The following is a 115,343-nucleotide window of genomic DNA, read 5'->3' on the forward strand; positions in this document are numbered from 1 at the left end:
CGCAGCCGGACCAGATACTCTCGGCAAGCTGCCTCTGTCGAAAAGCGGGCCTCAAATTCAGCCTGATTTCGTGGATAATCCTCCATGGCAGGCCATACTACATCTTGGGGTCACCTGAGTGAAGTAGATACCCCATTTCTTCGAAACCCGCGAAGGGTGGGCCACCCACACCATCTATTCGGTTGAATAGGTGGGCCACCCGCCATTCATTTACCTGGGCCACCCGCTGGGTCGTTTGTTGCCGCCTCACCTTAGGCCTAAGCTCCCCGGCGGCAGGGAAGGATTGTATCTGTCCAGTTTCGGCGGCAGCAGCACTAATCCGATTGGAGCAAGCACAGCGCCGATGACAACCGCAGCAACAATGATGCACGCGATTAGTGCTATGCCGCGAACGTGAGCTACGTAACTCAATATAAATCCCAGCACTGCACCTATAATCTGGACCTTGATATGAAATGCTCGTGGAACACAGAGATTACACCTGCAATTGGGGCAAGCAAAATAGGGATAGCGCGTGTGGCGTACTTCGATTGTCCCACCACACTCTGGACAGCACATATGTCCCACATGCTGCCCGGCTTGGCTCGTCAACGGCATTTCCCCGCTTCTGACTGGGCTCAACACCCGTAATATACCTGGCATTGCCTGTACGCCCATGTAGCCGTACGCCACAAGGTACCCAACGGCCCGGGTGAGCCCATCCTTCCAGCTGCACGCAAGAGCCGCTGTGTTGGGTCAAGGCCCAAAGCTTCGGCCGAAGCCCAACCGTACACCGACAAGTTGTACGCCTGACCGTAGGCGGTCCAATAAGCTCCAGCAATTGTCGGCGCTGTACCTGCAACTACGAAGGGAGCAGCCAGTACCATAGTCGCCACTGCAGCAGTATTCACCGCCCCGGCCGTATTGCGCATAATGTTCCCGCAGGTCGGACACTGCGCAGAATTTCGGAAGATATCCCACCTGACGGGCACATCTCCGTTAGGGAGCGTGCCGTTGTTTGCGGCAACGATGCTTCCTCCTGCGTCCACCCAAGTTCCGCCACCGAAATAAAAGAACGCGCCGTTAATCACTTCTGTGCGCGAGTTGTCCATCCAAATCTGCCAGTCGCTCCCCTCTGCACGTGCCCGGGTCTGACCGTAAACGCCCTTCAAGTAGTCCCCGTAAGCTTGCCGCATCGGGTGGGTCCAGCCGCTTTGGTTTCGAAACTGCTGCGTCTGGTAGCGCAGCCAAGCTCCACCGAAATCTCCCGCCACGAGACTTCTTTGACTCGCATCTGTGATCGCTGAAAACGGGTTAGCGCAGCCGGTCGTGCAATCGTCGAAAAGACCGAGAGGATCGATCAGGTTCGTAGGATTGTTCATCACATACGCATACCGATTCAGGGACTGCGGATTGGACGGGTCCACCGCCGCCAGCCCCGCCGGGTCTGGGCTCATCCAGCGGCCCGGATTGGAGCTGTAGTCGCGGAACCAGAAATGATCCAACCCGCTCCAATAGTCGAACGGCTCCCCGGTGAACTGGTTGGCGCTGGTATAAGGCCCGGTGCAGGACTTGCCGTCGCCAAAGGCCAGGCTGGTGCAGACGTTGACCACATTCCCCTGCGGGTCGGTGCGCACCCGTTCCGTGCCCAGTCCGTCGGCATGCGTGAAATACGTGGTGGAATTGGCGTACGTGACCAGATGCCGGCCTCCGGCGAATACTTCCCCGCGCGACAGGCTGCCGCTGTCGCCCAGCACGGCGATCATCTTGCCGGAAATGTCGTATACGTAGTCATTCAGACCGCTGGGCTGATTGGCCCCTTGCAGGATGCGCGCGCGCCGCCCCTCGGCATCGTAATAATACGTGCTGCCGCCCGCCGCGTAGCCGCCATCGACGGCGATCACCCGCCCCTCCGCATCGTAGGTGTAGTAGTGGGAACCATCATAGAGCACGTTGCCTGCCGCGTCGTACTGGAATTCGGGGACCTGATGTTTGGCGTTGAAGTTGTACCAGTGGTTGTATCCCGACCCGCCGGTCAGATTTTGGTGCCAGCGGTTGGGGGCTGGCCCACCCTTTTCCCGGTAACTACTCTTGAGGTTGCCCCACCCTTGTCGCTCCCGGGGTTGGAGCGACAGGGTGGGGAGGGATAGCATCCAGAAGCGAGATTTCCCACTCTCCACAAGGCTCCAACCCCACAGTCCGGCCCGCCACGGTTACCGTGCCAGTGTCATGGTATACCGTGCGTATGTTGTTGGCTCCATTGAAATGGAGGGGGGAGGGGGGAGTATAGGTTTACCAGATAGTTACTAGATTCTCAAGCCGAGATTCTGCGCTTCTTCAGAACGGCATTTTCCTCACCGCGAACGGAATCTGCACTACTGCTTCCAGATCGACCGCCGATCCATTCTTCATCGCCGGATAAAATTTCCAGCGCGCCAGCGCCACGCGCGCGCTCTCATCCAATCTCTCTTCCACTCCGCGCAGCACTTTCACTTCGCCTACCGTTCCGTCTTTGTGGATCACCGCGTAGAGCATGACCGTTCCTTCCACGCGGTCGCGCATCAATTCCGCCGGATACGAAGGATCCACTTTCACCCGCGCTTGTGGCGCGATCACGTCGCCCTTTGACGACGATTCCTTCAACTCCGCGAAGCGAATGATCCAGCTTCCGCCCGCGCTCGTCAGGTTCGGCATGTTCAGCGTCATCGAGTAATAGCGCTTCCCGCCGAACACCTTCTCTTCGATCCTGCTTGGCGCATTCAGCGTTGGCGCACTGCGCGACGCGTGCGGAATGTCCGCCATGCGCGGCTTTGCCAGCGACGCCATCGTTGTCGGCGGTTTCGGAGCGCTTGCAGTCGACTTCAGAACATCCAACGGATCGCCTTGCGCGACCACGCCTCCTGCGCTAGGACTTGAAGGTCCAGGCCCAACCGAAATTCCCGGCGGACCCGATCCTCCGCCGTTTCCGCCTCCGCCATTCGATCCGTGTCCAGCTCCGCCGTTCGTTCCGCCGCCCTTGATGTCAGGCGTTCCCGGAGCATTGGGATTTCCTACCGGCGTGGCCGCGAACTTCCCGTAACGACTGCCGTTGGGAACGTCGATGGGACCATGCACGGCCGCGGGATCGAGCCCCAGCGCGATCAGTTGTCCCGCCGCGCGCTTGCCATTGCCGATTCCGCCGACATCAGGCGCTGGCTGTACAGCCGCGCCGCCCGTGCCGTTCGGCGCGACCTGGCCCGCGCCCTCAGAGCCAGCGGTTGCGGTGCGTTGCTCGGGAACTGAAAGCTTGGGTGCTGCAACTGTTGGATCGAGTCGCGCCACATTCATCGCGCCCAGCGGACGCGCCGCCGCACTGGAGGAAACTGGAGGCGCGATCACCGACGGCTCAGGGATGTTGGGCAGGCGCGTCTTGGACTTTGCCGTTTCCATCGAAGGTGGAGGCGCGACAACTTCGGGTTGCCAGGCAGCCGCAGCCTTGGAGCGCAGCGCGTCCGCGGACGGCGCAGGCGCGACGACCTCCGGCGTGAACGCCGGCAGTCTCGCCGCCGACTTTATCGCCGCCTCTGGAACCGGCGCCGGAACAGGCGTCCACGCCACCAGGTTCGGCATCGACACATCCTTCGGCAGCTTGATCTGGCTGGCCGTGACGATGGTCTGGCGGAAATTGTCGGGCGCAGGCGGAAGCGAGATGATGCGCTGCTTCGCCCACTTCGGTTCGCCCTTGCGCTCTTCTTGGGCAGGCGCGGGCGCGCTGCCGGTGTCGATGGCTGGCAAATACTCCGAAACGCTGTAGTAGGTGATCTTGCTGTTGTCGAACGGGCTGCGGCTCCTGACCGGCGCGCGCGGTGCCCACGTCACCGACATCCCGTAGACGACCACAATCGCGAACACGTGATGGAGCGCCGACGACGCCATGCTGCGCCAAGCGACCGGACGCTCGACGAATACGTCGGGCCAGAACGGCGCGTGCCGTGACGTCAGCGATGGTTCCGGTATTGCGGGGTAGAAGAAAAGATCGCGCAGGTTTTCGGCAAACACCTGATGTCCTGCCGGCCATTCCACCAGCAGAGTTAACCTAGTAACTGCCTCTTCTGTGCCCTCGGAGCGCGTTCCCGGATGTGTTCTAATCATGGGAGTCGATCAGGATTCTTATGATGCAGACACTCAGGGATAGCCCCAGGAAGTCGGGAGCCGCTCGTCCCGAGTCTCCAGACAACGCGTTCGTCCCAGGATGCGGAATGCAAGCGCTCGCGACTCGCCGCTTGCGACTCGCGACTGTGTTTCTCCTGCTGGCGAGCGCGGCCGCGTGGGCGCAATCGCAGCCGCCCAAGAGCGCCTCCGCACCCGCCGCCTCCAACGACGTCTCCGGCATGTACACTTTCCTGCGCGAAGGCGAGTTCGTGGAGGTTGACGTGGAACCGGACGGACGCGTGAACGGATTCGTCTCGCGCTACGGCGACCTCGACAGCGACCGCGGCGCCTTCCTCGACCACATGTTCACCAAGGGCTCGATGCAAGGCAATAAGCTGGCGTTCACCACGCGGTCGGTGCACGGCATCTCGTTCGAGTTCAAAGGCACGGTGCAACGCGGAGAAGGGAAGACGCCCGGCGCGGAAGCCTACTGGACAATCAAGGGCACGCTGACGCAGATAACCGAGGACAAAGACCACAAGCAGACGGCGCAACAGCGCGAAGTGGTATTTAAGTCGTTTCCGGCGGAGGCGATGGTGGCGCCGCAGAAGCGGGACTGAAGCCGCTGCAGGCTACAGGCGTCACCCGCAAGAAAGTCGAATCGCTTTCCAGGTTCCAGCTTGTAGTCCGCACTGCGAAGGTTCGCGCATAGAATGCCACTTGCCTCCTATTCCCGGCCAGTGTTCTTTGACGCCAACGTAAGCATGCGTCTGCTGCCATGCATGCTGTTGTTGCTGCTGTGCGCGGCGGCGGCGCTTGCCGCGGACGAGAAGCTGCCGCCGCAGTTCGGGCCGCTGCATATCCTCGAAGTTGGACTCAACGGCGAGTACGTCGGCGGTCAGCCGACGTCAGTGCGTCTGCGGATCGCCAATCCGCGGGCGCAGCCGCTGCGCCTGGACTTGCGGGTTAACGCTGCTTCCCGCACTCCGAATCAGCGAGCCATGTTGGGTGGCGGTGACAGCTTCACCGCGCAGATCGTTCTCGATGCCAACGAGACACGCGAACTTGAGCTGCCGGTTATTCTGCCCTATGCGAACGCCGACATGCGGATGGAGGCAAGCGCCACAGCAGCAGACGGCCGCGTCTTCGCCTATGACCGCATCAAGGGGGACAAGCTCTCCACGCGCTCCGTGGAAGGCAATGTCGGCCTGCTCTGTGGCGGCGACCAGACCTGCAAAGATGTGCAACAGCAGGCGCAGTTCAGCGGCACCATGGAAGAACGGGTCGATAAGAACAAGAAGCTGCACTTCATTACCGTGCTAGGCCCGCGCGCGCACTGGTGGCCGTATTCCACTCTGCAGTCAATGGTCGTAGCAGCGCCCATGAGCGGCTACACGCCCGGCCAGCGCGCCGCGATCGAAGACTTCCTGCGCCGTGGCGGACGGCTGATCTTGCTGGAGAAGGAGATCGCCGACCCGGACTTCCTGGCGCCGTATCGCCAGGGCGCAGCCAGCGGCCAAGCGGTGCGGGTCAGCCGCGGCAAGCTGTACCGGATCGCCAGCCTGAAGAGCCAAACCTTGGGCAGCGTGTTTACCGGCGGCATGCTGACCGACCTGCTGGCAGCTTCGCAGGGACAGTATCAGTGGATGCCGAACCGAGCTAGCGAGGAAATGAACTGGTTCCGCCGCCATGCTGCGACCCAGTTCACCTTCCCGCGGCTGCGTTGGCTGCTGATCTGGCTGGCCATCTACATCGTCGTGATTGGACTCGTGAACTTCGCCATCCTGCGCCGCCTGCGGCGGCTGGAATGGGGCTGGCTGACCATCGTTGCCGGCGCGCTGCTCTTTGCTGCCTCGTTCTATGTTTCAAGTTCGCTGCAACGGCCCAAGCACTTCACCCTGGACAACCTCGCCATCTACTGGATGGACCAGCGCAGCCCGAATGCCTATGCGACTTACGGCCTGCGCATCTCCGCGCCCGAGCGCCGCACCATGACGCTCAGCCTGGCGGAGCCGGAGGCGATCCTTTCCAACCCCGACCGGAAAGCGCTCGACAGCGTTGATATCGGCGCCCAAATCCGCGAGCAGCGCATCGCTCCGGGCATGGAGTTCCGCCTGGGACCTCCGCAAGAGATCGATGTTTCCTTACTGCGCTGGTCATTCTCCGACCACAGCTTCGAGGGCCCGCGGCGATTCCGCGGAAGCGTGCGGGAGGTTGCCCCCGGGCGTTTGCGTAACGAGACCGGAGTGGAACTGCGGGAGGCGATATTCGTGGACTTCAGCGCGAAAAAGGTGTGGACGCTCGGGACACTTGCGCCGGGCGCGGAAGTGTCGCTGGCCGATGTTCCGGCAAAGCCCTTGTATGAATACGATAAGCAACTGCGTCAAGCGCAGGAGAGTCCCGCGCAGCAGCGTTCGGGGCCGCCGTCGCTGTCCGAATTGGCCCGCATGTCGTATGTGCAGCGCCTAAGCGGCCGGGTTGTGCTCGGACTGAGCGGCACTCCCACCTTGGCCGCGCGGCTGGCGGGAGTTGCGTACGCCAGAAACGACCAGGCGCTGCTGGTGGTGGTGTTCGATTGATCGACATCGAGCACGTTCGCAAGAGTTACAACGGCACGCGCGCACTGGACGACTTCACGCTGCACGTCGGACGCGGCGAACTGTTCGGGCTGGTCGGTCCCAACGGCGCGGGCAAGACGACGCTGATCAAGACCCTGGCCACGTTGCTGCGGCCGCAGAGCGGAAGGGTCGCCATTGACGGAAAGGACCTAACCCGCAATCCGCAGGCGATCAAGCGCGTGGTCGGCTACCTGCCCGACCAGCCGGGACTCTACCAGGAGATGAGCGTGCGCGAGTTCCTGGAGTTCTTTGCCGACGCGTTCGCGCTTAGAGGTGACAAGCGGAGATCGGCAGTGGCGCGCGCGCTGCAACGCTCCGGGCTGGAGGCGCGCAGCAGCGCCTACGTGGAAGAGCTGTCGTTCGGCATGAAACAGCGGTTGTTGCTCGCCAAGACCTTGTTGCACCAGCCGCGAGTGCTCCTGCTCGATGAGCCGGCGACGGGACTGGACCCCATCGCGCGCATCGAGTTGCGCCAGCAGTTGCGCGCGCTCAATGAGGAAGGCGTGACCATCCTGATCTCGTCGCACATCCTCAGCGACCTGGAGGACATTTGCACCAACGTGGCGCTGATCGCGCAAGGCCGCAATGCCAGGGATGCCGAGGGGCGGGCAGTGATCCCGTTACGCGAGAAACAGGCGAAGGCGCTGGTCTACGAGATCGAGGTGCTGGGCGATCCGGCGGCTGCCATGGTCGCCCTCACTGCGGCGGCTGGAACGCGGCTGCTGCAGCAACAAGGCCCAACACTGCTGGTGGAAATCACCGGCGCAGCCAGTGAAGCGGCCGCGCTGTTGCGAACCCTGATCGCGGGCGGAGTATCCGTCGTGCGTTTCCTTGCTCGCGACGTGGGATTGGAAGAGGAGTACCGGCGCGCGTTCTCACCGCCGGGCGGCAAAGCATGAACCCGATGATCCGCAAGGAGGTACGCCAGCGCATGCGCGAGCGGCGCGGGTGGCTGCTGCCGTCTCTGTACCTGGTCGCACTGGGTGCGGTAGTGGTGTTTGCCTATTTCTTAGCCACGGTGGACCGCCCGTATGCCGAAGTGCAGGGCTCGCAGATCGGCGTGGCGTTATTTCTGACTGTCGCCTTCGCGCAACTGGCGCTCCTGCTGCTGCTGGCGCCGATCTTCAGCGCCGGCGCATTGACCATCGAGAAGGAACAACGCACGCTGGCAGGTCTGCTCACCTCGCTGCTGACGGTCAATCAGATCTGGTGGGGAAAATTCGCGGCGTCGCTGCTGTTCGTCGTGCTCCTGCTGGTGACCAGCCTGCCGGTGATGAGCCTGGCCTTCGCCTTTGGCGGGATCGGGCCGTGGGAAGTGTTCATTGTGACTGCCACGACGATCATCATCCTGGCCAGCATGAGCGCCGTGGGGCTGTACTGGTCTTCGGTCTTCCGGCGCAGCATGCACGCTACCGCGGTGGGCTACGGGACGGTGATTGTGCTCTGCGTGGTGACGGCAATCCTGTTTTTCGTGCGCCTCAGCATGATGCACCAGGGCGCGGCCATGTGGGCAGCTATACCTCTGGACGTTCGCGCCCCGATCTATGCCAATCCGTTTTTTTTCCTGCTGGTGTCGTTGTCAGCGCCGCGACATTTGTACCCTGATTGGGCAGTGTGCTGCGGTATCTTTGCCGTGCTCGGATTGATCGCGGTGGCGCTGACACTGCGCAACTTGCGACGCAGTGGGGAAGTGTCGTGAGCGGGAACCGGACCCGTCCCGCCCAAGTCCCGGGCGAGACAAGGGCGGAGCGACCGTATTGTCTTAAATCTCTTTGTGACCGAATCGCGGGACGAATCATCTCTTGTATCCGACTATGATGTCTTTCCCACTCTGCATGATCGTGCTTGTGCCTTGCTGTCGTCGCGGCCTCAGCGGCCCGGGGCGTTGGCGCGGTTTCTGATCTGAGTCGAGTTCCAGCCTCCCAGCCGCTCCCCGCGAGCGGCATTCTAATTTGCGCAAAAAGGAGAACAAACGATGAGTACGACCGACGATCTGCTGCAAGCTAACCAGCACTACGCACAGAATTTCGATTCTGGCAGCCTGGCGATGCCACCGTCCAGAAAGGTGGCGGTGGTGGCGTGCATGGATGCCCGCCTCACGGTGGAACAGATTCTGGGGCTGAAGACCGGCGATGCGCACGTCATCCGCAATGCCGGCGGGATCATCACGGAAGATGCTCTGCGCTCCTTGCTGATTTCGCACCACCTGCTGGGCACGCAGGAATTTCTCATCATCAACCACACCGACTGCGGCATGCTGACCTTCAAGGATGACGATTTGCGGCAGCATCTGGAGAAGGCAACGGGCACGGCGGTGGTCGCGCCGGTGCACTTCCATGCCTTTTCGGACTTGGAGGAAAATGTCCGGCGGCAGATTGATCGTGTGCATTCGCACCCGTGGATTCCCAAGCACATTCCGGTGCGCGGGTTCGTTTATGACGTGACGACGGGGAAGCTGCGCGAAGTGCAACGACCGGCCAGGCAAGTGGCGGCGTAGTGGACTCGAAACATCGATCCTCAGTTCGCGTCGCGACCAGCGCGCGCCGCGAACTCAGGATGACACCATTGTCATTCTTGCGGCTGAAGAAGACGTGTTCGGCAGTTCAGGACCGTCGCTCGCCTAACGACAAGTTCAGACCACGTCGCCACCGCTGACGGCGCGCCTGGCGTCGTTGAGCTTGCGGCGGAGAAACTCGGTGTGGTCAGCTTCGAAGTTGGCGAGTTCAGCGTACATATTGCGCTGATTGCGGTCAGAGGTTCTTTCCACCAGTTGCGAGTAATAACGCATGGCGGTCTGCTCGGCCTCGAGCGCGACTTGTAAGGCGGCGGTGCGCGGAGCAATCGAGGCATGGCCGCGGGAGAAGGCAAACAACTCGCCGCTTTCCAGCTTGGGAACTTCCAGCAACTCGCAAACGTCCTCTTCGGTGACGACGCAGGCTTGCGTACCGTAGCGCTCGAAATAGCGCTCCTGCAGCATGGTGCCGTGACCGCGCTCTTCGGTGGCCATGTCCCAGAAGACTTGCGCGATCTCCAGCGAGTCGGGATCCTTGAATTCGGCGAACAGTTCGGCGAACTGCTGGTAGAGCTCGGCGTTGCGCTCTTCGATGAAGATGGCGACGTGCAGCGCTTCTTGCGGGGTCAGCGAAGTGAATTCCCGTTTCATACATGCTCCCAGGAACAGACAACCCGGCTTGGAAAAACAGTTTATAACGGACGCTGACGGGCGCAGCCGGCGGCAAGCGATGAAAGCGAACAAATCCACTCAGACAATTCCTAAAATGGAACCTCAGGCCGCGATGGCCGGCCCCGAGGTGGCGCGCGGCCGTGGCGGCAGACGGCGCACCACGACCCGATCGTTGACCCGGCACACGGTCATGGTCTGCGAGCAGGCCTCGCACAGCCAGAAGCGTTCGACGTGGTGTTCGACGGCGTGGTCCCAGACGGCGTAGGCGCCACGCAATTCCGGGCCGGACAGCAGGGTGAAGATGCGGCCTACGTGGAGGTAGCGAAACGACGCGAAGCAGGCCGGGTTGGCGCACTTGGAAAGCATCGCGCCTCCTTCTGCTGATCAGGCACTGCGCGTCAGGCGCTCTTGCTCAATACGCGCGATGACGGCCCGCAACCAGGCGATCGCGGCCCCTTCCAGCTTGGCCTGATTGTAGCCCGATTCCAAGGTGGCGACGGTTTCTCCCGACGGAGTCAGCGGAATATGGTGGCAGGGAACATTCTCGTTTCGGGACGACTCCGGAACGAAATCGATGAGCATGCATTCCGCGCACGGGTGCGGGCGCCGGGGTTCGCCGAAGTTGAGGCAGGTGATGGAATCCTGGAAGATCGAGGTCGGCGTTTGCGAAGTGTGGACGGAGCGGCCGTAACCGCCCTGCTCGAGGAAGTTGAGTTCGAACTTCAGGACTTCAAGGACGTCGCGCTCGTCAGTCGCCATGGCAGCACCTCCGCGGACCTGAAGCGATTGTAACCCGCTAAGCACAGGGAGCTGTGACTTTCCTCACGTCTAGTTGTGACGGATGGCCACTTCCACCCGGACCGGTGCGAGATGAATCACCTGCGAACCTGACACGGCTCAGGCTCGCGCCGACCGCGCCGTCCTCTCCTTGGTTACCAGGCGGTGCTCGAGGGCGAACAGGGCCAGCTCCAGGCGGGTGGAGACGCCGAGCTTGGCGAAAATGCTGGTCAGGTGGTGCTTGACCGTGTCCTCCCGCACGTTGAACTTCTGCGCCATCTCGCGATTGCTCGAGCCCTCGACGATGGCGGCCACCATCTGCATTTCGCGCCGGGTCAGGCCGTAGCGGTTGCCGGGCTGCTCGGGAGCGAATTTGCCGAGCACCAGTTGCTGCAGGTCGGGCACGCTGTCGCGACCGACCCAATAGCTGCCGGCCATGACGGCGGTGATGCTCTTGAGCAAGAGCTGGGTCGCCGATTCCTTCAGCACCACGCCGCGGGCGCCGAGTTGCAGCGCCTCAACGATCTGCGGGCGCTCCACCGAGGCGGTGAGCAGAATGGTACGCACGGGGCTCTTGGCGAGGCTGAGCTCGCGCAAGGCCTCCAGGCCGGGCATGCCGGGCATGGCGAGATCGAGCAGCAGGATGTCAGGCTTCAGTTCCTGCGCCAGGGCGACAGCTTCGGCGCCGTCGGCGGCTTCTCCGACCACGCGCAAATCGGGCTCGGACTCCAGCAGCCGGCGCAGGCCGTCGCGGAAGATAGGGTGATCGTCGGCGATGAGAATGCGGATAGGAACGTTAGACATAGCCGGCTTGTGACTTCTGGGGCAGAGTAACCTGCAGACGAGCACCCTGGCCAGGCTGCGATTCTATCTCCAAATTGCCGCCTAGCATACGCACACGTTCCTTGATGACGCCCGGGCCTTTTCGGCAAGCGTCTAATTCGGCCAGAGACTTCTTGCCGACGAAGGCGAAGCCGCGGCCATCGTCTTCCACCGCCAGCGTCCATTGGCCTTCCTGCGCGCCGAAGCGGACGAGCACGCGCTGGGCTCCGCTGTGCTTGCGCACGTTGGTCAGCGCCTCCTGGGCAATGCGAACCAGCTCGCGGCAAGTGCGTGGCGAGAGCTCGACTTCTTCCAGCGCAGTGGCGAATTCCGCGGCAATGCCGGTATCGCGGCGGAAGCGCTCGACGGTGTCGGCGAGGTGGTCGAGGAGCTGGCCGGAGCTGACCTCAAGCGGACGCATCTGCTGCATCATAGTGCGCAGGGCGAACACCTGTTCCCGCAGCAATTCTTGAATGCGTTCCAGGCGGGGCGCGACCTGAGCGGGGTTGTCTACGCGCGAGACCTCGCGGCGTAGGACGTCCACCTCCATTTCCACCGCGATCAAGGCCTGGATGGCGCCGTCGTGCAGCTCGCGGGCCACCCGTGCGCGTTCGATCGCGCCAGCGCGGGAACGGAGCCGCCGCAACAGGTACACGTTGTAAATGGCCGGCGTGATCTGGCGGATCAGCTTCTGGGCAAAGAACACTTCCTTGAGCCTGTCTCGACCGGTATTGGCGTCGTACAGCAGCAGGTATCCGGTCCATTCCTCTCCCATGCTGAGCGGGGTGGAGAGCACGGATGCCGCATCGTTGACCTGCGGAAATTCGGCCGGCGACCACAAGGAATCAGTGTGCGCGCGCTGGCCCTCGGCATCAACCTCCCAAGTGCTCCACGTCGATCCGCGCCGCTGCGCATAAAAGCTGTGCGTCGGCAAGGATGCGGTGTAGCCTGCGCGCTCCTCGGCGCCGACCTCCGACCAGCCAATGCTGTTGTGGCCGTTGGGCTTCGCTTCGGAATGCCACAGGAAGACGCGTTCGGAAGCGTTCTGACGAAGGACGGCCAGGGCCCGCGGCGCCGTGAAAAGGCGCATGGTTGCGCCAAGAATTGCCTGCATCGAACTGCGCAGGCCGGCCTCCACCCGCGCCAATCCGGCGATGCGAGCAATGAACCTGCTCTCGGCGCGCAACTGCTTTCCTTCCTCGGCAAGGTAACCCAACAGGGCACCGAGAAGGATGAAGTAGGTGGAGCGGATAACGAAGCGATTCACCTCGTAGTCGCCTTCCAACCAGGTTCCAAGCGGATGGCCGAAGGTCAACAGCGCCGCCTCGGAGGTCATGACGGCCACGGTGGCCACGGCGGTGGCAAAGGTCTCGAGAAAGCCCCAGCGGAACGCCGCGGCCGTCAGCACGAACACGAAGTAGAGGAAAAACGCGCTATTGGGGCCTTCGGAGAACAGCGTCACCACAGCGGGGAACGTCAGGTCGAGGAGATGGATCCAGGGAAACGAGGGCACGGCGGCCTCGGCGCGGTTCAACATGCCCCACACGACGACGCTGTACACAACGTAGGAAATCAATACCCCGTAGGCGACATTGGCATAGCGGCTGGGCTCGGTGGGATCCAAGTAGATGGCCAGCAAGCCGGCGCAGGCCAGTAGTACGCGGGCCGAGGCGAGCACCCGCTCCACCCGGCGGCGCTCGTCGAGATCGACGGGCGCACCCAAGCGAATTAGGAAACGCGGGGTGTTGCCCAGCGCGAGCATGGATCCTGATTCTGTCACTTTAACCGCGTCACCACCGCGCAGCAAGCCGGCCGGCACCCTTTTCGACACGGGCAAGGCTGGTGTGACGCAACTCACAGCACCGCCAGGCAGTCAGGCGTAGGCTATTTCTAGGTAGCTCCGAGCGATGGTTGGTGGCCGCTGGCGCGGTCACGGGAAGGAGCGAACCATGTTGGTCCGGAAAGCAGTGGCGCTGGCGTGCTTGGCCGCCATGATGGTCCTGGCGCCGTTCGTCTTGGCGCAGAAGACCGCTGAGGCGGGCCCCAAGTACGACGTGGCGAAAGAGGTCACGATCAAGGGGACGGTAGAAGAGATCACGGAAGTCCCCAATCCCAAGGGACAGATCGGCATTTACCTGACTGTCAAAACTGCGGGCGCGGAGATGGAAGTCCGCCTCTGCCCGAACAGCTTTCTCAAGGAATTCGAGGTTGTCTTCCACAAGGGCGATCAGGTGATCATCACCGGTTCCAAGGTGCGGGTGAACGAGAAGGATGCGATCCTGGCGCGCGAAATCGAGCTTGGCAACAACAAGATCGTGCTGCGCGACAAGCAGGGCGTGCCCGTCTGGACGTGGCTGACCAAGGGCGGCAGCCACTAGCGAGCGCCAACCACCAAGCGCCTCAGCAACCTACTCTTCGGCTGCGTGGGAGGGTGAACACGCTCCCTCTTGCAAGTCTTTGCTGCGGCCATTTCAATCCCGGTGTACCTTCCGGATAACGGTCGCTGACAACTGGCAACTGGCTCTTTGTGCTCTAATTGGGGGATGTTGGAAAATCGAGGCCTCCATGAGCTCCCCTAAACTGGATACTCAGACCTCCGCGGTCAGCTACGACTTCTCTCTGCTGAGCGACTACGACCTTCACCTGTTTAACGAGGGGGCGCACAACCGTCTCTACGAACACCTGGGCGCGCACCTGGCGGAGTGGGAAGGGAAACGCGGCGTGTACTTTGCGGTGTGGGCGCCGGACGCGGAAGAGGTCAACGTCTTCGGCGAGTTCAACGCTTGGAATAAGTACACGCACAAACTGCGGTCGCGCGGGCCCTCCGGCATCTGGGAGGGATTCATACCCGGCCTCGGCGACGGTGCCCACTACAAGTACTACATCGTCTCGCGCTACCTGGGATATCGCGTGGACAAGGCTGATCCCTACGCATTCTTCAACCAGGTGCCGCCGCTCACTGCCTCCATCGTGCGCGACCTCGGCTACGAATGGGGCGACCAGCAATGGATGCGGACGCGCCACGCACGCCACTCCATGCAGGCGCCGATGTCAGTCTACGAAATGCACATCGGTTCGTGGATGCGGGTGAGGGAGGAGGACAACCGCTCGCTGAGCTACCGCGAGCTTGCGCCCAAGCTGGCCGAGTACGTCAAGCGCGCCGGCTTTAGCCACGTCGAATTCATGCCGGTGATGGAACATCCATTCTTTGGCTCGTGGGGATACCAGGTAACCGGGTTTTTCGCGCCCAGCAGCCGCTACGGAACGCCCCAGGATTTCATGTTCTTGGTCGATCACCTGCACCAGAACGGTATCGGAGTGATTCTGGACTGGGTGCCTTCGCACTTTCCTTCCGACGAGCACGGACTCGCCTACTTCGACGGCACGCACCTGTACGAGCACGCCGACATGCGGCAAGGCTTTCATCCCGACTGGAAGAGCTACATCTTCAACTACGGGCGCAACGAGGTGCGCAGCTTCCTGTTGTCCAGCGCGATCTTCTGGCTCGATCGGTATCACGCCGATGGGCTGCGGGTGGACGCGGTGGCTTCCATGCTGTACCTGGATTACTCGCGCCAGGAAGGCGAGTGGATTCCCAACCGCTACGGCGGCCGCGAGAACCTGGACGCCATCAGCTTCCTGCAGCGCCTGAACCAGGATGTCTACCAGGAATTTCCCTCGGTGCAGATGATCGCCGAGGAATCCACCGCCTGGCCAATGGTGTCGAAACCAACCTACCTGGGCGGACTCGGATTCGGCCTCAAGTGGGACATGGGCTGGATGCACGACACCCTGGTCTACATGAGCAAGGACCCCATCCACCGGCGCTTTCACCATCACGTGCTGACCTTCCGCGGCCTCTACGCCTTCACCGAAAATTTCCTGCTGCCCCTGTCGCATGACGAGGTGGTGCACGGCAAGGGCTCGCTGCTGGGCAAGATGCCCGGCGACCTGTGGCAGAAGTATGCCAACCTGCGCCTGCTGTTCGGTTACATGTGGGCGCAGAGCGGCAAAAAATTGCTGTTTATGGGCGGCGAATTCGGACAGTGGCCGGAGTGGAACCACGACGCCAGCGTGGAATGGGACGTACTCCAATATCCCGATCATGCCGGCGTGTTGAAGTGGGTCGAGGACCTGAACCGCACCTTGCGCGCCGAGCCGGCGCTGCACCTGCTCGACACCGATCCGCGCGGCTTCGAATGGGTGGATGCCAACGACGGCGACAACAGCGCGCTTACTTTCCTGCGCAAGACCGAAAATCCCGACGACACCATCCTGGTGGCGCTGAACTTTACTCCCGTGCCACGCGAGAACTATCGCGTCGGGGTGCCGCAGTGCGGATATTGGCGCGAGTTGCTCAACAGCGACGGCGAGATCTATGGCGGGTCCGATATGGGCAACGGCGGCGGCTGCAACTCCGAGCCTATCCCCTGGCACAACCAGTCCTGCTCGGTCGATCTCATCCTGCCGCCGCTGGCAGCGCTCTACCTGAAGCGGCAGCGTTGATGCATATCGGAACACCCCGCGCTGGAGCGCGCTCGCCCTCGAGCGCGGCAAAATGTGGTGGAAGCGCCGCTCGAAAAATGCCCTCCACGGCTGGTTTTTTCGGAGAGGGCACGGCTTCAGCCGTCCCGTTTGAGTCCAGAAATTCATCCGGCTTTAGCCGCTGAGGTGGAAGCGCCAGGCTTCAGCCCGGCGAATAGTGCCACCAAACAGTAGGGGCTTCAGTGTCTGCGTGAGCACTCACTTTCTAGAAGCGCAGTGGACCAAATACACCCATAATCCAGCCGCGGAGCCGCGGAATTCGTTAACCCTGCGGGCAGCGCTGGGGAAAGTGGAACGGAATTATCGAGCGCCAGCGGCGCGGCACACTTCTCACGCACACACTTTCGTTCTGCGTGAGAACTAGTTCTTGCCTGATTGCCGGTGTACGTAACCGCCACATCGCAGCCCCAGCGGGGCGATTGACGATAGCCCGCCACTTCAGTGGCGGGGCGTATTGGGAAAGCTATCCCAGTGCCGTAGGCCCGATTGAAGTTCTCCCCCACTTCAGGCCGTCCGTAAATGCCGCATCGCCAGGTTGCTGAAAAACGGCGTCCACGGCCTGTTTCGGAGGGGCGCGCCTTTCGCCGCGCCGTTGAGGCGCGGGATTTTATCCGAAATCGGAACGCAACCCGCCGCGTCGTGCCGCGCTCCTCGAATAATTCCGCTCCCACTACCACGCCCCCTCCATCTCCAAGTGGGACATCTTCCACTACATTTACGCCGTCCTCCACCACCCCGAGTACCGCTCCCGCTACGCCGCCAACCTCAAACGCGAACTCCCCCGCATCCCCTTCTTGGCTGGTGTGGCACACGCGCCCTCGCGTGTGCCGGCTTCAGCCCCTGTCCCTGCAAAAGCGGCCTCAGCCGCTGCGGTGGAAGCGCCCGGCTTCAGCCCGGCGAATCAGCCCGCCTCGGATTCTCCGGCTTTCGCCGCCGACGTAAACCGGGTGGAGCAGGGCTTCAGCCCTGCTGACGAGACCATCCTTGCAACATCGGCTTTAGCCGCTGGGGTCGAGTCCCGCCAAGGACACCAGAACCTAGCCCGGCACGTCAGTGCCGGGAACATCGGCATTGAACCTGCCGAGTCCCTTCAGGGACGGCAGTCCATAGCCCGGCACATCAGTGCCGGGAACAGCGCGGTTGATGGTCCCGAGTCCCGTAGGGACGACACGCTGGTAGCCCAGGGCGCCAGCCCTGGGAACCCCGCCAACATCGTTGCCGAGTCCCGTAGGGACGGCGCGACTCCCGACCTCGACACCTTCCGCCGCCTCGTCGCCGCCGGCAAAAGCCTCGCCGACCTCCACGTCCACTACGAACAACAACCCGAATACCCGCTGGAAAAACTCTGGAAACCCACCGCCAAGCTCGACTACCGCGTCACCAAAATGCGCCTCTCGAACAAAGACAAATCCACCCTCTTCTACAACGACGCCCTCACCCTGAAAGGCATTCCTCTCGAAACCTCCGACTACCGCCTCGGCAACCGCTCCGCCCTCGAATGGGTCATTGACCAGTACCAGGTCTCCACCGACAAGCGCTCCGGCATCACCAACGACCCCAACCGTGCCGACGACCGCGAATACATCCTCCGCCTCATCGGCCAGGTCATCACCGTCTCGCTCGAAACCGTCCAGATCGTCAAGTCCCTCTCCGAATTTGTTATTTCCGAAACTGCCGCGACCGGTTCTTGAGTCCGCGCCATCCATCCGGCCTGCCCGACTACCGACTACGGATTACCGACTACCGCCCGCCGCCAACCGAAAGCCTCTTCCCAAAACGGGAGTCACAAACTCACAATTTCGCCTTTTTTCGGTTGCTTATCACAGACATCTCTCCCCCAACCCACTAACGCGCGGTCAATTATCACGAATGTGCTGATTTTGAAGCAGATTTCGGGCGCTCTCGCCGGGACTTAACCTGCCACGCTCTCCAGGGCCAGCGCCATGCCCATGCCGCCGCTGACGCACAGCGTCGCGATGCCGCGCTTGGCGTTTCGTTTCAGCATCTCGTGCAGCAGCGTGACGGTAATGCGCGCGCCGGTGCAGCCGATCGGGTGGCCGAGCGCGATGGCGCCCCCGTTGACGTTGAGTCGGTCGCGGTCGAAATGGAGTTCCCGGTCGCACGCCAGCACCTGGGCGGCGAACGCTTCGTTCAATTCGATGACACTGGCATCGGCAGGCGCGACCCCGACCTTGTCGCGCAATTTGTGCAGCGCTGGCACCGGGCCGATGCCCATGTAGCGCGGGTCCACGCCCGCCGTGGTGGCGCCCATGATTCGCGCCAGCGGTTTCAGGTTGTGCTGCTTCACGAATCGCTCGGAAGCAAGCACCACGGCGGCGGCGCCATCGGTGATTCCGGAAGCGTTGGCGGCGGTGATGGTTCCGCTTTTGCCGAAGGCGGGCGGCAGCTTGGCCATCTTCTCCAGGGTGGCGCCGAGGAACAGGTGCTCGTCGCGGGTGACCACCTGAGTCCCCTTTTTGCTCTCGATAGTCACCGGCACAATCTCGTCGTTGAAGCGCCCGGCGTTGAGCGCGCGCTCGGCGCGCTGCTGCGAGCATAGCGCGTACTGATCCTGCTCCTCGCGCGTAATCTGGTACTTCTGCGCCAGAAGCTCGGCGGTCTCGCCCATCACCATCTTCGCCATCGGGCAGAAGAAGCCGTCGCGATACATGCCGTCCACCAATTCGGTGTTGCCCATGCGCAGGCCCCAACGGGCTCCGTCGAGGTAATAGGGCAGGCGCGACATGGACTCGGTGCCCCCGGCGAGCACGCACTCCAAGTTGCCGTTTCCGATCTCTTGCCACCCCAGTGCGATCGTCTTCATCCCCGAAGCACATGCCTGGTTGACGGTGTAGGCGGGGACGGTTTCCGGCACGCCGCTGCGGATGCCCACCTGGCGCGCGGGGTTGGGGCCGCATCCTGCTTGGCGCGCGTTGCCGAAGATCGTCTCGTCCACTTGCTCAGGGCTCACGCCGGCGCGTTCCAGGGCGGCCTTGGCGGCAATCACTCCCATATCGGCGGCGGTCAACGACGCCAGCGAGCCGCCGAACTTGCCGATCGGCGTGCGTACGGCAGAAAGAATGAAGACCTGATTCACCACTCCAGTCTAGCAGCAGTTCGTCATCGGTAGCTGGTAGTTGGTAGCTGGGGATCGCCGACCGTGAGCTGCCAGCTACCAGCTACGAGCTGCCGCCCTGCTAGACTCTTCCCATGGCCGTGATCTACGGCATCAACGCGGTGGGCGAGGCGCTGAAGGCACGCGGGCGAGCGTTCGAGTACGTGGCGGTGGCGCGCGAGCGGCATGATCGGCGCGTGCAGCGCATTGCCGAGGAATGTCGAGCCCACGGCGTGGCGGTGCGCTCCATGCCACGGGAGGAGTTGGACCGGATGGCGGGCGGGCCGTCACATCAAGGTGTGGTGGCGGTCACCTCGGAGAAGCAATACGTGGATGTGGACGACCTTCTGGCCGCGCGCCGCGGCCAGCACGCGTTTCTCGTCGTGCTGGACGGCGTGGAGGACCCGCATAACCTGGGCGCGATCATCCGCACCGCCGATGCCGCCGGAGTGGACGGCATTGCGATTCCCGAGCGGCGCGCGGTGGGCGTGACCGGCACGGTGGCCATGGTGTCGGCGGGAGCAAGCGAACATTTGTCCATCGCCAAAGTCACCAACATCAGCCGCACGTTGGAAGAACTGAAGCGCAAGAACGTGTGGACGGTCGGCCTCGACCAGCGCGGCGGCCAAACCTACGACCAGGTGGACTACCACATGGATTGCGCGCTGGTGCTCGGCGCCGAAGGCAAGGGCCTGCACGAACAGGTCCGCAAACACTGCGATTTTGTGGTGTCCATCCCGATGCTGGGGAAAGTGCCATCGCTCAATGTTTCGGTAGCGGCGGCGGTGGTGATGTACGAAGTGGCCCGCCAGCGGCGAACCCGGAGGTCAGCCACGGAAGCCACGGAGGAAAAAGGAAAAACGAAATGAGAGCTTTTCATTTTGTCTTTCTTTTTTTTCTTCTTGTTCTCTGTGTCCTCTGTGGCTCGGCTTTTGCCGTTGACCGCACCGCGTTCACCTTCGTTCACTACGACCTGGAAGTCCGCATTGATCCCGACGGCCACGCCATTGCCGCGCGCGGCAAAGTCCGCCTGCGCAACGACTCCAGCGCGCCACAGCGCAATCTCACGCTGCAGATTTCGTCGTCGCTCGCCTGGCGCATGATCGAACTCAACGGCAAACCGTTGGAGTATGTGTCGAGCTTGTACACCACCGACATTGACCATACCGGAGCGGTCACGGAAGCCGTGGTGACGTTGCCGGCGGCGGTTGCGCCGAAGGCAACCGTCGAGTTGGAAGTCGGCTACTCAGGCCAGATCACGCAGGACACGACGCGGCTGACGCGACTCGGCGTGCCCGCGGAGACCGCGGTGCACAGCGATTGGGACCAGGTGGCGGAGCCGATAACGGCGGTACGCGGGATCGGATACGTGGCCTGGTATCCGGTGTCCCTAGCGGCGGCGAGCGTGTCGGAGAACACCCTGTTCCCGGCGCTCGACGACTGGAAAAGATCGCAGCACGATACAAGTATGCGCGTGAATCTCTGCTGGGTCAGCGAGAGCAATCTGACGGTGGTCGCGAACGGCAGCGCGGAAGGAGTGACGCGACACGCGCTGGGCGTGGGCGAGGAGGCGGCCACCCAGACCGGATGTTCCCTCTATACATTCGCCGCCGTTGCCGTGCCTTCGTTTTCGATTGCGGAGTACACGCAGATGATACGGCCGGCGATCAATGTGTTTCACCTGCCACCGCAGGGTTCGGCGGCGCAGGAGTACGCGCTCGCCGCCGAAAAAGTGCTGCCGTTCGAGACGGAATGGTTCGGCGCGCCCAAGGTGAAGATCGCCGTCGCGCAACTGCCGAATGTCGGCGATGCGCCCTTCGAAAGCGGGCGGCTGCTGTTCACGCCGCTGGTTTTGGCGGACCGCGGCGCCATCCAACAGCGCATGATGCATCAGTTGGTGCATGCATCGCTCAGTTCGCCGAGGCCATGGATCGAGGAAGGACTGGCGCACTTCGCGCAGGCGCTGGAGCGCGAGCACGAGAGCGGGCGCGCTGCCGCCATCTCATACATGCAGACATTTCTGCTCCCTTTGTTGGCGGCGGAAGCCGCTATGGCACAGGTTTCTGGCGCACCGGCTCCGGCGTCAGAGACTGGGGCCAAACCGAACGCGCCCGGCCTGATTGCCTCCACTGACGAGGTCATGTACCGCATCAAGGCGATGTACGTCTGGTGGATGCTGCGCGACATGGTGGGCGACGCGGCGCTACAGCGGGCGCTCAAGAAATATCGGGCGGCCGAGGATAAGGACACGGCCTACATGCCGGACCTTATTCACCAGGAGGCGAAGCGGAACCTGGAGTGGTTCTTCGACGGCTGGCTGTATCGAGACCGCGGGTTGCCGGATTTCCGTGTGGACGCTGTGTTCCCGCGTGCGACGCTCAACACCACTTACGTGGTCACCGTGACGGTCGCCAATGATGGAGATGCCGCGGCCGAAGTGCTTGTTATCGTGCACGCCGAAGGCGGTCAGCACCAGAAGAAATTGCTGGTGAAAGGGAAGAGCAAGGCGGTGGAGCGCATCGAGGTGCCGACCACGCCCACGGAAGCGGTGGTCAATGACGGCAGCGTGCCGGAGTCGAATCGGAACAACAACTCGATGGCGATCACGCCGCCGAAATAGCCATAGGCAATTAGCCATTAGCGATTAGCCGAGCCGCTATCGGATACATCCATACTAGGAGTCTGACATTCAGCAGCTAATTGCTAATTGCTAATTGCTAATTGCTAATTGCGAATTGCTAACTGCTAATTGCCAATTGCTTCGGCTAAAATCACGAATCCTTGGGAGGCTCTCCTTGGCCTACATCCAGTTTCTCGGTGCGGCGGGCGTGGTGACCGGCTCCAAGCACCTGATCAACACCTCCAACTACGGGAGCGGCGGTGACGGCATTCAAGTGCTGATTGATTGCGGGCTGTTCCAGGGTCAGAAGGAATGGCGCGAGCGCAACTGGCAGGACCCGCCCATCCCGGTGCGCGACGTTGATGCCGTGATTCTCACCCATGCCCACCTCGACCATTCCGGCTGGATTCCGCGGCTGGTGAAGCTGGGCTTCAAGGGCCCGATTTACGCCACGCCGGCAACCATCGACTTGTGCGCCATCCTCCTCCCGGATTCCGGACACCTCCAGGAAGAGGACGCGGCCTTCCACAACAAGCGCAAATCCTCGAAGCACTCGCCCGCCTTGCCGCTGTACACCGCGGAAGAGGCGGAGGAGTGCAGCAAGTATTTCCGCCCGGTGGAGTTCGGTCAGACGCAACAATTGCGGCCGGCTTTCGGGTTCCGCTTCGTGCGTGCGGCGCACATTGTTGGCTCGTCGATGGTTGAGGTCACGCTCGGCTCGCAGCGGCTGCTGTTTACCGGCGACATCGGACGCGTGCGCGATTCGCAAATCGCCCCTGGACGCGTGCTGCACTCCGGCCCGATCGAAGGTGAAATGGCCGACCTGGTAGTGATGGAATCCACCTACGGCAACCGACTGCATCCCCCGACCGATCCCCGCCCCGAGCTGGCGCGCCTGGTGTGCGACACGGTGAAGCGCGGCGGTTGCGTGATTGTGCCCGCATTCGCCGTCGAGCGCACCCAGAAGCTGCTGTTCATGCTCAAGGAGCTGATCGAGTCGGGCCAGGTTCCGCGCGTGCCGGTGCACGCCGATAGCCCGATGGCCATCCAGGCGGTCAATGTTTTCCTTAAGCACAGTGAGGAGTTCAGCGACGAAACCAGGCAGCTCATCGCGCGCTACGGCTCGCCGCTCACCTGGGACGGGTTTTACTTCGACACCACGCCCGCGGACTCGAAGAAGATCAACGACAGCCGTTACCCGATGATCATCGTGTCGTCGAGCGGCATGTGCACCGGCGGGCGCATCTTGCATCATCTTTTGCAGCGCCTTCCCGACCCGCGCAACCTCGTGCTGTTTATCGGCTTCCAGTCGCCGGGCACACGCGGTTTCACCATCAAGAACGGCGCCAGGGAAGCGAAGATGTACGGTGAAATTGTTCCCGTGCGCGCGCAGGTGGAGGCGCTGGAACAGTTCAGCGACCATGCCGATACGCCCGAGTTGCTCGAGTGGCTGCACACGTTCAAGAACGTGCCGTCGCAGACTTACCTGGTGCACGGCGAGCCGGCTGCGGCAGCCGCGCTGCGCGCGTCCATGACGCAGGAATTGGGCTGGCACGTGGACATCGCCCAGTACATGCAAAAGGTGCCGGTTGCTTGATCTATGGCGGCGCCCGAAGCCACCCAATCAGTCAGCCGTCGCCTCCGAAAGGCGCTCCCGCGCATTGTCAACCTCCGCCGCGACGGGCTCGCTACCGCGGACGATCATCTGCACAAAGATCACGGCCATGGGAACAATGATGGCAAACATCGTATTCCATTGTCGTGATTCATCCAGCCTGCCATACAGCACGGTGCCCACGAATAATGCGGCGAATTGTACCAGCAGCGCAATCTTCAGGAAGCGCGGAGCATAGCGGTAGGACAGGGCGGCTGCTGCCACTGGCAGCACCAGTTTCAAGCCGGCAAACACCAGGTTCTTGAACCCGTAGGTCGCGATGGGACGAAGGTTCTGCGCCAGGCCCACTGCCACCACTTTGTCGCCCGGCAGGAAGAATTCGACGGCCAGACGATATAGGACAAAGATTGCGATCTGAATTGCGCCGATGACGATCGCCTTTTTTCGCTCGCCCTCCAGCCAGAGGCAAACCACCGCCACGCCGGTTACCATCGATAGGACTTCGTGGTTCCAGAGGCCGAGGCTGTACACCAGAATGTAAGGCACAAAGCGCCGCCGGAAGAGCAGCATCAGGCAGGCGGCATAGAAACCAACCACGCTGATGTCGTGGAAGTTGTGGTAAATCATTACTGGAACAAACATCAAGCCGAGAAGCAGGTGCGAAAGCCACTCCCATTCCTCGCTGGCGAAATTGCGCACCCAGGCGCGCATGACCAGGAACGTGAAGATGGTCGCTACCACCTGCGACATTTCGAAATAGCGCCGCGCCGACAGTCCCGGGATCGCCAGTTTGAATAGCCATGCGACACCGATGAACAGCAGGCGATGACCAAACGCCCCAGTCGAGCCCGGGTGATTCATTGCCTTGTCAATCGAAAAAAACAGTCCCTCATGGTTGTAATAAACAGCCGACATGGTCAAGAACATCCCGGTGAAGAGGGCGACCAGGTTCCACAAGCGGAGGTTGGTTCTTGAAGAGAGACGAGACTGTGCCAACGACATGTTGGCGAAATATATCACAACGCCAAAGCGGCAAGAATTGCGCCGCTATCTGCTGGGCCGCGTCGTGAATTCAATCAGCGCCTTCAACTTGGCGCGGGCGGCGCCGGAATCCAGCGATTCAGCGGCTAACGGAATGCCGTGGTGGATGCTTTCCGCGCGCCCGGCAGCAACCAGCGCGGCGGCGGCGTTGAGCAGCACGACATCGCGCCGCGCCGACTTCTTCCCGGCGAGAATCTCGCGAATGATGGCGGCGTTCTCCTGCACGTCGCCTCCGCAAATGGCTTCCAGCGGCGCGCGCTTCAACCCAAACTCTTCCGGGGTGACTTCGTATGCGCGCACCAGGCCATCGCGCATTTCGGCGACCCGCGTCGGGCCGGTGATGGTGATCTCGTCCAGGCCGTCGTCGCCGTGCACCACCAGCGCGCGTCGCAAGCCCAGCATCGCCAGCGCCGCGGCGAGCTTTTCCACCAGTTCAGCCGAATAGACGCCGACCACCTGCGCCGACGCGTTCGCCGGATTGGTCAGCGGGCCGAGCAGGTTGAAGACCGTGGGCAGACGCAACTCGCGCCGCGCCGGATGCACGTATTTCATTGCCGAGTGCATCGCCGGCGCGAACAGGAACGCGATGCCGACTTGCTCCAGGCACGCCGCGATCCGCGCCGGCGGCAGCGTGATGGTTACGCCCAGGGCTTCCACCACGTCCGCCGAGCCGCACTTGGAAGTTGCGCTGCGGTTGCCGTGCTTGGCCACGCGCACGCCCGCACCGGCAACGCACAGCGCGGTCGCGGTCGAGATATTGAAGGTGCCGCTGGCGTCGCCGCCGGTGCCGCAGGTGTCCACCAGCGCGTCGCGCTCGGTGCCGCTGGCATCGAGCAGCGAATCTTTCTCCAGTTGCAGCGGCGTGGCGGCGGCTCGGATGGCCTCGGCGAAGCCTACGATCTCATCCACCGTCTCGCCTTTCATGTGCAGCGCCACCAGCAGGGCCGCGATCTGCGCGTCGCTAGCGCCGCCGGTCAGGACCTCGCCCATGACCGCGCGCGCCTCTTGGCGCGAGAGCGACTCGCGGTGGTTGGCAATGCGGTGGATGGCGTCGAGGATCACCGAGAGGGAAATTATCACAACCCCGTGGCAATCGGGTGGCGATCGCAAAAGCCGGCCTGTCGTTTGACGCCGCCGCGGTGGCTGTTCGTTGACGATATAATCCACTTTTTTATGTGGAGGGCGTGTGCGCCGTTTGATGCTCGGGATCATATTGCTTTCATGGTGGGCCGCCGCGCAGGATCGCCCGCCAGACAGATGGGTGGACTGGCAGCCGCTCCTTGGCACGTGGGAAGGCACTGGCGGCGGGGGGTCGGGGCAGGGCAGCGGCAGTTTCACCTTCACGTCTGAACTGCAGGGCGCAGTGCTGGTGCGGCACAACTACGCGCAGTATCCCCCCACCAAGGACAGGCCGGCCTACCGCCACGACGACCTGATGGTCATTTACCCCGATGCGTTGAGCAAGAAAACGCGCGCTGATTACTGGGACAGCGAAGCGCATGTTATTCACTATTTAGTCGAGTTCGCCGAAGCCGGGCGCCGGCTGGTGATGACCAGCGACCCGTCTCAGCCCGGCCCGCGCTATCGGCTCACTTATTCAAAGATTGGCGACAATGATTTGAAACTGACCTTCGAAATCGCGCCGCCGAATGCGCCGGAGAAATTTGCCACCTACATCGAGGCGACAGCAAAAAGGACGGAGAAATAGGCGATCGCCAGGCGGCTATTGATTTCAAAAATAGGCTCTGGGCACGGCTTCAGCCGCGCCGCCGAGAGCGGCAAGCAATGCGGGCTTTAGCCCCTGAGGTCAAGTTTGTAAAACGCTCAGACCGATTTGTGAAAGCTCTAGTTCTTCTTTTCCTGCGCGGCGGGCTTCGCAGCAGGCTTGGCATCGGTTTTGAGGGTTGCCGGTTTCGAATCGGTTTTCGGCTTTGGTGGCTGAGGTGGGCCTTCATAGCGGCGCAAGCATGCTTGCAGGAGGCCGAGCCGCAGCACGGTACGGCTGGCAGGATTGTCAATCTGCTTGATGGATGCGGCGACATATTCCGGGTCCATGTCAAGCGCGGCGGGATTGAGGCCCACGAGGCGCAGTTCGTCACCCATGGCGGGGACGTGAATGCCGGGAGTTCCGGAGGGACGGGGCTTGACGCGACCGATGCCCGCCGTGGCTTCGGCCAGGACATTCGTGGTTTCGCTGGGCATGTGTTCGGCGTAGAGGTTGACCAGGGTCAGAAAGGGACGCCAGTTGTCCTGCGGGTCCCATTTTTCCAGGGCGGCGCGCGCCTGTCCGAGATACGCCAGGCCGAGTGATTCATCCTTGGCGCGAAACACCAGAGAGGCGGCACTGAGCAGCGTCTGCGGACGGTCTTCGTCGGGCGTGTGATCGAGGATACGCTGCATGGCCGGAGTGTCATGCGCCTTGTAAGCAGCTTCGAGCGCCCGAAAAGCCAGGATAGATCGCGCGTTGCCGGCTGTTTTCTTGCGTTCTTCGGGCGTGAGGCTGTCCAGGATATCAACGGCGCGAACGGGATCAGTTCCCTCGAGTTTGAGCGCAGCCCGCACTTTCATCATTGCGCGCGTGCTGGCATTGGATTCATCAGTGGCGGCACGAAGTAATTCATCGGCAGTTCCGGCGAATTTGCCGGTGAGTTCGGCATCCACAGTCCTGCCTATCATCGGGGATGCCTTCGTCTTGCACAATTCAATCGCGGCGCGCACCTGGCCGGCAACGGCGGGCGGAAATCTGGAGATGAGCCTGGCGGCGGTCAGCGAGGCGCGGCAAATGTTTTTTTGATCTTCTTCGCCTTGCGCTGGGCGCAGCATCGCTTCGGCGATGACGGTCAGCACGGCCGAACGAAGGTCGTCCGGCACCGGAATATCCATTGAAGGCTCGGTGTCCACAAAAAACGCAGATTGGGCAAGACCGTCCAGCATCGCCGGATCGTAGTCTGTGCGGGCGGCCGCGACGGCCTCTCGCAGAAATTGATTGGCACGCTCCGGGCTGGCGTCGTGCAGGTTGATGTAAGCGATGTCAATTTGATTGCCGGCGCGCAGCTTGATGAGGGACCGAGCGATTTCAAGCGCCCGGTCAGGATCTTCTTCAGCGATTTCCCTGGTAGCGGTCGCGACATCGCCCAGCAGCTTCATGCGATCGAGTGAAGACAGACGGTCCTTCTGCTTTTCAGCTTCATCGGATACCAGCTTGAGCACGCGGTCGGAAAGACCGCGGTCGAGCGGAGCGGCTATGGTGAGCAGCACGCGGGCGGCGCCCAGCCTAGCCTTGCGATCGTCATCCGATTCCTGGTTGGGCGAGAACTCGATTCCGCTGACCGCTTGTGCCAGCCAGAAGCGCGCGCGCGGCGGGTCCGACTTCCACCACAGGGCCGCCAAACGGCCCGGCAGGATGAGCTGTTCGCGGTAGGGCAGGCGGAATTCGTCGTCGCGAATGGCAGCCGTATACCCGAGGGCGCGCTGCATCCATGGGGCGCGCGGGTCGCTGGGCGGAGGAGCTTGCGCCGAAGAAGATGGAGCGAGGAGCGCGAGCAGCAAAGCCAACCTGACCAACTGTCGGGCGAGCATGGCGATCTCCCTGCATGCGAATGGGTGAACCATAGCCCGCCCCAGCGGGCCTGGGCAACAAATTTCTCGCGGTAGCGCGTCACAAGCGAATGTGATCTTGTGAACGGTGCCGTTATTCGATTTACGCGGCGCGCAGGGTTTTATACAATCACGGGCTTTGCTGTCAGTTTCGGGTCCACACTGTAAGCGGATTCATACCATGAAAATTCACGAATACCAGGCAAAAGCAATTCTGGCGCGGTATGGCGTCGCGGTGCCGCGTGGCGAGATGGCGGCGTCGCGCGAAGAAGCGGAAGAAATCGCCAAGCGCTTGATGAGCGCGGGCGCGCAGGGCGTGGTTGTCAAGGCGCAGATCCATGCTGGCGGGCGCGGCAAGGGTGGCGGCGTCAAGATCGCCAAGTCGGCGGAAGAAGCCGGCAGGCTGGCGACCAAGATGCTCGGCATGACGCTGGTCACCCACCAGACCAGTCCCGAAGGCCGCGTGGTGCGCCGGCTGCTGATCGAAGAAACGCTGCCCATCGAGCGCGAACTCTATCTCAGCATGTTGCTGGACCGCGCCGAGGCCAAGCTGCTGGTCATGGCGTCACAGGCCGGCGGCATGGAGATCGAGCAGGTCGCCGCCGAGCACCCCGAACAGATTCTGAAAGAGCACATTGAGCCGGCGGTGGGACTGACGCAATTTCAGGCGCGCAAAATCGCCTTTGGTCTCGGCCTCAAGCCGGAGATGGTCAACCAGGCGGTGGCATTCCTGAACGGCCTGTACAAGGCGTATCTCGATACCGACGCATCGCTGATCGAGATCAACCCGCTGATTACAACCAAGGACAACCGTCTGGTCGCGCTCGACGCCAAGCTCAACTTCGACGACAACGCCCTCTTTCGCCACAAGGACATTCGCGATCTGCGCGACATCACCGAGGAGGACCCGCTGGAGGTCGAGGCCAGCAAGTACGCGCTGAACTACATCAAGCTCGACGGTAACGTCGGCTGCATGGTGAACGGCGCCGGGCTGGCGATGTCCACCATGGACATAATCAAGTACGCTGGTGGCATGCCCGCGAACTTCCTCGACGTGGGAGGCGGCGCCAACGAAGAGCAGGTGACACACGCTTTCCAGATACTGCTCAGCGACAAGAACGTGCGCGCCGTGCTGATCAACATTTTCGGCGGCATCCTGCGCGTCGACACCCTCGCCAACGGCGTGGTGCAGGCGGCGCGCTTGACCAACATCCAACTGCCCATCGTGCTGCGGCTGGAAGGCACTAATGTCGAGCAGGGTAGGCAGATCCTGAAGGAAAGCGGACTGAACTTCATCCTTGCCGAAACCATGAAGGACGCGGCCGAGAAAGTAGTCGCGGCCGCAGGGCAGAGCTAACAACTAACACTCAAGAGCTAAGCATGAGCGTACTTATAAACGAAAAAACGAAAGTCCTTGTTCAGGGTCTGACCGGCAAGGAAGGAACGTTCCACGCCAAGGCTTGCGCCGAGTACGGCACCAAGATCGTCGGCGGGGTGACGCCCGGCAAGGGCGGCGCCACGCACGAAGGCTGGCCGATTTTCAACACCGTACAGGAAGCCGTGGACAAAACCGGCGCGGACGCCTCCGTCATCTTCGTACCGCCGGCCTTTGCGGCCGACGCCATCATGGAAGCCGCCGATGCCGAGATCGATGTGATCGTCTGCATCACCGAGGGCGTACCCACGCTCGACATGGTCCGCGTGTGGGAATTCCTGCAGACGCGGCGCTCGCGCCTGATCGGGCCCAACTGCCCGGGTATCATATCGCCCGGCAAGTGCAAGATCGGGATCATGCCGGGGCACATCCATCGCGAGGGGCCGGTCGGCATCGTGTCACGCTCCGGAACGCTGACCTACGAGGCAGTCTACCAACTCACGCAGCGCGGCGTCGGGCAGTCGACCGCCATCGGCATCGGCGGCGACCCCATTATCGGCACCAATTTCGTGGACGCGCTCGAACTGTTCAACCACGACCCGCAGACCGAGGCGATCGTCATCATCGGCGAAATCGGCGGCAATGCCGAAGAGACGGCGGCGGAGTACATCCAGAACCACGTGAAAAAGCCGGTGGTCTCCTTCATCGCCGGGCAGACCGCGCCGCCGGGACGTCGCATGGGCCACGCCGGCGCCATCATCTCGGGCGGACACGGCACGGCGGCGGAAAAAATTCGCGCCTTGGAAGCCGCCGGCATCAAGGTTGCCAAGTCGCCGGCCGACATCGGCGACACCGTGATGTCGGTGATTGGTGCCACGGCGCGGGCGTAGTGGCAAGTTGCGAGTTCCGAGGTGCGCGTCGCGAATCCCGAGTTGCGGACGACCCGCATGGTTGCGGTTCGCCTCGGCTACCAGCTAACTACTAACTGCTGAGAGAAATGAAGACACTGCAACGTACTCTTGCCATCGTGAAGCCGGATGCGGTCGCCAAGAACGCCACCGGCGACATTCTCGCCACCATCGAGGCCAGCGGCTTCCGCATCCTTGGGATGAAGATGCTGCACATCTCCAAGGATGAAGCGAAGGGTTTCTACGCCGTGCATGCGGGCAAGCCGTTCTTTGACTCGCTGACCGACTTCATGTCGAGCGGAATGGTCGTGGTGCTGGCCTTGGAGAAAGACGACGCGATCAAAGCCTGGCGCGACTTGATGGGGCCGACCAATCCGGCGAACGCGGCCGAAGGCACCATCCGCAAGAAGTGGGGATCGAGCATCGAGCGCAATGCCACCCACGGCTCCGATGCCGAGGACACCGCGCGCTTCGAGCTGTCGTATTTCTTTGCCGGATACCAGTTGGCTCATTAGGAGCGGTAGCTCTCAGGCAGTTAGCCAAACTGGCCTTCCGCGGTTGGTCACCCGACCAGCGAGTTACGGTCGCAGGCTTCGCGTGCTCCGATTTCAATCACTCTGTTGCTGCCACCTGCTGGAAAGGGTTGCGCAGAAGCTCAGGGTCGGCATTCGGGGCGATCTGCCGAAGTTTGGTGTAGAGCTGCTTCGCCTCCGCACTGTTGCCGGCCGCTTCCGCCGACCGCGCCGCTCCCAGCAGGCTGTTGAAGCGGTTCGGCGAGGTCTGCAGCGAAGCCTTGTATTCCGCGAGCGCCTCGCTAGGACGATGCAACTCCGCCAGCAGGTCGGCCAACTGCTCGCGCGCCGGCAGCACCGGACCCGGCGTTACCGGGTGCTTGTCGGTTCGGTCCTCCAGATCCGCTGAGGAGCGCAGCAAGCGCAGCCCTTCGTCCTTCTGCCCGGCAGCGAACGCCGTCCAGCCGGCGGCTTCCAGCCGCATGATTTCGAGCGTATCCGCGCCGTCCTGCTTTTTCGACTGAAGCAGCGCGTCACGTAACGATTCCAGCTTCGCGATGTTGGCCCGCGCGCCCTCCAGGTCGCCACTGCGCGCTGCGCCTACGGCTCGCGCCCAGTAGGTGATCCCGTTGGCCACTTCGGTCCAGTAAGATCCTCCTGTGAAGTTCGGCTCCGGCAGCGCACGCGCCTCCGCCCAGTGCCGGGTTTCGATGGTGCACCGCGCCGGGATCGCCGCCGCAGCGTAGGTTGCGCTGAAGATCTTCCAATCGGCTTGCGTGTTTTTTAGTTCGTTCCAGATCTTCCTGGCTTCCGCCTGCTCGCCTCTTTGCAGGTAGGCGTACACCAGGTAATCCATGGCGTGCAGTTGCTCGGCAACGGCAGCCGCCGAGCCTGTCCTGGCCGCGTTGGCGCGTCCCGCCGCCGCGGACGCAACATTGGACGAAATCGCGTCCGGCCACACTCCCACCCGAACAAAAATGTGCGACGGCATGTGCAGCGCGTGGGGCGCCTCCGGCGCTACCTTGGCGTACCTGCGGGCCGCATCCAAACCCTGCTCCGCCAGGCCGGGATAGTCGTAGGTGTGGATAATGTAATGTGGCAACCCAGGATCATCCGCGGCCGAATATGCTGATAGCTGAGACTCCATAGGCGAAGCTGAAACCTACTTCCCCATTTGCGCGAACATCGATTTTGCGCGCTGCTCGATTTCGGCCGGCGTGAGGTCCTCAATGTGCGTGGCCAGCGCCCAGACGTGGCCAAAGGGATCCGCGACCTGTCCGTAGCGGTCGCCCCAGAACTGGTTCGACAGCGGAAACACGACCTTCGCTCCCGCCTCGGTCGCCTTTTTCCAGGTGGCGTCCACATCCGTGACGTAAAGGGTAAGCACCACCGGGCTGCCGCCCAGCGATTGCGGCGAGCGGCAACTGCCCTGAGGGAATTCATCCGCCATCATCAGGTGCGAATCGCCAATCTTCAAGTGCGCGTGCATGACTTTCCCGTCCGGCATGGTGCTGACCGGTCCAATCTGCTCCGCGCCGAAAACTCTCTTGTAGAACTCCACTGCCTTCGCCGCCCCGTTTACGATGATGTGCGGCGTAATGCTGTGCATTCCACACGGAATAGGGTCTGCCATTTGCCATCCTCCATACTTGTCAATCTACCGGCTGGTAAAGTTCGCGGGTAACGTTCTCCAGGAGCTTTTCCAGGCCATTGGTGATGTAGTCGCGGTAGTAGGCTGACGCGCGGTGCAGGTCGAGGGCCTCCGCACTATCGTAGTGCTCATAAAAGAAATAACGCCGCGGATCTCTCGATGACTGGTGGCCGACGTACATGCGGCAGCCCGGCTCGCGCCGCGAGTGTTCCTGCATCTTATGGATAAAGTGGCGAGCCTGGTCTTCCGTACCCGGCTTGACGGTGAACTGAACGAGCAGGACGAGCATGAGCGGCTCCGGGTGAGTGATTCTAAATTCTCGCGCTTGCTTGGGCAATCGGCTGGCGTTTCTTGGCGGATCGTCCCCACCGCCGCAGCCGGGATGAGCCCATTCTGGATAGAGCGTGTTTCAAAAATGGGTTCTTTGAAGGGGCCCGGCTTCAGCCGGGCCGCTCCGAGCCCCAAAAACACGGGGCCTTAGCCCCTGAGGGAATTGGGTGTTACCCTCAAAATGGATTCTTGAAACAAGCTCTAGCAAACCGCCAAAGCCAAGAGCTAAAAGCTAAGAGCCAAAAGCCTCCAGTTCCGCCGCGAATCCCGCTGTGATCATGGTCTGCTCGCGTCCCGGGCCGGTGGAGATCATCCCGGCTGGCGCCCCGCTTTCTTTTTCGATGAACGCCAGGTACTCGCGCGCCTTGGTCGGTAGCTTGTCGACCGACGTGGTACCCTCGGTGGATTTGCGCCAGCCGGGCAGGGTTTCGTACACGCACTCGATCCTTTCGTATCCGCAGGCCTGCGCCGGAATTTCCGATGTCTTCTTGCCATTGATCCTGTACCCGACACAGACTGGGATCTCGGTCATTTCGTCCAACACGTCGAGTTTGGTCACCACCAGCCACGAGATCCCGTTAATCATGACCGAATAGCGCAACAGCGGCAGATCAAGCCAGCCGCAGCGCCGTGGGCGTCCCGTGACGGCGCCGTATTCGGTGCCTTTCTCGCGGATCGCATTGCCGATTGCGTCGTGCAACTCGGTGGGAAAGGGGCCTTCCCCGACGCGTGTGCAGTACGCCTTGGTGACACCGATCACCATACCGATGGACGTCGGCCCCACACCGGTTCCGATTACCGAGCCGCCGGAGGTCGCGCTCGACGAGGTCACGAACGGATACGTGCCGTGGTCAATGTCGAGCATGGTGCCCTGCGCCCCTTCGAACATCACAGCCTCGCCGTGCGCGATCGCCTGGTTGAGCAGCGAGGCGGTGTCGCACACGAACGGCGCGATCCGTCGCGAGGCCCTGGCGTACTCGCGGAACATTTCTTCGGGATCGAGCGGCTCGGAGTTGAACAGCGCGTGCGCAATCATGTTCTTCTCGCGGCAGGCGTTTTCGATGTGCGTCTTCAGCAGCGAGAGGTCGAGCAGGTCGGCGACCCTCAGCCCGCGCCGCCCCATCTTGTCCTCGTACGCCGGGCCGATGCCGCGCGAGGTGGTGCCGATCTTTACCCTTCCGGGCGCGTTCTCTGCTGCCAGCTCGATCATTCGATGGTAGGGAAGAATGACTTGCGCGCGGTCGCTGATGAACAGGTTACCGTCCACGCGCACCCCGGCTGCTCGCAGCGCGTCCACTTCCTTCAGCAGCGCGAACGGATCCAGTACCACGCCATTGCCGATAACGGCGCGGCAGCCTTCGCGCAGGATGCCGCAGGGCACCAGTTGCAGGATGAAGCGCTGGCCGTTGATGGTGACCGTGTGCCCGGCGTTGTGCCCGCCGGCATAGCGCGCCACCACGCTGAAGCGCGACGAGAGCACGTCCACAATCTTGCCCTTGCCTTCGTCGCCCCACTGGGCGCCCACTACCACCGCTGTGTTTGGTTGCCTCAACTTTTGCCTCGCGTGCGAGCGGAATGCGCACACTGACGGCGGCGCGGACTTGCTTTAGGCCTGAAATTACCGGGATTTCGCCAGCCGAAGGAGTGTACAGAGAATCTTAAACGTAGCAATTAGCAATTAGCAATTAGCTTTTAGCCGCGGCGTCTTGGTTGCAGCGCTCCACCTGCTAATCGCTAATTGCTATTCTTTCTACATGCCCGAACTTCCCGAAGTCGAAACCGTCGTCCGCGGTTTGCGCAAAACGGTGGTTGGAGACCTCATTGAGGACATATGGCTGAGCGGTCGCAGGCAGCCGCTGAAGTCCTCGCCCGAAGAGATCGCCTCGGTGCTGATGGGCGCGCGCATTGTCGGCGTGCGCCGCATGGGCAAGCACATCGTCATTGATTTGGTGATCGGGAGACCTGATGATCGGGTGATTGAAAGGCGGGGGCGCGGAAGAGAGTTGAAAGTTTCCTCCAGATCCCCAGATCGCCAGGTCACCAGATCGCCCGATTCTCACTTCATCGTTCATCTCGGCATGACCGGACGTCTGCTCGTGGTCACGCCCGACGCGTCCCTGGCCAAGCACACGCACTTGGTCGCGCGGCTGAAGTCGGGCAGGGAACTGCGCTTCGTGGATTCCCGCATGTTCGGCAAAGTGGCGGTTGTCCGCGAGCCGTTCGAAACCGCCGGGATGGAACCGCTCGACATCGGCTTCGAACGATTCGCCGGTCTTTTTCGCAAGCGCAAGACGCCGATCAAGAGCGCGCTGCTCAACCAGAACCTGCTGCGCGGCATCGGCAACATCTATGCCGACGAGTCGCTCGCCCGCGCCGCCATTCGTCCCCGCCGCCGCGCTGCCACGCTCACCCGCGCCGACCTGCACCGCCTCTACGAATCCGTGCAGCAGGTGCTGACCGAAGCCATTGCCGCCGGCGGCTCGTCGGTCTCCGACTACGTGAATTCCGAGGGTGAGCCCGGCTTTTTCCAGTTCCAGCATCGGGTGTACGGCCGCGAAGGCGAGCCATGCCTGACGTGCGGCATCACCATCAAGCGCGTGGTTATAGCCGGTCGCAGCAGCCATTACTGCCCGAAGTGCCAGGAGTAGCTCTTAGCTATTATTTGCGGATACGATTGCCATTCTGTCTGTTGATCCATCATTTCCATTTTGGTGTGTCATCCCGAGCGAGCGTAGCCGACTCTGAGCCCAGCCGAGAAGGATGGAGCGCGAGTCGAGGGACCTTGTGTTTTCCGGAACGAACCCAAGGTCCCTCGACTCCGCTTGGCCTCGACTCCGCTCGGCCCTCGCTTCGCTCGGGATGACATCGCGCGTCGTCGTGGGACATTAGCATGCAGGCATCAATAGCCTCGTTCACAAGAACCGTTTTCAGCCGTGCCGCCGGGACAAGCTAAGAGCTGATAGCTAAGAGCTAATAGCCGGGAGCTTGTTCTAAAATGTCAGCCATGCCATCCTTCGCCATTGGAGTGGACCTGGGCGGGACCAACCTGCGCATCGCCGCCGTGGACGAGCAAGGCGCGTTGCTCGAAAAAGTGACCCTCGGCACGCAGGTGGCGCGCGGGCGCGATCACGTCATCGCCGAAATGTGTGACGCCATACGCGAGCTGTCGGCGAAGTTCAGCCGCGCCGGGCACATGATCGGTGCCGGTATCGGTGTCCCCGGCATCATTGACCAGCGCACCAGCATGCTGCGCGAGTCGCCGAACCTCCCCGGCTGGCACAACTACCCGGTGCGCGACGAGATTGAACGCCGTCTGGGCGCGCCCGTGATCCTGGAGAATGACGCCAACGCCGCCGCCATGGGTGAAGCCTGGCTGGGCGCGGCGCGCGGCATGGACTCCATGTGCATGATCACCCTCGGCACCGGCGTCGGCGGTGGCATCGTGCTCAACGGGAAGATCTGGCACGGCATGACCGGCATGGCGGGCGAGGTCGGGCACATGACCATTGATCCCGGCGGTCCGCACTGCAATTGCGGCAACACTGGCTGCGTCGAGCAATTCGCCTCGGCCACGGCAGTGATGCGCATGGCGCGCGAAGCCATCGCCAACCGTGGTGCGCCGCAACTGGCGCGCGCCGCCAACGCGTCCGATGTCGAGTTCAGCGCCAAGGTGGTTTACAACCTCGCCATCCAGGGCGACCGGCCCGCACGCGACATTTTCAACCGCGCCGGGTGGGCCTTGGGAGTCCTGATCGCCGACCTCGTTAACATGCTGAACCTGAACATGTACGTGATCGGCGGTGGGGTCGCGGCCGCGTGGAGCGTCTTCAGCCCGGCGATGTTCGATGAGGTGCGCAAGCGTTCCATGGTTTACGTTGCGACCGCCCCGGTGGAAGCAGTGGCGCCGCCCGCGGGCGCCTCGGCGGACGCGGCCGCCGAAACCACGGGTCAGTCGACGGTCATCACGCGCGCGCTGCTGGGCAGCGACGCCGGACTCTACGGCGCCGCGCGCCTCCCGATGATGACTGGCGAGAAATCGGCAAATCGGCAGATCGCTTAGTGGCTGCCGACTACCACTTTCTCCAGCACCTTGCGCATCACCGCCACGCACCTCCGGTTTTGTTCCGGCGTGCCCACGGTGATGCGGATGGCCTGCGGCGCGCCCCATCCGCCGCCTAATGGACGGATGATCACGCCCTCGTCCTGCATGCGCTTGCCCACGGCGGCCGCGTCTTCGCCGACCTCGGCGTAAACGAAATTCGCCCATGTCGGCACCACGCGAAATCCCATCTCGCCGATTTTCTTCGACAGGTACTCCACGCCGGCGGCATTGTTCTCCAGCGTCCTGCGAATATGCTGCTCGTCCTGCATGGCAGCCATCGCGCCGGCCTCGGCTATGGCGGTCACGGAAAATACGGTCTTCAGGCGCGCGCAATACGCAATCTGCTCCGCCGGGGCGATGCCGTACCCGATCCGTGCTCCCGCCAGTCCGTGCGCCTTGGAAAACGTCCGCAGCACAACGACGTTCCGTCCCTCGCGCACGTATTGCAGCGAGTGCGTGTACTCGGCGCCGCGTTGCCGCGCAAAATATTCCGCGAAGTCGCAGTAAGCTTCGTCCAGCACCACGCACACGTGCTCCGGGACCTTGCTCATGAACCGGTCCAGCTCTGCCGGGGTGAGCAGCGTGCCGGTGGGATTGTTGGGATTGGCAATGAACACGATGCGCGTATCGGGGTTAATCGCTGCCATGATCGCGTCCAGATCGAACCTGTCCGTGCGCATCGCCACCCGGATCAACCGTCCTCCAGGTCCTTCGGTCGCGATCGGGTAAATGATGAACGAGCGCTCGCTGGTGATGGCGTTCAGCCCCGATGCCAGCAGCGTCCGGCCGAGGGTGATGAGAAACGAAGTCGTCCCCGCGGTAACTAAGATGTTTTCCCTGCCGATACCGTGCAGCGTGGCCAGGCGCTGCCGCAGCCCGCTGACCTCGTTGTCGGGATAAAGATTGGCTTCCTCAACGGCGCGCCGCATGGCCTCCACCGCCTGTGGCGACGGCCCGAAGGGATTCTCGTTGGACGCCATCTTGATGCAACGCACGCCGCTCTCCTTTTCCGCCTGGTGAATGGATTTTCCGGGAACGTAGCCGCCCAGAGCACGAACGTGTTGCGGAACCAGCCTCTCGAATTTGCTCATGTGTCTCCGATCTCAACCGCTGTCCGTAGTTTCGGGTTTCTAGTTCCTAATTCCAGAATCCGACTTGCGGCCCGGCCACCAGAAACTAGAAACCAGAAACTCGAAACTAACGTCTGACCGTCGCCTTCAAACGTCCCACCTCCGTCGGCGTGAGCGGCCGGAATTTTCCGGTCTCCACATCCAGTTCCAGTGGCCCGTAGCGCACCCGCTTGATCTTCTCCACGTGGTGGCCGACCTGCTCGAACATGCGCCGGATTTGCCGGTTACGCCCTTCGATCAGCGTCACTTCGTACCACGGGTTCGCCGCTTCCCTCAGCAGGCGAATCCTGGCCGGCGCCGTCTTCACCGCCTTCTCCCGTGGTTGCCCCACCCTCGTCTTGCCCGAGGGAGACTGCCCCGAGCGCAGTCGCGGGGGCGAGACAGGGTAGGTCTTTTTCTCTCCACGACGAAGCCCTGCCGGCAGCACGATTCCGCGCCGCAGCTTCTCAATCGCTTCCTCCGGTGGTGTGCCGCTCACTTTGACCCAGTATGTCTTGGGTACGTGCGTCGAGGCGTGCATCAGCCGCGCGACCAGCGCGCCGTCGTTGGTCATCAGCAGCAGGCCCTCGCTCAGGTAATCCAGCCGCCCGACCGGATACACGCGCGCTCCGACGCCCCGCACTAGATTCATTACCGTGGGACGCCTCTCCGGGTCGGTGACGGTGGTCACGTAACCCTTGGGCTTGTTCAGAACTAGATAAACGTGGCGCTCGCGGCCGTGCAGCAGCTTGCCGTCCACCCGGATGTGGTCGCGCTCCGGATCGGCCTTGCTGCCCAGTTCGGATACGATCGCGCCGTTCACCGACACGCGCCCGGAAGTGATTAGCTCTTCCGCGTGGCGGCGCGACGCGATTCCGGCGGCGGCGATGATCTTCTGCAGTCGTTCAATAGCCATGCAGTTCATTAGATGAGTTTTCCCGGCACGCGTCCAGCAAAAGCTGCCCCAAGGCGCCGGGGGTCGATGGTCGATGGCAAAAACCGGTCGACGTTCGACGGCAGAGCAGATGGTTTTCGGCGGTTTTCGGTGATGGGCAACAAAAGCAGTCTGGGGACGAAGGCGTGAACGCGAGGTCTTGTGTGGCCATCGCAGCGGTCGGAATCTGTCGGCTAGGCGCTTACCGGGAACGGCCAATGATCATCGTCAGATCATCGTGGCGCTCGCCGCACCGAAACTCTTCCACAATTTGTTCCACCCTTTCCAATAGGGACGCAGCCTCCAGATTTTGGTTCTGGCGCAGAGCGCTGAGGAGCCGGGCCTCGCCAAACTCCTCTCCATTTTTGCCGCTCGCCTCGGTAACCCCGTCAGTGTACATGCTCACAATATCTCCTGGTTCGATTGGCGTTTCGACGATTTCCCCTTCCCACTGGGGGAATAGACCCAGCACCGTCGCAGTCGCGTCGAGCCGCTCAACGCCGCCTCCATGGCGCAACAACAGAGGCGGACTATGTCCGCAATTGACGTATCGCAGCTTTCGTGTGTGGTCGTTGTAGCAGCCGAAGAAAACGGTGACGTATCGCTCGATCTCTGTGTGCTTGTGCAAGTGGCAGTTCACCGATGCCAGCAGTTGGAGAGGGTCACTGGCGCCGAGAGCACACTGCGCTTGCAGACTCCCTTGCAGATTGGCCATGAGCAGCGCGGCCGCTATCCCCTTCCCGGATACGTCCGCCAGCACAAACCCGACATTCCCCGGCGCGATCGGCAAGAAATCGTAGTAATCCCCTCCCACCGTTCTTGCCTGAACACAACGTCCGCAGTAGTCGAGCGTCCGCAATGCAGGCATCTCCTGCGGAAAAAGCCTGCTCTGCACCGTACGTGCACGGTCGATCTCCCGCAGCAACCGTTCATCTTCAGTTAATTCGGATACGTCCAGTTTCCAGAGGTTGACCTCGGGAGCCAGGCACTCCACGCCGGCCTGGTCCTCGGTTGTTCCCGAACCTACCCAGACTACCTGGAAGGGCGCGGTCCGGTCGGCAACATGAATTTCAATGACCTGCCCTAAATTCAGTTTTGCTTTGAGGCTGCCAAGGTGTGCTCCCGAGACTGACACATCGATAGTACGGCCAAGCTGCAAAGTGTGGTCATTACCCGGCTGGCATAGGCGTACAAGGTATTCAACTTTGTGGCGCTTATCTCGACGCTCCGGCCTCTTGTGGAGCTCAAAAGTCGAATCGCTGAACCTGCGTATTTGCTTCACGCTGTCCAGAAAAGCGCCACACTCATCCTCAGTAGCGAATGGGCCAAACTGCGTTGCGCGGTGCGCAAGAGGGGAGCCCGAGCGGGGACTCTCGATGATGTACCACTCGAACCTGTCGGACGCCTGCCGCCCCGTGTTGCATCCGGTCACATCCAAACCCATAACAGCTCCGCAAAGAATTCATAGCCGGCCTTCCTTCAATCACCGCTTGACCCTTGGCCCTAGGACTAAGGATGGCAGTGGGCAGACCGCACCCCGGGATTGTCATCGGCAATCGGGGCTTTCATACTGCCTGCGGCTCCGACACGGGAATAGCGGCGCTCCCTGGAGCCCGTCCAGTTGGCATTATTCGCGTACGCAGTGAACGAAGCCTGTACCGCAATACCAGAGGTACCACGCATTCGAGGAAAGGTGGTCGATTACCCGCGTCCACTGAAAAGCCGCGCAACCATATTGGGCCTCGTTCCAAAACAGGCATCCAAGCTTGCCGGCTGGGGGGAACGCTTCAGAATGGCCAGGTCTCCGAAAATTGGGCCGACATCCCGCTCGGCCAAATCGGGAGCGGACGGTGGCAAGTCGGGACCCCACGACGCCCAGCCTGCCCGGCCTCACGATCCGCTACCGCATCGAACTGGGCGACGCGTCCCATTAGGCTCCCTTTCGTCGCCCGCGGAAGCGGTTCGAATCAGATCAGGGTTCGACTTCAGGTGCGGTCGGCGCCGCGGAGGGTTGCGGCGGTGTCTCCGATGATTCGGTGGGTGCTTCCACCTGAACGTTGTCGGCGGGCTCGTGCGAATCAGGTACCGGCGCTTGTTCGCCCGCTGCCATGGGCTTCTCTTCGCCGGCCGGGACAACCGCCCCGTCCGTAGGCGCCGCCGGTTGGAACAAATCAGTCTGTCCTTCGCCCGCCAACGTCTCGAATTCCTCCAGGCTGGGCAGCTCGCCCACATCCTTCAACCCGAAGCGCAGCAGGAATTCCTTGCTCGTCTTGTAGAGGATTGGCCGGCCGATCACCTGCTTGCGTCCCGCGGTGGTAATCAGCTTGCGGTCGAGCAGTGTAGCCAGCACGCCGCTGGTATCCACGCCGCGAATTTCCGAAATTTCCGGCGCCGTCACCGGCTGTTTGTAGGCGATTACCGCCAGCGTCTCCAGCGCCGGCAGCGACAGCCGCATCGGTGGCTTCAGGTTCTTAGCGAAGTGGCGCACGATGTCGTGATGCTCGGCCTTGGTGCCCATGCGATAGCCGCCGGCCACCTCGCGCACTTCCACTCCGCGATCGCCATTCGCGCAGTCGGCGATGAGTTCCTCGATCGCGGCACGCACCCGCTTCTTGACCTCGGCGTCGAGCGCTGAACCCTCCAGACCGGCAGCGCTGAGCGCGTTTTCCGCGATCACCGAGTCCTTGAGCACGAGCGCGATCTGCTCCACCGTCACTGGCTCCTCGGCGGCGTAGATGATGGCTTCGATCTGTCCTTTAATAGCCATTGCGAATCTAACTACCACTGGCTTGACTGCGCTCGGTACTGGAGCCGTTTCGTCTTTTTGTGTAGCCGATGTCATCCCGAGCGGGGGAGGGCTCCCGCGCGTTTTTTCCAGCGCGAGAAACCCGAGTCGAGGGATCTCGGTGTTTCCTGTCTCGGCTACACCAATTCTGAAACTAACTATTTCCAGTCGTCGCGCATCGCCGCCGCTCCGCCCTCCCCGAACACCGCGTCGAACATTGTATTTTTCTTCACGATGATGTCGGAGAAAACCTTGTCCTGGCGCAGCAGGATGGCCTGCAGACGCACCATCTCCAGCAGCGCGAGAAACGCGCAGATCAGCGCCGGTCGCGATTGCAGCGCGCTCAGCACCCGCTTCAGGCGCATGGGGCGGTCTTCGATCATCAGCCGCTGGCGGAAAAAGTCCATCATCTGGGCTACCGTGACGCGCTCCTCGTCCACGTCAATCACCGGCCTCGCTTTCGCGCGCTCCACGATTTGCTGGAACACCCTGACTAGGTCCACCACGTCGGCGGCCAACTCAGGCTCCGCTCCGGGATCGTCCTTGAATTCCTTCAGCGCCGGGTTGGACCATACCGCGTCTTCGATCTGCGATTTCTGCAGCAACATCTGCGCCGCCGTCTTGAAGCGCTCGTGCTCCAGCAGCCGGTTGACCAGCTCCATCCGCGGGTCTCCCTCCTGGTCTTCGGGCGCCGACGGATCCCGCGGCAGCAGCATGCGCGACTTGATCTGGATCAGCACTGACGCCATGTAAATGAACTCGGCGGCCACGTTCACGTCGAGCTGCTTGATCCGCTCTACGTACGCCAGGTACTGCGCCGTGATCTGCGCGATCGGAATGTCGTAGATGTCGATGTCCTGCTTGCGGATCAGGTCGAGCAGCAGGTCGAGCGGCCCGTCATACACCTCCGCCACCGAGACTGCGAATGGGAAGTCGCTGTCACGCGTGTTCGGTTTTCTCGTCGGCTCTGATGGTTGCTCGTTATGCATAACGGACAAGTAACATCCACGCAAGTCCCAGACCGCCTAGATCACCGAACAATCTATACACTTCCCTGTCGGTTGTTTCTTCGGGTGGAGCGTTCAGAACCGCCTGAAACATTTCAGGGCGCGTTCCGACCCGGTGCAAATTGTTCCAAGACATGCCGGCAGCAAGTGCAACAAAGATCCAATGCGGCCTCATTCCTAACCACCAAAAGGCAAACCAGGCAAAGCAACCAGCTACCATGCCGTCTACGACGGCCGCCAAAAGAACATCAGCATGCTGCGCGAGGCGTCCGACGCGGATCGACACGAACAAATATCGAGCTATGAGTTCAGCTATGGCTCCGGTCCATAGCGACGCAAGAAGAACCAAAGGATATGCCAGCAAGCCCTTAAGTGTCATAAAACATGAGCCCACCGCTCAAGAGATTGTGCCCTCTGTGGTTACGGTCCCTATTTCGCGCCAACCCTGTTGGGCGCCGGTTCACATTCCCTCGTCAGTCCCATCGACTGGCGCACCTCGCTCATGGTGGCATCGCAGATCTTGCTGGCGCGTGCGCCCCCGGCTTCGATTACGTCCCACGCTAACTTCGGATTTTCCTCGTACTTCCGCCGCCGCTCCTGCATTGGCGCCAGCACGCTGACCAGCGCGTCCGCCGCCCAACTCTTGCACTCGATGCATCCGATCCCGGCCGTGCGGCACCCGGCATCCACCTTCGCCAGCGTTTCTGGGCCGCTGAAAATCTTGTGCAGATCGCCGACCGGGCAAACATCGGGATTGCCGGGATCGCTGCGCCGCACCCGCGCTGGATCGGTCACCATCGTCTTCAGCTTCGCCCGCACCGCCGCTTCGGGATCGGTGAGCATGATGGTGTTGCCATACGACTTCGACATCTTGCGTCCATCGGTGCCCGGCAGCTTGGGCGTCGGCGTCAGCAGCGGCTGCGGCTCGGGAAAGACTGCCCGTTTCCCGGCGTAGAACATGTTGAAGCGGCGCGCGATCTCGCGTGTCAGCTCGACGTGCGGCACCTGGTCTTCGCCGACCGGAACGTAATCCGCCTTGTAGATCAAAATGTCGGCCGACTGCAGCACCGGGTAGCCGAGAAATCCGTACGTCCCCAGGTCCTTCTCCTTGATGTTCTCGCGTTGCTCTTTATAGGTCGGCACGCGTTCCAGCCATCCCAGCGGCGTGATCATGGAAAGCAGCAGGTGCAGTTCCGCGTGCTGCGGTACGTGCGACTGGATGAACAGGGTGCAGCGCTCCGGCTCCAACCCGGCGGCCAGCCAGTCCAGCAGCACCTCCAGGGTGTTCTGTTTGATGCTGGAAGTGTCGGCGTAATCGGTGGTCAGCGCGTGCCAGTCGGCGACGAAGAAGAAGCACTCGTAGCTGTCCTGCAGCTTTACCCAGTTATCCAGCGCGCCCACGTAATTGCCTAGGTGGAGCTTGCCGGTGGAGCGCATGCCGCTCAGCACGCGCGGTTTTGTTTGCTGAGCCATCAGATTCCCGACAAAAGATACTTGAAAAACTGTATGAACGGGTACTCGAAGACACCAATCACTCTTCCGCCTGCCAGGAACAATAGCAGGATTCCCACATACCCGATCATGTCGTACACCCGCCTGCCCGACTCGGGCAGCAGGTGGCGAACGACGTGGCTGCCGTCCAGCGGCGGAATCGGGATCAGGTTAAACGCCGCCAGCAGAATGTTCACATTGATGAAGGCTCCGCAGAGCAGCACAAGGGGCTCCAGGACAGAATCCGGTCCGCGGCTGCCTAACCGCGCCACCACGAATAATCCGAACACCGCAATGATTCCCAGCATGATGTTGCTGGCCGGTCCAGCCAGCGAGGTCAGAATGTCGTCTCGGATCTCATGGCGAAAGTTGCGCGGGTCCACCGGCGTCGGCTTCGCCCAGCCGATAAAGCCGATGTTCGAAAGCATCCCGAGCAGCGGTACCAGCACCGTGCCGATCGGGTCCACGTGCTTGATCGGGTTCAGCGAGATCCGTCCCAGCATGCGCGCCGTCGGATCGCCGCACTGATTTGCCGTCCAGGCGTGCGCCGACTCGTGTACGCAAATGGCGAACACAAAGGCAATGATCTGATACAGGATTTCTACTTGCGAGCGATTCATGCGGATACTGCATGGATGGTATCACGCCGGAACGAGCATTTACCGGGCCGATTGGCCCAATCCATTGCGAGTGTTCAGTGGCTAGTGGCCAGTGGCCAGCAGCGCCGGCAACTCTTGCACACTGACCACTGTTCTTACGTTCTACCTTCTGACCACTGGCCACTGGTATTACGTTCCCGACTTCCGCTCGGCCGCCGGTTGCAGCTCCGGCGGCGCAATCGTCTTCACCTTCGCCGTCTTGGCTGGAATTCCGACCACGATGTGATAGGGCTCCACATTCTTCGGCACCACCGCCATGGAGCCCACCAACCCATGCTCGCCGATGTTGACTCCGCTGAGTACGGTGGCGTGATACGTGATGCGCGCCTTGGGCCCGATCTCGGTTAGCACGTTGCTCACCAACATGCTGTCGTTCAGGTCGTGCGAGTGCGAATAGATGTTGGCGTAATCCGATACCGACGAACCTTCGTGAATGATGATCTCGCCGCGGTCGTCCAACAGCACGTACTTATGAATGACGCAGTTGTCCTCGATGGTCAAGTTGTAGCCGAAGGAGATCTCCACTCCGTGAAAAATCTTCACGTTCTTGCCGAGGTGCTTGAGCACGTGCGACGCAATCATGTACCTCATGCGGAAGCCCAGCCAGTGGTTCAAGCCGAGCGGCGACCGGTCAAACATCATCCACAACCAGATCAGCGGCTTGCGCTCGGCGTACTTGGCGGCGTCCATGTCGCCGTAGTATTCCGGTTCGAGCGTCGCATTACGCGGATCGAAGCCGTACAACTGCGCCAACTGCGCCGGCGAGTGCCTCGCCGGGTCTGGTGCCTCGTACTTCCGCCCGAGATAGATCTCGTGCAAGGTGTCGCGCACGATTACGTTGCGGCGCTCGACATCGCGGTCCTGGAAGTCTCGGTCCAGCCGCTCGATCCAGCCCAGAAATGTCTTCTCGGCTTCGGGCGTGGGCGTCAGGTTGCGGTACTCGAAACGCTGCATAGCGATTGGATGTCCTTCGCGCAACAGAGCCGCAGGCTATTCCAGAGAGTGTAAACGCGAGTGGCCTCGGGCCGCTACTTCTGTGTGAGCATGAGCTGGTGGTCGCCCACGGTGGCGATGTCAATCCGCGCCGGCAGGGCGAAGACGCTGTCCAGTCCGACCTCGGGATGCTTGGGGCGGATGTAGCGGTCGAGGAAGAACTGCAACGCCACGCGCGGCACGGTGACGCCGTCAATGTCGATGGAATCAATGTGGACGCGCCCCTTACGGCCGCTGCCCGAGGCGTGCGCCATCGCGTGTACATCGTGAATACCGCTGAACAACGACAGCAGCGGGTTCGGCGTTTTCGACTGCGCCGTGATGGCGTCGAAATCCACCCGCGCGGCGGCATTCACGACGCCGTTCTGCGCCGCGAATCGCGCCGAGCGCACGCCTACCGGAAGCTGTACCTGGCCCGAATTGAGGTAGGCATTGATCTCGCGCTCCGTGAGCACGGTCGGCGTCTGGTCGGGCGGATGGCGGCGCGCATTCTCTTCGACGTGACGAAACTTGGCCTCGGCGCTGGCGGCGGCAGCGTTGTACATCGCCTGCGTAGCGGAGGCGGCGGATGGTTGTTGCGCACCCGCAGAGCTCGGCAGCAGAACAAGAACGAAGAAAACGGCAATCTTCATGGCTTGATCGCGGCTCTTTGCGTCGGAGGCACCTCAGCGGACGTGACGCGCGGTTTTTCCAGCGTGCCGCTGACGTCGTAAGCCTTCGTCTTGCCGCGCATCAGCCTTAGTCCGAGCTGCCGATCGAGAGCGGCGGTTCCGCTCACCACATAGATGCCCCCGGGGGTCTCCATTTTGCTCGGCTTGAAGGTGAATTGATTGTCGGCAAGCGCCAGCTCACCCTGGAACTGCCGGAATTTCAGCGGCGCTGGCGCATCGTTCAACGCCAGGTGTGCCAGGCTGCCATCGTGCCAGTCAAATTTAACCGTCGCCAGCGCGGAAGCGCGCAGCGCCGCCGCGTCCCACCCGGTAGCGGTGACGTGATACGTCGCATTGGCTCGGCCCGTTGCCCAGGCATCACGCATGAGCGCCGCGAGCGCCGCCATGGACGCCTGCTGTAACCTGCCATGGATGGTATAGGCCGGCTGTGCAGCGCTGAAGTCCGCGCGCAGTTCGCCCGTCGTAGATCCGCCCAGCACCTCGGCATGCAGGTTGCGCAACGTCAGCACGCCCGACTCCAGCCGGACATCGGCGCTCGCCTGCTTTGCCGTGAGCGTCTTCACCTCAACGCGTCCCGCCGATACTTTGCCCACCGCGTTCACGATGGCCAGCAGCGCCGGCTGCGATGGGTTCCCGCCGATGAAGGCGTACCAGGGCCGCTTCTGCGCGCGCGGATTCAGCAGTCGGTTCAGCTCGTCGGTGGAGAAATGGTCGGCGCGCAACTGGAACGCGATGGCGCAAGGGCCGGACGGGCACGCGCGCGGCACTTGCAGCGACCCGGTGAAACTCAGGTGCGTGCCGGTGAAGCTGGCGGCCAGGTCGTACACCGCCGCCGCGTCCGGCGCCAGATGCAGCGCAGCGCTGGTCACCTGCAGTGGCGCGGCGATGCCGGGAATTGCCGCCGTCACCGTCCGCAGAAGCAGATTTCCTGTGACCACCGGAGCCGCGAATCGGCTCCACTTGCCGGCCACTTGGATGTCCGTATTCGCCAGCCCGGTGATGGTCGCCTCGGGCGCGCGCACTCCGAGCGCATGCGCCACTTCCAGCAGCCGCTTGACGCGCGCCTCTCCCTGCAGAGCAATGTTGTAGCCCTCGTGCGAGAACCATGCCTGCGCTTTGGCGCGCTCGGCGCCACCCAGGTCGACGGGAAACGCGCTGACGCGCAGCACTGTGTCGGAAGGCACGCTCATGCCGGCGCGTTTTCCCGACGGCGCCGCGGGAACACCCCACACCAGTTCAAGCTTGCCCAGAACCAGCGGAGCGCTCATCGATTTCGAACTCAGCTTCAGCCCGGACGTAGCGCCGGTCCCCTTCCACCATCCGGCCCCGTCGCAATTCTTGAAATCAAATGCGGCGTTGACCGTCCCGTTCGCCTGCAAGTCTTCCGGCAGGTCTTTCTTCATGCGCAGCGCCAGCGCTATCAGGCCGGATGCCGGCAGATCCCTCGCCGTGACTGCCAGCGCGTAGCTTCGCAGCGGCAGAATCCCGGCGATGCCGCCGTAGACCTCTACCGCACCCGGACCCGCCGGCGCACGGCAGGAGATGTCGGTGAGCTGCTGCGTTCGGGTGCTGAATGCTGCGCTGCAATGCGCTGCCAGGCGCAGGGGGCCTCGTGTTCCGATGTCGTAGCGCCGGAAATCGTCCACCGACGCGTCGCCCGCGATCTTAAGCGCGGCGGGCGTGCCGCGCAATGTGGCGGAAACATTTACCGTGCCGCGCCAGCCGCGATCGCGTCCGTAGATGACGGTCGTGAGCTGCCCCAGTTGGGCGCGCTTGAGCACGACGCGCAGGTCCAGCGGCGTGTCGGTGAGGGTCGAGCCACGCTGGATCGTGCCCGAAACCCCGACGCTACCGGTGTCGCTCAAGTTCGCGTCGGTGCGCACCGGGCGCGCCTCCAGTTCAAGCTGCCAGACGTCTTCCGAGGGCAGCGACAGCGCGAAATCGGCATTGCTCAAGGCGTAGACCGTCTTTTCCTGGCCCAGCTTCAGGTTGATGCGACCGCCCGTCGCCTCGATGTAGGGGAAGCGGGGGCGCACTTCGGCGATCCTTTTGCTCGTCGGCGCCGTGGGAATCTGGCGAGCCCGCTCCAGCAGCGGTTCCAGGTTCCAGTGACCGTTGCCCGCGCGCACCAGGTTCAGGCTCGGATATGACAAGCTGAGTCGCGCAATTTCCAGCCGCCCGCGCCACAGCGACGTCAGCCGCAGCGTGGCCTTGACCTGGTCCGCATGCAGCAGGGGCTCGGCACTGTAGTCCGGATCGTCCTGCACCACCAGCCGTTCCAGCACCAGCCCTGGATAAGGAAACAGCCGCAGGTGGGCTGCACCGACGCTGACTGGCCGTCCCAGCGCGCGGCTGAGCGCGTCGGCAACTCGCAAGCGATATCGGCTGACGTTGATCAGCGGCACCAGGAAGATCGCGACCACAAGCAGGATTGCTGCCGCCGCGATCGTCCGCCCCTTGATGTAGCGCGACATCAGCGCACCAGTCTCAGCATGCGGTGCCAGCGAGTCAGGTCGAAAAAGTGGATCAGCACGCGCGCCATGAACGCCAACCGGTCGCCGATGCCCGTCTTCAGGTATTGTCCGGCTGGCGTTTCAAACGACCAGTAAATGAACATCGGGCGGCCAATGATGTTCTCCCGCGGAATGAATCCCCAATAGCGGCTGTCGTAGCTGACGTCGCGGTTGTCGCCCATGGCAAAGTAACGGTTCGGCGGCACCACTAGTTCGCCGTTCTCGATGGAGTTGCTCATCGCTAGGTGCCAGTCGGGCGTGACCGAGTTGGCCTCGCCCGGCGGAATGGCGGGAAAATTATCGCGATACAGGTTATAGCTTCCGTTATGGATGACGTAGGGCTCGTTCAGCTTTTGGCCGTTGCGATAGACGGCGCCGTCCTGCAGGTGAATGCGGTCGCCGGGCTGGCCGATAATGCGTTTCACCACGTACAGGCCCGGTTCGGCGGGCGAGAGGAAGACCACGATGTCCTGGTCCTTGACCTGGTGGTACGGGATCAGCGGCATCCAGCGCGTTTTCGGGCCCATGGTGTCGCGGTCCACGAATACGTGGTCGCCGATCAGCAGCGTGTTCTCCATCGAACTGGAGGGAATCTCGAACGCCTGCAGGCAGAAGGTAATGATAAACAGTCCTACCGCCAGCACCAGCGCCATGGACTGTATGAATTCCGCCTTGGTCTCGCCCTTCTTTTCCTGAACAGGCGGCTTTTCGATTTCGACGGCTGCTCTTGCGTGCTTCGCCACGTGCCTCCGGTCGGCTCAGCGCACCACGCGGAAGGCGCGGTCCCAGCGCGTCTCCTGCACGAAATGCGTAATCATGTAAGCCAAGCGAGTGAGTTTACCATCCTCGTCGTGCGGCCCGGAGTACGGCTCCGGGTTCCGGAACGACCAGTAGATCAGCAGCGGCCGCCCGATGATGTTACCGCGCGGCACGAATCCCCAGTAGCGGCTGTCCAGACTCTCGTCGCGGTTGTCGCCCAGCACGAAATACTGGTCGGGCGGGACCACCAGTTCGCCTCCGCGCACCAGCGTGCGCAACCGCAGCCACCATCGCGCTTCCACGTTGGCCGACAGATAGTTCAGATCGGGGAAGTCATCGCGATAATAGTCGCGCACCGGTGAGCGGTACAAAACGTACTTCTCCTTCACTGGCTTGCCGTTCACCCAGACCTGCTTGTTGATCAGCCGCACGCGATCGCCCGGGGTCGCGATCACCCGCTTCACGAAATGCTGCGCTGGGTGCACCGGATAGCGGAACACGATGATATCGCCGCGCTGGATTGGCGAATAGGGAAGCAAGCTCCCCCAGTGCCCTCCGCTGGCGTAATGCACCTTGTCCACCAGCAGGTAATCGCCGATGAGCAAGGTGTTCTCCATGGACTCGGATGGAATCTGGAACGCCTGCACAATAAAGGTAATGACGAACACGGCGATCACCACCGTGCCGGCCAGCGACTGCACCGACCCCAACCATCCCGTGCCTGCTTGAGGAAGGCGTTGCTGTGGGACCGAGCTGTTGGCTTGCTCGGGACCGGGCGCCATCGACGCCGCCGGCTCCGCTGCGTGATCGAGGGTCCCCGGCGGCACTACGGCTCCGCTGGCTGGCTCCGGCGCGCCGACTTCGGACTGGGATTGTCCAGACTGCGTAAGTACTCCAGTGCTTTGCTGGCCGCGCCCTGCTCGGCCTGTTTCTTGGTAAGACCCTCGCCGCGGGCGGCAATTTCCGGTTGCTGGTGTTCGCCATGGGTGCGCACACGAGCTTCCACGGTGAACGTCTTCTGATGCTCCGGCCCGCGCTCCTTGACCAGCACGTAAGACGGTTGCGACCAGCCCATCGAGTGCGCCGTCTCCTGTAATGCCGACTTGAAGTCGTTTACCGGCAGCAGGTCGCCGCTGCCCTTGGCCATCTGCTCCAGTTCCGGCTCCAGAATCTCGTCCAGAATCAAGGCCCGGGCCTTCTCCAGTCCCGCGTCCAGGTACATGGCCGCGACCACCGCCTCCAGCGCGTCCACCAGCAGCGCTGTCTTGCTGCGTCCGCCGCTTTTATCTTCCCCCCGCCCCAGCCGCAGATAGCGTCCGATCTGCAACTGCTTGGCGGCGCGGATCAAGTGCTTCTCGCTAACCAGGTATGCCCTCAACTTCGACAGCTCGCCCTCGCTGAACTGCGGAAAACGCTGGAAAAGCTCCTGGCTGGTGACGAACCCGAGCACGGCGTCGCCCAGGAACTCGAGCTGTTCGTTATCAGGTACGAAATTCGGCTCGCCGCCGTTCCGGGACTCCGCCTCGCGGGCATGCGAACTGTGGGTCAGCGCTTGCTGGAGAAGTTCAGGACGAGAGAAATGATGGTCCAGTGCTTCTTCCAATGCACCGATGTCTCGCGCTTTCATATCGACCGTTGCGTCCCAAGCATCAGATAAACTGGCCCCTCATCCCACCACACCGCTGCGTAGCCGATGTCATCCCGAGCCAGGGACGGCTCCCGCGCGTTTTTTCCAGCGCGGACAACCCGAGTCGCGGGTTCTCTGTGTTTCCTCTCTCGGCTACACCAATTCTGAAACTCCTCTGGTCTTCGCCTTTACTGCTGCGGCGGCTTCGCAGCCGGCGGTAGGCTGGGCGTTGGCGACGTTGGTGCCGGTGTCGCGGCCGGCGGTGGCGCGCTCAGCAGTTTTTGCAGCCGATCGCGCTCCATCTTCGCCAGGTTGTTGGCCTGCGGCGCATCCGCCGAGTACTGCACCGCCTTGTTCGCAGCGTCCAGCGCCTGCTGGTATTTCTTCTGCTGGTCCAACGCTACCGACAGCCGGAGATACGTTACCGGGTCCGGCTGCGCATTCAGTTCCGCCGACTTGCGCAGGTTGGTTTCCGCCGCGGGATAGTCCTTCTTGACCATGGCCACGGTGCCGAGCGCGTCATACGCCATCGCTCGCATCGAACTCTTGAAAGCCTGCACTCGCTCCGGCGGCGCATTGGCCGGGATCAGCAGGTCGGTATCGATGGTCTCCAGCGCCTTGTTGGCGTCCTTGACTGCCTCGTTCAAGCGCTCCTCGCGATCAAGATCAGTCTCCCGCGTGCTCTGCGCGGTAACCGTGGCGAAGGTCACCAGCCCCTCGGGATTTTTGGGATCGATGGCCAGCAACTTCTTCGCCATTTCCACCGTCTTGTCGCCGTTGTTGGCGTTCTGGTAGTCGTACATTGCCTTGCGGTAGATCAGCGCCCGCAGCTCGCTGTCCGGATACTTGGCGGCGAAGGCCTCGGCGGCAGCCTCCCCGGCGGCCGGCCCCGTTGCGGCGATGGCGTCCTGGTAGGCCTTGTATTCCTCCTGCGACTTCGCCTGCGGCATGGCTTTGCCGCCCTGGCTCATTTGCGGGGGCGGCGTCGGGGCGGCTGGCTGGCTCTGGGGCGGGTTTCCCATTTGCCCGGATTGCCCCGGGTTGACCGTCGGCGACTTAGGGTTGGCCGGCTCTACCTTCCCCTGCGCGAGCGCGGTCGTGATCGCCGCGCCGATAAAGACCGTCAGCATGAACAAGCGCTTCATTATCCTTTTCTCCTCAGCCGGCGCGGACCGTCGCCTTGCACGGCTCCGCCGCCGGAGAACTTTATTGACGTCGCGGCTCATACGGCTGCTGGAGGCCGCGCTCAGCCGCCGCGCGCGTCTCCGGGGTTATGTCTCCCGCTGACAGCGCCGCCTTGTAGTGCTCCACGGCAGCGGCGCGGTTTGCCTGGATGTCGGAAATCCTGCCCAGGTAAATGTGTGCCCAGGCGCGCAGCTTCGGATCGCGCGCGACTTGCACCGTGCGCTCGAAGTAATCCCGCGCCCCGTTGATGTCCCGGTTCAGGGTGGCCGCCCTGGCCAGGATAAACAGCGCCCGCCCGGCGTCTTCTTTGTTCTGATCCAGCGCCTGCTCCGCCAGGTGATGCGCACTGTCGTAGTCGCCCGCATCCAGCCGCTGTTCCGCCAGGTCCAGCAATCCGGCTTGCGGCGCGACCGTCGACAGCACCTCCGGTGCCGCGCCGCTGGCCGCGAACCGGACCCCTTCCGCTCGCTTGCTCTCGCGGCCCACATCCAGGTAGTACAGCCAGTCGGGCAAAGCGTCGCGCAGGCCCACCGGCTCGTTCTCGAATTTCACTAGTTGCTCGTAGAAATAGCGCGTCAGAATGAAGCCTTCCTCGACCGCCTCCTCCGCCTCGCGCTGCCGCATCGGCTCGGCATTCTTGCCGCTGGCCGACAACCGCGCTTCGATGGCCCGAATCATCGATTCGATCACCAGCAGCGAAATGTCGCGCTTGTAGCTCTCCTCCAGCGGCGCTCTCTGCACCGTCTTCAGCAAGGGCAACATTCGCTCCATCGCCCCAGCGCGTTTGAGCAGCATCGGGTCGAGGATGAAGTGCAGATACGTGTGGCGGATCTGGTCGATGCCCAACGCCTTGCCGGCGGGCGCAACCACCATGAAGTAATCCACGCCGTAATTGCGTGCGTTCACCAGCCCGGGCGCCGCCATCGGTTCCATGTACACGGTGAAGGTCCGGCCCAGGTACCCGCTCAGCGGCAGCCGCAGGTACAGGTCGGTGGTCAGCATCATCTTCGACACCGGATCGTGGAAGCGCGCCGCCAGCTCCTCGTACTGGTAACGGTGCTCCTCCCAGATGTGATGCAGCTTCGCCGTCTCCGCGAATCGCGCCAGCAACGGCACGAAACCCAGCACGTAATACGCGTCCGGCGGCATATCGGCCTCTTTGACCTTGAGGTTGAACTTCGGCGCCTCGCCCAAGTTCAATGCCAGCGAGACGTACTGCGCCAGCTCGCGGGCCGATTCCGCCTTCTGATGATCGCGGTAGAACGCGCACATCTTCGCGCTCGCTGCCTGCGCTTCCTTCGACCCGCTCACCGCCTTCGCCACTTCGGCGTTCACTTGCGCGCGGATGCCCTCGTTGCTTGCCCCGGCATCGTAACCGCAGTTGTTGATGGCGGCCAGCACGCTGAAGATGGTCTCACTGGTTTCCAGCGTGATTTTCGAGGTCGTTTGTGCCGCTGCCGGCAGCGCCAGCAGGCACAGCGCCAACCGCACCATTTGACGGGAGAATCGCGTTAACACAAAGCTCCTGAAGCACTCCGGAGACCCAGGACGCAGACGAAACGTCCGGGGCGGCCAAGGGCGGGGTCTAAGTTCTAAGTTTACGAGCTAGTCAGCGGGCTGGTCAAACGGCAAACGCGGATCGAAAAATCGCCGGCACGCCGGAAAACAAAATCCCGCACCGCGCATCAATACTAAGCGGAGGTGTGTATGGCGCGCGTTCCGGGCTTGGAGAAAAATCAGGCGCCCTGGCATTTGCGCTGGTTTTACGGCACCATGCGCAAGATGTTCGGCAAGGACCTTACGCCGGCAAAAATCCAGATGCGGGTACCCGGCATTGTCTGGGGCGGGATCGCCATGGAAACCGCCCTGGGACGAAAGCGGCGCGTGTCGTTGCGCCTTACGCAGTTGGCCAAGGTGCGCACCGCGGCGCGCGTCGGCTGTCCGTTTTGAGTGGACATCAATTCTGCCGTGGGCAGAAAAGCCGGCTTGTCCGACGACAAGTTGCTCGCCCTTCGCGGTGACGATCTGTCCGGACTCAGTGATGTCGAGCGCCTGGTCATTGAACTGGCGGACGCGATGGCAACCGCTCCGTCGAATGTGTCTGACGAACTGTACGAGCGCTTGCGCAGCCAGTTCTCGGTGGAGCAGTTGCTCGAGTTGGGAGCGCAGATCGCGTTTGAAAACTTCCGGGCGCGCCTGAACCGCGTCTTCGATGTGGGCAGCGACGAACTGTTTGAGCCCAACGTCACTTCCATCAGGGGCAGCACGGCGGCGTGACTCATCGCACGGTGAGCTGGGGAATCCTCCTCTTAGTTGAGCAACCTTGGCCGTGATGTTTGTCGGCAGCCGCCGGCAAACATCACCGCTAGGGTTGGCCGAGATTCACCGCTCAAGTACACTCGTCGCGGCCAAGCACCGCCTGCAGGCCATGCTAGGGTTGGCCGAGATTCACCGCTCAAGTACACTGCCATCCACGTCGGCAAGGACAAGGACATCGCTAGGGTTGGCCGAGATTCACCGCTCAAGTACACTCTTTCACGGCCGCAATGTGGGCCGCAGCCGGCTAGGGTTGGCCGAGATTCACCGCTCAAGTACACTTCCGCGGCAGCGCGCACCGCGCTGAGTTTCGCTAGGGTTGGCCGAGATTCACCGCTCAAGTACACTCGTCGCGGCCAAGCACCGCCTGCAGATCATGCTAGGGTTGGCCGAGATTCACCGCTCAAGTACACTCCAGCAGCAATTTGTCGGTGATGGTTTGCGGCTAGGGTTGGCCGAGATTCACCGCTCAAGTACACTAAATCGCGCAGCGAGTCCTTGAGAGTTTTGGCTAGGGTTGGCCGAGATTCACCGCTCAAGTACACTGGCATGGGCGGAGTACTCGCGCCGTTGGGCGCTAGGGTTGGCCGAGATTCACCGCTCAAGTACACTTCGCGAATCTCGTTCCCGGCGTTGGAATCCGCTAGGGTTGGCCGAGATTCACCGCTCAAGTACACTCGGCCTCGAGGAAGGCGGTGCGGAGTGAAGGCTAGGGTTGGCCGAGATTCACCGCTCAAGTACACTGCGCGGAACAAGGTCTCGATATCGTCCGTGGCTAGGGTTGGCCGAGATTCACCGCTCAAGTACACTCCAGGTCCAGGATGGCAAACTCGAACTTCTTGCTAGGGTTGGCCGAGATTCACCGCTCAAGTACACTAGGTGAAAGCCGCGATGCTTGCGGAGAACAGCTAGGGTTGGCCGAGATTCACCGCTCAAGTACACTATCACCTCCAGCGCGTCGGCAAAGGTTTGAGCTAGGGTTGGCCGAGATTCACCGCTCAAGTACACTGGCACGGGAGCGGCTACCCTGTCGATCGCTGCTAGGGTTGGCCGAGATTCACCGCTCAAGTACACTGTGACCGTAAAAACGTATTCCTCCGTTCCGGCTAGGGTTGGCCGAGATTCACCGCTCAAGTACACTCCGCAGCCAACCACCCCCAGCCGACGCTGAGCTAGGGTTGGCCGAGATTCACCGCTCAAGTACACTTCGTCCCGCGTAAGCTCCTGAGCTTACGCGGGATTCGCTTCGTTCCTGGCTCAGAAAAGCAGCATCTGGCTCTGCGGTTCCTCCGGTTTGCGCGGCTTTCTTCCATAAAAAACTTCCATTTTCCCGAACTGATGATCGGTAACCGCGATCAGCCGCACCTGGCCCAGCGGCGGGACTGCGCTCCGCACGGTCTTACGGTGAGCCTCGGCGGCTTCTTCGCTCGGCAAATAACGCGCATACACCGAGAGCTGCAGCATCATGAAGCCATCCTTGAGCAGCGCCTTGCGGAAACGCGTGTAATTGCGCCGGTCTTCCTTGTCTTCCACCGGCAGGTCAAACATTGCCATCAGCCACATGGGACGAAACGCGGACAGCGGTTGCGGCAGCATAGCTCACATCCGGAATTTCCATTGCGTTGCTTTCGCCCAGCAGGGCGCGCGCCAAACTGGTCGCCGCCTTGCCTGCGAGGTCGAACAAGCTTCTTTCTTCTCCCCCGGATTCATACCGTCGCTGGATTTCGCCGATCAGGCGCGCTTTGGCATGCTTGTCCAGCAGTTGAATCGGATCGTGGTCCTGGATCCAAAAATACACGGCGCGGTCCACCAGCGGGCGAAAGGGCTCCATCAGGTCGTCGGCCAGGCAAAATGCGTCGTAACGGTTGTGATGCTTGAGTCCGAACGACGGGTGCAGCCCTGCGGCGCACACCGCCCTCGCCACCATGGCACGCAGCACCGCGTAGCCGTAATTCAGATGGCTATTCTGGTCCGGCCCCTCGCTGCCGCGCCGGAATTTCGCATCGGCGAACAGAAGCGGCCAATAACGCCGCGACGCCTGCGACTCCAGTTGGCCGGCATCGCCGGAGCGGACCCGTTCCGCCATCGCCAACAGCCCGCCATCGTGGCCGTGCAGCTCCTCCAACAAGCGGCCCTGGTTGCGAATCTTGGCGCGCACAATCTGCTGCCACAGCCGCTTGCGCAACGGCAGCGACGCCAGTGCCTGTTTGGCGAACCGCTCCGCCTGCGTGCCGTGCGCCTGCACCGGGAGCATCATGGCGACCGGCAGATATTTCTGATCGCAGATCACCACCGATCCACCCAATTCCGCCACCCCGGCAATCACCGCCTGCGTCATCAGCACCCGCGGATGCGAGATGACCAGCACGGCGATCTCCGAGAGCGGTGTCGTAATCGCCGCCGCCCCGCCTTCCGGCTCGATCACAAGCTGCGCATTGCGCACGTGCAGCGTCGCCGCCGTTTCCGAGATGTCAATGATGCGGTCAGTCATAAGCGTAGTGCGGCTGTCCCAACATGAGGGGATCGACCGCGATTTTTCGGCAGTTCGCAACCCGTAGCTGGTCCACAGAACGAATGCGAATCAATTCGCTACCCTGTCCCTTTCGAAAATCCTTGAAAGAAACCCTTTTCAGATCTTCTAGTCTCCTTGCCTCCGAATGCCGTACGAGGTCGATCTCGACATCCCCACTGGCTTCTTCACTAATGGTCCTCACAATGAACAGATCTTTTCGTCTTCCACCCGAATCGTCCATTTCCACCGTGTCTCCTGGCATAAGTGAAAACAGAAACTCGGATTCAAGCCGTCTCGGTGCATCATCATGCGGCCACGAATGTCGCACTAAGTTGTCTTTGCTCTTCGTTTCTTTCAGGTCCTGCCACCTATCTAGTGCGTCTTTGCGGCTGACCACGCCCGGACTGTCCCACTTCTCGCGCCGATTCTCGTCTCGCACGATAAAGATCGGAATGTGGTGGTTTTCGGCCAGGGACACATTTCGTTCCCGAACTCCGTTTGCCACCGTTACAACTCTGACTGGCACGTGAATTCGCACCTTGCGAATCGGGATTTCCTCACCTTTCTTCGTTCGAAGTGCGGGTGGAGAATCCTTGAATTTCTTCGGGTCGCCGATCTCGGATAACTTTGCCTTTACAGCAGCCGCTATAGCGCCGTCTACGATCAACTTCTCTGCATTGATCTGAGCTGCGGTCAACTCCCAAACGAATTTGCGCTTATGGACCTCTTGCCGTTTCAATCCTCTTGCCACAGCATATGTATTAGCGTCGTCAATCTTGCCGTTCAGTTTCCGTTTGGGCCTGTGAGACACCTTAAGAGCCGACACCTCGGCCTCGATGCTCGACACGAAATCCTGCCAGGGTGCCTCTACGTATCGTGACGTGACTCTCTCCGCGCCCCGCGCCCCATGGAAAGCGGCTGCCGCACCACTCATACGCTGCACCACCCCTTGGCTCGTCAGCGCAATTACTACAGCGTCGATCGCATGATGGCGATGGTCGCTTCGTTTTGCCGGCTGATTTGGCCTCGGTTTCGGAAACAAGTGCCGAACGACAGCCTCCAATTGCCAAGCCCGCCGCAAGGCAGCGGTACTGATGCCGGTCGACACATACACCCGTCGTACTCGCCTCTTTGTTCCCGCCAACGAATCCAACATCTCTTCGTCACGACCGCCATAAAGAGCACCTACGTAATCCGCCGCCAACGTGCTAGCGTAACGTGTATCGTTCAACGCTCGTGCGGAGAACTTTTCCAGTTCTTCCTCCGTCGTGATCTGGAACCGGCGTAGCTTTTCGCGGTTTCCCATTTTGCGCACCCGTTCCAGAATTCCGTCCCACTCATTGGAGGGACCACAGGCTTCGAAAGGCGTCCATCCAGCTTTGTACTTTCGGTTGAACTCCGCATCGCACAACGTCTTGTTCTGGAATGAATCGTCGGCAAAGCGCCGCTTCGGCAGTATGTGCTCCACATCGAAGCGTGGCGGCGATCCAAACAAGTCGGAGAACGCGATGCTTTTACCCGTGTAGGGGCATATTCCCTTGCACTCCTCCCATAGTTTAAGTTTCTCTATTTCAGCGCCGCATTCTCTCCAGAGCCGCACTTTCTCAATGTCTGCGGGCTTAACCTGCTCCTCGTCGATGCCGAGCTTGATAGAAATTAGCTTCCGTAGCCTCTTGCGCTCTGTTGCATCTCGCTCCATGCGCTCATTTTCCAGCCGGCGTTGCTCCATGTTCCGTTTCAAATCGCGCGCCAACTCGATTCGAATCTCACGTGGTTTCTTCCCGAATTTGCGGATGATTGCGTTTACCGTCTTGCGCAACTCGGTCAGCGCGCGCCTCACGGCAGGGTTGGGAACATGCGGCAAAACATCACATAGCGGTGGAAGAAAGTCGTGTTTCTCATTACCAGAAAAACTATTTCCGTAGCGATCCTCTTCCGCCGTCTTGAACGGCACCCCTCTCTCCATCAGCGGCAGAAGCTTCCTCAGCGCCTCCAACGATAGTTTGGAATATCCATCCTCTGCTTCTTTGCTGGCAAGCATCCGCGCCTGGTCCGCTGATAGCCCTAGTCGCTGTTGGGCCCACTCGACCAGCTTGGGCCCATCCTGCTCGTCCATCCACCGTTGTACGATTTCGTTTTTTTGATTATCCGTGAATTCCTTCCACCCACTGCCAAACACTTGGCGCATGTGCGAGGCTGTGCGGTTTCCCTTGACCTTTCGCTCTGGGTTCAACTTTCCGGCAGCGCGCTCCAAATTCAGGTGGGCTCCTCCGGAGATGCCGAGAAAATCACGAATTTGGCGGCATGACATCTCGGCTCTTCGTCCCAACTCATCCGCCAGTTTCGACCGATCTTCAGACGAAAGTTCCCACTCATCCAAACCGTCGATGACCGTGATGTCATTCACCTTCTGGAGCACCCGAAATTGCTGCGCTTCGAGGCAGCTCGTCGGCGCACGCCTCTTGGTTCGCTCCAACCGGCATCGGCCGATCAGGTGTTTGTTTGTTGCCACGGGCCGCTGGTAAAAAAGGAGACGGTAAACGCGGCCCTTGAATCTCGCGTCACCCAGAAGTTCTTGCCAGTCTGCGTACTCGGCCTGATTGTCCCAAATTGCCTCGAATTCATGTTTGAACATCTGGCGTGCCGTGTACTCGCCCCGAACGCGCCGTTCCAGCGGGTTGCAGTTAGCGAAATACTCGCCGAGGGTCCGGGCGTTTTTGTCCTTCATTCGCCGATCCAGGTCCGCGATCCCAGCCAGCACCCTGCCGGTTTCCTCTTCAGCATTAGCCGGTTCCTGGAGAGTGCGTTTTGAGCGTTTGCGTGGCGACGCTGCCCCTTCAACAGCTCCCTCAGTCCGCCCACGTCCTGCCTTCCGATTGCTCTCGTAACCGCGTCGCTGCCCAAGACTGTAAAGTGCCCTGCCAAGTTCCTCGGGTTCAAGGCGATGATCCAGCGCACGAGCCCGAAGGAGATAAGGCATCACATGTTCGACTTGCTGCACCTCCGGATACCAGGCACGAACGCGCCTCAGCAGTTCGTGATCCAGACCCTTCTTTTCCTTGCTGCGGGCGGGTCCATGCAGTATTTCTTGACGGACTTCTGGCGAAGTGCGCCGGCCAGTGCTCGCACCCGGGAGTAACCCTTTGAATTGCAGCAGGGCGAACAATTCTGACTGCCTTGCTGCGCGGCGCCGCGTTTGCCGCCGCTGCAAACGTGCGCGGCGCCGCTCTGCGGCGTTCGACGAATCGGTTCTCCCGACAGCAAACTTGACGGGATCTGCTCCCGCCTCAAACACGCGAACGCCGATGCCACACACTCTTTTCCTGTCCGCACCGACAGCTGCCCACCCCAATGAGCGCGTTCCAAGGTCAAGGCCCAAGATGTAGTCTTCGTTAGCCATGAATAACTCCATTGACGGGAATGAGGTCGAGCAGTATCCTTCTCCGCAGTGTACTTGAGCGGCGATTGCTCGACTAATCTTAGTAAGCTTTCGTCGTGAGGCGACGCTTTTAAGCGACCTCTGAACGCCCCTGCGGGGGCGTTCGTATTTCCGAACAACCGACTACGAACTGCGGACTACCGCCAACTCTTCCCAAAACGGGAATCACTCACTCACAATTTCTGTTTTTCCGGTTGCTTGTCACAGACATCTCCTCCCCAACCCGCTATCCTGATCTTGCGCACAATGCGCCGAGGTGGTTGTGTTGATCACAGCCGCTGTTTAGTTCTTTGACAACTTGAGGCGCTTAGCAGGCGTGAGGCACGAAGTGCCGAGAGCCTGTTGCCGAAATCCTCAGGCCGTAGGCCCAAGGAACTCTTGTTACCCACTTGGTTATCATTGCAGATGAAATTTCGGGCCGCAGAAGTTACCCTTTCGGTTAACGAAGCCGCCTCCGGTAACCTACGGTTACCGTCGGCATACCGTGGAGATTTGTCAGGTATCGAGGCTACCGCGCCGCCGCAACTGCTTCTTGCCGTGAGCCTTGCGCCGTGAACCTTGCTCCTGGATAGGGGGGAGGGGGTCTGCAATACCCATTCGAGAGGGTTAATACCTCAAGAGTTACTGCGACGCCGAGACACACGCTCAAGGGCGAACGCGCTCCAGCAACTCATGATGAGCGAACGCGTCAGTAGGGCAGTTTCAGAATTGGTGTAGCCGCGAGAGCAAACACCGAGACCCCTCGACTCGGGCTTCCCGCGCCGGAAAAAACGCGCGGGAGCACTCCCTCGCTCGGCATCGGCCACAGAGAAACGGCTCTAATGCGCCGTCGCCGCAGCCTTTGCCGATAAGCGCCCAGCTTTGGCAAGCTCGCCTTCGATCCAGCGGTAGGTGACCGCCAGGCCCTGCTCCAGCGTAATCTTGGGCTCCCAGCCCAGCACCTTGCGGAGCCGCGTGTTGTCGCTGTTGCGGCCGCGCACGCCCTGGGGCTTGCTGAGGTCATGGCGGATGTGAAGCTTTTTGCCGGCGATGCGCGCCACCAGGTTGACCAGGTCGTCCACCGAGATCAAGTCGTCGCGCCCGAGGTTGAGCGGATCGCGGAAATCGGAGGCCATCAGGCGCAGCAGCCCTTCCACGCAATCGTCGATGTACATGAAGGAACGTGTCTGCTGGCCGTCGCCCCAGATCTCGATCTCGCTGCCGTCACGGGCCAGCGCCACCTTGCGCGAAATGGCCGCCGGCGCCTTCTCCTTGCCGCCGTCGTAGGTGCCGAGCGGCCCGTACACGTTGTGGAAGCGCACGATGCGGGTCTCGAACTTGAAGTCATGCCAGTAGTACTGGCAGAGCTGCTCGGCGTAAAGCTTCTCCCAACCGTAGCCGGGTTCGGGATCGGCGGGGTAGGCGTCCTCTTCCTTCAGCGGCGCGATCTCCGCGTCCTTCTGCTTGTATCCGGCATAGACGCAGGCGGAGGAGGAGTAGAGAAACCGGCGAACGCCATTGCTGCGCGCCGCTTCCAGCATGTGAGTGTTGATGAGCGTGTTGTTGCGCGCGATGTCGGCCAGCGAGGCGGTGATGTAGCCAATGCCGCCCATGTCGGCCGCCAGGTTATAGATCTGGTCAATGTTGCCGCGGGTGGCGAGCAGGCAATTGCCCCAAGCGCGCAGGTCGAGCAGTTCGAACTGATCGGCCGCCGAGGGCTCGTACTCGGGTTGCTTGATGTCCACACCGCGGACCCAGCAGCCTTCGGTCTTGAGTCGCTTCACCAGGTGATGGCCGATAAACCCGCCGGCACCGGTCACCAGTACGCGTCGATTGATACTTTCCAAGCTCCCCTCCGTTCAGAACAGCAGATCAAGCCCGCGGGCGCCAGGTCAATAGGGGCTTAGTACCGCCACATGCCCCGCCGCGGCGCATCACGCCTGCGATTGGTACGGCCGCAGCGGCTGCTGGCCAGCGGCAGCGTCCAGGGCTTCCTCGGCGGTGATCTCGGCCGCGTGGGCACGATCCAGCGCTTGGGCCAGTTCGCCTGGGAAGTAGTGCGTCAGCAGGTTAATGTCGAGCATCAGCGGCCTTTCGGAGTACTCACGATAAACGCGGAAATGGCCGTGCCCCCTGTCATCGCTGGCCAGCGCGAGGTCCATCCGCCACACGGCGGACTTGCCGAGGATCTCGATCGCATGGGGCTTGCACCACGCCATGCGGATTTCCGGCGCATGGCCCGTGGCGGACGCCGGTACGTACTCCAGTTCGTAGCCGTCGAATTCGTTTTCCGCGAAGGCGCTTTCCAATTCGAGCCGCACGGCTTCGACACTTCTGGATTCGGCGAAGCTGGCGACGGCGCGACGCACCGCGAGGTTGTTGACGATGACCTGCTTCTGATCGAAGGTACGCTGGGCGACGCGGCGAAGCTCGAAAACTTCTTGATAGCCGAGATGTTGGGCCCCCACCCAGACGATTCCGCCGAGCACGACCAGCACCAGGGCGACCGGCCCGCCGCCGGGCAGCAGCAGAAACAAGCTGAGCAGTCCGAACATTGCGGAAACGGCGTAGAGGATGAGCGTGGTCTGGCGCGGCGTAAAGCGTTTGAGCAGCTTGTGGTGGATATGTTCGCGGTCGGCAGCGAAGAGCGGCTTGCCGTTCATGAAGCGGCGCACCACGGAAACCATCGTTTCCAGGATGGGCAGGCCGAAGGAAACCACGGGGATGGCGACGGCGACCATGGTCGGCGATTTCTGACCATACAGGGCCAGCGAGCCGAGCATGAAGCCGACGAACAGGCTGCCGCAGTCGCCGAGGAAGATAGTCGCGGGATTGAAATTGAAGCGGAGAAATCCGATCAGAGCGCCCGAGAGGGTAGCAGTCAGGAGCAATCCGAATTGGTTGCCGTTGAGCGCCGAAACGATGAGAACGACGAAGGTAGAGAAGAGCGCGGAGCCGGTTGCCAGGCCGTCAACGCCGTCAATCAGATTGAAGGCATTGGTGATCCAGAGAATCCAAACAATGGTGATCGCCAGCGAAGCCAGCCACCCGAACTGCGAGGAGCCGAACAGGAGGGGCAGGCTCATGATGCGTAGTCCGCCGGCAAACACGATGGCGGCGGCGACCCCCTGAATGGCGAACTTCCAGTAAGGGCCGATACCGCGGATGTCGTCGTAGAGGCCGAGCAGGAAAACGATCGTCCCGGGCACGAGCAGAAATGCCATGGTGCGCATGTGAAATGCCTGACGCACCGGGTGGCGGCCCATGTAGTAGAGAACCGCGGTGAGCGAAATCACCAGGGCGCCGAAAATGGCGACTCCGCCGATGCGCGGCAGCGGAACCGTGTGGACGTGGCGTTCGGATTGCGGGAGCGAGACCCAGCCGTTCTTCAGCGCCCGGTTCCTGACCACCCACGTAAGCAACAATGAGAGCAGGAGGGAAAGAGCAAAACTGCTCAGACTCATTAGGAACACTGATGCGCTCCTCAACGTCGTGGCGCAAATGCATGAATTATGATGCTTGGAATGGTACAGGAAGCGACCCCAGGTCCCAGGAAAAAGATTTCCACAGGCGAACCAAGTTGCTCAGTGACCTACCGATCCACCCCAGAAAAGTGATCCGTGTGGCTCGTATTCTGAGCGCAGGCAGCATCCACCAGAGCAACCATCTGCCGGGCCAGGAGTTCCTGCGAGTAGCGGGCGGCAAAATCGATGTGGCGCTGGACGGGCATTCGACCCTGTTCGACGGCGGCGAGAATGTGGGCGACGACGGCGTCCACGTCTCCATGACGCGCGGACCGGACCAGGTCCGAGCCCAGACCGGCGAACAGGTCGGCGATGTGGCTTTCCGCAGGCCCGATGTAAAGCACTGGAGCGCCCACGCGCAGAACGTTGTAAATCTTGCAGGGATGAATAATGCCGACGAACGGATCGCCCATGACCACCAGGTGCAGGTCCGCCGCCGACAACGACGAGCCCAGTTCTGGCAGCGGCTGATAAGGCAGAAACACGATGTTTGACATGCTGCGCTCGCGGGCGAGCGCCTGCAGCTTGCGGTACTCGCTGCCGCCGCCGGCGAAGCAGAAGACGATGCGTGCTTCCCCGGCAAGGCGTTGCGCGGCTTGGACCACGGTGTCGAGCGGATGACACGGGCTGTGGTTACCGGAATACATGACCACAAACTTGCCGCTGAGCCCATGAGCCGCGCGGAACTGTTGGCGGCGGGTGGCGTCGAAACGCACGAGATCATGCGTCCAGGGAGGAACGACCGCGATTTTATCCGGCGGCAGGCCCTTGGAGATCATGCGGTCGCGCATGAAGCGGTCAAGAGCGATGATGGCGGTGGCGCGGCGCATGCTTTGCAGTTGCACAGCGGCGAGGGTGCGGCCAGTGAAAGAGTCCGCGCGCAGCCAGCCGGCGGCGATGGCCTCGTCGGGATTGAGGTCCATGGCCCAGAACAGCAGGGCGTGGGCCTTCAGCGGCACCAGCAGCGAGCCCAGCCAGGAAATCAGCGGCGGGGAGGTCAGGGCGATGGCCAGGTCGCAGCGGCGCAAAAGGAATAAGCGCACGGCGCACGCGGCCATGTAAGAGGCGAAGTCGGCGGCGCGGCGCCAGCGCGCGGTTTTGCCGAAGGACGTGGAGCCCACGCGAATGATCTCGATGCCGCGCCAGGTCTCGCGCGCGGGAAAGACCTGCGAGGGATCATCGTAGGCGCGCGCGCCGGTGACGACGATGACGTGGTAAGCGGCTTCGACGAGCGCCAGGGCGATGTCGGTGGCGTGCTGTGCGGTGGAGACGACGTCGGGATAGAACGCCTGGTTCAGGATCACGATGCGGCGGCGCAGGTCGGGCCCGGGTCTGACTTCCGCCTGCCGATCCGATGGTTGCGCAGTCGCCGGCATGTCACCAGGAAAGAGAAAAATGTCCCTCGGTGATGAAACCGCCGGACTGGATGTTGATGAGCTGAGCGCAGCCGACGAGCTTGCCCTTGAGCTGCTCGTCGGCAAGCTTTTCCACGTTACGCAGGCGCACCATTTGCGCGTTGCCGGAGCGGCACATCACGGCTTGAGGCACCGATTCGAGTTCGGGATGCTGCGCGGCAGCGGGTTCGGTGGTTACGACCAGCAGCGAAGACTTGAGCATCTGCGCAAGGTGCTCGGCGCCGGCGATTACATACGCCACTCCCTTGCTGTGGAGAGTGTGCCCGTCGAGCACCTGGTCGAAGATTTTCTCCACCACCGGCAGCGCCGTCTCGCTGACCGGCAGAGAGAAGCGAACGTGCATCGACAGCAAATAAACGAAGGTGAAAGAGAGGAACAGGTCGTGGGGCTCGACCGCGCCAGCGAGCAATTCCGGAAGGAACAACACCGCGAAAGGCGCTGCGGCGGGCTGGAGTGTTGCTTCCTGATGATCCTCTGACAACGAACTCTCCAGTTTCAGTTTCAGTTTCAGTTGAGTTTGACGCTGCTCCGGTCAAACTAAAACCGAAACCTAGTGTTCGACCAGGTAATCGCCGAGGAAAAGTTTATCCATGCGGGTGCGCTGGAAGCAGTTAAGCGCGTCCTGCGGCGTGCAGACGATAGGCTCGTCTTCGTTGAACGATGTATTGAGCACCACCGGCACACCGGTAAGTTGATCGAAATCGCGGATGAGGTCGTAGTAGCGCTCGTTGGTGCTGCGCGAGACGGTCTGCAGCCGCCCGGAGCCGTCCACGTGAGTAACGGCGGGAATCTGCGCGCGCTTGCCGGGCTTCACCTGGTAGACCATCAACATGCTGGGCGCAGGGTGAGTCTGCTCAAAATATTCCTCGACGCGGTCCTCGAGGATGGAAGGCGCAAAGGGGCGGAAGGGCTCGCGCTTCTTGATGCGCGCGTTGAGGATGTCCTTCATCTCGGCGCGGCGCGGGTCGACCACGATGCTGCGGTTGCCCAGCGCCCGCGGGCCGAATTCCATGCGCCCCTGGAACCAGCCGACGATCTGGCCGTCGGCGATGGCGCGCGCCGCCGTCTGGGTCAAAAGCTCCGGTTGCAGGAGGGTGTAGCGCAGGCCGGAGGCGCGCACCGCGGATTCCATCTCACCGTTCTCGTAAGCGGGACCGGTATATGCGTGGTCCATGACGAAGAAGCGCGGCTGCCCCAGAACCAGGTTATACAAGTAGTAACAGACGCCGACAGCGGTGCCGGCATCGCCCGCCGCGGGTTGGGCGAAGATTTGTTTGAACGGGGTGTGCAGCAGGATCTTGCCATTCATCACGGAATTGAAGGCCACGCCGCCGGAAAGGCAGAGGCGGTCGCTGCCGGTCTGCTCATGCAGGTGCTGGAGGATGTGAAACGCGACTTCTTCCAGCCGCGCCTGCAAGGAGGCGGCGATGTCTTCGTAATGAGAGTTCAGCGGCCCGCCCTTTTCACGCGCCGGACCGAAGCGCTCGATGAACTTGTCGGAAAAGATGCGGCCGATCGTCGGAGAGCCCTCGTCCCAGGTCATCTCGACGCCCTCGGAGTGATGCAGAAAATAGTCGAGATTGAGCTTGAAGCGGCCGCTGCCTTCGGTGGTGACGATCTCGCGGAACTGGTCGAGGAAGCGCGGCTTGCCATAGGGGGCTAGGCCCATGACCTTACCTTCGTCGCCGTAATGCGGAAAGCCGAGGAACTGCGTGGTCGCGGTGTAAAGGCAACCCATGGAGTGCGGGAACTCGATCTCGCCGAGCACCTGCATCTTCACGCCTTCGCCGAGGCCCCACATGGTGCTGATGAAGTCGCCGAAGCCGTCAATGGAGAGGATGGCAGCGCGGTCGAATTCCGATACTAAAAAGCAGCTAGCCATGTGCGCCTTGTGGTGCTCGACGTTGTGGAACTGGGCGCGGAAAGTGTCGGTGGAAATGGCAAGAGCGCGGGCAAGCTCGTCCCCCAGGTTGCGCACCTTGGCGGCGTTGGCCAGGCGGCTACCGATCAGGTTCCCCACCTTGGTCAGGCGCGACATGGAAAACAGAATCTTCTTGTGCAGGTTGGCCGAGGGATCGCGCGAGATGCCAACGTGATCGAGATCGGCGGAGGTAATCCCGGCAGCTTGCAGGCAATAGCGCACCGCCATGGCGGGAAAACCGGCGCAATGTTTCTTGCGATTGAAGCGTTCTTCCTCGACCGCAGCGACCAGACGGCCGTCCTCGATAAGGGCGGCGGCGGCGTCACCGTGGTACGCGTTTATCCCCAGAATGTACAAGCATTCTCCTTATCTGAAGATTGTGGTTGGGAACTCACTGTCGGCGTGATCGCACAGCTATTGTAGTGAAAGGTGCAGGGCTGCGTAAATAGCTGAAGCTGAAGAGGAGATCAGGACAGCGGATTCATTTCGCCAGCAGGGTCCAAACGACGTAGCTCAAGACCACCATGCCGCAGAGCAACAGCACGTTCTTCAACTGGCGTTTGTAAGGCATGAGAAAAACGTACAACGGATGCTTGCGTACCCGCCAGCGTCGCGAGCTGTGGTGGCGGGAATGGGATTCCCTGGCCTTTGGCCGGTCGTCGCTAGGCTCGGCACTCATTCAAAGTTGTCGCTGAAACCCATACACGGAACGATAACGTGAGCCGCAGAATAACACGAAGCCGGGACCGGGCGGCGGGCCGACGGCGGAAAAACCGCGTCCGGGGCGATCTGGCGGAAGTGACAAAAACCTGTATTAGCGGCGGCTTCGGAGCTCGTGGATCTTGGCATCAATCATGAAGCGGAACCAGCAGCCCTGGAGAAAATGGAAGATCAAGCCTTCGCGGCCATCGAGAAATCCCAGGCGGAAAAAATAGCGGTAGATCCAATACAAGAAGGCGCGCGCGAACAGCGGCCAGCGCGCGTAGAAGCCTTCGCGCAGCCAGCGGCGGCGCTGAATGGGATCGCCGAAGGCATCGGCACGCACGCGGTTGGCCCCGACTTCACTCTCCTGGGCCTCGCGCGCTTCCAGTTCCGCCCAGCGTAGATGGCGGATGGTCCATTGATTCAGGTCGGAGGTGAGCACGTCAATGTAGTCGTGCTGGAGCGGGACGGTCCTGCCCGGCACGATGAAGTGCTGGTCGTAGAGGCGGGATTCGCAACGACCACGCTCCTTGCGGAAGAGACGCAGGTGATACGCGGGATAATGGCCGCCGTGACGGATCCAGCGTCCCATGAAAACGGTGCGCTTGCGAAATAGAAATCCGTCTACGCCGGCAGGTGGTTCTTGAAGGACAGCATTGATCTCGGCGACCAGTTCGGGCGTAAGGCGTTCGTCGGAATCCAGGTGCAATACCCACGGAGTGTGCAGCGGCAGGTTCTGCTGCGCCCAGTTGCGCTGTGCGGAATAATTTTCGAAGGGATGTTCGACGACGATGGCGCCGGCGGCGGCCGCAATCTCGCGGGTGCGGTCGGTGCTGCCGGAATCCACCACGAACAGTTCGCAGGCCAGATCCTGCAGGCCGGCCAGGCAATCCGGCAGGTTCACTTGCTCGTTGAAGGCAAGGACCACGACGGAAACGCGCGCGGGCGCGCCTGTGCCATCGGCTAGCGCGAAGGATGTGGGCGCTGTTTGCTTGTCGCCGAGCAAAAAGCCTCTGAACCTCGGAACAGTGACTTCAGACTTAGTACCATAGGCGGTCATGGCCCCGCAATTCCATGGAACTCCCCCTCGTAACCCACATATAATCCGCGGAACCCTGCATGGAACTCACGGTTGTAACACCGACCTTTAACGAGGCCTCCAACATCGAGCGCTTCGTCGGCAGCGTCTCCGCAGCTCTGCGCGGGATAGAGCACGAGATCATCATCGCCGACGACGACTCCCCCGACCAGACCTGGCACGTGGCCCAGGCGCTGAGCAAGATCCATCCTTGTGTGCGGGTGTTGCGGCGGCAGGGGCGGCGGAGCCTGGCGGCGTCGGTGATCGAGGGATTCGGGTTGGCCTCGGGTGACGCCATCGCCTGCATGGATGCCGACCTACAGCACGACCCGGCGATTCTGCCGAAGATGCTGGCGGACCTGCGCGCCGGGGCGGAGCTGGCGGTCGGCTGCCGCTACATGCCGGGGGGTGGCACCACAGATTGGCATTGGCTGCGGCGGGCGCAATCGTGGCTGGCAACGCAAATGGCGCAGGCGTATCTCGGGCTGACATTGCGCGATCCGATGTCGGGGTATTTCGTCATGTGGCGGCGGGACTTTCTTGCGGTACGCGACCAACTCAGTCCCCAGGGGTTCAAGATCCTGATCGAGATCGCCGCCCGGCTGCAGCCGCAGCGCATCGCCGAGGTGCCGTTCGTCTTCGGACCGCGCCTCGCGGGCACTTCCAAGCTGACGGCCGCGGTGGCCCTGGATTATCTCTTCCAGCTACGACGGCTGCGCGCTACCGCGTGCCCACCACGCGCGCGCACGGCGCAGCCGGTTATCTAGCGGCGTTCGCCGGCGTTGTAATCCCGCAGATCGGTGTACACGGCGATCATGCGGGCGGCGATCGTGTTCCAGGAAAAATCGCTCTGCATCCACTCGCGTCCGCGGGCACCCATTTCGCGCAACGGGGCGGAGCGCAAGCGCGCGATGGCGGCGGCGAGGGCTTCCGGACTGTTGTCAATCCACAGGCCGCAGCCGTGATGCTCGACCGCCTGCCACGGCGTGCCATGGCTGGTTATCACCGGCACGGCGCGCGCCAGGGCTTCCGCAACAACGATGGCGAAGTTTTCGGTGAACGAGGGCACGACGCAGAGATCGGCGTTTTGGAAAACACGCTCCTTGGCCTCGTCGAGCACCTCACCCGCCAGCACGGCATTCCTTTCCACGCCGAGCGTGCGAATGCGATCGGCAAGCGAGCGCAGGTAGGCATCATCACCGGCGCCGGCAATGGTCAGGGTCCAGGGGAAATCAAGACGCGCACAGGCATCGAGCAGGTTCTCGAGTCCCTTTTTCGGGTCGAGGCGGCCGATATACAGGAGGCGTAATGCGCCCGTGCCTTGGAGGTGAGATACCGTCGAGGGAATGTCAATGCCGTTGGGTATGACCTCGGCGCGCACAAGGGGAATCTTCTGCAGACTTTCGTGCCGCTCCTCTTCGCTGGTGACGTGCAGGACGAGCGGCTGGGGCGCGAGCCCGCGGCTAATCATCTCCCACATCGATTTCAGCACCGTGCGGCGAGAGCCGCTCCAGCGCTGCAGCGCACCCCGGGGCGACCACACCAACGGCTTGCGCTGACGGCGGGCGGTGGCCATGGTCGGGAAGGTCGTGAAGTTGTACACTGCCGTGAGGTGCACGACGTCCGCCCAGCGCACGTAGTCGGGAAGCAGCCGCAACAGTTCCGGCGACACCGAGTGGCGCAGGCGGCGCGCACAGTAGCGGACGGAGATGCCGTCGCCCATCAGGTGCTCGCGAGCCGTGTCCACGTCGAGAACCGCGTTGAGGCCGTTGGCGTTGGTGGTGAGCACGCGCACCTCGCACCCCCGACGCGCCAGCCCGTTACAGAGCGCGTACACCGACTGGATGGGGCCGCCATAGAAGTGCGCTGGATAAAATGAGGGCACTAGGTGCGCGATCCTGAGCGAACTAGCGGACGACGGCATGCACCGCCTCGAGCACTCCCCGGACCGCGACATCGGTGGAGTATTCCGTGATTTTTTGCGCGGCGGCCGCACCCATGGAACGCACGCGCGCGGGATCGGCGGCAAACTCAGACATCAGTGCCGCCAGTCGTTCCACGTCGGCGAGCGGATAAACGGCCCCCGTCTCCGGGGTAATGAGGTCGGGGCCGCAGCCGACCTTGTCGGAAACGATGCAGGCGCGCCCACACACCATGGCTTCGTTTACCACCAAGCCCCAGGTTTCCGTGGCGGACGAGAGTATCAATGCGTCGGCTGCGACGTACGTTTTGACCATCTCGCTCTGGTTGAGAAATCCGGCAAAGGTGACAGGCAGCCCTCGCTCACGCGCGAACGCCTCTGACTCCGTGCGGAGTGGGCCGTCTCCGGCCATGAGGCCATGCACCATTGCTCCGCAGCGGGCGGCTATCTCAAGGGCGCGCAGGAAGTCCAGCGAACGCTTCAGAGGGATAAACTTGGCCGCCCAGAGAAAAACGACCTTGTCGTGCGGAATTTTCCAGCGTTCGCGCAACTGCGGCCGGCATGTCGCCAGGCGCTCGGCGCGGTCGCGGAACCAAGGTTCGTCGATGGTGTGCGGCACCAAGAAAATGCGATCGTGCCGCGCGCCATAATGCAGGTAGTACTGGCGTGCCCAGCGGCCGACCGCAAGACAGGCGTCCATGCGCGGGATGAACAGGCGATAGGCCGGCAGCTTCACGGCCGCTTTCAGCGCGGAGCGCTCGGTATGCAGAGTGGAATCGCTGCGCACCATCACCGGCGTCTTGGTTTTCCAGCAGGCGCGAATGGATTGCCAGTAGCTCTTGCGGTGCCATCCGCAGTTGATGACGGCATCGAAGCGCTGCTCGCGGATGATGTCGCCGATCTCGGGCGTGTCGAGACCGCGGAAGTAGTTGGCGGACGGATTCCTGGCGACGTTCTTGAGGAAACGGTAGCGGTAGCCTTCCAGCAGCGGTACGTCCCAGTCGAACTCCACGCCGAATCCGGCCTCGGCCTGCTGCTGCGGGGTGGCGTGGTGGCAGAAGAAGACCTGGATGTCCAATTCGGGATGCGCTGCCATCGCGCGAAACCAGGGCGCCTGGTACTGGATGGGGTGCGTCGTGACGATGGCGATACGATACGGCAAAGTGTGCGAGTGGCTCCTGCTGTATGTATCACAGCCAGTGGAAAGGGCGCAAAGGCGCGGATTCCGCGGGTCCATTTATTTGCGCGTGGCGGGCGCGACGGCAACAATGGGCCAGTCGCCCACGACGTTGTAATCGAGAGGAGCAAGCAGGCGACGCACCTTAGTCTCGGTAGTATCGTCGTTGCGGTCGCACAGGACCACGGGCCGGTGCATCTTCAGGACTTGGAGCGCTCCGGCGATGACCTGTTCTTCCGCACCTTCGACGTCAATCTTGATGACCGACGGCGGCGGAACGGATCCCTGTTCGACCAGAGAGTCCAGGCAGCGACCTGCGACAGTAAAGCTGCCGGCTTCGGATATGTGCCCCTGGCTGGAGTCGCCTCCCGCCTCGAAGCGGACGTCGCCATTGCGGTCAAGAATCGCGTAGGGCAACAAGGTCACCTGCAACGACGGGTTCAGTTCGAGCTGTGCGGTGAGCGAACGGAAGTTGCCCGGATTGGGCTCGAAGGCGATTACGCGCCCCGCCGGTCCCGCCAGCAGCGCGCAGAAGAGGGAATGAAAGCCGGCGTGTGCCCCAACGTCGTACACCGCACCTCCGGGGCGCACGTACCGCGTAAACGCCGCCTGCATGTAAGGCTCGTAACAGCCGCGCAGAATCTGCTGCGAGGTCAGGGCGTCAATCTTCCAAGAAAACGCGCCCGCTGAAGTCTTGACCGTACTGATGGGCTGAAAACGGCTGAGAAGGCCAAGGTAAACGGGCCGCAGGCGCACCAGTTTGTACTTTAACTCCGACGGAAGCAACGCGGCGAAATTGCTTAATACTCTCGCTAACAAAGCCGGGTTTCTCCGTCGCCACCCGCCGTGGCGGCACGACCATGCCATAACGCCCGGCCTGCCACTCAGTCGGCCTGACCGACGGCGCTTGCCAGCCTGCCCGCAGGCTCTGCTTGAGGCTCGACGCGGCGGCTGCGGTAGCGAATCGACGAAGACAGCCGCTGCGATGGCAGTTCCACGAACCGGTACAACAAGACCGCGCTGGAGATTGAACCCACAACGGCAGCGGCGAGCACCAGGATCTGTGTCGGCAAAGTGTGCGCGAAACGCGTGCCGATATTCACGATCTTCCCACCTACCGGGACATGCAGCAGATACAACGAGTAGCTGATCAGGCCCAGGTTGGTCAGGCGCGAAGTGGGAACCTGCACGAATTGAATAATCAGCGCGGTAGCGACTACCACGATTGAGACCAGGTGACCGTCGACAAACCAGCAGACGATGCCGATCACGGCCAGCCCGGCCAGCAGCGTCCGCGTGGATATCAGGTCCACTTTGCGCTGAAACGTCAGGATCCCCGCCACGAAAAGCGGGAACCAACCAAAAACGAGCGAGCCACGACGGATCAAAATGGCGCCGAGGAGGAGTACTGTTAGAAACCCGAAACGCACCGTCTTTCGCCGATCCACCAAGAGCGGGAACAAGGCGCCAATCGTCAGGTAGTACTGAAATTCGATGCCGAGACTCCAGAACACCGGGTTTACCCATGGCTTGCCGACAACCGCGTTGATGTAGCCGATGTGACAAAGCAGTTGCGTCCAGGTGTAGTGCGGAGATGCGCCGCGAAATCCGGGCGCAAGTGGCACCAGGTATCCTAATGCGATGACAAAGAGAATGTCGGCGAAGTAGGGCGGGTCCAAGCGCGCGATGCGCTTGACGAGGAACAGGCCGAAATCACTGCTGCGATAACCGGCGCGGTAAAGAGAGTACGGGATGATGAAGCCTGAGATGACAAAAAACATCTCCACTCCAACCCAGCCGTAGTGTCCGCTTAACTTCAGCCATCCATTGGGAAGAAGCGCTGTGCCACTGGTGAAATGGAACCACGCGACGGAAAACGCGGCGACCCCGCGAAGTCCGTCGATTGTACCAAGTCGGCGCTGCATGAGGGTGGCTGATTATAGCAATAAACGAATGCGCGCGGAGTTATGTTCTATGCACCAAGGAAGTGAGGGAACTCCGCTTACCATCTTGCCCCAGCACTCCGATCATTGGCTCGGCGGGCCAGTGCCCGGTCGAAAGCTTCCGCCAGGCGCCGCGACATGGCACGCGCGGTATAGGCCTCGAACGCGTTCCAATCGGTGTCCGGGCGCAGGTCAGCGGGCGAAGAAAGCAGCGTATCCAGCCAGGCGCGAATTTCCGGTACGACCGCGGCGGGAGGGCGGTCCGCGTTGTTGAAGGTGACCACGCGTCCGGCGCGAGTCTGGTCCGCAATCCACGCCACGCTGCTGTTCTCGTGAACGATGACCAGCAGCGGTTTCTGCGCCATGATGTAGGGGAACAACTTGGACGCAGTGTAGTGCGGAGCGTCGGAGCCGATCAGGGTGACGGCGTCGGACTCAAGCAGAACCTGCAGTGCATCCAGATACGCCACGCGTGCCGGCCACTCGGTTACGGCGCTCTCCACTCCCATCTCGCGCGCAATGGGCATAATCCGCTCCGTGGGAGTCGGTGAATACGTGGTACCGACCAGGTGCACGCGCAATCGTTGGAAGAGAATGGGATTGTCGTTGAGTCCCTGGCGCAGAGCTTCGAACAGCGCCCGGACGGTGGCATACATCCCCGGAATGCAGGCGCCGACGTAGCTGAGGTGCACCAAGCCGTCACCGCGTTTGAAGATTGGGTTGGAGCGCGGATGGCGGCGGACGTATTCGAAATCGACGGGTTCGCCGCCCAGTGGAATCTCCGTTGTCTCGACTTGTTTCAACCAGGCATAGCGCCGGAGGACGGAGTCGGTGGTGCCCGTGGAAACGCCGGTGATGTGGAGGACGTGGCGTAGCGCAATCGGTTCCAGCATCTTTGCCACGGCATGAGACCACCGCCACTTGGGTGGACGCTCGCTTTTCGGCCGGCTCGCGTAGTAGTCGATTACCCAAGGATCCTGGTAGTCCACGATGTAGGGAATGCGGAAGCGATGGTGTGCCAGGCGGCCGAGCATGATCGATGGATACGGCGGAACGGAAACCAGCAACAAGTCAACTTTCCGGTTGGCGCAGATTCTCTGAATGGCCTTCCACTGCTGGCGCATGGAGCGCAACCCCAGGTCGCCGATGCCAATGCGACGCGTCCACCGGGTGGAGAAGGCCGCTGTGCGGATGACCTCCAGTCCATCGGGCAAGAGGCGCTCGTTTTCGGGGTCGGTGGGCTGCTCGTAGAAACGCGGGTCAACCGAAAGCACTACCGGGTTCCAGCCGAACTCCGGCAGGTGTCGCACTAGAAAACGGATGCGCAGCGCCGGCGGCATGCTGCTCGGTACGAAATCGGGCCCGATGACGAGGACGGTTCTCACGCGAAAAGGGCACCGGCCGGTGATCAGCGCAGGATGCTGGCGATCCTCCTCAGAAATGGTAGAGGGCAAGATTGGTCAACATACTCAACACCGAACCCGAGCCGCGCTCTAGGGCCGCTTTGCCCCGGCTCGGAGGCACGTACACGATGTCCTCCGCCTGAACATCAATGTCGGTACCCTTGGCCTGCATGATCTTGTTGAGGTCGATGTCCTTGCTCTCCAGGCCCTTTGAAGTACGGCGGATGAGGCGCGTATGACCCAGCGCCGCCATGCGCGTAGGACCCGCGGCCAGGGCCAGCATCTGTAACATGCTGGCGACCTGTGTGCTTTCCATGACGAACATCCCGGGACGGTTCACTTCGCCGATCACGTAGACCACGCCGGCACGCGAAACCATGATTGTGTCGCCGGGCTGGATTTCCACGTTGCCCTGGCTCCCATTGATCCCGCCGTTCTCGAGGGTGACGACTACCGGATTCTCAGGATCTTTGGCGTGGGTAATGGAGACCGTCTTGCCGGCGCGAGCCGTCAGGCCACCAGCAATCAGGAACAAGTCGTACAGGCGGCGCGCGTTCAACGCCGAATAGATGCCCGGGTGGTTTACTTCCCCGAGTACCGAGATCCCCTGAGTGGTGTACTCCTTGATGAAGATGATGATGTGTGGGTTGCGCAGGAACCCACCCTCTTCATACTTCTTCTCCACGGCGGCCTGGGCGGCGTCGGCTGACATGCCCGCGATATGAAACTTGCCGATCAGCGGCAGGGACACATCGCCGTTGGCCTCCACGCGGAAGTGCGTGGTCAATTCCGGCATGGAAAAGACGCTCATGTCGCCTTCGTCACCGGGGCCGATGAACATCTCGGCCGGGGTGCTGGAAGCAGGAGACGACATTTGCACTTTCGCGGGCGCCATCCCCGAGACGTCGGGCGCGGCTGCCGGCGCGGGCGCATTCGGATTGGCCGGGGTCGTGGGCTGGATCTGTTGCGGCGGCGGCGGGCCGGCATCGGACTGCCGCTCCTCCTGCGCGAAGCTCACAACCGACAGCATGGTGAGGGAAAGAAGGGCGATCCAAACTCGGCGAACGACAGCGGACGAGAACAAAGCCATGGGCACAACCTCAAAATTCTTACGACTTGAGCTTCCTGGGAACAGTGCTGCCATTCTAGTGAACTGCCGCGCGGACGTAAACACCTGCCCGCGTTCGCGGCGTGAATAAGGTGGGTCGGGAACTGCACGAACCATGGGCCCGCGGGCTTCATTGGAATCGCTCCAGTCTCTCCTCCTGCTCACGTTACGCCAGTAACCGCTTGACGAGCACCGGGTCGTTCGAACAGCGCCAGGTATTTCGTTTTTTCCACGTCCCAGCAATAGCGATCGCGAGCGGCCTGCCAGGCGGCGCACTGCGCAGCAAGCAGGCTGGCTCGATTGTCGCGCCAGCCCCGAAGTTGCTCCGCGAGCGCCTCCGGACATCCGCATGGGTAAATAAAACCGGCGGCGGGCACCTGCTGCAGGACGTCGCGCTGGCCGGGTGTATCAGTTGCGGCAATTGCCAATCCGGCCAGCATGTAGCTGAAGAACTTGTTGGTCACGGTGAGGGAGTAGTTGCGGTCGGAGGCGCGCTCCAGCGCGAGCCCGACATCGAACTGCCCCATCGTGCCCACTAACTCGTCGTGGGGGACGTGCGGAAGAAACGTCAGCGGGACATTTTTTTCGCGGGCCATGCGGAACAGGGTTGCCTGGAAGTCATCCGCCGGTGTACCGCGGACAAATAGCTCTACGCCGCCGCCGGCCAGCGCGGCGGCCACGATTGCTTCCTCCAGCCCCTTGCCCGGTCCGGCGGTCTGGCCCGACCAGTGCAGGCGCAGGCAGGCGTTGGGCGAACGCTGCTCCGGCGGCTTCAATTCTCTTGCCATTGCCAAAGGGAATACGTTGTAGAGCACCGTTGGCGCAGGGATCCTGTACTGCTGCTGCAAGCGCTCGGCCATGGCCGGAGAGGCGGCGGTGACGTAGTCGCAGGCGGGGAGACAGGCGCGCTCGAGCACGCGCACCAGCTCGGGCTGCGCCAGTCCGGTTTCGGAGAGCAAGTCCTCGCAATCGAAGCCGAGGCGCGCGTTCCACTGGCGTGCCGCGCGGGCAGCGGTCGCCAGGACTGCCTGGGTGTGCGCGACGAACCAGTCAGCGGGTTCGCGCGCCGCCAAACGCAGCAGCTCCGGGGCGGCCTCGCAAAACGCAATCTCGGCGTCGGCGGCCGAGCCGGTCCGTTGAAACGAACGAGCCGACGATTCACGCCGCAGACGCGAGGGAATGGCTCGAATGCGGTTCGCCCATGGCGAGCGCAGGATGTTGGCGGCGGAAAACCGCCATTTGCGCGTTGCGATCAGCCTCTCATCATCGACGATCAGTTCCGGAAGCGAGCGCACGGCGACCACCCGCACTTCATGACCACGCTCCGCCAGGGTATCGGCCTCGCGCACCAGGCGCGGATTGTGGCAGGCGTGGGTGGCACCAATCAGGCAAATGCGCATGTGTCACCCCGCGGACTTTGCCGGAGCGGTGCGACGCGCCTTGGATTGGACATAAACGCTGTCTGCGAAGTAACACATCCATGGAGCACGGCGGCTGAAACGCCGCAGCGTCTCCGAAGCGGTCACGATGGCACGATACGTGGGCGGAAGCAACGCACGATCGCTGGCCTGGATGCCCAGGCCGAAGTAGCCGTCTACGCTCACCACGCTGTCCCCGATCGCCGCGGTGAAGGCGCGCTTGAGCTCGGGCACGCTCCAGTAGCGGACTTGGAAACGGGTTCCCGGGCGGAAGCCGCGGCGTATCTGCTGTTGCAGGCTGCGAATGCCGTACGCGTTGGGCATTTGGATAAGGCTGCGACCGCGTTCGCTCAATGCGCGTCCGATCTCGGCCAGAGTCTGGCGCGCATGCGGTTTGCTGAAGTGCTGGATAACGCTGTAGGAGAAGACAACGTCGAAGCTGCTGTCCGCAAACGGCAGATGCCGCGCGTCACCAACGATGAACTCAGCTCTGACCCCGAGCTGCTCGCAGACTCGCCGCGCGGCTAGCACGGCGCCCAGTGAGGGGTCAACCCCCACGGGACGGTATCCTTTACGCGCCGCCGCCACGCACCATCGTCCCCAGCCGCAACCGATGTCGAGAAAACGCTCGCCCGCGGCCGGTTCCAGCCGCAACTCCGGAACTGGATACGAGGCGAGATTGCCGATCACGCTCTTGTAAAGAATTCCGTTGGTGGCGCCGACCAAGTAACTGACAACAGGATCAACGGCGGTGTGGCCGGCGGCCAATTCGCCGCGGATTTCCTGCTTTTCTTGGTCGCTGCATCCAAGCGTATCGACGAAATACGGGGGCCCATCGAAAGGACGTGCGCTGGGCTGCGGCATGCGTGCGGTTTGCAGCGTTTTCTCTGCCGAGTCAATCGTCTGTTGCCCATCCGGCACCAGCATGACCGGTATATTCTCGACGATCGGGTATGTGTCGCCTGCCGCGCACACCAGCATGTCACCCAGGCGCTGCACCGCGGTTTTGTGAACTGGGCAAGCCAACCGGTCGTAGATGCAGGCGTCCATCGTCATCGCGCCGCGGGCCCCTGCCGCAGGATTTCCAGCACAGTGCGGCCGAGGGTGGCGTGGTAGTCGCTCCACTGCCACTGTGCCATGCTCGCGGCGGCGGCCCGGCCGATGGCTTCTGTATCGGCGGGCCGTGCGATCGCAGCCTCCATCGCGGCCACCAAGGCATCAACGTCTCGGGGGGAAACGAGCCAGCCGTTCTCGCCGGGCCGGATGAAAGAGTCACAACCGCTATTCCGAGTGGTGATAACCGGCAGGCCCCGCGCCATCGCCTGCAGTGGGGTAGTCGCCAGGCCTTCAGCCAGCGTCGGAAAGACCATTACGTTGGCGCGATCGAACAGCTCGTACAGTTTCTCGCGGAGCACAAAGGGACTGACCCACACTTTCCCGGGCAAACCTTCGCGCATCCGTTCGGGCAGTTTCCAGTTGCCCACCATCCACAGTTCGGTGCAACTGTGTGCCGATATGCGGCGCCACGCCGCGAGCGCGTAATGAATACCCTTCTGCACGCTCAAGTTTCCGGCCACCAAGAACACGAACTTGCCGGGATCGGGATGGCGGTGGCTGGTGTCCACCGGCGGCGCACCGGTCGGGACGACGCAAATCTTCTCCTCCGCGACTCCGGTGGAGAGCAGCGAATCGCGAACAAAGTTCGACGCTACCACTACCCGGTCGGCCAGCGCCAGTTCCTGGTCCTTCCGGCTGTTGCGCAGCGGCGCCAGACGGCGACGATGCTTCTCATACGGCGTCAACAGCTCGGTAAATCGGTCGAACTCCTCGCCGACCCACTTGGCCGCGGTTGCGTGATGGCAGGTTGCCATGTCGTAGATACACAGCCCGCCACGCTGCTTTTGCGCCTGAAACGTGGCGAGAGAACTGAACTCGTACGAGTAGACGGCCGCCGCGCCCTGCAAATGCTCGCGCGCCACCATGCTGTCGAACCACTTTTCCGCGCGTTCCCAGACCAGATCGGCCGTCATCGGGCTGGCCAGCCTGGCCGCCGTCATCCGAATGATTTCCGGTGTCGCATGGCCGCGAATCAGCTCGGGCGGCACCTCGGTGATGGCGCGGCGCGATAGTTGCAATTCGGCGTCGTGCTGCACCAGCCCCAGCGCCGTACGCAGAAATTTCCCCAGCGCGCTGTTGCGGTCGTAATGGAAGCTGGTGACGTAGGCCCCCAGCAGTCCGGCTTCATGCAGTGCGCGGGCGGCATGTTGCACGTACGGTCCCGTACCGGAATGGCTGAGCACGACCTTCGCGCCAGGATGCGGCTTCGCCGATGTGCTTTCCGTGACGGCGCGGGGCGCTACTGTGGGCATTCGCGAACCAAGAGAGTCTGCAATGGCTGCGACGATTATATCCAGACGGCGCTGGTTGGGGCAGCCAACCAAGGGTAAAATGCGCTTGCGCGCCGAAAAAACGGCGCTAAACTCTGGCCGAACGGTACCTGCTGAACTCACTCCTGCAGGTGACGCGGGTCACAGCAACTGGCGATAAGCGGCGGAATACTGGCATGTTACCGGTACCGCGTAACGCGGAGGAGCCTATGTTCGAACAGGAACTGGAACTTGAGCAGAAGTCTTCAACCATCGTTCCGCTGTTGCTGATCCTGGCCCTGGCGGGCGTCATCATCGGCACCGCGGGTTACTGGTTTGTGCAGTCGAAGAAGGTCCTGACCCAGCAGGATGCGACCACCGTGGTCGGCGCCATCCTGAAGGCACAAGGCCCGGCGATGCTGCGCTTCCACACCGGCGCGGTTAAGCCCAGCATTAACGAAAAACCGCGCGATCCGCATTACAAGCTGCTGGAAAGAGCCGGCCTGGTCAAAGTCACGACCGCCAAAGGCAAAGGCGAGGTCTATAAAATCGCGCTGACGCCCAAGGGAGAGAAGGAACTGACCGCCTTCCCCGAGTTCCAGAAGAACCAGGAGAAAGACGGGACGGTAGCGATGTCCGTACCTCTGGCCCGCCGCAAGCTGGTGGAAGTCACCAAGGTCACCATGAACGGCCCCAGCATGGCGCGCGTAGAGTACGCCTGGAAATGGGAGCCGACGCCGGTGGGCGATCTCTTCGATGCTAACGGGCAACTGATCAAGACCTTCAACCTCTGGGACACGCAGACGCTGATCGAAAAATACGGCGCCAATTTCTATCACGGCGATGCCAAGAAGATGGCCGTCAACCTGATCAAGACCGACAAGGGTTCCTGGCAGGTGATGAGCGAGTAGCTCCCAGCACGTCGCGACGATGAGAAAGCAAGGCACGGCGCATGGCCGTGCCTTGCTTTGCCTAACGGGGTCTCGCCAGGAAACGGGGACCTCAGCCGCAGTTGTGTCCTGCACCGCCTGACGAAGCCCGCAGGCGCGGCTTCCCAGAATGAACCCTGGCCACGGATCGGCAGGCGCGCAGGAGAGATGGGTCCGGTTCGCATCCGCAGCAGCGTCCCAAATCCGGCTGCGAAGCAACTGCTTCGGCGGCGGTTTTGTGCTTTGCCCGCCGGTGATCGGCCTATAATGTGGGCCAATCCTGGAGCATCGTGGGCCCGGGCAGTCTTCCCTGGGTGGGATCTGGAGGAACCTTGGCCCAACCCGAGCCAATCCTCGGCGTCCAAGTCCCCGGATACGAGATCCTCTCGCAACTGGGCGCTGGAGGCATGGGCGTGGTCTTCAAAGCGCGCGACCTCCAGTTGCAGCGCACGGTGGCGCTGAAGTTTCTCACCCATATTGGCGACGGCGGCGCGGCGGAGAAGCAACGTCTGCTGCGGGAAGCGCGCGCCGTGTCCGCGCTGGATCATCCCCACATTGCCGCTGTGTACACGGTTCAGGAGACCGGCGACGGCCGCCTCTGCATGGTGATGGCGTATTACCACGGCGAGACGCTCGCCGACGAACTGCGCCACGGCCCGCTGCCAACCGCTAAGGCGATCGAGTTGGCCCGTCAGATCGCCGCCGGCCTCGCGCACGCCCACGCGCATGGCATCGTGCACCGCGACATCAAGCCCGCCAACGTGATGGTCACCGACGACGGAGTCGCGAAGATCCTGGATTTCGGCTTGGCCCGTTCGACTGCCGTTGACGCTTCAACTCACAGTGTCGGATTGAGCGGCACTCTGCCCTACGTGTCTCCGGAGCAAACGCAGGGCAAAGTGGCCGACGAGCGCAGCGATATCTGGGCCTTTGGCGTGTTGCTGTATCAAATGCTGACCGCCCGGCTGCCGTTCGCCGCCGATAGCGCTGCGGCCACGCTCATGGCTATCGCCAGCGCGCCGCCCTCGCCCATGCCCGAGGTACCGGACGAGATCCAGGTCATTATCTATCGCTGCCTGTGCAAGAGCCGGGACGCCCGCTATCCCTCCTGCACAAAATTGCTCAAGGAATTGGCGGCGCTGCCGGCGGCCAACGTCAACGCGCCCACGGCGAATCTGCACGCGCGCGAACTCAAGAGCGAACTTCGCCGCGCCTCGGCCTCCGCCGCTGTGCCCGCGGGTGCGCTCGCACGCTGGCGGCGATGGGTGGCGCCCGCCGTCACGCTCACGCTGATCCTCGCCGCCGCGCTGCTCGGCCTGCGCTGGCGCAACATGAGTTTGTCGCCAGCCCCCAATGCCGCCGCCGACATTGGCCCCGCTGCCCATGAGTCTTATCTCAAAGGCCTGGGCTACCTGGAGCGCTACGACAAGCCCGGCAACCTGGATTCGGCCATTGCCCTGTTCGAGGCTTCGGTGAAAGTCGAGCCCAACTTCGCGCTCGGATTCAGCGCCTTGGGCGAGGCTTATTGGGACAAGTACCGGCTGTCGCAGGATCCGCGCTGGGTGGATAAGGCAGAGGAGTATTGCAAGCGGGCCGCGGAGTTGAACAGCCAACTTCCGGCGGTGTACGTCACGCTCGGGCGCGTGCACAACGGCAAGGGCGAACGCAACCTGGCGCTGGAGGAAGTGCAGCAGGCGTTGAAGCTGGAGCCGCGGAGCGCCGACGCCCTGCTCGCTTTGGCGGCGGTGTACGACAGCATGGGGCGCACGCGGGACAGCGAGGACGCGTACCGGAAGGCGGCGGCGCTGCGGCCGGAGAATTGGGGCGGGCACTACGAACTCGCCGTCTTTTATTACCGCCATCAACGTTACTCGGATGCCGCCGAACAGTTCCGCCGGGTCATTGAACTCGTTCCCGACCATGCGCCCGCCCATTCGAACTTGGGGGTAATGCTTCGCAATCTTGGCGATGCTGCCGGAGCGGAAAAGGAATTCAACAAATCCATCGAGTTGAACCCGACGTACGGCGCGTTCGCCAATCTTGCTTACCTTTACTACTCGCAGAAGCGCTGGGCGGAAGCCGCCGCGATGACGAAAAAAGCTCTGCAGCTCAATCCCGCCGATTACCGGCTGTGGGCCAATCTCGGCCTCGCCTGCGAATGGCTCAACCAGACTGGCGAAGCGCAAGCGGCGTATCGCGAGGAACTGACACGACTGCAAGCGACCGTCAAACTCAAACCCGACGATGCCGCCATCCAGGCGGAACTGGGACTCCTGTATTCCAAGCAACACTTGCGCGACAAGGCTCTGCCGCGCATTGAAGCGGCTCTGGCGCTTTCTCCGCACGATGCGGCAGTTCTGGCGAGTGCCGGCGAAGCGTACGAAAACTTGGGCGACCGCACACGCGCTCTGGAACTGATGGGCAAGGCGCTGGCCCAGGGCTGGACGCTGGCACAACTGGAAAGGAATCCTGATTTGCGTGGGCTGCTGGCCGATCCAGGATTTCGCCGCATCCAGGCGGCGCAACCGTCTGCCCCCGCTCAACCGCGGCGCTAGGTGACTTGGTAGATCCGATCGAGGGCAGATTTCTGAGAACACTATTGCAATCGAGAGAGGAGCGTAAGATGCCCAAGAAAATCACGGTAAACGTGAACGCCAATAAACGCGAGAAGCAAAATCTTTCCGTGGATGACATCGTTGAATTTCAGGTCAACGAGGAGTGCGACCTGTACTTCACGAACCCGGATGTGTTCGGCACCGAGTGCGTGCACTTGATGCCCGGGAAGAACCCGGTGAAGGTGCAGGGCGACGGCGCCACGACTTGGAACACTCTCACCACTTCCAAGGTGCAAGCCGGGAAATCGCCCGGGGTCATGGGCAACCCCAACGAAATTGTCGTTCCGTAGCCTCGCATGCCACTTCTTGCCCGGCCGTCCTGGCCGGGCGTTCTTTGAATCCCGCCTGATCGCTGCCGCTTCAGGTACAGAGCTTCTGTTCATTTTGTTCTTGTAACGCTCAGCGCGGCCTTCTTTGTCGCGCGCACCAAGTCGAATGTTTTTCTCCAACGGCGCTACTCACACGCGGTCGATAAGAGCGCCGGCGTTCGCTCCGATCAGACCGTCATCCTCACATCCTTCGAATCGGCCACCGTGTATCCCGATGCCCTGCGGTGCGTGAGCTACTACGATGCCGAATCCGACAAGCGGCTGAGGTTGCTGACCAACAACTTCACGCTGCCGGCGCTGACCATCGCCCAAATCCACAAGTGCCGCGGGCAGGTCGCACTCTCTTTCAAATGGATCAAGCAGCACCTGAGAATCAAGGCCTTCTACTGCGTCGGTGAGAACCGATGCCGTGAAGACGCAGATTTGGATTGCGGTGTCGGTGTACGGACTGGTGGCGATCGTACGGAAGCGGTTGGACCTGGAGGCCAGTTTGTATCACATCCTACAGACTCTGAGCGCGTCGCTTTTCGAGAAAACGCCCATTTTATGCGCCCTTCAGGCCATCGACGCTAACGCCAATTTCACCGAAAACGTCAACCAACTGATTCTGTTCAACTTTTAACCGGACAGCAGTGACACGAAGCTAGAGCGATCTTCTTTGCCATAGCAACCTCTAATCTAACAGGCGTAAAGAACAGGAAGTCTAGCCCCAGACGCCTCAAGTCTTTCTGGCTTTTTCATTCTTGATTTCCCCGCTATACTAAATAGTTTGAGTGTGGGGGATTTATGCGTTTGTCCGCGGTGATTGTCGATGACGAACAGCTCGCGCGCGACGAGCTTGCCTTCCTGCTCAAATCCGTAGACGACGTTAACGTCGTCGCCCAGGGCAAGAACGGCGTGGAAGCCGTCAACCTGATCAAGGAACACGCGCCCGACCTGGTCTTTCTCGACGTACAGATGCCCGGCCTCGATGGTTTTGCGGTGATCAAGAAGCTGATCGACAAAAAGGTGCCGCTGCCGCAGATCGTCTTTGCCACCGCTTACGATCAGTACGCCGTCAGAGCTTTCGAAGTAAACGCGGTGGACTATGTCCTGAAGCCGTTCGACAAAGCCCGCGTGGCGCAGTCGGTGAAAAAGGTGAAAGCCAAGCTGGACTCCGTCGGCATGCCCAGCGAGCGCCTGGAATCCCTGATCCGCAGCCTGGGAAGCAAGCCGCAGCAACCGTCCAAGATCCTGATCAAGGCCGCCGGGCGCCTCTTTCTGGTTGACCAGAAGGACATCTGCTATTCCTCCATCGAGGACGGCGTGATCACGGTTGCCACCGCGCAGATGGAAGGCCAGTCGAACTGCCGCACCCTGGAAGAGCTGCTCGCCTCGCTCGACCCTAGTGTTTTCTGGCGCGCACACCGCTCGTACCTGGTGAACATCAATCGCATCCGCGAAGTCGTGCCTTGGTTCAAGAGCTCCTACCAGCTCCGCATGGACGATAAGAAGCAGTCGGAAATTCCCGTCAGCCGGGCGCAAACAAAGAGATTGCGCGAACTTTTCCGGCTGTGAAGAGTATCGGTTTCGAGTTTCAGTTTCCGCAAAGACACGGCGCGCAAAGAACACGCGCAAGCAGAAAGAAGACGGGCCCAGGCGGCCGTCCTTAATTTCTTGCTTAAAGATTCTCGCCTCAAGTCTACTGGCTAAGACTGAAACTCGAAACTGAAACTGTATAATCGGACTACCCATGAAAGCCTACGTCTACGTGTCCCCGAAGAAGAGTGTGCTCGATCCCCAGGGCAAGACCATCCACGGCGCGCTGCGCAAGCTGGGCTATCAGGGTGTGACCGACGTGCGCCAGGGCAAGTATTTCGAAGTCACCCTCGACGGGCTCGACGAAGCGCAAGCCCGCCAGGAGGTGGAGCGCATGGCCCGCGAGGTGCTCACCAACCCGGTCATCGAGGAGTTCCGCTACTCCCTGGAAACGCAGTAGTTACGTCAGTAACGTGGCGGAATCATGGGGTTTCGCGGCAGAATCAGAATGCTGTAGAGTTGCTGGCGAGCGCTCCAGCTTGGTGCTTTTCCCGAGGCCGAAGCCTGCAGTCTGTACGGGGGTAGTCACATGTGCGGCATCGTAGGATACGTTGGCAAGAAGCGGGTTGTGCCGGTCATCATTGACGGGCTCCGCCGACTCGAGTACCGCGGCTACGACTCGGCGGGAATCGCGGTCGCCGGCAACGGCGAAGGTCTGCAGATCCGCCGCGCCGAAGGCAAGTTGCGCAACCTGGAAGAGGTCATCCGGCTCAAGCCGCTCGACGGCACCTACGGTATCGGCCACACCCGCTGGGCCACGCACGGACGTCCCACCGAGGAAAATGCCCACCCGCACCGCGACTGCACCGGGCACGTGGTCGTGGTCCACAACGGCATCATCGAAAACTACCTCACCCTGAAGAAGCAGCTCTCGGAAGAGGGCCACAAGTTCTCCACCGAGACCGACACCGAGATCATCGCGCACCTGGTCGAAAAGCACCTCAAGCCGCATAACAGCGGCGCGCGCCCGTCGCTGGAGGAGGCGGTACGCAAAACCGTGAAGGAACTGCACGGGGTGTGGGCGATGGCGGTAATCTCGGTGGATGAGCGCGACAAGATCGTGGCCGCGCGCAATGGCCCGCCGGCGGTCATCGGGCTGGGTAAGGACGAGTACTTCGTCGCCTCCGACGTGCCGGCGATCCTCTACCACACCCGCGACCTGTTCTTCCTCGCCGATGGCGACCTGGCGGTGATCACGCCCGCGGGGGTCCAACTCAGCGATTTCGACGGCAATCCCATCGTTCGCCAGGTGCAGCACGTAACCTGGGACCCGATTATGGCGGAAAAGGGCGGCTTCAAGCATTTCATGCTCAAGGAGATTTATGAGCAGCCGCGCGCCGTCCGCGACACCACCCTGGGCCGCGTCTCCCTCGATAGCGGCAAAATTTTCCTCGAGGAGATGGAGATCACCGAGGCCGAGTTCGTCAAGCTCGAGAAAGTCAACATCGCCGCCTGCGGCACCAGTTGGCACGCCGCGCAGGCCGGCAAATTCATGATCGAGCGCCTCGCCCGCGTGCCGGTGGAAGTGGACTACGCCAGCGAGTGGCGCTATCGCGACCCCATTGTCGCACCCAACGCGTTAACCATGTTGATCACACAATCGGGCGAGACGGCCGATACCATCGCCGCCCAGCGTGAAGCGCGGGCCAAGGGATCCAAGACGATTGGCATCTGCAACGTGGTTGGCTCCATGGTCACGCGCGAAGCCAACGGCACCATCTACACCCATGCCGGCCCGGAAATCGGGGTCGCCTCGACCAAGGCCTTCACCGCGCAGTTGACCGCGCTGTTCCTGTTCTCGCTGTACCTGGCGAACATCCGCGGCGCCATCACCAAGGATGAAGCGCGGATGTACATCGGGGAATTGGGCAAACTTCCCGGCAAGCTGGAGTCGGTGCTGGCGAAGGAGGAGGACGCTGAAGACCTGGCCAAGGAATACCATCGCGCCCAGGATTTCCTCTTCCTCGGCCGCGGCATTCACTACCCCATCGCGCTGGAAGGGGCGCTCAAGCTGAAGGAAATCTCCTATATCCACGCCGAGGGCTATCCCGCCGGCGAGATGAAGCACGGCCCCAACGCGCTGATTGACGAGGACCTTCCCGTGGTGATTATGGCCACCTGCGATCTCAACGATCCCGGCTCGCACATACGCTATGAGAAGACGCTCTCTAACCTGAAGGAAGTGAAGGCGCGCAGCGGGCGCGTGATCGCCGTCGCCACCGAAGGAGACGAGGACATTCGGGAGGCCGCCGACCACGTGGTTTACGTGCCGCCGGCGCCGGAACTGCTCTCGCCCATCCTCGAGATCGTGCCGCTGCAGCTGCTGGCTTACCATATCGCGGTGCGCCGCGGCTGCGACGTTGACCAGCCGCGGAATTTGGCGAAGTCAGTGACGGTGGAGTGACAGCGATTAGCAATTAGCGACTAGCACCTGGACCGGGGGCCCCGGCGTCCTCGCCGAGGCTGAGGCAGTGCCATGACGCGCTTTAAAGACCTGGCACGAGTTCAGGCTGCAATAAAACACAACAACGAATCTGAGCCTCGGTGGGCTCTGAATTATTGCAAGATGCGGCTCTCGATTGCCGCCCGGAAAGAGCACATCAAGCATTGCAAGAAGATCGAGAAGGAAGTTCTTCAAGCTCTTCAGAATTCAAACTGACCCTTTACCCTCTAAGCTGCTAATTGCTAATCGCTAATCGCTAACTGCTTCCTTCCACCCTGCGCGATAATCAAATCAGGTAGATGAGCACGGAACGCGTACTAATGACAGCCCGGCTGGTGCGCTCGGTGGCGCTTTCCGACGACACCAAGCACCTGGAGTTCGCCGTCGAAGAGGTTCCCCGCTTCGACTTCACCGCCGGGCAATTCGTTTCCATGAAGCAGCCGCACGACGGCCGCGAGATCACGCGCGCTTACTCCATCGCCTCGCCGCCGCGCGCCGACAACACCTTTGACCTCTGCCTCAACCGCGTCCTTGAAGGCTTTTTCTCCAATTTTCTTTGCGACCTTGCGGCAGGTGCGAGGGTCCGCTTCCATGGCCCGCATGGCTACTTTGCGCTCAAGAGCCCGGTGCGCGACTCCCTGTTCATCGCCACCGGCACCGGCATCGCTCCGCTGCGCGGCATGCTGCAGTGGCTGTTTGCGGACGAATCCCGCCACCTCGGCCGCGAGTTCTGGCTGGTTTTCGGCGTGCGCTACGTGGCCGACCTCTATTACAACGACGAGTTTCTCCAGCTCGCGCGGGAGCACTCCAACTTCCACTACCTGCCTACGCTGAGTCGCGAAAACCCCGGCTGGACCGGCGCCCGCGGCTACGTCCAGGAGCACGTCCGCCGCCTTGCCCAGGGTCGCAGGGACATGGACGCCTACATCTGCGGCCTTAAAGACATGGTCCTCGCCAACCGCGAACAGTTGAAAGAATTGGGGTGGGACAGGAAGTCAATTCTTTACGAAAGATTTGATTGAGTCTTGGTGGGTAGTCGGCAATCTCTTGGTTTTGCTTGTCGATCACTGATCATCACGAAAACCATAAGCCCTATCAACTCTCGCCCGCTCTTCTCTTTCAATTCTCTCCCGCTCTTCCGCACTCAGTACCCACGCGTCATGCATGTGACTCATGACGCGCTGTCCCACCAGGCAGAGCACGCCGATCATCATGAAGAACGCGCCCGCGATCCCCATGGCGAGTCGGTCCACGATGGATGCACCGTGCTGCACCTTGGTAAAGATCGCGACTGTCGCCCCGCCGATCAGACACACCGCCGAAAGAACGTTCCACAATAACGACTCGCGCGGCGTCAAGTGCGTCTCTTCCACATGCAGCGCACGCCCGGCCAGGAATGCCGCTGCGCCGGCCATTATCATGAACAGGGAAGCCATGAGGCATTCCAGCGCCGTATGATCAAGCGAGGCCAATCCGTAGCGCCCATATGTGTACGCCAGCAAGAACCCGCCAGCCACCCCGACAACCGCCCCCAACCCCTGCCAGAGGCGCGCTTCCGACGTCCTGGTCATGGCCCCCGTCCCTCCCCAAGAGGCGCGAGTTTAGTACCGCTTGCGTCCTCAATGCCAGCAGTTTTGTAAGGCACTCGGAACTGGCAGCTCGATTTGCCTGCAACGCGCGCTCCTCTTGCCTCATCTAACAGGTTGACAACGTTACACTCAAGTCTTATATTGATCCCGTTATTAAGAGCGCAGTTGACTTACTTAAGTACAGTGTTGTAAAGGACTTAATCAGTAGGAGGTAGGACGCCAATGGGAAAGATTATCGGCATTGACTTGGGCACCACCAACTCGGTGGTGGCGGTCATCGAGGGTGGTGAGCCCAAAGTCATCCCCAACGAAGAGGGTGGCCGCACTACGCCCTCGGTCGTTGGCTTCACCAAGACCGGTGAGCGGTTGGTCGGACAGGTGGCCAAGCGCCAAGCCATCACCAACCCGGAAAACACGATTTATTCGATCAAGCGGTTCATGGGGCGCCGCTATGACGAAGTCAACGAAGAGATGAAGATGGTGCCCTACAAGGTGGTCCGCGCCGGCGACCACGTGGCCGTGGTGGCGCAGGGCAAGGAATACACTCCGCCCGAGGTGTCGGCCATGATTCTCGGCAAGCTCAAGAAAGCCGCCGAGGACTACCTGGGCAGCGGAGTCACCGAGGCGGTCATCACCGTTCCAGCGTATTTCAACGACGCGCAGCGCCAGGCCACCAAGGACGCGGGCCGGATCGCCGGTCTCGACGTCAAGCGCATCATCAACGAGCCCACGGCCGCCGCACTTGCCTATGGCCTCGACAAAAAGAAGGACGAGACCATCGCCGTCTACGACTTTGGCGGCGGCACCTTCGACATCTCCATTCTGGAAGTTGGCGAAGGCGTTATCGAGGTGAAGGCCACCAACGGTGACACGCATCTCGGCGGCGACAACATAGACCAGCGCATCGTGGACTGGCTGGTCGAAGAGTTTCGCAAGGACGAAGGACTCGACCTGCGCGGCAAGGGCAACGAGATGGCGCTGCAGCGTCTGCGCGACGCGGCTGAGCGCGCCAAGATCGAGCTCTCCACTACCATGGAGACCGAGATCAACCTGCCCTTCATCACCGCCGACGCCAGCGGCCCCAAGCACCTGGTCAAGCGCCTGACGCGCGCCAAGCTGGAGTCGATGGTGGAAGACATTATTCAGCGCTCGGTCGGTCCGTGTCGGCAATGCATGAAGGACGCCGGCATTGAGGCCAGCAAGATCAACGAGGTGGTGCTTGTCGGCGGCCAGACACGCATGCCGCGCATCCAGGCGCTGGTGAAAGAACAGTTCGGAAAGGAGCCGCACAGGGGAGTCAATCCCGACGAAGTCGTGGCGGTCGGCGCGGCCATCCAGGGCGGCGTGCTCGGCGGCGAGGTCAAGGACCTGCTGCTGCTCGACGTGACTCCGCTGACGCTGTCGATTGAAACGCTGGGCGGCGTGGCCACTGGGATGATCCCGCGCAACACCACCATCCCGACCAGGAAAACGGAGACCTTCTCCACCGCGGCGGACAGTCAGACGTCGGTCGAGGTGCACGTGCTGCAGGGCGAACGTCCGCTGGCGCGCGACAACCGCACCCTCGGCAAATTCCACCTGACGGGCATTCCGCCGGCTCCGCGCGGCGTGCCGCAGATCGAGGTCACCTTCGACATTGACGCCAACGGAATCCTGAACGTCACGGCGAAGGACATGGCCACGCAGAAGGACCAGAAAATCACCATCACGTCGTCTTCCGGGCTGAGCAAGGAAGAGGTCGAGCGCATGGCCAAGGAAGCCGACGCGCACGCGGGCGAGGACAAGGCCAAGAAAGAGGAGATCGAGGCCCGCAACCAGCTCGACACCATGGTTTACCAGATCGAGAAGATGCTGCGCGAGCACGGTGACAAGATTTCCGGCAGCGAGCGCGGCGACGTGGAAGCCGCTCTCGCCGACGCCAAGAAGGCGCTGGAAGGCGGCGACGCCAAAGCCATGAACGCGGCCCGCGAGCGCCTTACCCAGGCATCGCACAAGCTGGCGGAGGCGATGTATCGCCAGGCGCAGCCGGCGGGTGGCGCAGCCGGCGCGGGCCCGCAACCCGGTCCGCAACCCGGCGCCAACGGCGCAGCCCCAGGCGACGCCAAGAAGAAGGACGAAGGCGTGATCGACGCCGAGTACGTGGACGTAGACGAGAAGAAATAGCTGTCAGCCGTCAGCTCTCAGCTATCAGCCAAACGGGTAGGGCACGGCTTTAGCCGTGCCGCCCACGCGGGGAAAGGGAAAGGCGGCTTTAGCCGCTGAGGTGGAAGCGCCGGGCTTTAGCCCGGCGGAAAAGCGCCACCCACAATGGGTGTCATTCCGAGCGAGGACGCGAGCAGAAACCAGGACGCCCCGCTTTTGGGCGTCCGGGTTCGCGCGTCCGAGTCGAGGAACCTGCTTTTTGCTTGGGACTAGAAAGGGTTCAGAGAGTACACATTGCAAATCGAAGTCAACAAGCAATCCTATTTCCTGCATTTCATTCCCGAGGAAGGACGCTGGCTTCTGTTCAAGCCAACGCGCTCGGGCATGGAAGCTGTCCCGGTTGTGGACGATGGCGGGCCCCTGCTGTTAGCCGACGAAATCGAGGGCACGTCTGACACGGAGGCCGTGAACTAGTGAACTATCTCGACCTGCGAAAGACGATGCGCGCCGGCGTTCCGGTGGTGATCGTGTTGCTGACGCTCGCGCTCACCGCAAGCGCGCAGGACACGAAGTCGCCACCCACCGCGCGCCAGCTTTCGTCGCTGCTGAACCAGTTCCTCGATGCTGCCGGGCGCGGCGACCGAGCTGTCTTCGACCGCTTCTTCGCCGACGACGTCATCTACACGCGCTCGGCGGGCGTGACCGTGGATAAAGCGAAGATCATGAAGAACATTGGCCGCCGCGAGGACGCGGGCGCGAAGAACACCTTCTCGGCGGACGACGTCACCATTCACGATTACGGAACTACGGCGGTGGTGAACTTCCGCCTTACCGCGCGCACCGAAAAGGCCGGCAAGTCTGAAACGGCGCACTACCGCAACACCGCCACCTTTCTCAAGCGCAACGGCCACTGGCAGGTGGTGGCGTGGCAGGCTACCAAGGTGCCGGGGGAGAAAAGGGCGAGCATCAACTAGCGAAGCCTATGGCGACCGCGACGAAAAACTACTACGACGTCCTCGGGGTGAAGAAGAGTGCCTCCACCGAGGAGATTCGTAAGGCGTTTCGTAAGCTGGCGCGCAAGTACCATCCTGACGTCAATCCCGGCGACAAGGCGGCGGAAGAAAAGTTCAAGCAGCTCTCCGAAGCCAACGACGTCCTCAGCGATCCCAAGAAGCGCAAGATCTACGACCAGCTCGGCTATTACTCGGACAACATTGATCCCGCGGCGGCCGAGGCATACGCGCGCGGCGGCGGCGTTCCCGGAGGCGGCCAGCGCGGCGCCCAGGAAGTTCCGTACGATTTCAGCGGCTTCGATTTCTCCGATTTGTTCGAAGGCGGCGCGCAGCAGCAGCAACAACGGCGCGGCGGCTTCCGCGACATCTTTTCCGGCATGTTCAGCGGCGGGCGTGGCGGCGCGGCGGCGCAGGAAGAACCCGAGCCAGGCACCGACCTGGAATACCAGGTCAGCGTCGGATTCTGGCAGGCGATCCGCGGCGCCGTGATGCGCCTGAACATCACGCACCTGGACACCTGCGGCAATTGCCGCGGGCGCGGCTTCCTGGAGTCCCCCGGCGTTTGCCCCGATTGTAAGGGCTCAGGCCACATCCAGCAGACCAGCGGGCGCATGAAGTTCAACACCGTCTGCCAGCGCTGCGGCGGCACCGGCAAGCTGCGCACCCTCTGCAACGTGTGCGGCGGCGAGGGCGTGGTGCAGCGCAGCGAACCGCTGGAAGTGCGCATCAAGGCGGGGACGCGCGACGGCCAGCGCATTCGCATCGCCGGCAAGGGCAACGCCGGCCCGCGCGGCGGCCCTCCCGGCGATCTCTACATCATCGTGCGCGCCGGCGAGCACTCGGTTTTTCACCGCGACGGCGATGACATCCAGGTCACCGTGCCGGTCACCGTCACCGAGGCCGCCATGGGCGCCAAGATCGAGGTCCCGACCATCGATGGTCGCGCCCTGCTGCGCATCCCGCCGGGAACGCAGTCGGGCCAGAAGCTTCGCCTGCGCGAGAAGGGCGTCCCCTCGGCGGTGAAAGAAGGCGTGCGCGGTGACGAAATCGTCGAGGTCAAGATTACCGTCCCCATGCCGCACGACGAGAAGACGAAAGAATTGCTGCGCGAGTTGGCAAAGCTGAACCCGGAAGATCCAAGGGCGGAGTTGTGGAATAAGGTTTAGTAGTTGGTAGCTGGTAGCTGGTAGTTGGTAGTCCGTATTCGGTGGTCGTTGGCAGCAATCACGCATTGCGATGAGTTGGCGGGGCTTCTGATGGAGCTGGATGCCGCGGAGCGATCCGCGATTCGGGCAGACCGCAAAGACGCTCGGCTCGAAACCGAGCTTCTGGTGCAGGAACTCATTGAGCGCATTCGGCAGCATCGAGAGCAGCACGCGGACCGCGATTACAAACCGACGGTACAGTAGCTAAGAGCTAAAAGCTAAGAGCTAAGAGCCAATGGCTAAGAGACGAGGCAAAGGCGCATACATGATCTCCGCCGTCGCGGAGATGTACGGCATCCATCCGCAGACTTTGCGCCTGTACGAGCGCGAAGGGCTGCTGAAGCCGTCGCGCACCGAGGGCAACACCCGCCTCTACACCGACGAGGATCTGCAACGCCTGGAGATAATCCTGTCGCTGGCGCGCGACCTGGGCGTGAACATCAGCGGGATCGCCATCATCCTCGACATGCGGGCGCGCATGGAGGAGATGCAGCGCCAGATGCACGAATTCCTCACCCACTTCCAGCAGGAGATGCTGGCGCGCATGAGCCGGGCCGATGCCTCCAAGGGCGCACTCATCCCCGTGCGCCGAGTGCCGGTAGCGCCGGCGTCATCCACTAAAGAAATGAAATAATCTCAGTTTCGGTTTCGGTACGTGCCCCGTTTCGGCGGAACATTTCCGTAGACTCGATTCCCGGGAGTCCTCAAGAAATTCACATGGACTCATTTCCGGGGGGCACATCAAGTCCAACAGCCTGGACGAGGTTGAATCCGGGATTTTTGTTTTTGTGGCGGCGTGCGCTTGGAACTGGGTTGTGGAGAATGTTGTCAGAGTAGGTATTAACTCCACGAAGCGGAAAGCCGCCGGTTTTGCCCGACGGCCGACAGCTGAGAGCTGAAAGCTAGCCCTTCACATTGATTTTCGAGAACGACAGCACCGCGCGCCCGCTGGTTGGCTGCCCAAATGCCGTCGCCGGACGGAACTGGGTGAAGATCAGCATGTTCTCCAGTTCGGAGCGGACGTTGTCCGACTCCGGCGGCGCCGACAGGATGCGGTAATCCTGCACCCGGCCCTTGGCGTCAATGTAGGCCTCGACCACGATGGAGTCGGCGTTGATGCGCTCCATTCCGGTGGAGAACGGCGCCTGCGCCAGCACCGGAGGCGTATACAACATGGTCGGCACGTCGTTGTTGGCCCGCACCGGCAGGGCAAACAGGCCGATCAGCAGCCCGAAGAAGACGATCGCGCTGAGCACGCCCGCGGTTGCCGGAACCATGAAGGCGTTGAACACGTTTTCGAAGCGCACCTGCAGCCCGGCCAAGGAGCGGCTGCGGTTGTGCGCGGCTTCGTGCGAAAGCGCCACGCGCAGCCTCAGCGCCAATTCCGGCGGCGCCGGCTTGCGTCCCAGCGAGGTGACCGCACGCTGGGTTTCGCATAGCAGCGCGTATTCGTGCTTACACGCCGCGCACTGCGACAGATGATTGCCAAGGTCCCGCATCTGGCGGCCGTTTACAATGCCATCCAGATACGGCGAGAACAGCGGCCTGGCTTGCGAGCAGTTCATGACGTAACCTCGACCTTCTGGCCGGCCTCCGGCCTGAAGTTGGACCGGGCAAGTTCCGGGCTCAGTTCGCGCAGATAGGGTTGCAGGCGCTTTTTGAGCGCTTCGCGTCCGCGCGTCAGCCGCGATTTCACCGTGCCCAGCGATGTTTGCATGACTTCCGCAATCTCCTCGTACGACAGCTCTTCAATCTCGCGCAGGATGATAGTCGTGCGAAATGGCTCGTCCAGCTTCCTCAATTCGCATTCCACGCGCGTCTTCAGTTCCTGCTGCGCGATGTTCTCCAGCGGCGACTCGCCTTGGTCGACCAGCAGATTGGCAAGCCCGATGCTGGAATTGCCGTTGGCGCCTTCCTGCGGCTCGATGGAGGTCTCGCGCGCCTTGTGGCGGAACCACCAGCGCTTGCGGTTCGAAGCCTCGTGCACCGCAATGCGATACACCCAAGTCTTCAGGCTGGCGCTGCCGTTGAAGTGCTTCATGCCGCGGAACACCTTCAGGAAGACTTCCTGCGTGGTGTCGGCGGCGTCGGCAGGATCGGAAACGATGCGGTACACCAGGCCGTAAACCGGTTGTTGAAACTGCGCAATGAGCCAGGCATACGCGGGCTCGGATCCGGCCTTGAGTTCGGCGACGACCGCCGCCTCCTCCGCCGGAATGCCGAGGGCGCCTGCAAAGTTCCCCAAGGTGGTTGCTCCCGCCATGCTTCTCATGGCGTCACCCCCACAGTAGCATCATCTTGCGCCGACAACAACATACAGTGGTATCGCCTGGCCCCTGTACCGTAGTGACCCTGCATCTACATAGACCCCGGCAAGGGGGAATAAGTTCCCCGGAAGTCCCGAGTTATTACTCGGTAGGCACAACAAACCAAAGCACCTGTTTCGTACATCTGACTTGCCAGCAGTATGCGAGCGCAATTATGAAGAAACTCTTGGTTTGCCTGCTTGCGATGGGAATGTCGGCGGCGACGGTGGCGCAGGTGAGTTCGCCCGCGCGGCCGACCAGCACGCGACCGCCGGCGCCGGCTCAGGCTTCGTTCGGCAGCCCGCAGCCCGGCGCCGAGGTCACTGCCAGCCTCGCGCAATTGAATCAGGTCACTGAAAACGTGCGCGTGGACTTGGCGCGGCTGCGCCTGGATAAGTGGAAAGGCGATTCCCGCAGCAAGCGACAGGCGGAGGCGGATGCCGAGTCGGTGCAACGCAACATCACTGCAGCCCTGCCCACCATGGTGCAGCAAGTGCGCGCCAACCCGGGCAGCGTCGGGGCCATTTTCAAGCTCTACCGAAACCTGAACGCACTGTATGACGTCATGTCCAGCCTTACCGAATCGGCGGGCGCGTTTGGGTCCAAGGATGAGTACGAGGCGCTAGCCACCGACACCTCCAACCTTGACGGAATCCGCCGCTCGCTTGCCGATCGGGTGGAGGCGATGGCCAGTGCCCGCGATACGGAAGTCGCGCAGTTGCAGATGCGGGCCCGCCAAGCGGCGGCCACCGCCACTGCCGCGCCGCCGAAAAAAATCGTGGTGGACGACACGGCGCCGGCAAAGAAATCCACCAAGAAGCGCGCGATTAAGAAGAAAACGACGACGGCGAGCGAGCAGGAGGCCACTGCTAAGCCTCAGTAAAAGGTTGTCGGCTCCCGGCGCCGGCGCCAACACCAAAAAGGGAATGAGCGACAGCGCCACAAGCCGAAAGGCCGAGTGACCTGGTGCGATTGACTCGCGTGCTTAGCTGAGCGAGAATACTCATGTCCCACGCGCGCGGGATCTTTCCTCGAGTGGGCCTGTGGCGCAGCTGGGAGCGCGCTTCCATGGCATGGAAGAGGTCGCCGGTTCGATCCCGGCCAGGTCCACCAAATCCTTTCTTAAGTTCGGCGTTGCTTCCGCTTCTAGCCCTCCGGAACTGGTCGGAGTAGATTTTCTTGCGTGTTCTCCCGTAATCTAGGTGGTTTTGGAGAGAACGAGATGGCCGACCAGAAGCGTTTCCGCGTTTATGCTACGTGCGACATCGGTGAAGCTCTGGAACTGCTGCGCAAACGCGGGTACGACGTCGAGGTCTATCCCGGCCCCGAGCCGCCGCCAAAGAAGCTGATTCTGGAAAAGCTGCGCGGCGGGGTGGACGGCCTCATCACCACCCTGCGCGATCCCATTGACGCGGAGGTCTTCGAGGCCGGCAAAGGACAGCTCAAGGTCGTCTCGCAACTTGCCGTCGGGTTCGACAACATCAATCGCGCCGACGCCAACCGCTATAAGGTTCCTTTCACCAATACCGCCGATGTGCTTACCGAAGCCACCGCCGAGTTCGCGTTCTTTATGATGGGCGCGCTGGCCCGCAAGATGTGGAGCGCCGAACACCTGTTGCGTAAGAACGAATGGGGCACCTGGCATCCGTTCCTGCCGTTTCTCGGCGACGAGGTTACCGGCAAGACCGTCGCCGTGATCGGCACCGGCCGCATCGGCCTGGCCATGATCAAGAAGTGCACCGGCTTCGACATGAACATCCTGTGCTACGACCCGGGGTACCAGAACCATGACTTCGTAGGCGCCATCCAGCAGCTCAAGGACCTGCGGCAGTCGACCGGCGTGAGCAAAGACCGAAGCTGGATCAAGTACGTGGAGTTCGAGCAGGCGTTGCGTGAAGCCGACTTCGTCTCCATCCACGTGCCGCTGATCCGGCCCGGCGAGGGCGGCCCCCCAACCTATCACCTGATCAATGAGAAGACGCTGCGCATGATGAAGCCCACGGCGCACCTAATCAACAACTCGCGCGGTCCGGTGGTGGACGAGGTCGCGGTGGCCAAGGCGCTGCGGGAAAACTGGATCGCCGGGGCCGCGCTCGATGTGTTCGCGCAAGAGCCTCTGCCGGCCGACTCGCCACTGCGTGATCCGGCCATCGAGGACCGCTGCCGTCTCTACCCGCACTTTGCCAGCGCCGGCAGGATTACCCGCCTCTCCACCGATCCCGACAAGGGCATGGCCGGCCGCTGCGTGCAGGGCCTGATTGACGTGCTGGAGCAGCACTACAACGGCGATCCAGCCAGGATGCCGTTTGTGGTTAATCAGGAAGCGTTTAAGAAGTAGTTGGGAGTTGGGAGTTAGCGGTTAGTGGGAGCGGAGTCCCTCAGGGGCTAAAGCCCGCATGATTGGCGCTCCGGGCGGCACGGCTGAACCCGTGCCCTTCCCAAAGCCATTTATGAGATAGCTTTTGGTAAGCGGGAGCCGCAGTTGGGAGCCGACTTGCAATCCTCGGTTCGCTAGCTACCAACCCCTAGCTCCTGCGTGCCGGCGAGGGCGCGGACGAGGGAGTCGAGAATCTTGAGGCCGTCGGTGCCGCCCATGATGGCCTCGCTGGCGCGCTCGGGGTGGGGCATCATGCCAAGGACGTTGCGGCCGGGATTGCAGATGCCGGCGATGTGATCGAGGGAGCCGTTGGGGTTGGCGGCCTCGGTGATTACGCCCGCCAGGGAACAATATCGTAACACGATACGTTGCTGGCGCCGCAGCTCGTCCAGCGTCGCCTGGTCGCAGAAGTAATTGCCGTCCATGTGGCCGATAGGGATCTGCAGCACCTCGCCCTGCCGGCAGGCGCTGGTGAACGGCGTGTCGGCGTTCTCGATGCGCACGTGCACCGGCTTGCAGATGTATTTCAACCCGGCATTGCGCAGCAGCGCGCCGGGAAGCAGGTGCGACTCGCACAGGATCTGGAAGCCGTTGCAGATGCCCAGCACTAGTCCGCCATGGGCGGCAAATTTGCCGACCGCCTCCATGACGGGGGAAAAGCGCGCAATGGCGCCGGTGCGCAGGTAGTCGCCGTAGGCGAAGCCGCCGGGGACTATCACCAAGTCGCAGTTCTCAAGGTCCCGCGACTCGTGCCAAAGATAGGTGACCGGTTGGTTGGCGACCTGTCCGAAAACCCAGTAGGGGTCCTGGTCGCAGTTGGAGCCGGGGAACTGGATGACGCCGACTTTCATTGACCCATTATGGCATCTTTGGGTTGAGACCAGCGGCATTCAATTCCTGAAAAAGCCTGGTCTGCACCTCTTCGACATGTTCCTTGAAGGGAATGTAGATAAGCCCGGCAATATCGCTCGGCTGCTCGACGGTTTCCTTCAGGAGAATAGCAACCCGCTTGCGCCCGAGTCTCGTGAGCACCATTCCTAACTCCAATACCACATTCTGGCGCGCGCGGTACCGCTTTTGGTCCGGAGCCCCAGCTTTATGACCTTCATCGTCAGGGGTGAGCAGAACGCACGCGTACGCCGCACAGCCGTGCCCTCCGATGAATCCTTCGAGCTTCTCGATAATCGTGTCACCGGCAGCGGGTAAATTCCCGAGCACAATCGGATTTACATTCATACGGTGCAGCATCAATTCCAATTCATTCCGCGCGGTTAAGTCGTGACCGTAAACGACAAACACCTGGGGTTTGGCAGGAGGGGCTTGCTCGGTTGGCTGAGTCGCTGGCGTCCCCATGATCTCGGCCGTCAGATCGGTCCGTTTTCCTTGGAGAACAACTTTACCGGTCTGATAAACGTTAAAAATCTCACCAGTAATGCAGCGGAACTGTATTCCTGCTTGTATGGACTTTTCGTCGAACTTAATGTTCTTATTATGAAGAGCATAATTCTGACGACCGACGGAGCGTGCATCGGTAACCCGGGACCTGGGGGATGGGCGTGCATTCTACGATATAAGGGTCACGTGCGCGAATTGTACGGCTCCGAACCGCAGACGACGAATAATCGCATGGAGCTTATGGCCGTTATTCAAGGATTGAAAGCTCTAAAAGAGCCTTGCCAAGTAATGGTTCGAACCGACTCACAGTATCTCAAGGACGGAATTACGAGCTGGATTCACTCATGGAAATCGAATGGGTGGACCCACAAGGTAAAGGGTAGCGGGCGCCAGCCAGTGAAGAATCGCGACCTGTGGGAGACGCTAGATGCCATTCGACAGCCCCACTCGATCGAATGGCTTTGGGTCAAGGGACATGCTAATGATGCAGACAATCTCAGGTGCGACGAGCTGGCGAACAGCGCCGCCCGTGCTGTCGCTTTAGTCCCCGCCACACCCGCCGACTGACGTCGATTCTGGGCGCTGCCCTGCGATGCAGCGGCCCTACTGCGGCGGCGTGCGGGGCTCCGACGGCTTGGGTGGGTGCATGCCTTCGCGCATCCCTTCATGCATCTCCATATGCGCACGCGGGCGCATGCGGCCGGCCGCTTTCATCGACTCCAGCTTGTGCCATTGGTCGGCGGTAAGCGTGGAGCGGACAGAGAGCGCCATCTGCCCAAAATCCTTGATCAGTCTGCCGGCGGCAGCCGAGGCGGCGTCCAATTCCTGGTTGTAAGCAGCCTTGTCGAGCTGGTCGGCATCGAGAAGCGACTGCAGGCGCACGTAGGACTTCAGCCCGCTGGCGCCGGCGTCGATCACGGTCAGCTTGAGGTTGGTGCTGACCTGCTCCAGTTGCTTCTTCTGGGTCTCGGTGAGCCGGAGTTCGTTGGCGACATCGGGATTGTTCCACCAGTCGCTCATCAGCGCCGCCGGAGGGTGCCAGCCGCCCATGAAGGGCACGTCCGGCGAAGGCGGCCGGGGCGGGTTCTGCGCCAGCGCGGTTGTGCCGGCCAGCAAGAGGACGAGCGCGACAAGCAAGAATCTCAGTTTCATGGCAATTCTCCTGATGTCTAATACGATACGCCCCCCATCCCAGTTCAAAGAATCGTCACCTCCGCGGCCCAATCGGCCGGCGATACAAAGCGCATTTGTTGTGGAGGCGAGGAGATGCCTGATATTGGCCACGATCGTTTACCATGGCGCCGTTCGGTCGAATGCCGTACTGTGGGCAGCGACGAGGGGAGCGGGCGAACGACGGGTGAAAACCAACCCCAGAACGTACGACGTGGCGGTAGTCGGGGCGGGAGTATTTGGATCATGGACTGCGCTGCGGCTAGTCCAGGGTGGCAGACGCGTCGTCCTGCTCGACGAGTATGGGCCGGGCAGCGCACGCGCCAGCTCGGGCGGCGAATCGCGTATCATCCGCGCCGGTTATGGCCCCGACGAGCTTTACGCGCGCTGGGCCATGCGCTCGCTCACGCTGTGGAAGGAATTTTTCGCTGCTACTCATGTCGGCCTGTTTCACAACTGCGGGGTGTTGTGGCTGGCGCGCGAAGAAGATGAATACGCAAAGCAGACCGCGGCAACCCTGGCAAAGCTCGGCGCTGCGGCAGAACATTTCGACCGCGCGCAGATGCAGCGCCGTTATCCGCAGTTCAACTTTGACGGCGTGGACTGGGGGCTGCTGGAGCCGCAGGCGGGCGCGCTGATGGCGCGTCGCACGGTGCAGGTGGTGGTTGACGCGGCCGTGGCCAAGGGAGTGACCTACCTACAGGCATCGGTGAAGACTCCGGCGGGCCAGGGCAAACTGGCAAGCCTTGAAACCGGCGACGGGGAGCGCATCACCGCCGGGCAATACGTTTTTGCCTGCGGGCCGTGGCTCGGGAAGATATTTCCCGACCTGTTGGGGGAAAGGATTTTTCCTACCCGTCAGGAAGTCTTCTTTTTTGGCGTACCCCCTGGCAATGCGCAGTTTGCCATGCCGGCAATGCCGGGATGGATTTTTGTGGCGGACGGCGTGTACGGCGTGCCGGACCTGGAGAACCGCGGATTCAAGATCGCGATCGATCGACACGGTGAGCGCGTGGATCCGGATTCGCAATCGCGGATCGTTTCGCAAGAATCTGCTGAGTGGATGCGCAGCTACGTGGCGCGCCGCTTCCCGGAGTTGCGCGCCGCGCCCATCGTGGAGACGCGCGTGTGCCAGTACGAAAACACCTCGAACGGCGATTTCCTGGCGGATCGGCATCCGGAGATGGAGAACGTGTGGCTGTTGGGCGGCGGGTCGGGCCACGGGTTCAAGCATGGGCCGGCGCTGGGGGAGTATGTCGCCGGGCAGGTGTTAGGCACCGGCACGGCGATCGAGCCGCGCTTCTCGTGGGCCGCGAAACGCAGCGTGCAGAAGCGCACCGTGTATTGAGGAAGGAAGAAGTAAGAAGTCAGAGGTAATCGCCAGGGATCTGCCGCATTCTGCCGCATTAGGTGGAGCATCCAATCCGCCAGATGGACTTTCGCGAACATGCCAGCGTGACCGGCACGGCGCTGCAGCGATGGATTATCGCCCAGCTTCAGGACTCAGTCGCAGTGGCCTGCCTGTGGCTGGTTGGGTTGCTGATCATACGGGTGCCGTGGGCGCCGTTGTGGGCGGTGCTGGCGGCTTTGTTCCAGTTCTTCCCGCATCTCGGGCCGGTGATGGCGCTGTGCGGGCCGGCGGTGGCGGCGGTGATCAGCGGCGGCTTCATGCGGCTGATCTACGTGTTCATTCTTTACGCCGTAGTTGCCGTGACCGACGGGCTGGTGCTGCAGCCGTACTTGATGAAACGAACGGCGAAGGTGCCGATCTGGGCATCCATCCTGGCGCCGATTGTTTTGGGAATGATCTTCAGCTTTTGGGGCGTGCTGCTGGCGCCGCCACTGTTGGCGGTGGTATATGCATACCGCGCGCACCTGCGGAAGAACAGCGGGCCGCACCAAGAATTGTAACTGGGACCGCCGGAATATTGGAGATACAATCTACCTTCGCGTCACAGAGTGGGGATAGACGATGACAGTATGGCTCGGCCAGTTGGTGATCTCCAAAGCAAACCATAAAAGTCCCGCGTACTGGGTCCAGTATTGGCGCAACCCGAGCATGTCCCCGGCCTCCCTGGAAATGGATTCGGTCGAGGACCTTCGCCGCTATCTGCGGCATTGCCGGCTCAGCAACATCACCCCCGACGAGGTGATCGAGCAGCTACGAAGCGCCTCGCGGGTCAGCCTGAACACCATCGAGTTCGAAGAGAAGATCGGCTGACCCAATAAAGCCCACAGGCAATATGCACGGCGAGCGGGTAGGGAAGTCCAGCGTCTCCGCGTGCTATAATCTGCGATTGCTTCAAGGTTTTTTGGGCGCCATAGCACGCCGGGGCATGATTGTGCCCACTTCTTTCCAATCGAGGTCTCTCATGTCTGGCCATTCAAAATGGGCCACCATTAAGCACAAGAAGGGTGCGCTGGACGCCAAGCGGGGCAAGATTTTCACCCGCCTGATCCGCGAAATTTCCATGGCAGCGAAATCCGGCGGCGATCCGGACAAAAACCCGCGGCTGCGCAAGGCCATCCTGGACGCCAAGGCCGAAAACATGCCGCAGGACAACATCAAGCGAGCCGTGCAGCGCGGCACCGGCGAACTGCCCGGCGCCAGCTACGAAGAATTCAACCTGGAAGGCTACGGGCCGGGCGGCGTCGCCGTCCTGCTGGACCTTTCCACGGATAACCGCAACCGCACGGTCAGCGAGATCCGACATGCCTTCGGCAAGCATGGCGGCAACCTTGGCGAAGCGGGCTCGGTGGCCTGGATGTTCCACAAGAAGGGCGACATTGTGGTGCCCAAGCCGGCGGCCAAGGAAGACGACCTGATGAACATCGTGCTCGAGGCCGGCGGCGAGGACTTGAAAGACGACGGCGAGAGCTGGGAAATCATCACCGATCCGCATGCATTCGAAGCGGTGGTGGAAGCCCTGAAGAGGGCCAAGATCACGCCGACCTCGTCGGAGGTCGGCATGGTCCCGCAGAACTACATCAAGCTCGAAGGGCAGCAGGCCACTACCATGATCCGGTTGGTGGAAGCGCTGGAAGAGCACGACGACGTGCAGCACGTGTGGTCGAACTTTGACGTCGACATCAAGCAGTTGGAGGCAGTGGCGAGTTAAGTTCAGTTTCGAGTTTCCGGTTTCTAGTTTCAAGAAGGGCTGCGATGAGCGGCCCTTTTGCTTGGGGGGGAGCAAATCAGGAAGTCTGGCGTGTTGACGTAGATGATCGACAGCGGCCATGCGACCCTGCTACATTTCCCACACTTCAGGAAAGAGCACATGAAGAGACTGATTGTGGTGGTAGTAGTGCTGCTGCTGTGCGCGGGGGCCTGGGCGCAGGACAATCCCTTGCGCCAGCCGGTATGGGAGATCGGCCCGTGGTTCGGCGGGGGCACCGGGTTGGGACACGCCTCGGAGTTCAAGTTCATCAACACCGGGCTGCGCTTCGGGCGCGTACTGACCGGCGAGCTGGGCAGCGGCCGCCTGCGCGGAACCTTCGAGTGGGCGGCGGACATCATGCCGGTGTACGAAGTGCGGCAGTCGGCGTTCTACACCTCCGGACCGCAGCAGTGGATCTACAGCTTCGCCGCGAACCCGGTCGTGCTGAAGTACAACTGGACCGGCGGCAGCCGGGTGGCGCCGTACTTTGCGGCCGAGGGCGGGCTGGTGTTCAGCTCGACGGAAATTCCGCCGGGCGACACGTCGCGGGTGAACTTCATGCCGGGCGGCGCGTTTGGATTGTACTTGCTGCGCCGCAATCGGCAGGCAGTGGACCTGTCGGTGCACATGACCCACATCTCCAACGCGAGTCTGGCGCACAATCCCGGGATCAATGCGACCGTGCAGTTCCGGGTGGGATACACCTGGTTCAAGTAATCTTTGTTGTCCAGTGCCAAACGCCGCCGGTAGATTTCAACACGATATGTGAAAATCGTGTTCAAAACGGCAGCGTTAGACCCGCAGGCTCAAATAAAGACGCCGCGTTCAGCAAAATGCACAGCGCGGTGGGCGATGCAAAAGAAAGTTTTTGAATATTTCCGCAGGTCGCCAGAGGGCAGTGCCCCGCTAGCCGTGACCAGCTCATCGCCAATTGCCGATAGCTGTCGCGCGCGTGCTACGCTGGCGCGGTGAAGACCCGCATCGACAAGCTGCTGGTGGAACGCGGCCTGGCGCAGTCCCGCGAACGCGCCCAGGCGATGATTCTTGCCGGCAAGGTGCTGGTCAACCAACAGAAGGTGGAGAAATCAGGAGCGATGGTTCAGGGAAACGCCTCCATCCGTTTGCTCGGGGAAGACTTGCGCTACGTGAGCCGCGGCGGGTTGAAGCTGGAGCACGCGCTGCAACACTGGAGGCTGGATGTCAACGGGCGTGTGTGCATGGACATTGGCGCCTCTACCGGCGGGTTCACCGATTGCCTGCTGCAGCATGGCGCCTCACGCGTCATCGCCGTAGACACCGGATACGGGCAGATCGATCTCCGCTTGCGCAACGATCCCCGGGTCCGCCTCTTGGAAAAGACCAACGCGCGCTACCTCCGCCGCGAAGCTGTGGGCGAAGCGGCAGAGTTGGTTGCCGTGGATGTGTCGTTCATCTCCGCCACGCTAGTTCTCCCGGCGGTCATGCAGGCGGCGGGAGCGAAGCTGGAATCCATTGTCGTCCTGGTGAAGCCTCAATTCGAGGCCGGAAGGGAACGGGTCGGGAAGGGCGGCATCGTGCGCGACCCGGCAGTGCAACAGGCGGCAGTGGATAAGGTCCGGACGGCCCTCTCAGAACTGGGTTGGGGCAAGGCGGACGCGATCGACTCTCCCATACTCGGCGCCGAGGGCAACCGTGAATTCCTGCTCTACGCGCGTCGCGGCGGTCCTGAGTGACCCGTTTCCCTGTACAATCCCGCATTGCGCATGAAATCCGCCGCCATCGTTTCCAAGCCGGAGAAGCCGGAGCTGCAGCACCTGGTCCCCAGAGTCTTGCAATGGTTCCAGGAGCACGGCTACGAGCGCGTCTGGCAGGACCACGAGACCGCAGCCTATGTGCCGGGATATGAATCGGTGGACCGCTGCGAACTAGCGGAGAAGAAACCCGACTTCGTTCTGGTGCTCGGCGGCGACGGCACCCTGCTGGCAGCCGCACGCGCGGTTGCGTCGGCCGATATTCCCATCCTTGGCGTCAATCTCGGCTCCCTCGGATTCCTGACCGAAGTTCCGCTGAACGAGCTCTGGGAAACCGTCGAAGCGGTGGACCAGCACCGTTGCGCCTTCGAAAAGCGCAACATGCTCAGCACCGACCTGCTGCGCGACAGCAAGGTGGTCGCCAGCTACGTCTGCCTCAACGATGCGGTGGTCAACAAGAGCGCCATCGCGCGGCCGGTCAACTTTGATCTCTACCTGGACACCGTGTTCGTCGCCAGTTACAAGGCGGACGGCGTGATTGTCTCCACGCCCACGGGCTCCACCGCGTACGCGCTGGCGGCGGGCGGCCCCATCCTGATGCCCTCGGTGGCCGCCATGGTGATCGTGCCCGTCTGCCCTCATGCCCTTACCCACCGCCCGCTGGTGGTGAAGGACACAGTGGAGATCGAGATCGTGGTCAAGAGCGCACGCGAAGAGGCGTACCTCAGCATTGACGGCCAGGTGGGCGTGCCGCTCAACGACGGCGACCGCATCGTCTGCCGCAAATCCGAGTACCACACCACGCTGCTGCGCATGCGCAAGACGTTTTTCGACGTGCTGCGAACCAAGCTGAAACTGGGCATGCGTTAGTTTTTTGCTGCTATGAAAACCTTGATCCGGGTGGCGGCAATGTTCATTCCAGCGCTGATGTTCGCCCAGACTCGTCCCGCCGCCGACCTCATCATCACCAACGGCAAGCTGTACACGGTGGGCAAGACGCACCCGCGCGCCGAAGCCCTGGCGGTTATCGGAGAACGCATTGTGGCGGTCGGTTCCGCCGCCGACCTGGACCAGTGGCGCGGGCCCGCCACAAAGGTGATTGACGCCCGCGGGCATCTGGTCCTGCCCGGTTTCAACGACGCTCACGTCCACTTCCTCGCTGGCGGCTTGCAACTGGACAACGTGCAACTCAAGGACGCCGACTCGCCGCAGGAATTCGCCCGGCGCATTGCCGAACGTGCCACCTACGCCGGCAAAGGCGAATGGATACTGGGTGGCGACTGGGATGAGCAGAAGTGGAACCCGCCGCAGCTCCCGACAAAAGAACTGATTGACCCGGTCACGGCCGGCACGCCGGTGTTCGTCAGCCGCTACGACGGCCACGAAGCGCTGGCCAACTCCTTCGCGCTCAAGCTGGCCGGCGTTACCGCGCAAACGCCCGATCCAGCGGGCGGCGTGATCGTTCGCGACGCGCAGGGCAACCCCACCGGCATTCTTAAGGACGCGGCTACCGAGCTGGTCGCGAAGAAGGTCCCGCCGTTTTCGCATGAGCGCCTGGTGCGTGCTAGCAAGCGCGCGCTCGCCTACGCGGCCGTGCTCGGCGTCACCAGCGTGCAGGAAATGGCGGTCTGGGGCGAGGACCTCGGCGTGAACGTCGGCATCTATAAGGAACTGGCAGAAAAGGGTGAGCTGACGGCGCGCATCTCAGTCGCGCCGATTATCGCTCGCTGGCAGGACCTGGCGAAGCTTGGCGCGCGGCACGCATTCGGGTCATCGCACCTGCGCATCGGAGCGGTGAAGGCGTTTGCCGACGGGTCTCTTGGCTCCAGCACCGCCTACTTTTTCCAGCCGTTCGCCGACGATCCGAAAAACCGCGGCCTGCTGACCGACGAAATGCAGCCACTCTCCAAGATGCGTAAATGGCTAATGAAATCCGATGAGGCCGGACTGCAACTCTGCGTGCACGCCATCGGGGACGCCGCCATTTCCCAAGTGCTGGACCTGTTTGGCGAAGTGGAGCGCGCGCACGGCGAGGCCGATCGCCGCTTCCGCATTGAGCACGCGCAGCACACGGCGGCGAAGGACTTCGTCCGCTTCGCCAAGCTGAGAGTCATCGCCTCGGTACAGCCCTACCACGCGATTGACGACGGGCGCTGGGCCGAAAAACGCATTGGCCCGGAGCGCATCAAGACCACCTATGCCTTCCGCAGCTTTCTCGATCACGGGGTCCGGCTGGCGCTGGGCACCGACTGGACGGTCGCGCCGCTCAACCCCATGCTCACGCTGTATGCCGCGGTGACGCGCGCCACGCTCGACGGAGAAAATCCCGATGGCTGGGTGCTGGAGCAGAAAATCACGCTCGCCGAGGCCATCGAGGCCTACACCATGGGTTCGGCGTACGCGGAATTCCAGGAAAACGAGAAAGGCTCGCTCACACCCGGCAAGCTGGCGGATATCGTAATTCTCAGCGACGACTTGCTTTCCATTAACCCGAAGAACATTCCTGACGTGAAGGTGGTTACTACGATTGTCGGCGGAAGAGTCGTGTGGAATAAGGAATGAGCGTGGTACGGCAAACGCGTGTGCGGACGGCTTCGGATAAACTCAGGGTCCAGCGACTCGCGCTCCTTCGCATCAGCTCGGTCGCGCTCGCTCGGGATGACACCGCAAACAAAAACGCACACGCGACGGCGCGTGTGCCACAGGACGTACTGATAGAAAACTGACAACCGACAACCTACCGCACTTCCCCTCTCAACATATCCTCGAGTGTTTCTCGCTTCCGGATCACGCGCGCCCGCTTGTCCTCCACCAATACTTCCGCGGCGCGCGGGCGCGTGTTGTAATTCGACGTGATGGACATCCCGTACGCGCCAGTATCGAGGATGGCGAGCAGCCCTCCTTCCTCGACCGGCGGCAGGGCGCGGTCGCGCGCGAAAAAATCGCCGGTTTCGCAGATCGGGCCCACAACGTCCACGATGTCGCGCTCTTCGACATGCGGTCGCACAACCGGAACGATTTCATGGTGCGCGCCGTACAGCGCCGGGCGGATCAGGTCGTTCATGGCGCCGTCCACTACCAGAAACGATTTGCCGTTGTTCGATTTGCGGTAAAGCACGCGCACCAGGAGCGCGCCCGCCGGCCCGACAATCGAACGCCCCGGCTCCAGCAGCAGATGCACTCCCAGCCCGCGCAGCGGACGCGTAACTGCCTTGGCGAAATCTTTCACATGCTGGGCAAATTCGGGAAGTTCCTGGGCGTCGTAGCGGATGCCGAGCCCGCCTCCCGCATCGACGTAGCGGATGCTGTGTCCGTAGCTCTGGAGCGCGCGCACCAGTTCCGCGACGCGCTCCATGGCCGCGCCGAACGGTTCCACGCTGGTAATTTGCGACCCGATGTGCACGCTGACGCCCGCCACCTCCAGCCACTTCGCGTCCGCCGCCTTTTCGTAGAGGCGGAGCGCGGTGTGCAGCCCGGTGGCGATGTACGGATGCGTCTCGGCGGGAACGTCGGGATTAACGCGAAACGCCACCCGCGCGGATGTCTTCAGCCGCGCCGCGCGTGCCGCCAGCGCCGTCATCTCGCTCTCGCTCTCGACGTTGAACATCAGGATGCCGGCGCCAAGGCCGGCATCCATTTCCTCCACCGTTTTTCCGACCCCGGAGAACACCACGCGCTTGGCCGCTGGCCTTGCGGCGCGCAGCACGCGCTGCAGTTCGCCGCCCGACACCACGTCGAACCCGCAGCCCAGCCTGGCAAGCATTTTCAGCAGCGCGAGATTGGAATTGGCTTTGACCGAATAACAGACGGTGTGCGAAACGCCGCGAAACGCCCGGTCGAAGGTGCGGTAGCGCTCGCGGATGGTGGCAGCGGAATAGACGTACAGCGGCGTGCCGTGTTTGGCCGCCAGTGCGGCCAGCGGCGCGCGCTCGCAGTGCAGCACGTCGTGGCGATACACGAATGCAGGTGGACGCCCCGCAGGCGCGTCGTTCTTGCTCATTTGTGTTTGCCGGAGTTCCCCAGGACCTTCAGCACCACCACGGTTTGATCGTCGTAGGCATTCTCGCCCGCGGTGAATTCCGCCACCGCGGCAAAGATACTCGTGACCACGTCGTTGGCGCTGCCATGGCAGTTCGCCTTTACCACCGTTCTCAGGCGGGCGGGTCCGAACATCTCGCCGTCGCGGTTCTGCGCATCGAGCACGCCGTCGCTGAGGAAAACGAACAGGTCGCCCGGCTGCGCGCGGTAGGTCACCTCATCGTAGGCCGCGTCCTCGAACTGCCCGAGCGGCAAGCCGGTGGCCTCCACGCACTCGATCCGTCCGTCATGACAGTACAGGGGCAGCGGCAGGCCGGAGTTAGCGACGCGCAGCAGACGCTGCTTATCGTCCCAAACGGCATAGGCCACCGAAATGTATTGTGCCTCGATGCGCCGCGAAACCAGCGACTCATTCAGCAACGCTAACATCTCCGCCGCACCCGGGCGCGAGCCCGCATGAGATCGTAGGATTCCGCTGGCCAGGGCCGCGTACAAGGCCGCCGGCGCGCCTTTACCGCTCACGTCGCCGATGGCGATGCCCAGGTCCGGCTTGCGCTCCCCGCTGTCACGCGAACCGTCCTGCGGGCGCGGCTCGTAGCGAAGGAAATCGTACAGGTCGCCGCCAATTTCGCGCGCCGGTACGAACTTGGCCGAGAGCTCCGCGTTCCCGATCACCGGACAGCAGTGCGGCAGCAGCCTGAACTGGAGTTCGTGCGCGAGGGCGAGGTCCTTCTGCAGGCGGCGCTCCTGCCGCGTGACGCGCTCGTACAGCCGCGCGTTCTCGATGGCAATCGCCACCTGCGCCGCCAGCGTGGTCATGGTGCGCACGTGGTCGTCGGTGAAGTAGCCGCGGCGGGTGTGCTCGATGTCGAGCACGCCGATCACCCGATCCTTGTAGATCAAGGGAACGCACAGCTCCGAGCGTGTTTCCGGGTTGCTGTTGATGTAGCGCGGGTCCTTGCTGACGTCCGGCACCAGCACCGGCTCCTTGTGCAACGCGGAATAGCCCACCAGGCCTCGGCCGATGGGAATGTTCTGCTTGATCTGCACCGTCTCGTTGAAGCGCAGCGAGAAGCGGTGCTCGAGCTTGGAGCCGGTCGCATCTACCAACAGCACGCTGAACATCTGATAGTCAATCAGCCGCGTGACCGCCTCGCCGATGCGCTGCAGCAACTGGTCGAGATTCAGAATGGAGGTCAGGTCGCGGCTGATTTCGTTCAGCACCAGCAGCGTCTTGGCCTGGCGCGAGGTGCGCGTGTACAGCCGCGCGTTTTCGATGCCGATGGCGATGCGCGAGGCAATCAGCGACAGCAGCCGCTCGTGATCTTCGGTGAAGTACCCCGGCTGCGGCGCTTCGATGTCAATCACGCCGATCACGCGGTTCTTGATGATCAGCGGCACTGCCAATTCCGAGCGCACCTGCGGAAGAGCCTCGATGTACTCCGGCGACTTCAGTACGTCGTTCACCAGCACCGGCTCGCGCCGCTGCGCTGCCATCCCGGTCACGCCTTCACCCACCTTGATGCGGCAGCGCTCGACGGCCTCCGGCGGATGCCCGATGGAAAACCGGATGCGCAGCTCCTGCGTTCTTTCGTTCAGCAACAGGATGGCGAAATGCTCGTAGGCGATAACCCGGCGCACCAGTTCGGCCACCCGCCGCAGGATGGTGTTCAGGTCGAGCGTGGTGTTGACCACGTCAGCGACCTCCAGCAGCAGGGAATCGACGTGCACGGGCGCGAGCTGGGTTGCGGATGTTGTCATGACGCGGGACACTGCCGATTTGGATGATATCAGCCGGATACGGGCTTCAGCCGCTGCATTTCAGCCAGCAGCACGCTTTCTACAGTGGATGGAAATTCCCGATACGGCCACAGGTCACCGAAAACCAACAACCGATTAACCGAGAACCGAAAACGCATTCCTAATACGGCGCTCCGAGTTTCCGGCAAATCGCCACCGAGGCGCTTGCGCCAATGCGATCCGCGCCTGCCGCGACCATCGCCTGCAAGTGGTCGGCGGTGCGAATTCCTCCCGCCGCCTTCACTCCCGCCAGATTGCCGACGTGGGCGCGCATCAGCGCGACATCCTCCACCGTGGCGCCGCCCGAGGAGAAGCCCGTCGAGGTCTTCACGAAATCCGCGTGTGCGGCCAGGCTGAGCTCGCATGCAGCAATCTTTTCCTCGCGTGTCAGCAGCACGTTTTCGAAAATGACCTTCAGTAGCCCGCCGGCGTCGTGTGTTACCTCGGCGAGGGCGCGAATGTCGCTCTCCACCCGCGCGTGGTCGCCCGACTTCATGGCACCGATGTTCATCACCATGTCAATCTCGTCGGCTCCGAGGCGCAGCGCTTCCACGGTCTCGCAGCGCTTCGCGCTAGTCAGCGTCGCGCCCAGCGGGAAGCCGACGACCGTGCACACCTTCACCGGCGTGGGCCGCAGGATCGCGGCGCACAGCGGGATCCAGTAGGCGTTCACGCACACCGAGGCGAAGTCGAAACGTGCCGCCTCGCGGCAGAGCTTCTCGATCTGCTCGCGCGAGGCTTCCGGCTTCAGCAGCGTGTGATCGATCATGCGGGCAGCCGCCTGCCAGCTCATGGCCGGTGCTGCCTGGGAAACCAGGGTCGCCATAGGATTTTCGATTCTACTGGATTTCGCGGCGTGGCATAGTGATCCACTCTGCGGAATGGTTGCCCCACCCTTGTCTCGCCCGGCTTTGGCGAGACAGGGTAGGATGTCCACGCGCTCAACCTGTTATCCTGATGCGCGGCACGTCGCATGATCACCCTGTACCCGCGCTTGAGCACCGCCGCATTCGCGTTCTTCATCGCGCTGGCCTTCACGTCCTGCAATCGCGACAGCCCCCGTGCCGCGGCCGCCGAGCCCGCGCAGATACCAGCCCCGCCCATGAGCCAAACCGTCTCGTTCCCGCACGTCGACGGCCAGCGCGCGCTGCAGTACACGCGCGCGGTTGTCGCCTTCGGCCCGCGATGGGTCGGCAGCCCTGGTCACGCGGAAACCCAGGCGTACTTGCGCAAGGAACTGAAGGACGACAATCTCCAGGAAGACTCATTCACAGCCGCCACGCCCGCTGGCAGCCTGCGCATGACCAACTTCGTCGCCAAATTTCCGGGCAGTAAGGACGGCATCATTGTGGTCAGCGGCCACTACGACACGCTCTACGGCCGCAAGGATTTCGTCGGCGCCAACGACGGCGGCTCTTCCACTGGGCTGCTTCTGGAACTCGCGCGCCAACTGCGCAACAAGAAACTCGAGGGCTACAGCGTCTGGCTGGTGTGGTTCGACGGCGAGGAAGCCATCAAGCAGTGGTCGCCGACAGATTCTCTCTACGGCAGCAGACACCTGGCCAAAAAATGGGCGAAGGACGGCACGCTGAAAAAAATCCAGACCTTCCTGCTGCTCGACATGATCGGCGACGCCGACCTGAACATCGAGCGCGAATCCAACTCAATGCCCTGGCTGGAAGATGTGGTGTACAAGGCCGCGACCGACCTCGGCTACCAGTCGCATTTCTTCGCCCGCACCAATGAAGTCGAAGACGACCACCTGCCGTTCGCTCGCGCCGGAGTGCCGGTCGCCGATCTCATTGACTTCGACTACGGCCCCAACAATTCCTACTGGCACGCGCCCCAGGACACGCTCGACAAACTCAGCTCCGAGAGCCTGGAAATCGTCGGCAGCGTGGTGCTGCGATGCATTCACCTGTTGAGCCAGGGCTGAGAGAGTCGGAAGTTAGAAGTCAGAAATAAGAAGTGAGGGCAAGCGCGTCGCCGAGCGTTACCTCTGACTTCTGACTTCCCCTGGTTCTCATCCGCGGTTTGTTAGGATTTCAGCCGCAGTTGTTCGGTACCAAGTACTCGGTACTCGCAATGAACGAACTGATCTTCTGGATTCTCTTCAACGTTTTCGTGGTTCTGATGCTGGTGCTGGACCTGGCGGTCTTTCACCGCAAGCCGCATGCCATCAAGTTTCGCGAGGCGCTGGGCTTCAGCATCATGTGGGTGGCGTTGGCGGCCGCCTTTGCCGTCTTCGTCTACTATTGGCGCGGGCGCGCCACGTCGCTCGAATTCGTCACCGGCTACCTGGTCGAGGAATCGCTCAGCGTTGACAACCTTTTCGTCTTTCTCCTGATCTTTCGCTATTTCCGCGTCCCCTCGAATTACCAGCACAAGGTCCTGTTCTGGGGGATCGTGGGCGCGCTGGTGATGCGCGGCGTTTTCATTCTCGCCGGCGTCACCCTCATCCGCCGTTTTCACTGGATCATCTACGTCTTCGGCGCCTTCCTCATTTACACCGGCACCCAGCTATTCCGACAAAAGGAACAGGACATTCACCCCGAACACAACCCAGTTCTGAAACTGTTCCGGCGCTGGATGCCGGTCACGCCTGACTACGTCGGCGGGCGCTTCACGGTGCGCCAGCCGGGACTCTAC

Annotated in this window: 104 protein-coding genes, 1 tRNA gene, 1 pseudogene and 1 CRISPR repeat array (1 of these 107 running past the window's edge); of the genes and pseudogenes, 48 read left to right on the top strand and 58 right to left on the bottom strand. The window is 61.9% G+C overall.

Annotated elements, in window-relative coordinates:
* Nucleotides 1–617: 617 nt before the first annotated feature.
* Together LAN64_01090 and LAN64_01095 are read right to left on the bottom strand one after the other, a co-directional pair.
* Nucleotides 618–2,132, bottom strand: coding sequence for an RHS repeat-associated core domain-containing protein (locus LAN64_01090; GenBank protein MBZ5566423.1), 1,515 nt, complete (start codon nucleotides 2,130–2,132; stop codon nucleotides 618–620).
* A 184-nt stretch (nucleotides 2,133–2,316) separates the two neighbouring features.
* The gene (locus LAN64_01095) at nucleotides 2,317–4,110 is read right to left on the bottom strand and encodes a TonB family protein (protein MBZ5566424.1); all 1,794 of its coding nucleotides are present in this window, start codon (nucleotides 4,108–4,110) and stop codon (nucleotides 2,317–2,319) included.
* Nucleotides 4,111–4,217: 107 nt separating this feature from the next.
* Here LAN64_01095 and LAN64_01100 point away from each other — a divergent pair, with 107 nt between their 5' ends.
* The 5 genes from LAN64_01100 to LAN64_01120 all read left to right on the top strand — a co-directional run bounded on the left by LAN64_01100 (nucleotide 4,218) and on the right by LAN64_01120 (nucleotide 9,225).
* Complete coding sequence (locus tag LAN64_01100) at nucleotides 4,218–4,730, top strand: hypothetical protein (GenBank protein MBZ5566425.1); 513 nt, start codon at nucleotides 4,218–4,220, stop codon at nucleotides 4,728–4,730.
* 93 nt (nucleotides 4,731–4,823) lie between these two features.
* Nucleotides 4,824–6,689, top strand: coding sequence for a hypothetical protein (locus LAN64_01105; protein ID MBZ5566426.1), 1,866 nt, complete (start codon nucleotides 4,824–4,826; stop codon nucleotides 6,687–6,689).
* A complete protein-coding gene (locus LAN64_01110) occupies nucleotides 6,686–7,627 on the top strand; it encodes an ABC transporter ATP-binding protein (GenBank protein MBZ5566427.1) in 942 nt (313 codons plus the stop codon). Before LAN64_01105 ends, LAN64_01110 begins: the two co-directional genes overlap by 4 nt.
* Complete coding sequence (locus LAN64_01115) at nucleotides 7,624–8,427, top strand: ABC transporter permease (protein MBZ5566428.1); 804 nt, start codon at nucleotides 7,624–7,626, stop codon at nucleotides 8,425–8,427. The genes LAN64_01110 and LAN64_01115 overlap by 4 nt, the downstream gene beginning before the upstream one ends.
* Before the next feature lie 276 nt (nucleotides 8,428–8,703).
* Nucleotides 8,704–9,225 carry a carbonic anhydrase gene (locus LAN64_01120; GenBank protein MBZ5566429.1) on the top strand — a complete coding sequence of 174 codons (522 nt, stop codon included), beginning with the start codon at nucleotides 8,704–8,706 and terminating at the stop codon, nucleotides 9,223–9,225.
* A 135-nt stretch (nucleotides 9,226–9,360) separates the two neighbouring features.
* Here the strand turns inward: LAN64_01120 and LAN64_01125 are convergent, their stop codons facing one another.
* The 5 genes from LAN64_01125 to LAN64_01145 all read right to left on the bottom strand — a co-directional run bounded on the left by LAN64_01125 (nucleotide 9,361) and on the right by LAN64_01145 (nucleotide 13,273).
* The gene (locus tag LAN64_01125) at nucleotides 9,361–9,891 is read right to left on the bottom strand and encodes a ferritin family protein (GenBank protein MBZ5566430.1); all 531 of its coding nucleotides are present in this window, start codon (nucleotides 9,889–9,891) and stop codon (nucleotides 9,361–9,363) included.
* Nucleotides 9,892–10,014: 123 nt separating this feature from the next.
* Nucleotides 10,015–10,278 carry a hypothetical protein gene (locus tag LAN64_01130; GenBank protein MBZ5566431.1) on the bottom strand — a complete coding sequence of 88 codons (264 nt, stop codon included), beginning with the start codon at nucleotides 10,276–10,278 and terminating at the stop codon, nucleotides 10,015–10,017.
* An 18-nt stretch (nucleotides 10,279–10,296) separates the two neighbouring features.
* The gene (locus LAN64_01135) at nucleotides 10,297–10,671 is read right to left on the bottom strand and encodes a hypothetical protein (protein MBZ5566432.1); all 375 of its coding nucleotides are present in this window, start codon (nucleotides 10,669–10,671) and stop codon (nucleotides 10,297–10,299) included.
* Between the two features lie 138 nt (nucleotides 10,672–10,809).
* The gene (locus LAN64_01140; protein MBZ5566433.1) at nucleotides 10,810–11,493 is read right to left on the bottom strand and encodes a response regulator transcription factor; all 684 of its coding nucleotides are present in this window, start codon (nucleotides 11,491–11,493) and stop codon (nucleotides 10,810–10,812) included.
* Nucleotides 11,486–13,273, bottom strand: a complete 1,788-nt coding sequence (locus LAN64_01145) for a hypothetical protein (GenBank protein MBZ5566434.1) — start codon at nucleotides 13,271–13,273, stop codon at nucleotides 11,486–11,488. The genes LAN64_01140 and LAN64_01145 overlap by 8 nt, the downstream gene beginning before the upstream one ends.
* 187 nt (nucleotides 13,274–13,460) lie before the next feature.
* Between LAN64_01145 and LAN64_01150 the strand changes: the two genes are divergently transcribed.
* The 4 genes and pseudogenes from LAN64_01150 (at nucleotide 13,461) to LAN64_01165 (ending at nucleotide 17,747) form a co-directional block, all read left to right on the top strand.
* Nucleotides 13,461–13,889: a hypothetical protein gene (locus tag LAN64_01150; protein MBZ5566435.1), complete on the top strand. Its 429-nt coding sequence runs from the start codon at nucleotides 13,461–13,463 to the stop codon at nucleotides 13,887–13,889.
* 187 nt (nucleotides 13,890–14,076) lie between these two features.
* Nucleotides 14,077–16,017: a 1,4-alpha-glucan branching protein GlgB gene (gene glgB, locus LAN64_01155; protein MBZ5566436.1), complete on the top strand. Its 1,941-nt coding sequence runs from the start codon at nucleotides 14,077–14,079 to the stop codon at nucleotides 16,015–16,017.
* A 725-nt stretch (nucleotides 16,018–16,742) separates the two neighbouring features.
* Nucleotides 16,743–16,850, top strand: a pseudogene (locus LAN64_01160) (hypothetical protein).
* Nucleotides 16,851–16,880: 30 nt separating this feature from the next.
* Entirely contained in the window at nucleotides 16,881–17,747 is an 867-nt protein-coding gene (locus tag LAN64_01165; protein ID MBZ5566437.1) for a hypothetical protein, read from the top strand.
* A 221-nt stretch (nucleotides 17,748–17,968) separates the two neighbouring features.
* On the opposite strand, the gene LAN64_01170 is transcribed toward LAN64_01165, so the two are convergent.
* Entirely contained in the window at nucleotides 17,969–19,153 is a 1,185-nt protein-coding gene (locus LAN64_01170; GenBank protein ID MBZ5566438.1) for an acetyl-CoA C-acetyltransferase, read from the bottom strand.
* A 113-nt stretch (nucleotides 19,154–19,266) separates the two neighbouring features.
* On the opposite strand from LAN64_01170, the gene rlmB reads away from it, so the two are divergent.
* The 3 genes from rlmB to LAN64_01185 all read left to right on the top strand — a co-directional run bounded on the left by rlmB (nucleotide 19,267) and on the right by LAN64_01185 (nucleotide 23,388).
* Nucleotides 19,267–20,040 carry a 23S rRNA (guanosine(2251)-2'-O)-methyltransferase RlmB gene (gene rlmB / locus LAN64_01175; protein ID MBZ5566439.1) on the top strand — a complete coding sequence of 258 codons (774 nt, stop codon included), beginning with the start codon at nucleotides 19,267–19,269 and terminating at the stop codon, nucleotides 20,038–20,040.
* Entirely contained in the window at nucleotides 20,037–21,791 is a 1,755-nt protein-coding gene (locus LAN64_01180) for a hypothetical protein (GenBank protein MBZ5566440.1), read from the top strand. The genes rlmB and LAN64_01180 overlap by 4 nt, the downstream gene beginning before the upstream one ends.
* A 184-nt stretch (nucleotides 21,792–21,975) precedes the next feature.
* Complete coding sequence (locus tag LAN64_01185; GenBank protein ID MBZ5566441.1) at nucleotides 21,976–23,388, top strand: MBL fold metallo-hydrolase; 1,413 nt, start codon at nucleotides 21,976–21,978, stop codon at nucleotides 23,386–23,388.
* A gap of 27 nt (nucleotides 23,389–23,415) precedes the next feature.
* On the opposite strand, the gene LAN64_01190 is transcribed toward LAN64_01185, so the two are convergent.
* Together LAN64_01190 and trpD are read right to left on the bottom strand one after the other, a co-directional pair.
* Nucleotides 23,416–24,321, bottom strand: a complete 906-nt coding sequence (locus LAN64_01190) for a hypothetical protein (protein ID MBZ5566442.1) — start codon at nucleotides 24,319–24,321, stop codon at nucleotides 23,416–23,418.
* Between the two features lie 132 nt (nucleotides 24,322–24,453).
* Nucleotides 24,454–25,509 carry an anthranilate phosphoribosyltransferase gene (gene trpD, locus LAN64_01195; protein ID MBZ5566443.1) on the bottom strand — a complete coding sequence of 352 codons (1,056 nt, stop codon included), beginning with the start codon at nucleotides 25,507–25,509 and terminating at the stop codon, nucleotides 24,454–24,456.
* A gap of 124 nt (nucleotides 25,510–25,633) precedes the next feature.
* Between trpD and LAN64_01200 the strand changes: the two genes are divergently transcribed.
* Nucleotides 25,634–26,155, top strand: coding sequence for a hypothetical protein (locus LAN64_01200; GenBank protein ID MBZ5566444.1), 522 nt, complete (start codon nucleotides 25,634–25,636; stop codon nucleotides 26,153–26,155).
* 137 nt (nucleotides 26,156–26,292) lie between these two features.
* Here the strand turns inward: LAN64_01200 and LAN64_01205 are convergent, their stop codons facing one another.
* On the bottom strand, nucleotides 26,293–28,026 hold the full coding sequence (locus tag LAN64_01205; GenBank protein MBZ5566445.1) for a hypothetical protein: 1,734 nt from the start codon (nucleotides 28,024–28,026) through the stop codon (nucleotides 26,293–26,295).
* Nucleotides 28,027–28,225: 199 nt separating this feature from the next.
* On the opposite strand from LAN64_01205, the gene sucC reads away from it, so the two are divergent.
* The 3 genes from sucC (at nucleotide 28,226) to ndk (ending at nucleotide 30,842) form a co-directional block, all read left to right on the top strand.
* On the top strand, nucleotides 28,226–29,401 hold the full coding sequence (gene sucC / locus LAN64_01210; protein MBZ5566446.1) for an ADP-forming succinate--CoA ligase subunit beta: 1,176 nt from the start codon (nucleotides 28,226–28,228) through the stop codon (nucleotides 29,399–29,401).
* Between the two features lie 23 nt (nucleotides 29,402–29,424).
* Nucleotides 29,425–30,309 carry a succinate--CoA ligase subunit alpha gene (sucD, locus tag LAN64_01215; protein MBZ5566447.1) on the top strand — a complete coding sequence of 295 codons (885 nt, stop codon included), beginning with the start codon at nucleotides 29,425–29,427 and terminating at the stop codon, nucleotides 30,307–30,309.
* Between the two features lie 107 nt (nucleotides 30,310–30,416).
* Nucleotides 30,417–30,842, top strand: a complete 426-nt coding sequence (ndk, locus tag LAN64_01220; GenBank protein MBZ5566448.1) for a nucleoside-diphosphate kinase — start codon at nucleotides 30,417–30,419, stop codon at nucleotides 30,840–30,842.
* Between the two features lie 97 nt (nucleotides 30,843–30,939).
* Here ndk and LAN64_01225 read toward each other — a convergent pair whose 3' ends face one another.
* The 4 genes from LAN64_01225 to LAN64_01240 form a co-directional block, all read right to left on the bottom strand.
* Nucleotides 30,940–31,941 carry a hypothetical protein gene (locus LAN64_01225; protein ID MBZ5566449.1) on the bottom strand — a complete coding sequence of 334 codons (1,002 nt, stop codon included), beginning with the start codon at nucleotides 31,939–31,941 and terminating at the stop codon, nucleotides 30,940–30,942.
* Between the two features lie 60 nt (nucleotides 31,942–32,001).
* Nucleotides 32,002–32,472 carry a VOC family protein gene (locus LAN64_01230; protein ID MBZ5566450.1) on the bottom strand — a complete coding sequence of 157 codons (471 nt, stop codon included), beginning with the start codon at nucleotides 32,470–32,472 and terminating at the stop codon, nucleotides 32,002–32,004.
* Between the two features lie 19 nt (nucleotides 32,473–32,491).
* Complete coding sequence (locus LAN64_01235) at nucleotides 32,492–32,779, bottom strand: antibiotic biosynthesis monooxygenase (GenBank protein ID MBZ5566451.1); 288 nt, start codon at nucleotides 32,777–32,779, stop codon at nucleotides 32,492–32,494.
* A gap of 273 nt (nucleotides 32,780–33,052) precedes the next feature.
* Nucleotides 33,053–34,372, bottom strand: coding sequence for an adenylosuccinate synthase (locus LAN64_01240; protein ID MBZ5566452.1), 1,320 nt, complete (start codon nucleotides 34,370–34,372; stop codon nucleotides 33,053–33,055).
* A gap of 202 nt (nucleotides 34,373–34,574) precedes the next feature.
* On the opposite strand from LAN64_01240, the gene mutM reads away from it, so the two are divergent.
* Nucleotides 34,575–35,468, top strand: a complete 894-nt coding sequence (gene mutM / locus LAN64_01245; GenBank protein MBZ5566453.1) for a bifunctional DNA-formamidopyrimidine glycosylase/DNA-(apurinic or apyrimidinic site) lyase — start codon at nucleotides 34,575–34,577, stop codon at nucleotides 35,466–35,468.
* A gap of 356 nt (nucleotides 35,469–35,824) precedes the next feature.
* Nucleotides 35,825–36,880: an ROK family protein gene (locus LAN64_01250; protein MBZ5566454.1), complete on the top strand. Its 1,056-nt coding sequence runs from the start codon at nucleotides 35,825–35,827 to the stop codon at nucleotides 36,878–36,880.
* Here the strand turns inward: LAN64_01250 and hisC are convergent.
* The 16 genes from hisC to LAN64_01330 all read right to left on the bottom strand — a co-directional run bounded on the left by hisC (nucleotide 36,877) and on the right by LAN64_01330 (nucleotide 54,149).
* Nucleotides 36,877–38,013 (bottom strand): histidinol-phosphate transaminase, encoded by a 1,137-nt coding sequence (hisC, locus tag LAN64_01255; protein ID MBZ5566455.1) that lies wholly within the window; start codon nucleotides 38,011–38,013, stop codon nucleotides 36,877–36,879. The genes LAN64_01250 and hisC overlap by 4 nt on opposite strands.
* A 106-nt stretch (nucleotides 38,014–38,119) precedes the next feature.
* Nucleotides 38,120–38,947: an rRNA pseudouridine synthase gene (locus tag LAN64_01260; GenBank protein ID MBZ5566456.1), complete on the bottom strand. Its 828-nt coding sequence runs from the start codon at nucleotides 38,945–38,947 to the stop codon at nucleotides 38,120–38,122.
* A 220-nt stretch (nucleotides 38,948–39,167) separates the two neighbouring features.
* Entirely contained in the window at nucleotides 39,168–40,409 is a 1,242-nt protein-coding gene (locus tag LAN64_01265; GenBank protein MBZ5566457.1) for a SpoIIE family protein phosphatase, read from the bottom strand.
* A gap of 528 nt (nucleotides 40,410–40,937) precedes the next feature.
* Nucleotides 40,938–41,732: an SMC-Scp complex subunit ScpB gene (scpB, locus tag LAN64_01270; protein ID MBZ5566458.1), complete on the bottom strand. Its 795-nt coding sequence runs from the start codon at nucleotides 41,730–41,732 to the stop codon at nucleotides 40,938–40,940.
* Nucleotides 41,733–41,908: 176 nt separating this feature from the next.
* Complete coding sequence (locus LAN64_01275) at nucleotides 41,909–42,739, bottom strand: segregation/condensation protein A (GenBank protein MBZ5566459.1); 831 nt, start codon at nucleotides 42,737–42,739, stop codon at nucleotides 41,909–41,911.
* Entirely contained in the window at nucleotides 42,732–43,043 is a 312-nt protein-coding gene (locus LAN64_01280) for a hypothetical protein (GenBank protein MBZ5566460.1), read from the bottom strand. Before LAN64_01280 ends, LAN64_01275 begins: the two co-directional genes overlap by 8 nt.
* Before the next feature lie 143 nt (nucleotides 43,044–43,186).
* The gene (trpS, locus tag LAN64_01285; protein MBZ5566461.1) at nucleotides 43,187–44,230 is read right to left on the bottom strand and encodes a tryptophan--tRNA ligase; all 1,044 of its coding nucleotides are present in this window, start codon (nucleotides 44,228–44,230) and stop codon (nucleotides 43,187–43,189) included.
* A complete protein-coding gene (locus tag LAN64_01290) occupies nucleotides 44,230–44,868 on the bottom strand; it encodes a site-2 protease family protein (protein MBZ5566462.1) in 639 nt (212 codons plus the stop codon). The genes trpS and LAN64_01290 overlap by 1 nt, the downstream gene beginning before the upstream one ends.
* Nucleotides 44,869–45,036: 168 nt before the next feature.
* Nucleotides 45,037–45,861, bottom strand: coding sequence for an acyltransferase (locus LAN64_01295; GenBank protein ID MBZ5566463.1), 825 nt, complete (start codon nucleotides 45,859–45,861; stop codon nucleotides 45,037–45,039).
* A gap of 74 nt (nucleotides 45,862–45,935) precedes the next feature.
* Nucleotides 45,936–46,532, bottom strand: a complete 597-nt coding sequence (locus LAN64_01300) for a hypothetical protein (protein MBZ5566464.1) — start codon at nucleotides 46,530–46,532, stop codon at nucleotides 45,936–45,938.
* Nucleotides 46,529–49,045, bottom strand: coding sequence for an AsmA family protein (locus LAN64_01305; protein MBZ5566465.1), 2,517 nt, complete (start codon nucleotides 49,043–49,045; stop codon nucleotides 46,529–46,531). Before LAN64_01305 ends, LAN64_01300 begins: the two co-directional genes overlap by 4 nt.
* Nucleotides 49,045–49,737, bottom strand: a complete 693-nt coding sequence (gene lepB / locus LAN64_01310) for a signal peptidase I (GenBank protein MBZ5566466.1) — start codon at nucleotides 49,735–49,737, stop codon at nucleotides 49,045–49,047. Before lepB (LAN64_01310) ends, LAN64_01305 begins: the two co-directional genes overlap by 1 nt.
* A gap of 105 nt (nucleotides 49,738–49,842) precedes the next feature.
* Entirely contained in the window at nucleotides 49,843–50,670 is an 828-nt protein-coding gene (gene lepB / locus LAN64_01315) for a signal peptidase I (protein ID MBZ5566467.1), read from the bottom strand.
* Nucleotides 50,670–51,470, bottom strand: coding sequence for a ribonuclease III (gene rnc, locus LAN64_01320; GenBank protein MBZ5566468.1), 801 nt, complete (start codon nucleotides 51,468–51,470; stop codon nucleotides 50,670–50,672). Before rnc ends, lepB (LAN64_01315) begins: the two co-directional genes overlap by 1 nt.
* Nucleotides 51,471–51,658: 188 nt before the next feature.
* Nucleotides 51,659–52,615 carry a hypothetical protein gene (locus tag LAN64_01325; GenBank protein MBZ5566469.1) on the bottom strand — a complete coding sequence of 319 codons (957 nt, stop codon included), beginning with the start codon at nucleotides 52,613–52,615 and terminating at the stop codon, nucleotides 51,659–51,661.
* Between the two features lie 61 nt (nucleotides 52,616–52,676).
* On the bottom strand, nucleotides 52,677–54,149 hold the full coding sequence (locus tag LAN64_01330; protein MBZ5566470.1) for a hypothetical protein: 1,473 nt from the start codon (nucleotides 54,147–54,149) through the stop codon (nucleotides 52,677–52,679).
* 213 nt (nucleotides 54,150–54,362) lie between these two features.
* Here LAN64_01330 and LAN64_01335 point away from each other — a divergent pair, with 213 nt between their 5' ends.
* Nucleotides 54,363–54,605: a hypothetical protein gene (locus LAN64_01335; protein MBZ5566471.1), complete on the top strand. Its 243-nt coding sequence runs from the start codon at nucleotides 54,363–54,365 to the stop codon at nucleotides 54,603–54,605.
* A gap of 36 nt (nucleotides 54,606–54,641) precedes the next feature.
* The gene (locus LAN64_01340) at nucleotides 54,642–54,932 is read left to right on the top strand and encodes a hypothetical protein (protein MBZ5566472.1); all 291 of its coding nucleotides are present in this window, start codon (nucleotides 54,642–54,644) and stop codon (nucleotides 54,930–54,932) included.
* Between the two features lie 87 nt (nucleotides 54,933–55,019).
* A CRISPR array of direct repeats spans nucleotides 55,020–56,178; the repeat unit is 36 nt; unit sequence GCTAGGGTTGGCCGAGATTCACCGCTCAAGTACACT.
* A gap of 50 nt (nucleotides 56,179–56,228) precedes the next feature.
* Here the strand turns inward: LAN64_01340 and cas2 are convergent.
* The 9 genes from cas2 to LAN64_01385 form a co-directional block, all read right to left on the bottom strand.
* Nucleotides 56,229–56,534, bottom strand: coding sequence for a CRISPR-associated endonuclease Cas2 (gene cas2 / locus LAN64_01345; protein MBZ5566473.1), 306 nt, complete (start codon nucleotides 56,532–56,534; stop codon nucleotides 56,229–56,231).
* Nucleotides 56,512–57,462, bottom strand: coding sequence for a type II CRISPR-associated endonuclease Cas1 (gene cas1 / locus LAN64_01350; GenBank protein MBZ5566474.1), 951 nt, complete (start codon nucleotides 57,460–57,462; stop codon nucleotides 56,512–56,514). The genes cas2 and cas1 overlap by 23 nt, the downstream gene beginning before the upstream one ends.
* Entirely contained in the window at nucleotides 57,455–60,883 is a 3,429-nt protein-coding gene (cas9, locus tag LAN64_01355) for a type II CRISPR RNA-guided endonuclease Cas9 (GenBank protein MBZ5566475.1), read from the bottom strand. Before cas9 ends, cas1 begins: the two co-directional genes overlap by 8 nt.
* An 857-nt stretch (nucleotides 60,884–61,740) precedes the next feature.
* Nucleotides 61,741–62,739 carry an NAD-dependent epimerase/dehydratase family protein gene (locus LAN64_01360; protein MBZ5566476.1) on the bottom strand — a complete coding sequence of 333 codons (999 nt, stop codon included), beginning with the start codon at nucleotides 62,737–62,739 and terminating at the stop codon, nucleotides 61,741–61,743.
* A 96-nt stretch (nucleotides 62,740–62,835) separates the two neighbouring features.
* Nucleotides 62,836–64,365, bottom strand: a complete 1,530-nt coding sequence (locus LAN64_01365) for an undecaprenyl/decaprenyl-phosphate alpha-N-acetylglucosaminyl 1-phosphate transferase (protein MBZ5566477.1) — start codon at nucleotides 64,363–64,365, stop codon at nucleotides 62,836–62,838.
* A 128-nt stretch (nucleotides 64,366–64,493) separates the two neighbouring features.
* Nucleotides 64,494–65,801, bottom strand: coding sequence for a glycosyltransferase family 4 protein (locus LAN64_01370; protein MBZ5566478.1), 1,308 nt, complete (start codon nucleotides 65,799–65,801; stop codon nucleotides 64,494–64,496).
* Nucleotide 65,802: 1 nt separating this feature from the next.
* Nucleotides 65,803–66,321 carry a hypothetical protein gene (locus LAN64_01375; protein MBZ5566479.1) on the bottom strand — a complete coding sequence of 173 codons (519 nt, stop codon included), beginning with the start codon at nucleotides 66,319–66,321 and terminating at the stop codon, nucleotides 65,803–65,805.
* Between the two features lie 69 nt (nucleotides 66,322–66,390).
* Entirely contained in the window at nucleotides 66,391–68,118 is a 1,728-nt protein-coding gene (locus LAN64_01380; GenBank protein MBZ5566480.1) for a carbamoyltransferase, read from the bottom strand.
* A gap of 457 nt (nucleotides 68,119–68,575) precedes the next feature.
* Entirely contained in the window at nucleotides 68,576–69,523 is a 948-nt protein-coding gene (locus tag LAN64_01385) for a glycosyltransferase family 2 protein (protein ID MBZ5566481.1), read from the bottom strand.
* A gap of 59 nt (nucleotides 69,524–69,582) precedes the next feature.
* On the opposite strand from LAN64_01385, the gene LAN64_01390 reads away from it, so the two are divergent.
* Complete coding sequence (locus LAN64_01390) at nucleotides 69,583–70,308, top strand: polyprenol monophosphomannose synthase (protein ID MBZ5566482.1); 726 nt, start codon at nucleotides 69,583–69,585, stop codon at nucleotides 70,306–70,308.
* Here the strand turns inward: LAN64_01390 and LAN64_01395 are convergent.
* The 9 genes from LAN64_01395 to LAN64_01435 form a co-directional block, all read right to left on the bottom strand.
* Nucleotides 70,305–71,465 carry a glycosyltransferase gene (locus tag LAN64_01395; protein MBZ5566483.1) on the bottom strand — a complete coding sequence of 387 codons (1,161 nt, stop codon included), beginning with the start codon at nucleotides 71,463–71,465 and terminating at the stop codon, nucleotides 70,305–70,307. The two genes, LAN64_01390 and LAN64_01395, sit on opposite strands and share 4 nt — an antisense overlap.
* The gene (locus LAN64_01400; GenBank protein MBZ5566484.1) at nucleotides 71,449–72,624 is read right to left on the bottom strand and encodes a glycosyltransferase family 4 protein; all 1,176 of its coding nucleotides are present in this window, start codon (nucleotides 72,622–72,624) and stop codon (nucleotides 71,449–71,451) included. Before LAN64_01400 ends, LAN64_01395 begins: the two co-directional genes overlap by 17 nt.
* Nucleotides 72,625–72,699: 75 nt before the next feature.
* Nucleotides 72,700–73,458, bottom strand: a complete 759-nt coding sequence (locus tag LAN64_01405) for an FkbM family methyltransferase (protein MBZ5566485.1) — start codon at nucleotides 73,456–73,458, stop codon at nucleotides 72,700–72,702.
* Nucleotides 73,459–73,523: 65 nt separating this feature from the next.
* Nucleotides 73,524–74,564 carry an acyltransferase gene (locus tag LAN64_01410; protein MBZ5566486.1) on the bottom strand — a complete coding sequence of 347 codons (1,041 nt, stop codon included), beginning with the start codon at nucleotides 74,562–74,564 and terminating at the stop codon, nucleotides 73,524–73,526.
* A gap of 77 nt (nucleotides 74,565–74,641) precedes the next feature.
* A complete protein-coding gene (locus LAN64_01415) occupies nucleotides 74,642–75,967 on the bottom strand; it encodes a hypothetical protein (protein ID MBZ5566487.1) in 1,326 nt (441 codons plus the stop codon).
* A gap of 49 nt (nucleotides 75,968–76,016) precedes the next feature.
* Nucleotides 76,017–77,075 (bottom strand): polysaccharide export protein, encoded by a 1,059-nt coding sequence (locus LAN64_01420; protein ID MBZ5566488.1) that lies wholly within the window; start codon nucleotides 77,073–77,075, stop codon nucleotides 76,017–76,019.
* A gap of 179 nt (nucleotides 77,076–77,254) precedes the next feature.
* The gene (locus tag LAN64_01425) at nucleotides 77,255–78,493 is read right to left on the bottom strand and encodes a glycosyltransferase (protein ID MBZ5566489.1); all 1,239 of its coding nucleotides are present in this window, start codon (nucleotides 78,491–78,493) and stop codon (nucleotides 77,255–77,257) included.
* A 3-nt stretch (nucleotides 78,494–78,496) separates the two neighbouring features.
* Complete coding sequence (locus LAN64_01430) at nucleotides 78,497–79,561, bottom strand: methyltransferase domain-containing protein (GenBank protein ID MBZ5566490.1); 1,065 nt, start codon at nucleotides 79,559–79,561, stop codon at nucleotides 78,497–78,499.
* 2 nt (nucleotides 79,562–79,563) lie between these two features.
* Nucleotides 79,564–80,880, bottom strand: a complete 1,317-nt coding sequence (locus LAN64_01435) for a glycosyltransferase family 4 protein (protein ID MBZ5566491.1) — start codon at nucleotides 80,878–80,880, stop codon at nucleotides 79,564–79,566.
* A gap of 227 nt (nucleotides 80,881–81,107) precedes the next feature.
* On the opposite strand from LAN64_01435, the gene LAN64_01440 reads away from it, so the two are divergent.
* The 8 genes from LAN64_01440 (at nucleotide 81,108) to LAN64_01475 (ending at nucleotide 89,793) form a co-directional block, all read left to right on the top strand.
* Nucleotides 81,108–81,788 (top strand): hypothetical protein, encoded by a 681-nt coding sequence (locus tag LAN64_01440; GenBank protein MBZ5566492.1) that lies wholly within the window; start codon nucleotides 81,108–81,110, stop codon nucleotides 81,786–81,788.
* Between the two features lie 350 nt (nucleotides 81,789–82,138).
* Nucleotides 82,139–84,361 carry a protein kinase gene (locus LAN64_01445; GenBank protein ID MBZ5566493.1) on the top strand — a complete coding sequence of 741 codons (2,223 nt, stop codon included), beginning with the start codon at nucleotides 82,139–82,141 and terminating at the stop codon, nucleotides 84,359–84,361.
* 68 nt (nucleotides 84,362–84,429) lie between these two features.
* Entirely contained in the window at nucleotides 84,430–84,711 is a 282-nt protein-coding gene (locus LAN64_01450) for a hypothetical protein (protein ID MBZ5566494.1), read from the top strand.
* A gap of 267 nt (nucleotides 84,712–84,978) precedes the next feature.
* Entirely contained in the window at nucleotides 84,979–85,323 is a 345-nt protein-coding gene (locus LAN64_01455) for a transposase (protein ID MBZ5566495.1), read from the top strand.
* Between the two features lie 213 nt (nucleotides 85,324–85,536).
* Entirely contained in the window at nucleotides 85,537–86,307 is a 771-nt protein-coding gene (locus LAN64_01460) for a LytTR family DNA-binding domain-containing protein (protein MBZ5566496.1), read from the top strand.
* A gap of 175 nt (nucleotides 86,308–86,482) precedes the next feature.
* The gene (gene purS, locus LAN64_01465) at nucleotides 86,483–86,728 is read left to right on the top strand and encodes a phosphoribosylformylglycinamidine synthase subunit PurS (protein ID MBZ5566497.1); all 246 of its coding nucleotides are present in this window, start codon (nucleotides 86,483–86,485) and stop codon (nucleotides 86,726–86,728) included.
* A 129-nt stretch (nucleotides 86,729–86,857) separates the two neighbouring features.
* Nucleotides 86,858–88,732 (top strand): glutamine--fructose-6-phosphate transaminase (isomerizing), encoded by a 1,875-nt coding sequence (gene glmS / locus LAN64_01470; protein MBZ5566498.1) that lies wholly within the window; start codon nucleotides 86,858–86,860, stop codon nucleotides 88,730–88,732.
* 338 nt (nucleotides 88,733–89,070) lie between these two features.
* Complete coding sequence (locus tag LAN64_01475; protein ID MBZ5566499.1) at nucleotides 89,071–89,793, top strand: FAD-dependent oxidoreductase; 723 nt, start codon at nucleotides 89,071–89,073, stop codon at nucleotides 89,791–89,793.
* A gap of 42 nt (nucleotides 89,794–89,835) precedes the next feature.
* On the opposite strand, the gene LAN64_01480 is transcribed toward LAN64_01475, so the two are convergent.
* Nucleotides 89,836–90,342 carry a hypothetical protein gene (locus LAN64_01480; protein MBZ5566500.1) on the bottom strand — a complete coding sequence of 169 codons (507 nt, stop codon included), beginning with the start codon at nucleotides 90,340–90,342 and terminating at the stop codon, nucleotides 89,836–89,838.
* A gap of 240 nt (nucleotides 90,343–90,582) precedes the next feature.
* Between LAN64_01480 and dnaK the strand changes: the two genes are divergently transcribed.
* The 5 genes from dnaK to LAN64_01505 all read left to right on the top strand — a co-directional run bounded on the left by dnaK (nucleotide 90,583) and on the right by LAN64_01505 (nucleotide 95,354).
* Nucleotides 90,583–92,523 carry a molecular chaperone DnaK gene (gene dnaK / locus LAN64_01485; GenBank protein ID MBZ5566501.1) on the top strand — a complete coding sequence of 647 codons (1,941 nt, stop codon included), beginning with the start codon at nucleotides 90,583–90,585 and terminating at the stop codon, nucleotides 92,521–92,523.
* 273 nt (nucleotides 92,524–92,796) lie between these two features.
* Nucleotides 92,797–92,976: a hypothetical protein gene (locus LAN64_01490; protein MBZ5566502.1), complete on the top strand. Its 180-nt coding sequence runs from the start codon at nucleotides 92,797–92,799 to the stop codon at nucleotides 92,974–92,976.
* Nucleotides 92,976–93,476, top strand: a complete 501-nt coding sequence (locus LAN64_01495) for a nuclear transport factor 2 family protein (GenBank protein MBZ5566503.1) — start codon at nucleotides 92,976–92,978, stop codon at nucleotides 93,474–93,476. Before LAN64_01490 ends, LAN64_01495 begins: the two co-directional genes overlap by 1 nt.
* 8 nt (nucleotides 93,477–93,484) lie before the next feature.
* Nucleotides 93,485–94,681 carry a J domain-containing protein gene (locus tag LAN64_01500; GenBank protein MBZ5566504.1) on the top strand — a complete coding sequence of 399 codons (1,197 nt, stop codon included), beginning with the start codon at nucleotides 93,485–93,487 and terminating at the stop codon, nucleotides 94,679–94,681.
* 274 nt (nucleotides 94,682–94,955) lie between these two features.
* Nucleotides 94,956–95,354, top strand: a complete 399-nt coding sequence (locus LAN64_01505) for a helix-turn-helix transcriptional regulator (GenBank protein ID MBZ5566505.1) — start codon at nucleotides 94,956–94,958, stop codon at nucleotides 95,352–95,354.
* 268 nt (nucleotides 95,355–95,622) lie between these two features.
* Here LAN64_01505 and LAN64_01510 read toward each other — a convergent pair whose 3' ends face one another.
* Both LAN64_01510 and LAN64_01515 read right to left on the bottom strand, forming a co-directional pair.
* Entirely contained in the window at nucleotides 95,623–96,285 is a 663-nt protein-coding gene (locus tag LAN64_01510) for a zf-HC2 domain-containing protein (GenBank protein MBZ5566506.1), read from the bottom strand.
* Nucleotides 96,282–96,983, bottom strand: a complete 702-nt coding sequence (locus tag LAN64_01515) for a sigma-70 family RNA polymerase sigma factor (protein ID MBZ5566507.1) — start codon at nucleotides 96,981–96,983, stop codon at nucleotides 96,282–96,284. Before LAN64_01515 ends, LAN64_01510 begins: the two co-directional genes overlap by 4 nt.
* Nucleotides 96,984–97,201: 218 nt before the next feature.
* On the opposite strand from LAN64_01515, the gene LAN64_01520 reads away from it, so the two are divergent.
* From LAN64_01520 to LAN64_01530, 3 genes are all read left to right on the top strand, one after another.
* Complete coding sequence (locus LAN64_01520; protein ID MBZ5566508.1) at nucleotides 97,202–97,909, top strand: hypothetical protein; 708 nt, start codon at nucleotides 97,202–97,204, stop codon at nucleotides 97,907–97,909.
* Between the two features lie 154 nt (nucleotides 97,910–98,063).
* Nucleotides 98,064–98,139 (top strand) — tRNA-Ala (locus LAN64_01525).
* Nucleotides 98,140–98,248: 109 nt separating this feature from the next.
* Nucleotides 98,249–99,364, top strand: a complete 1,116-nt coding sequence (locus LAN64_01530) for a D-glycerate dehydrogenase (GenBank protein ID MBZ5566509.1) — start codon at nucleotides 98,249–98,251, stop codon at nucleotides 99,362–99,364.
* A 173-nt stretch (nucleotides 99,365–99,537) separates the two neighbouring features.
* On the opposite strand, the gene purQ is transcribed toward LAN64_01530, so the two are convergent.
* A complete protein-coding gene (gene purQ / locus LAN64_01535) occupies nucleotides 99,538–100,254 on the bottom strand; it encodes a phosphoribosylformylglycinamidine synthase subunit PurQ (GenBank protein MBZ5566510.1) in 717 nt (238 codons plus the stop codon).
* A gap of 7 nt (nucleotides 100,255–100,261) precedes the next feature.
* On the bottom strand, nucleotides 100,262–100,756 hold the full coding sequence (locus tag LAN64_01540) for a nucleotide-binding protein (protein ID MBZ5566511.1): 495 nt from the start codon (nucleotides 100,754–100,756) through the stop codon (nucleotides 100,262–100,264).
* 138 nt (nucleotides 100,757–100,894) lie between these two features.
* Between LAN64_01540 and rnhA the strand changes: the two genes are divergently transcribed.
* Nucleotides 100,895–101,365 (top strand): ribonuclease HI, encoded by a 471-nt coding sequence (rnhA, locus tag LAN64_01545; GenBank protein ID MBZ5566512.1) that lies wholly within the window; start codon nucleotides 100,895–100,897, stop codon nucleotides 101,363–101,365.
* A gap of 36 nt (nucleotides 101,366–101,401) precedes the next feature.
* Here the strand turns inward: rnhA and LAN64_01550 are convergent, their stop codons facing one another.
* On the bottom strand, nucleotides 101,402–101,950 hold the full coding sequence (locus LAN64_01550) for a hypothetical protein (GenBank protein MBZ5566513.1): 549 nt from the start codon (nucleotides 101,948–101,950) through the stop codon (nucleotides 101,402–101,404).
* Nucleotides 101,951–102,074: 124 nt separating this feature from the next.
* Between LAN64_01550 and LAN64_01555 the strand changes: the two genes are divergently transcribed.
* The 8 genes from LAN64_01555 (at nucleotide 102,075) to LAN64_01590 (ending at nucleotide 109,418) form a co-directional block, all read left to right on the top strand.
* On the top strand, nucleotides 102,075–103,316 hold the full coding sequence (locus tag LAN64_01555; GenBank protein ID MBZ5566514.1) for an FAD-dependent oxidoreductase: 1,242 nt from the start codon (nucleotides 102,075–102,077) through the stop codon (nucleotides 103,314–103,316).
* Between the two features lie 83 nt (nucleotides 103,317–103,399).
* Nucleotides 103,400–103,879 carry an AI-2E family transporter gene (locus LAN64_01560; GenBank protein MBZ5566515.1) on the top strand — a complete coding sequence of 160 codons (480 nt, stop codon included), beginning with the start codon at nucleotides 103,400–103,402 and terminating at the stop codon, nucleotides 103,877–103,879.
* A gap of 61 nt (nucleotides 103,880–103,940) precedes the next feature.
* Complete coding sequence (locus tag LAN64_01565) at nucleotides 103,941–104,189, top strand: hypothetical protein (GenBank protein MBZ5566516.1); 249 nt, start codon at nucleotides 103,941–103,943, stop codon at nucleotides 104,187–104,189.
* A 151-nt stretch (nucleotides 104,190–104,340) separates the two neighbouring features.
* The gene (locus LAN64_01570) at nucleotides 104,341–105,087 is read left to right on the top strand and encodes a YebC/PmpR family DNA-binding transcriptional regulator (protein ID MBZ5566517.1); all 747 of its coding nucleotides are present in this window, start codon (nucleotides 104,341–104,343) and stop codon (nucleotides 105,085–105,087) included.
* 159 nt (nucleotides 105,088–105,246) lie between these two features.
* Entirely contained in the window at nucleotides 105,247–105,843 is a 597-nt protein-coding gene (locus LAN64_01575) for an acyloxyacyl hydrolase (GenBank protein MBZ5566518.1), read from the top strand.
* Between the two features lie 251 nt (nucleotides 105,844–106,094).
* Complete coding sequence (locus LAN64_01580; protein ID MBZ5566519.1) at nucleotides 106,095–106,838, top strand: TlyA family RNA methyltransferase; 744 nt, start codon at nucleotides 106,095–106,097, stop codon at nucleotides 106,836–106,838.
* 30 nt (nucleotides 106,839–106,868) lie between these two features.
* The gene (locus LAN64_01585) at nucleotides 106,869–107,726 is read left to right on the top strand and encodes an NAD(+)/NADH kinase (GenBank protein ID MBZ5566520.1); all 858 of its coding nucleotides are present in this window, start codon (nucleotides 106,869–106,871) and stop codon (nucleotides 107,724–107,726) included.
* Between the two features lie 12 nt (nucleotides 107,727–107,738).
* Complete coding sequence (locus LAN64_01590; protein ID MBZ5566521.1) at nucleotides 107,739–109,418, top strand: amidohydrolase; 1,680 nt, start codon at nucleotides 107,739–107,741, stop codon at nucleotides 109,416–109,418.
* Between the two features lie 175 nt (nucleotides 109,419–109,593).
* On the opposite strand, the gene lysA is transcribed toward LAN64_01590, so the two are convergent.
* The 3 genes from lysA to deoC all read right to left on the bottom strand — a co-directional run bounded on the left by lysA (nucleotide 109,594) and on the right by deoC (nucleotide 113,487).
* A complete protein-coding gene (gene lysA / locus LAN64_01595; protein ID MBZ5566522.1) occupies nucleotides 109,594–110,856 on the bottom strand; it encodes a diaminopimelate decarboxylase in 1,263 nt (420 codons plus the stop codon).
* Nucleotides 110,853–112,655, bottom strand: coding sequence for a GAF domain-containing protein (locus LAN64_01600; GenBank protein ID MBZ5566523.1), 1,803 nt, complete (start codon nucleotides 112,653–112,655; stop codon nucleotides 110,853–110,855). Before LAN64_01600 ends, lysA begins: the two co-directional genes overlap by 4 nt.
* A 160-nt stretch (nucleotides 112,656–112,815) precedes the next feature.
* Nucleotides 112,816–113,487 (bottom strand): deoxyribose-phosphate aldolase, encoded by a 672-nt coding sequence (deoC, locus tag LAN64_01605; GenBank protein ID MBZ5566524.1) that lies wholly within the window; start codon nucleotides 113,485–113,487, stop codon nucleotides 112,816–112,818.
* A gap of 309 nt (nucleotides 113,488–113,796) precedes the next feature.
* On the opposite strand from deoC, the gene LAN64_01610 reads away from it, so the two are divergent.
* The gene (locus tag LAN64_01610; protein MBZ5566525.1) at nucleotides 113,797–114,630 is read left to right on the top strand and encodes a M28 family peptidase; all 834 of its coding nucleotides are present in this window, start codon (nucleotides 113,797–113,799) and stop codon (nucleotides 114,628–114,630) included.
* A 149-nt stretch (nucleotides 114,631–114,779) separates the two neighbouring features.
* Nucleotides 114,780–115,343, top strand: partial view of a TerC family protein gene (locus LAN64_01615; protein MBZ5566526.1) — the 5' portion only. Its footprint extends 357 nt past the window's final position; 564 of the gene's 921 nt are visible here — the first part of the coding sequence; it begins with the start codon at nucleotides 114,780–114,782; the stop codon falls past the right edge of the window.

It is taken from the genome of Terriglobia bacterium, assembly GCA_020073185.1.
Classification (GTDB): domain Bacteria; phylum Acidobacteriota; class Terriglobia; order Terriglobales; family Acidobacteriaceae; genus JAIQGF01.

Coding starts and splice junctions, on each gene's coding strand:
- LAN64_01515 (MBZ5566507.1), bottom strand. CDS start 96,983: ATGGCGGGAGCAACCACCTTGGGGAACTTTGCAGGCGCCCTCGGCATT.
- LAN64_01450 (MBZ5566494.1), top strand. CDS start 84,430: ATGCCCAAGAAAATCACGGTAAACGTGAACGCCAATAAACGCGAGAAG.
- LAN64_01560 (MBZ5566515.1), top strand. CDS start 103,400: ATGGACTTTCGCGAACATGCCAGCGTGACCGGCACGGCGCTGCAGCGA.
- LAN64_01425 (MBZ5566489.1), bottom strand. CDS start 78,493: ATGCGCATTTGCCTGATTGGTGCCACCCACGCCTGCCACAATCCGCGC.
- LAN64_01435 (MBZ5566491.1), bottom strand. CDS start 80,880: ATGCCCACAGTAGCGCCCCGCGCCGTCACGGAAAGCACATCGGCGAAG.
- cas2 (MBZ5566473.1), bottom strand. CDS start 56,534: ATGTGGCTGATGGCAATGTTTGACCTGCCGGTGGAAGACAAGGAAGAC.
- LAN64_01145 (MBZ5566434.1), bottom strand. CDS start 13,273: ATGCTCGCGCTGGGCAACACCCCGCGTTTCCTAATTCGCTTGGGTGCG.
- LAN64_01550 (MBZ5566513.1), bottom strand. CDS start 101,950: ATGAAACTGAGATTCTTGCTTGTCGCGCTCGTCCTCTTGCTGGCCGGC.
- cas1 (MBZ5566474.1), bottom strand. CDS start 57,462: ATGACTGACCGCATCATTGACATCTCGGAAACGGCGGCGACGCTGCAC.
- rnc (MBZ5566468.1), bottom strand. CDS start 51,470: ATGAAAGCGCGAGACATCGGTGCATTGGAAGAAGCACTGGACCATCAT.
- LAN64_01460 (MBZ5566496.1), top strand. CDS start 85,537: ATGCGTTTGTCCGCGGTGATTGTCGATGACGAACAGCTCGCGCGCGAC.
- LAN64_01125 (MBZ5566430.1), bottom strand. CDS start 9,891: ATGAAACGGGAATTCACTTCGCTGACCCCGCAAGAAGCGCTGCACGTC.
- LAN64_01130 (MBZ5566431.1), bottom strand. CDS start 10,278: ATGCTTTCCAAGTGCGCCAACCCGGCCTGCTTCGCGTCGTTTCGCTAC.
- LAN64_01260 (MBZ5566456.1), bottom strand. CDS start 38,947: ATGGCTATTGAACGACTGCAGAAGATCATCGCCGCCGCCGGAATCGCG.
- dnaK (MBZ5566501.1), top strand. CDS start 90,583: ATGGGAAAGATTATCGGCATTGACTTGGGCACCACCAACTCGGTGGTG.
- LAN64_01105 (MBZ5566426.1), top strand. CDS start 4,824: ATGCCACTTGCCTCCTATTCCCGGCCAGTGTTCTTTGACGCCAACGTA.
- LAN64_01510 (MBZ5566506.1), bottom strand. CDS start 96,285: ATGAACTGCTCGCAAGCCAGGCCGCTGTTCTCGCCGTATCTGGATGGC.
- LAN64_01410 (MBZ5566486.1), bottom strand. CDS start 74,564: ATGCAGCGCCGACTTGGTACAATCGACGGACTTCGCGGGGTCGCCGCG.
- scpB (MBZ5566458.1), bottom strand. CDS start 41,732: ATGGCTATTAAAGGACAGATCGAAGCCATCATCTACGCCGCCGAGGAG.
- purS (MBZ5566497.1), top strand. CDS start 86,483: ATGAAAGCCTACGTCTACGTGTCCCCGAAGAAGAGTGTGCTCGATCCC.
- LAN64_01275 (MBZ5566459.1), bottom strand. CDS start 42,739: ATGCATAACGAGCAACCATCAGAGCCGACGAGAAAACCGAACACGCGT.
- LAN64_01300 (MBZ5566464.1), bottom strand. CDS start 46,532: ATGAAGATTGCCGTTTTCTTCGTTCTTGTTCTGCTGCCGAGCTCTGCG.
- glmS (MBZ5566498.1), top strand. CDS start 86,858: ATGTGCGGCATCGTAGGATACGTTGGCAAGAAGCGGGTTGTGCCGGTC.
- trpS (MBZ5566461.1), bottom strand. CDS start 44,230: ATGGCTCAGCAAACAAAACCGCGCGTGCTGAGCGGCATGCGCTCCACC.
- LAN64_01390 (MBZ5566482.1), top strand. CDS start 69,583: ATGGAACTCACGGTTGTAACACCGACCTTTAACGAGGCCTCCAACATC.
- LAN64_01475 (MBZ5566499.1), top strand. CDS start 89,071: ATGAGCACGGAACGCGTACTAATGACAGCCCGGCTGGTGCGCTCGGTG.
- LAN64_01600 (MBZ5566523.1), bottom strand. CDS start 112,655: ATGACAACATCCGCAACCCAGCTCGCGCCCGTGCACGTCGATTCCCTG.
- ndk (MBZ5566448.1), top strand. CDS start 30,417: ATGAAGACACTGCAACGTACTCTTGCCATCGTGAAGCCGGATGCGGTC.
- LAN64_01325 (MBZ5566469.1), bottom strand. CDS start 52,615: ATGAAGCGCTTGTTCATGCTGACGGTCTTTATCGGCGCGGCGATCACG.
- LAN64_01575 (MBZ5566518.1), top strand. CDS start 105,247: ATGAAGAGACTGATTGTGGTGGTAGTAGTGCTGCTGCTGTGCGCGGGG.
- LAN64_01480 (MBZ5566500.1), bottom strand. CDS start 90,342: ATGACCAGGACGTCGGAAGCGCGCCTCTGGCAGGGGTTGGGGGCGGTT.
- LAN64_01290 (MBZ5566462.1), bottom strand. CDS start 44,868: ATGAATCGCTCGCAAGTAGAAATCCTGTATCAGATCATTGCCTTTGTG.
- LAN64_01440 (MBZ5566492.1), top strand. CDS start 81,108: ATGTTCGAACAGGAACTGGAACTTGAGCAGAAGTCTTCAACCATCGTT.
- sucD (MBZ5566447.1), top strand. CDS start 29,425: ATGAGCGTACTTATAAACGAAAAAACGAAAGTCCTTGTTCAGGGTCTG.
- LAN64_01305 (MBZ5566465.1), bottom strand. CDS start 49,045: ATGTCGCGCTACATCAAGGGGCGGACGATCGCGGCGGCAGCAATCCTG.
- lysA (MBZ5566522.1), bottom strand. CDS start 110,856: ATGAGCAAGAACGACGCGCCTGCGGGGCGTCCACCTGCATTCGTGTAT.
- LAN64_01585 (MBZ5566520.1), top strand. CDS start 106,869: ATGAAATCCGCCGCCATCGTTTCCAAGCCGGAGAAGCCGGAGCTGCAG.
- LAN64_01295 (MBZ5566463.1), bottom strand. CDS start 45,861: ATGCAGCGTTTCGAGTACCGCAACCTGACGCCCACGCCCGAAGCCGAG.
- lepB (MBZ5566466.1), bottom strand. CDS start 49,737: ATGGCGCTGGTGCTGGCGGTAGGACTGTTTATCATTACCTTCTGCCTG.
- LAN64_01230 (MBZ5566450.1), bottom strand. CDS start 32,472: ATGGCAGACCCTATTCCGTGTGGAATGCACAGCATTACGCCGCACATC.
- LAN64_01205 (MBZ5566445.1), bottom strand. CDS start 28,026: ATGCTCGCCCGACAGTTGGTCAGGTTGGCTTTGCTGCTCGCGCTCCTC.
- sucC (MBZ5566446.1), top strand. CDS start 28,226: ATGAAAATTCACGAATACCAGGCAAAAGCAATTCTGGCGCGGTATGGC.
- glgB (MBZ5566436.1), top strand. CDS start 14,077: ATGAGCTCCCCTAAACTGGATACTCAGACCTCCGCGGTCAGCTACGAC.
- cas9 (MBZ5566475.1), bottom strand. CDS start 60,883: ATGGCTAACGAAGACTACATCTTGGGCCTTGACCTTGGAACGCGCTCA.
- purQ (MBZ5566510.1), bottom strand. CDS start 100,254: ATGAAAGTCGGCGTCATCCAGTTCCCCGGCTCCAACTGCGACCAGGAC.
- LAN64_01190 (MBZ5566442.1), bottom strand. CDS start 24,321: ATGTCGGCTGTTTATTACAACCATGAGGGACTGTTTTTTTCGATTGAC.
- mutM (MBZ5566453.1), top strand. CDS start 34,575: ATGCCCGAACTTCCCGAAGTCGAAACCGTCGTCCGCGGTTTGCGCAAA.
- LAN64_01370 (MBZ5566478.1), bottom strand. CDS start 65,801: ATGCCGGCGACTGCGCAACCATCGGATCGGCAGGCGGAAGTCAGACCC.
- LAN64_01090 (MBZ5566423.1), bottom strand. CDS start 2,132: ATGCTATCCCTCCCCACCCTGTCGCTCCAACCCCGGGAGCGACAAGGG.
- LAN64_01395 (MBZ5566483.1), bottom strand. CDS start 71,465: ATGCCGTCGTCCGCTAGTTCGCTCAGGATCGCGCACCTAGTGCCCTCA.
- LAN64_01180 (MBZ5566440.1), top strand. CDS start 20,037: ATGAGAGCTTTTCATTTTGTCTTTCTTTTTTTTCTTCTTGTTCTCTGT.
- hisC (MBZ5566455.1), bottom strand. CDS start 38,013: ATGAGCAAATTCGAGAGGCTGGTTCCGCAACACGTTCGTGCTCTGGGC.
- LAN64_01505 (MBZ5566505.1), top strand. CDS start 94,956: ATGGCTAAGAGACGAGGCAAAGGCGCATACATGATCTCCGCCGTCGCG.
- LAN64_01500 (MBZ5566504.1), top strand. CDS start 93,485: ATGGCGACCGCGACGAAAAACTACTACGACGTCCTCGGGGTGAAGAAG.
- LAN64_01565 (MBZ5566516.1), top strand. CDS start 103,941: ATGACAGTATGGCTCGGCCAGTTGGTGATCTCCAAAGCAAACCATAAA.
- LAN64_01135 (MBZ5566432.1), bottom strand. CDS start 10,671: ATGGCGACTGACGAGCGCGACGTCCTTGAAGTCCTGAAGTTCGAACTC.
- LAN64_01115 (MBZ5566428.1), top strand. CDS start 7,624: ATGAACCCGATGATCCGCAAGGAGGTACGCCAGCGCATGCGCGAGCGG.
- LAN64_01540 (MBZ5566511.1), bottom strand. CDS start 100,756: ATGGGGACGCCAGCGACTCAGCCAACCGAGCAAGCCCCTCCTGCCAAA.
- LAN64_01120 (MBZ5566429.1), top strand. CDS start 8,704: ATGAGTACGACCGACGATCTGCTGCAAGCTAACCAGCACTACGCACAG.
- LAN64_01520 (MBZ5566508.1), top strand. CDS start 97,202: ATGAAGAAACTCTTGGTTTGCCTGCTTGCGATGGGAATGTCGGCGGCG.
- LAN64_01100 (MBZ5566425.1), top strand. CDS start 4,218: ATGCAAGCGCTCGCGACTCGCCGCTTGCGACTCGCGACTGTGTTTCTC.
- LAN64_01365 (MBZ5566477.1), bottom strand. CDS start 64,365: ATGAGTCTGAGCAGTTTTGCTCTTTCCCTCCTGCTCTCATTGTTGCTT.
- LAN64_01385 (MBZ5566481.1), bottom strand. CDS start 69,523: ATGACCGCCTATGGTACTAAGTCTGAAGTCACTGTTCCGAGGTTCAGA.
- LAN64_01335 (MBZ5566471.1), top strand. CDS start 54,363: ATGGCGCGCGTTCCGGGCTTGGAGAAAAATCAGGCGCCCTGGCATTTG.
- LAN64_01140 (MBZ5566433.1), bottom strand. CDS start 11,493: ATGTCTAACGTTCCTATCCGCATTCTCATCGCCGACGATCACCCTATC.
- LAN64_01095 (MBZ5566424.1), bottom strand. CDS start 4,110: ATGATTAGAACACATCCGGGAACGCGCTCCGAGGGCACAGAAGAGGCA.
- LAN64_01235 (MBZ5566451.1), bottom strand. CDS start 32,779: ATGCTCGTCCTGCTCGTTCAGTTCACCGTCAAGCCGGGTACGGAAGAC.
- LAN64_01570 (MBZ5566517.1), top strand. CDS start 104,341: ATGTCTGGCCATTCAAAATGGGCCACCATTAAGCACAAGAAGGGTGCG.
- LAN64_01330 (MBZ5566470.1), bottom strand. CDS start 54,149: ATGGTGCGGTTGGCGCTGTGCCTGCTGGCGCTGCCGGCAGCGGCACAA.
- LAN64_01420 (MBZ5566488.1), bottom strand. CDS start 77,075: ATGGCTTTGTTCTCGTCCGCTGTCGTTCGCCGAGTTTGGATCGCCCTT.
- LAN64_01590 (MBZ5566521.1), top strand. CDS start 107,739: ATGAAAACCTTGATCCGGGTGGCGGCAATGTTCATTCCAGCGCTGATG.
- rlmB (MBZ5566439.1), top strand. CDS start 19,267: ATGGCCGTGATCTACGGCATCAACGCGGTGGGCGAGGCGCTGAAGGCA.
- LAN64_01265 (MBZ5566457.1), bottom strand. CDS start 40,409: ATGGGTTTGGATGTGACCGGATGCAACACGGGGCGGCAGGCGTCCGAC.
- LAN64_01250 (MBZ5566454.1), top strand. CDS start 35,825: ATGCCATCCTTCGCCATTGGAGTGGACCTGGGCGGGACCAACCTGCGC.
- deoC (MBZ5566524.1), bottom strand. CDS start 113,487: ATGAGCTGGCAGGCGGCTGCCCGCATGATCGATCACACGCTGCTGAAG.
- LAN64_01150 (MBZ5566435.1), top strand. CDS start 13,461: ATGTTGGTCCGGAAAGCAGTGGCGCTGGCGTGCTTGGCCGCCATGATG.
- LAN64_01610 (MBZ5566525.1), top strand. CDS start 113,797: ATGAGCCAAACCGTCTCGTTCCCGCACGTCGACGGCCAGCGCGCGCTG.
- LAN64_01430 (MBZ5566490.1), bottom strand. CDS start 79,561: ATGGACGCCTGCATCTACGACCGGTTGGCTTGCCCAGTTCACAAAACC.
- LAN64_01530 (MBZ5566509.1), top strand. CDS start 98,249: ATGGCCGACCAGAAGCGTTTCCGCGTTTATGCTACGTGCGACATCGGT.
- rnhA (MBZ5566512.1), top strand. CDS start 100,895: ATGAAGAGCATAATTCTGACGACCGACGGAGCGTGCATCGGTAACCCG.